The 114,066-nt window shown below is 49.4% G+C and carries 121 protein-coding genes (1 of these 121 cut by a window edge); 89 read left to right on the top strand and 32 right to left on the bottom strand.

The features are described from left to right. Window positions 1-3 precede the first annotated feature (3 nt). Window positions 4-909 (top strand): ABC transporter substrate-binding protein, encoded by a 906-nt coding sequence (locus tag HQN87_RS14795; protein ID WP_173134525.1) that lies wholly within the window; start codon window positions 4-6, stop codon window positions 907-909. Between the two features lie 23 nt (window positions 910-932). Then, window positions 933-1,496 (top strand): nitroreductase family protein, encoded by a 564-nt coding sequence (locus HQN87_RS14790; RefSeq protein WP_173134522.1) that lies wholly within the window; start codon window positions 933-935, stop codon window positions 1,494-1,496. 71 nt (window positions 1,497-1,567) lie between these two features. Here HQN87_RS14790 and HQN87_RS14785 read toward each other — a convergent pair whose 3' ends face one another. Beyond that, window positions 1,568-2,110, bottom strand: a complete 543-nt coding sequence (locus tag HQN87_RS14785; protein ID WP_173134519.1) for a dihydrofolate reductase family protein — start codon at window positions 2,108-2,110, stop codon at window positions 1,568-1,570. Window positions 2,111-2,181: 71 nt separating this feature from the next. Between HQN87_RS14785 and HQN87_RS14780 the strand changes: the two genes are divergently transcribed. From HQN87_RS14780 to csaA, 17 genes are all read left to right on the top strand, one after another. After that, a complete protein-coding gene (locus HQN87_RS14780) occupies window positions 2,182-2,373 on the top strand; it encodes a WCX domain-containing protein (RefSeq protein WP_173134516.1) in 192 nt (63 codons plus the stop codon). 147 nt (window positions 2,374-2,520) lie between these two features. Next, the gene (locus HQN87_RS14775; RefSeq protein ID WP_173134513.1) at window positions 2,521-3,357 is read left to right on the top strand and encodes an alpha/beta fold hydrolase; all 837 of its coding nucleotides are present in this window, start codon (window positions 2,521-2,523) and stop codon (window positions 3,355-3,357) included. A gap of 140 nt (window positions 3,358-3,497) precedes the next feature. Next, window positions 3,498-3,944, top strand: a complete 447-nt coding sequence (locus HQN87_RS14770; protein WP_173134510.1) for a hypothetical protein — start codon at window positions 3,498-3,500, stop codon at window positions 3,942-3,944. Between the two features lies 1 nt (window position 3,945). Then, window positions 3,946-4,182 carry a helix-turn-helix transcriptional regulator gene (locus HQN87_RS14765; protein ID WP_173134507.1) on the top strand — a complete coding sequence of 79 codons (237 nt, stop codon included), beginning with the start codon at window positions 3,946-3,948 and terminating at the stop codon, window positions 4,180-4,182. A 14-nt stretch (window positions 4,183-4,196) separates the two neighbouring features. Next, the gene (locus HQN87_RS14760; RefSeq protein WP_173134504.1) at window positions 4,197-5,111 is read left to right on the top strand and encodes an NAD(P)-dependent alcohol dehydrogenase; all 915 of its coding nucleotides are present in this window, start codon (window positions 4,197-4,199) and stop codon (window positions 5,109-5,111) included. Window positions 5,112-5,323: 212 nt separating this feature from the next. Next, the gene (locus HQN87_RS14755) at window positions 5,324-6,364 is read left to right on the top strand and encodes a zinc-dependent alcohol dehydrogenase (RefSeq protein WP_173134501.1); all 1,041 of its coding nucleotides are present in this window, start codon (window positions 5,324-5,326) and stop codon (window positions 6,362-6,364) included. Window positions 6,365-6,400: 36 nt separating this feature from the next. After that, window positions 6,401-8,332, top strand: coding sequence for an alpha-amylase family protein (locus HQN87_RS14750; RefSeq protein ID WP_173134498.1), 1,932 nt, complete (start codon window positions 6,401-6,403; stop codon window positions 8,330-8,332). Between the two features lie 16 nt (window positions 8,333-8,348). Beyond that, window positions 8,349-9,485 (top strand): sugar ABC transporter substrate-binding protein, encoded by a 1,137-nt coding sequence (locus tag HQN87_RS14745; RefSeq protein ID WP_173134495.1) that lies wholly within the window; start codon window positions 8,349-8,351, stop codon window positions 9,483-9,485. A gap of 21 nt (window positions 9,486-9,506) precedes the next feature. Then, entirely contained in the window at window positions 9,507-10,166 is a 660-nt protein-coding gene (locus HQN87_RS14740; protein ID WP_173134492.1) for a dihydrofolate reductase family protein, read from the top strand. 75 nt (window positions 10,167-10,241) lie between these two features. Beyond that, entirely contained in the window at window positions 10,242-11,606 is a 1,365-nt protein-coding gene (locus HQN87_RS14735; protein WP_173134489.1) for an MATE family efflux transporter, read from the top strand. Window positions 11,607-11,662: 56 nt separating this feature from the next. Continuing rightward, window positions 11,663-12,211 (top strand): MarR family winged helix-turn-helix transcriptional regulator, encoded by a 549-nt coding sequence (locus HQN87_RS14730; protein ID WP_436836469.1) that lies wholly within the window; start codon window positions 11,663-11,665, stop codon window positions 12,209-12,211. 127 nt (window positions 12,212-12,338) lie between these two features. Then, a complete protein-coding gene (locus HQN87_RS14725; RefSeq protein WP_173134482.1) occupies window positions 12,339-12,848 on the top strand; it encodes a hypothetical protein in 510 nt (169 codons plus the stop codon). After that, window positions 12,845-13,711: an SDR family oxidoreductase gene (locus HQN87_RS14720; protein WP_173134479.1), complete on the top strand. Its 867-nt coding sequence runs from the start codon at window positions 12,845-12,847 to the stop codon at window positions 13,709-13,711. Before HQN87_RS14725 ends, HQN87_RS14720 begins: the two co-directional genes overlap by 4 nt. A gap of 476 nt (window positions 13,712-14,187) precedes the next feature. Continuing rightward, entirely contained in the window at window positions 14,188-14,781 is a 594-nt protein-coding gene (locus HQN87_RS14715; protein WP_173134476.1) for a TetR/AcrR family transcriptional regulator, read from the top strand. Between the two features lie 206 nt (window positions 14,782-14,987). Beyond that, window positions 14,988-15,839 (top strand): SDR family oxidoreductase, encoded by an 852-nt coding sequence (locus HQN87_RS14710; protein WP_173134473.1) that lies wholly within the window; start codon window positions 14,988-14,990, stop codon window positions 15,837-15,839. Window positions 15,840-15,861: 22 nt separating this feature from the next. Next, window positions 15,862-16,185 carry a putative quinol monooxygenase gene (locus HQN87_RS14705; RefSeq protein ID WP_173134470.1) on the top strand — a complete coding sequence of 108 codons (324 nt, stop codon included), beginning with the start codon at window positions 15,862-15,864 and terminating at the stop codon, window positions 16,183-16,185. Window positions 16,186-16,219: 34 nt separating this feature from the next. Further along, window positions 16,220-16,552: a chaperone CsaA gene (csaA, locus tag HQN87_RS14700; RefSeq protein ID WP_173134467.1), complete on the top strand. Its 333-nt coding sequence runs from the start codon at window positions 16,220-16,222 to the stop codon at window positions 16,550-16,552. A gap of 10 nt (window positions 16,553-16,562) precedes the next feature. Here the strand turns inward: csaA and HQN87_RS14695 are convergent, their stop codons facing one another. Next, entirely contained in the window at window positions 16,563-17,093 is a 531-nt protein-coding gene (locus HQN87_RS14695) for an SDR family NAD(P)-dependent oxidoreductase (RefSeq protein ID WP_254075500.1), read from the bottom strand. Between the two features lie 237 nt (window positions 17,094-17,330). Between HQN87_RS14695 and HQN87_RS14690 the strand changes: the two genes are divergently transcribed. The 8 genes from HQN87_RS14690 (at window position 17,331) to HQN87_RS14655 (ending at window position 27,140) form a co-directional block, all read left to right on the top strand. Next, window positions 17,331-19,574, top strand: a complete 2,244-nt coding sequence (locus HQN87_RS14690; RefSeq protein WP_173134462.1) for a U32 family peptidase — start codon at window positions 17,331-17,333, stop codon at window positions 19,572-19,574. A gap of 50 nt (window positions 19,575-19,624) precedes the next feature. After that, window positions 19,625-20,308, top strand: coding sequence for a response regulator transcription factor (locus HQN87_RS14685; RefSeq protein ID WP_042141824.1), 684 nt, complete (start codon window positions 19,625-19,627; stop codon window positions 20,306-20,308). Continuing rightward, complete coding sequence (locus HQN87_RS14680) at window positions 20,309-21,310, top strand: sensor histidine kinase (RefSeq protein WP_173134459.1); 1,002 nt, start codon at window positions 20,309-20,311, stop codon at window positions 21,308-21,310. A gap of 101 nt (window positions 21,311-21,411) precedes the next feature. Then, window positions 21,412-22,350 (top strand): VanZ family protein, encoded by a 939-nt coding sequence (locus HQN87_RS14675; protein ID WP_173134456.1) that lies wholly within the window; start codon window positions 21,412-21,414, stop codon window positions 22,348-22,350. Between the two features lie 24 nt (window positions 22,351-22,374). Then, window positions 22,375-23,058, top strand: a complete 684-nt coding sequence (locus tag HQN87_RS14670; RefSeq protein ID WP_173134453.1) for an ABC transporter ATP-binding protein — start codon at window positions 22,375-22,377, stop codon at window positions 23,056-23,058. Beyond that, the gene (locus HQN87_RS14665; RefSeq protein WP_173134449.1) at window positions 23,055-25,646 is read left to right on the top strand and encodes an ABC transporter permease; all 2,592 of its coding nucleotides are present in this window, start codon (window positions 23,055-23,057) and stop codon (window positions 25,644-25,646) included. The genes HQN87_RS14670 and HQN87_RS14665 overlap by 4 nt, the downstream gene beginning before the upstream one ends. 78 nt (window positions 25,647-25,724) lie before the next feature. Next, window positions 25,725-26,165: a hypothetical protein gene (locus tag HQN87_RS14660; protein WP_173134446.1), complete on the top strand. Its 441-nt coding sequence runs from the start codon at window positions 25,725-25,727 to the stop codon at window positions 26,163-26,165. Between the two features lie 195 nt (window positions 26,166-26,360). Further along, window positions 26,361-27,140, top strand: coding sequence for a hypothetical protein (locus tag HQN87_RS14655; RefSeq protein WP_173134443.1), 780 nt, complete (start codon window positions 26,361-26,363; stop codon window positions 27,138-27,140). Window positions 27,141-27,247: 107 nt separating this feature from the next. Here HQN87_RS14655 and HQN87_RS14650 read toward each other — a convergent pair whose 3' ends face one another. Next, entirely contained in the window at window positions 27,248-27,610 is a 363-nt protein-coding gene (locus HQN87_RS14650) for a winged helix-turn-helix transcriptional regulator (protein ID WP_173134440.1), read from the bottom strand. Between the two features lie 111 nt (window positions 27,611-27,721). Between HQN87_RS14650 and HQN87_RS14645 the strand changes: the two genes are divergently transcribed. The 5 genes from HQN87_RS14645 to HQN87_RS14625 all read left to right on the top strand — a co-directional run bounded on the left by HQN87_RS14645 (window position 27,722) and on the right by HQN87_RS14625 (window position 30,440). After that, on the top strand, window positions 27,722-28,351 hold the full coding sequence (locus tag HQN87_RS14645; protein WP_173134437.1) for a nitroreductase family protein: 630 nt from the start codon (window positions 27,722-27,724) through the stop codon (window positions 28,349-28,351). A gap of 105 nt (window positions 28,352-28,456) precedes the next feature. Further along, window positions 28,457-28,627: a helix-turn-helix domain-containing protein gene (locus HQN87_RS14640; RefSeq protein ID WP_216857302.1), complete on the top strand. Its 171-nt coding sequence runs from the start codon at window positions 28,457-28,459 to the stop codon at window positions 28,625-28,627. Further along, window positions 28,614-28,994: a transglutaminase-like domain-containing protein gene (locus tag HQN87_RS14635; protein WP_254075499.1), complete on the top strand. Its 381-nt coding sequence runs from the start codon at window positions 28,614-28,616 to the stop codon at window positions 28,992-28,994. Before HQN87_RS14640 ends, HQN87_RS14635 begins: the two co-directional genes overlap by 14 nt. A gap of 175 nt (window positions 28,995-29,169) precedes the next feature. Next, window positions 29,170-29,556, top strand: coding sequence for a MerR family transcriptional regulator (locus HQN87_RS14630; RefSeq protein ID WP_173134434.1), 387 nt, complete (start codon window positions 29,170-29,172; stop codon window positions 29,554-29,556). Between the two features lie 59 nt (window positions 29,557-29,615). Continuing rightward, the gene (locus HQN87_RS14625; RefSeq protein ID WP_173134431.1) at window positions 29,616-30,440 is read left to right on the top strand and encodes an NAD(P)-dependent oxidoreductase; all 825 of its coding nucleotides are present in this window, start codon (window positions 29,616-29,618) and stop codon (window positions 30,438-30,440) included. Window positions 30,441-30,699: 259 nt separating this feature from the next. Here the strand turns inward: HQN87_RS14625 and HQN87_RS14620 are convergent, their stop codons facing one another. Genes HQN87_RS14620 through HQN87_RS14600 form a run of 5 tightly spaced genes read right to left on the bottom strand, consistent with a single transcriptional unit; the run spans window position 30,700 to window position 33,020 of the window. After that, the gene (locus tag HQN87_RS14620; protein WP_173134428.1) at window positions 30,700-30,996 is read right to left on the bottom strand and encodes a spore coat protein; all 297 of its coding nucleotides are present in this window, start codon (window positions 30,994-30,996) and stop codon (window positions 30,700-30,702) included. Window positions 30,997-31,007: 11 nt separating this feature from the next. Then, window positions 31,008-31,208, bottom strand: a complete 201-nt coding sequence (locus tag HQN87_RS14615) for a hypothetical protein (RefSeq protein ID WP_173134425.1) — start codon at window positions 31,206-31,208, stop codon at window positions 31,008-31,010. A 37-nt stretch (window positions 31,209-31,245) separates the two neighbouring features. After that, window positions 31,246-32,382 (bottom strand): zinc-dependent alcohol dehydrogenase, encoded by a 1,137-nt coding sequence (locus tag HQN87_RS14610; RefSeq protein ID WP_173134422.1) that lies wholly within the window; start codon window positions 32,380-32,382, stop codon window positions 31,246-31,248. Further along, window positions 32,379-32,765, bottom strand: a complete 387-nt coding sequence (locus HQN87_RS14605; protein ID WP_173134420.1) for a spore coat protein — start codon at window positions 32,763-32,765, stop codon at window positions 32,379-32,381. Before HQN87_RS14605 ends, HQN87_RS14610 begins: the two co-directional genes overlap by 4 nt. A 12-nt stretch (window positions 32,766-32,777) precedes the next feature. After that, window positions 32,778-33,020, bottom strand: a complete 243-nt coding sequence (locus HQN87_RS14600; protein WP_173134418.1) for a spore gernimation protein GerQ — start codon at window positions 33,018-33,020, stop codon at window positions 32,778-32,780. Window positions 33,021-33,155: 135 nt separating this feature from the next. On the opposite strand from HQN87_RS14600, the gene HQN87_RS14595 reads away from it, so the two are divergent. Then, on the top strand, window positions 33,156-34,250 hold the full coding sequence (locus HQN87_RS14595; RefSeq protein WP_173134416.1) for an L-dopachrome tautomerase-related protein: 1,095 nt from the start codon (window positions 33,156-33,158) through the stop codon (window positions 34,248-34,250). A 95-nt stretch (window positions 34,251-34,345) separates the two neighbouring features. On the opposite strand, the gene HQN87_RS14590 is transcribed toward HQN87_RS14595, so the two are convergent. Then, on the bottom strand, window positions 34,346-34,654 hold the full coding sequence (locus HQN87_RS14590; protein WP_173134414.1) for an SDR family NAD(P)-dependent oxidoreductase: 309 nt from the start codon (window positions 34,652-34,654) through the stop codon (window positions 34,346-34,348). A gap of 202 nt (window positions 34,655-34,856) precedes the next feature. Between HQN87_RS14590 and HQN87_RS14585 the strand changes: the two genes are divergently transcribed. Continuing rightward, complete coding sequence (locus HQN87_RS14585; protein WP_173134412.1) at window positions 34,857-36,257, top strand: discoidin domain-containing protein; 1,401 nt, start codon at window positions 34,857-34,859, stop codon at window positions 36,255-36,257. A gap of 8 nt (window positions 36,258-36,265) precedes the next feature. Here the strand turns inward: HQN87_RS14585 and HQN87_RS33000 are convergent, their stop codons facing one another. Next, window positions 36,266-38,173 carry a sensor histidine kinase gene (locus tag HQN87_RS33000; RefSeq protein WP_367272724.1) on the bottom strand — a complete coding sequence of 636 codons (1,908 nt, stop codon included), beginning with the start codon at window positions 38,171-38,173 and terminating at the stop codon, window positions 36,266-36,268. A 260-nt stretch (window positions 38,174-38,433) separates the two neighbouring features. On the opposite strand from HQN87_RS33000, the gene HQN87_RS14575 reads away from it, so the two are divergent. After that, the gene (locus HQN87_RS14575) at window positions 38,434-39,705 is read left to right on the top strand and encodes an extracellular solute-binding protein (RefSeq protein ID WP_173134410.1); all 1,272 of its coding nucleotides are present in this window, start codon (window positions 38,434-38,436) and stop codon (window positions 39,703-39,705) included. 48 nt (window positions 39,706-39,753) lie between these two features. Then, window positions 39,754-41,112: an ABC transporter substrate-binding protein gene (locus HQN87_RS14570; protein WP_173134402.1), complete on the top strand. Its 1,359-nt coding sequence runs from the start codon at window positions 39,754-39,756 to the stop codon at window positions 41,110-41,112. A 110-nt stretch (window positions 41,113-41,222) separates the two neighbouring features. Here the strand turns inward: HQN87_RS14570 and HQN87_RS14565 are convergent, their stop codons facing one another. Then, window positions 41,223-41,672, bottom strand: a complete 450-nt coding sequence (locus HQN87_RS14565; protein WP_173134399.1) for a hypothetical protein — start codon at window positions 41,670-41,672, stop codon at window positions 41,223-41,225. A 218-nt stretch (window positions 41,673-41,890) separates the two neighbouring features. On the opposite strand from HQN87_RS14565, the gene HQN87_RS14560 reads away from it, so the two are divergent. Next, entirely contained in the window at window positions 41,891-42,397 is a 507-nt protein-coding gene (locus HQN87_RS14560; protein WP_173134397.1) for an SRPBCC family protein, read from the top strand. A 90-nt stretch (window positions 42,398-42,487) separates the two neighbouring features. Here HQN87_RS14560 and HQN87_RS14555 read toward each other — a convergent pair whose 3' ends face one another. After that, window positions 42,488-42,874 (bottom strand): VOC family protein, encoded by a 387-nt coding sequence (locus HQN87_RS14555; protein WP_173134394.1) that lies wholly within the window; start codon window positions 42,872-42,874, stop codon window positions 42,488-42,490. Window positions 42,875-42,954: 80 nt separating this feature from the next. Continuing rightward, a complete protein-coding gene (locus HQN87_RS14550; RefSeq protein WP_173134391.1) occupies window positions 42,955-43,815 on the bottom strand; it encodes a helix-turn-helix domain-containing protein in 861 nt (286 codons plus the stop codon). A gap of 216 nt (window positions 43,816-44,031) precedes the next feature. Between HQN87_RS14550 and HQN87_RS14545 the strand changes: the two genes are divergently transcribed. Beyond that, entirely contained in the window at window positions 44,032-44,517 is a 486-nt protein-coding gene (locus HQN87_RS14545; RefSeq protein WP_173134388.1) for an EVE domain-containing protein, read from the top strand. Window positions 44,518-44,676: 159 nt separating this feature from the next. On the opposite strand, the gene HQN87_RS14540 is transcribed toward HQN87_RS14545, so the two are convergent. Both HQN87_RS14540 and HQN87_RS14535 read right to left on the bottom strand, forming a co-directional pair. Then, window positions 44,677-45,060: a DUF3888 domain-containing protein gene (locus tag HQN87_RS14540; RefSeq protein WP_173134385.1), complete on the bottom strand. Its 384-nt coding sequence runs from the start codon at window positions 45,058-45,060 to the stop codon at window positions 44,677-44,679. 110 nt (window positions 45,061-45,170) lie between these two features. Beyond that, complete coding sequence (locus tag HQN87_RS14535; RefSeq protein WP_173134382.1) at window positions 45,171-45,560, bottom strand: RidA family protein; 390 nt, start codon at window positions 45,558-45,560, stop codon at window positions 45,171-45,173. Between the two features lie 106 nt (window positions 45,561-45,666). On the opposite strand from HQN87_RS14535, the gene HQN87_RS14530 reads away from it, so the two are divergent. The 3 genes from HQN87_RS14530 (at window position 45,667) to HQN87_RS14520 (ending at window position 47,568) form a co-directional block, all read left to right on the top strand. After that, on the top strand, window positions 45,667-46,014 hold the full coding sequence (locus tag HQN87_RS14530; RefSeq protein ID WP_173134379.1) for a winged helix-turn-helix transcriptional regulator: 348 nt from the start codon (window positions 45,667-45,669) through the stop codon (window positions 46,012-46,014). A gap of 218 nt (window positions 46,015-46,232) precedes the next feature. Continuing rightward, complete coding sequence (locus HQN87_RS14525; RefSeq protein WP_173134377.1) at window positions 46,233-46,820, top strand: sigma-70 family RNA polymerase sigma factor; 588 nt, start codon at window positions 46,233-46,235, stop codon at window positions 46,818-46,820. Further along, window positions 46,807-47,568 carry a DUF3600 domain-containing protein gene (locus HQN87_RS14520; protein ID WP_173134373.1) on the top strand — a complete coding sequence of 254 codons (762 nt, stop codon included), beginning with the start codon at window positions 46,807-46,809 and terminating at the stop codon, window positions 47,566-47,568. The genes HQN87_RS14525 and HQN87_RS14520 overlap by 14 nt, the downstream gene beginning before the upstream one ends. Before the next feature lie 230 nt (window positions 47,569-47,798). Here HQN87_RS14520 and HQN87_RS14515 read toward each other — a convergent pair whose 3' ends face one another. Then, entirely contained in the window at window positions 47,799-49,460 is a 1,662-nt protein-coding gene (locus HQN87_RS14515; RefSeq protein WP_216857301.1) for an ABC1 kinase family protein, read from the bottom strand. A gap of 306 nt (window positions 49,461-49,766) precedes the next feature. Between HQN87_RS14515 and HQN87_RS14510 the strand changes: the two genes are divergently transcribed. From HQN87_RS14510 to bglH, 6 genes are all read left to right on the top strand, one after another. Continuing rightward, window positions 49,767-50,333 carry a TetR/AcrR family transcriptional regulator gene (locus tag HQN87_RS14510; protein WP_173134367.1) on the top strand — a complete coding sequence of 189 codons (567 nt, stop codon included), beginning with the start codon at window positions 49,767-49,769 and terminating at the stop codon, window positions 50,331-50,333. A gap of 129 nt (window positions 50,334-50,462) precedes the next feature. After that, window positions 50,463-51,584: an ABC transporter permease gene (locus HQN87_RS14505; RefSeq protein WP_173134364.1), complete on the top strand. Its 1,122-nt coding sequence runs from the start codon at window positions 50,463-50,465 to the stop codon at window positions 51,582-51,584. Continuing rightward, on the top strand, window positions 51,584-52,261 hold the full coding sequence (locus tag HQN87_RS14500) for an ABC transporter ATP-binding protein (protein ID WP_173134361.1): 678 nt from the start codon (window positions 51,584-51,586) through the stop codon (window positions 52,259-52,261). Before HQN87_RS14505 ends, HQN87_RS14500 begins: the two co-directional genes overlap by 1 nt. A gap of 186 nt (window positions 52,262-52,447) precedes the next feature. Continuing rightward, on the top strand, window positions 52,448-53,278 hold the full coding sequence (gene licT / locus HQN87_RS14495) for a BglG family transcription antiterminator LicT (RefSeq protein WP_173134358.1): 831 nt from the start codon (window positions 52,448-52,450) through the stop codon (window positions 53,276-53,278). A 141-nt stretch (window positions 53,279-53,419) separates the two neighbouring features. Then, the gene (locus tag HQN87_RS14490) at window positions 53,420-55,324 is read left to right on the top strand and encodes a beta-glucoside-specific PTS transporter subunit IIABC (RefSeq protein WP_173134353.1); all 1,905 of its coding nucleotides are present in this window, start codon (window positions 53,420-53,422) and stop codon (window positions 55,322-55,324) included. 24 nt (window positions 55,325-55,348) lie between these two features. Continuing rightward, window positions 55,349-56,758: an aryl-phospho-beta-d-glucosidase gene (gene bglH / locus HQN87_RS14485; RefSeq protein ID WP_173134350.1), complete on the top strand. Its 1,410-nt coding sequence runs from the start codon at window positions 55,349-55,351 to the stop codon at window positions 56,756-56,758. A 68-nt stretch (window positions 56,759-56,826) separates the two neighbouring features. Here the strand turns inward: bglH and HQN87_RS14480 are convergent, their stop codons facing one another. Further along, entirely contained in the window at window positions 56,827-57,606 is a 780-nt protein-coding gene (locus HQN87_RS14480) for an isocitrate lyase/PEP mutase family protein (protein ID WP_173134347.1), read from the bottom strand. Beyond that, window positions 57,590-58,660, bottom strand: coding sequence for a bifunctional transcriptional activator/DNA repair enzyme AdaA (locus HQN87_RS14475; RefSeq protein ID WP_173134344.1), 1,071 nt, complete (start codon window positions 58,658-58,660; stop codon window positions 57,590-57,592). Before HQN87_RS14475 ends, HQN87_RS14480 begins: the two co-directional genes overlap by 17 nt. 209 nt (window positions 58,661-58,869) lie before the next feature. On the opposite strand from HQN87_RS14475, the gene HQN87_RS14470 reads away from it, so the two are divergent. Beyond that, window positions 58,870-59,274: a VOC family protein gene (locus HQN87_RS14470; RefSeq protein WP_173134341.1), complete on the top strand. Its 405-nt coding sequence runs from the start codon at window positions 58,870-58,872 to the stop codon at window positions 59,272-59,274. Between the two features lie 21 nt (window positions 59,275-59,295). On the opposite strand, the gene HQN87_RS14465 is transcribed toward HQN87_RS14470, so the two are convergent. Further along, the gene (locus HQN87_RS14465) at window positions 59,296-59,568 is read right to left on the bottom strand and encodes a hypothetical protein (protein WP_173134338.1); all 273 of its coding nucleotides are present in this window, start codon (window positions 59,566-59,568) and stop codon (window positions 59,296-59,298) included. Between the two features lie 150 nt (window positions 59,569-59,718). Here HQN87_RS14465 and HQN87_RS14460 point away from each other — a divergent pair, with 150 nt between their 5' ends. From HQN87_RS14460 to HQN87_RS14440, 5 genes are all read left to right on the top strand, one after another. After that, complete coding sequence (locus HQN87_RS14460; RefSeq protein ID WP_173134335.1) at window positions 59,719-60,615, top strand: NAD-dependent epimerase/dehydratase family protein; 897 nt, start codon at window positions 59,719-59,721, stop codon at window positions 60,613-60,615. Between the two features lie 109 nt (window positions 60,616-60,724). Beyond that, entirely contained in the window at window positions 60,725-61,588 is an 864-nt protein-coding gene (locus HQN87_RS14455; protein ID WP_254075498.1) for a phosphotransferase, read from the top strand. Between the two features lie 293 nt (window positions 61,589-61,881). Then, window positions 61,882-62,091 carry a transporter gene (locus HQN87_RS33205; RefSeq protein ID WP_436836468.1) on the top strand — a complete coding sequence of 70 codons (210 nt, stop codon included), beginning with the start codon at window positions 61,882-61,884 and terminating at the stop codon, window positions 62,089-62,091. 139 nt (window positions 62,092-62,230) lie between these two features. Next, window positions 62,231-62,821, top strand: a complete 591-nt coding sequence (locus HQN87_RS14445) for a TetR/AcrR family transcriptional regulator (protein ID WP_173134326.1) — start codon at window positions 62,231-62,233, stop codon at window positions 62,819-62,821. 75 nt (window positions 62,822-62,896) lie between these two features. Then, a complete protein-coding gene (locus HQN87_RS14440) occupies window positions 62,897-64,291 on the top strand; it encodes an MFS transporter (protein ID WP_173134323.1) in 1,395 nt (464 codons plus the stop codon). Here the strand turns inward: HQN87_RS14440 and pdxR are convergent. Beyond that, the gene (gene pdxR, locus HQN87_RS14435) at window positions 64,286-65,716 is read right to left on the bottom strand and encodes a MocR-like pyridoxine biosynthesis transcription factor PdxR (RefSeq protein ID WP_173134320.1); all 1,431 of its coding nucleotides are present in this window, start codon (window positions 65,714-65,716) and stop codon (window positions 64,286-64,288) included. The two genes, HQN87_RS14440 and pdxR, sit on opposite strands and share 6 nt — an antisense overlap. Window positions 65,717-65,858: 142 nt before the next feature. Here pdxR and HQN87_RS14430 point away from each other — a divergent pair, with 142 nt between their 5' ends. The 3 genes from HQN87_RS14430 to HQN87_RS14420 all read left to right on the top strand — a co-directional run bounded on the left by HQN87_RS14430 (window position 65,859) and on the right by HQN87_RS14420 (window position 69,474). Continuing rightward, window positions 65,859-66,407, top strand: a complete 549-nt coding sequence (locus HQN87_RS14430) for a pyridoxamine 5'-phosphate oxidase family protein (RefSeq protein ID WP_173134318.1) — start codon at window positions 65,859-65,861, stop codon at window positions 66,405-66,407. 158 nt (window positions 66,408-66,565) lie between these two features. Continuing rightward, window positions 66,566-67,774: a hypothetical protein gene (locus HQN87_RS14425; protein ID WP_173134316.1), complete on the top strand. Its 1,209-nt coding sequence runs from the start codon at window positions 66,566-66,568 to the stop codon at window positions 67,772-67,774. 176 nt (window positions 67,775-67,950) lie between these two features. After that, window positions 67,951-69,474, top strand: coding sequence for a malate:quinone oxidoreductase (locus tag HQN87_RS14420; protein ID WP_173134313.1), 1,524 nt, complete (start codon window positions 67,951-67,953; stop codon window positions 69,472-69,474). 54 nt (window positions 69,475-69,528) lie between these two features. Here the strand turns inward: HQN87_RS14420 and HQN87_RS14415 are convergent, their stop codons facing one another. Continuing rightward, window positions 69,529-70,698 (bottom strand): MFS transporter, encoded by a 1,170-nt coding sequence (locus tag HQN87_RS14415; protein ID WP_173134311.1) that lies wholly within the window; start codon window positions 70,696-70,698, stop codon window positions 69,529-69,531. A 115-nt stretch (window positions 70,699-70,813) separates the two neighbouring features. On the opposite strand from HQN87_RS14415, the gene HQN87_RS14410 reads away from it, so the two are divergent. The 8 genes from HQN87_RS14410 (at window position 70,814) to HQN87_RS14375 (ending at window position 77,747) form a co-directional block, all read left to right on the top strand. Further along, a complete protein-coding gene (locus HQN87_RS14410) occupies window positions 70,814-71,716 on the top strand; it encodes a LysR family transcriptional regulator (RefSeq protein ID WP_173134309.1) in 903 nt (300 codons plus the stop codon). A 47-nt stretch (window positions 71,717-71,763) separates the two neighbouring features. Next, the gene (locus HQN87_RS14405) at window positions 71,764-72,549 is read left to right on the top strand and encodes a MerR family transcriptional regulator (RefSeq protein ID WP_173134307.1); all 786 of its coding nucleotides are present in this window, start codon (window positions 71,764-71,766) and stop codon (window positions 72,547-72,549) included. Next, window positions 72,546-73,223 (top strand): GNAT family N-acetyltransferase, encoded by a 678-nt coding sequence (locus HQN87_RS14400; protein ID WP_173134305.1) that lies wholly within the window; start codon window positions 72,546-72,548, stop codon window positions 73,221-73,223. The genes HQN87_RS14405 and HQN87_RS14400 overlap by 4 nt, the downstream gene beginning before the upstream one ends. Then, window positions 73,220-74,245: an alpha/beta hydrolase family protein gene (locus HQN87_RS14395; protein WP_173134794.1), complete on the top strand. Its 1,026-nt coding sequence runs from the start codon at window positions 73,220-73,222 to the stop codon at window positions 74,243-74,245. The genes HQN87_RS14400 and HQN87_RS14395 overlap by 4 nt, the downstream gene beginning before the upstream one ends. A gap of 91 nt (window positions 74,246-74,336) precedes the next feature. Then, complete coding sequence (locus HQN87_RS14390) at window positions 74,337-75,035, top strand: response regulator transcription factor (RefSeq protein WP_173134303.1); 699 nt, start codon at window positions 74,337-74,339, stop codon at window positions 75,033-75,035. A gap of 83 nt (window positions 75,036-75,118) precedes the next feature. Beyond that, window positions 75,119-76,042: an ABC transporter ATP-binding protein gene (locus tag HQN87_RS14385; RefSeq protein ID WP_173134300.1), complete on the top strand. Its 924-nt coding sequence runs from the start codon at window positions 75,119-75,121 to the stop codon at window positions 76,040-76,042. Then, the gene (locus HQN87_RS14380; RefSeq protein ID WP_173134298.1) at window positions 76,035-76,796 is read left to right on the top strand and encodes an ABC transporter permease; all 762 of its coding nucleotides are present in this window, start codon (window positions 76,035-76,037) and stop codon (window positions 76,794-76,796) included. Before HQN87_RS14385 ends, HQN87_RS14380 begins: the two co-directional genes overlap by 8 nt. A gap of 21 nt (window positions 76,797-76,817) precedes the next feature. After that, window positions 76,818-77,747, top strand: a complete 930-nt coding sequence (locus HQN87_RS14375; RefSeq protein WP_173134296.1) for a sensor histidine kinase — start codon at window positions 76,818-76,820, stop codon at window positions 77,745-77,747. Here the strand turns inward: HQN87_RS14375 and HQN87_RS14370 are convergent. Continuing rightward, window positions 77,738-78,661 carry a helix-turn-helix transcriptional regulator gene (locus HQN87_RS14370; RefSeq protein ID WP_173134294.1) on the bottom strand — a complete coding sequence of 308 codons (924 nt, stop codon included), beginning with the start codon at window positions 78,659-78,661 and terminating at the stop codon, window positions 77,738-77,740. The two genes, HQN87_RS14375 and HQN87_RS14370, sit on opposite strands and share 10 nt — an antisense overlap. Window positions 78,662-78,760: 99 nt before the next feature. Here HQN87_RS14370 and HQN87_RS14365 point away from each other — a divergent pair, with 99 nt between their 5' ends. The 4 genes from HQN87_RS14365 to HQN87_RS14350 all read left to right on the top strand — a co-directional run bounded on the left by HQN87_RS14365 (window position 78,761) and on the right by HQN87_RS14350 (window position 81,178). Continuing rightward, window positions 78,761-79,231, top strand: a complete 471-nt coding sequence (locus HQN87_RS14365; RefSeq protein WP_173134292.1) for a VOC family protein — start codon at window positions 78,761-78,763, stop codon at window positions 79,229-79,231. Between the two features lie 81 nt (window positions 79,232-79,312). After that, window positions 79,313-80,167: an ABC transporter ATP-binding protein gene (locus HQN87_RS14360; RefSeq protein WP_173134289.1), complete on the top strand. Its 855-nt coding sequence runs from the start codon at window positions 79,313-79,315 to the stop codon at window positions 80,165-80,167. Then, window positions 80,160-80,816, top strand: coding sequence for an ABC-2 transporter permease (locus HQN87_RS14355; RefSeq protein WP_173134286.1), 657 nt, complete (start codon window positions 80,160-80,162; stop codon window positions 80,814-80,816). Before HQN87_RS14360 ends, HQN87_RS14355 begins: the two co-directional genes overlap by 8 nt. Then, window positions 80,813-81,178, top strand: coding sequence for a GntR family transcriptional regulator (locus HQN87_RS14350; protein WP_173134283.1), 366 nt, complete (start codon window positions 80,813-80,815; stop codon window positions 81,176-81,178). The genes HQN87_RS14355 and HQN87_RS14350 overlap by 4 nt, the downstream gene beginning before the upstream one ends. 24 nt (window positions 81,179-81,202) lie before the next feature. Here the strand turns inward: HQN87_RS14350 and HQN87_RS14345 are convergent, their stop codons facing one another. Beyond that, on the bottom strand, window positions 81,203-81,910 hold the full coding sequence (locus HQN87_RS14345) for a response regulator transcription factor (RefSeq protein WP_173134791.1): 708 nt from the start codon (window positions 81,908-81,910) through the stop codon (window positions 81,203-81,205). 88 nt (window positions 81,911-81,998) lie between these two features. Beyond that, complete coding sequence (locus tag HQN87_RS14340; RefSeq protein ID WP_173134281.1) at window positions 81,999-82,631, bottom strand: pentapeptide repeat-containing protein; 633 nt, start codon at window positions 82,629-82,631, stop codon at window positions 81,999-82,001. Window positions 82,632-82,730: 99 nt separating this feature from the next. Here HQN87_RS14340 and HQN87_RS14335 point away from each other — a divergent pair, with 99 nt between their 5' ends. The 9 genes from HQN87_RS14335 to HQN87_RS14295 all read left to right on the top strand — a co-directional run bounded on the left by HQN87_RS14335 (window position 82,731) and on the right by HQN87_RS14295 (window position 88,586). Further along, window positions 82,731-83,309, top strand: coding sequence for a hypothetical protein (locus HQN87_RS14335; RefSeq protein ID WP_173134278.1), 579 nt, complete (start codon window positions 82,731-82,733; stop codon window positions 83,307-83,309). Beyond that, the gene (locus HQN87_RS14330; RefSeq protein ID WP_367272722.1) at window positions 83,306-83,986 is read left to right on the top strand and encodes a hypothetical protein; all 681 of its coding nucleotides are present in this window, start codon (window positions 83,306-83,308) and stop codon (window positions 83,984-83,986) included. Before HQN87_RS14335 ends, HQN87_RS14330 begins: the two co-directional genes overlap by 4 nt. A gap of 86 nt (window positions 83,987-84,072) precedes the next feature. Continuing rightward, window positions 84,073-84,345 (top strand): hypothetical protein, encoded by a 273-nt coding sequence (locus tag HQN87_RS14325; protein ID WP_173134275.1) that lies wholly within the window; start codon window positions 84,073-84,075, stop codon window positions 84,343-84,345. Window positions 84,346-84,355: 10 nt separating this feature from the next. Beyond that, the gene (locus HQN87_RS14320; protein WP_173134273.1) at window positions 84,356-84,895 is read left to right on the top strand and encodes an Imm44 family immunity protein; all 540 of its coding nucleotides are present in this window, start codon (window positions 84,356-84,358) and stop codon (window positions 84,893-84,895) included. A 223-nt stretch (window positions 84,896-85,118) separates the two neighbouring features. Next, window positions 85,119-85,679, top strand: a complete 561-nt coding sequence (locus tag HQN87_RS14315) for a DUF4303 domain-containing protein (RefSeq protein ID WP_173134270.1) — start codon at window positions 85,119-85,121, stop codon at window positions 85,677-85,679. Between the two features lie 43 nt (window positions 85,680-85,722). Then, window positions 85,723-86,472: a hypothetical protein gene (locus HQN87_RS14310; RefSeq protein ID WP_173134267.1), complete on the top strand. Its 750-nt coding sequence runs from the start codon at window positions 85,723-85,725 to the stop codon at window positions 86,470-86,472. Between the two features lie 7 nt (window positions 86,473-86,479). Next, on the top strand, window positions 86,480-87,490 hold the full coding sequence (locus tag HQN87_RS14305; protein WP_173134265.1) for a sigma-70 family RNA polymerase sigma factor: 1,011 nt from the start codon (window positions 86,480-86,482) through the stop codon (window positions 87,488-87,490). 74 nt (window positions 87,491-87,564) lie between these two features. Beyond that, entirely contained in the window at window positions 87,565-87,984 is a 420-nt protein-coding gene (locus HQN87_RS14300) for a VOC family protein (RefSeq protein WP_173134262.1), read from the top strand. 71 nt (window positions 87,985-88,055) lie between these two features. Beyond that, the gene (locus HQN87_RS14295; protein WP_173134259.1) at window positions 88,056-88,586 is read left to right on the top strand and encodes a GNAT family N-acetyltransferase; all 531 of its coding nucleotides are present in this window, start codon (window positions 88,056-88,058) and stop codon (window positions 88,584-88,586) included. Between the two features lie 84 nt (window positions 88,587-88,670). Here the strand turns inward: HQN87_RS14295 and HQN87_RS14290 are convergent, their stop codons facing one another. Both HQN87_RS14290 and HQN87_RS14285 read right to left on the bottom strand, forming a co-directional pair. After that, the gene (locus tag HQN87_RS14290; protein WP_173134256.1) at window positions 88,671-89,570 is read right to left on the bottom strand and encodes an alpha/beta hydrolase; all 900 of its coding nucleotides are present in this window, start codon (window positions 89,568-89,570) and stop codon (window positions 88,671-88,673) included. Window positions 89,571-89,770: 200 nt separating this feature from the next. After that, a complete protein-coding gene (locus tag HQN87_RS14285) occupies window positions 89,771-90,316 on the bottom strand; it encodes a MerR family transcriptional regulator (RefSeq protein WP_173134253.1) in 546 nt (181 codons plus the stop codon). A gap of 305 nt (window positions 90,317-90,621) precedes the next feature. On the opposite strand from HQN87_RS14285, the gene HQN87_RS14280 reads away from it, so the two are divergent. The 8 genes from HQN87_RS14280 to HQN87_RS14245 all read left to right on the top strand — a co-directional run bounded on the left by HQN87_RS14280 (window position 90,622) and on the right by HQN87_RS14245 (window position 103,054). Further along, the gene (locus tag HQN87_RS14280; protein ID WP_254075496.1) at window positions 90,622-94,191 is read left to right on the top strand and encodes a 3-keto-alpha-glucoside-1,2-lyase-like domain-containing protein; all 3,570 of its coding nucleotides are present in this window, start codon (window positions 90,622-90,624) and stop codon (window positions 94,189-94,191) included. A gap of 195 nt (window positions 94,192-94,386) precedes the next feature. Further along, the gene (locus HQN87_RS14275) at window positions 94,387-95,253 is read left to right on the top strand and encodes a carbohydrate ABC transporter permease (protein ID WP_173134249.1); all 867 of its coding nucleotides are present in this window, start codon (window positions 94,387-94,389) and stop codon (window positions 95,251-95,253) included. 76 nt (window positions 95,254-95,329) lie between these two features. After that, window positions 95,330-96,139 carry a carbohydrate ABC transporter permease gene (locus tag HQN87_RS14270; RefSeq protein ID WP_173134785.1) on the top strand — a complete coding sequence of 270 codons (810 nt, stop codon included), beginning with the start codon at window positions 95,330-95,332 and terminating at the stop codon, window positions 96,137-96,139. Window positions 96,140-96,185: 46 nt separating this feature from the next. Further along, a complete protein-coding gene (locus HQN87_RS14265; RefSeq protein WP_173134247.1) occupies window positions 96,186-97,346 on the top strand; it encodes an efflux RND transporter periplasmic adaptor subunit in 1,161 nt (386 codons plus the stop codon). A gap of 49 nt (window positions 97,347-97,395) precedes the next feature. Next, window positions 97,396-98,715: an ABC transporter substrate-binding protein gene (locus tag HQN87_RS14260; protein WP_173134245.1), complete on the top strand. Its 1,320-nt coding sequence runs from the start codon at window positions 97,396-97,398 to the stop codon at window positions 98,713-98,715. Between the two features lie 24 nt (window positions 98,716-98,739). Continuing rightward, the gene (locus tag HQN87_RS14255; RefSeq protein WP_173134231.1) at window positions 98,740-99,438 is read left to right on the top strand and encodes a response regulator transcription factor; all 699 of its coding nucleotides are present in this window, start codon (window positions 98,740-98,742) and stop codon (window positions 99,436-99,438) included. Next, the gene (locus tag HQN87_RS14250; RefSeq protein ID WP_173134228.1) at window positions 99,431-100,519 is read left to right on the top strand and encodes a HAMP domain-containing sensor histidine kinase; all 1,089 of its coding nucleotides are present in this window, start codon (window positions 99,431-99,433) and stop codon (window positions 100,517-100,519) included. Before HQN87_RS14255 ends, HQN87_RS14250 begins: the two co-directional genes overlap by 8 nt. A gap of 24 nt (window positions 100,520-100,543) precedes the next feature. Beyond that, on the top strand, window positions 100,544-103,054 hold the full coding sequence (locus HQN87_RS14245) for a hypothetical protein (protein ID WP_173134225.1): 2,511 nt from the start codon (window positions 100,544-100,546) through the stop codon (window positions 103,052-103,054). A gap of 59 nt (window positions 103,055-103,113) precedes the next feature. Here HQN87_RS14245 and HQN87_RS14240 read toward each other — a convergent pair whose 3' ends face one another. The 5 genes from HQN87_RS14240 to HQN87_RS14220 all read right to left on the bottom strand — a co-directional run bounded on the left by HQN87_RS14240 (window position 103,114) and on the right by HQN87_RS14220 (window position 109,581). Next, window positions 103,114-103,905: a hypothetical protein gene (locus HQN87_RS14240; protein WP_173134222.1), complete on the bottom strand. Its 792-nt coding sequence runs from the start codon at window positions 103,903-103,905 to the stop codon at window positions 103,114-103,116. Window positions 103,906-103,917: 12 nt separating this feature from the next. Next, window positions 103,918-104,493, bottom strand: a complete 576-nt coding sequence (locus HQN87_RS14235; protein ID WP_173134219.1) for a C39 family peptidase — start codon at window positions 104,491-104,493, stop codon at window positions 103,918-103,920. Between the two features lie 327 nt (window positions 104,494-104,820). Then, entirely contained in the window at window positions 104,821-105,234 is a 414-nt protein-coding gene (locus tag HQN87_RS14230) for a RidA family protein (RefSeq protein ID WP_173134216.1), read from the bottom strand. A 248-nt stretch (window positions 105,235-105,482) separates the two neighbouring features. Then, a complete protein-coding gene (locus HQN87_RS14225; RefSeq protein ID WP_173134213.1) occupies window positions 105,483-105,989 on the bottom strand; it encodes a hypothetical protein in 507 nt (168 codons plus the stop codon). 40 nt (window positions 105,990-106,029) lie between these two features. Then, window positions 106,030-109,581, bottom strand: coding sequence for a DUF3289 family protein (locus tag HQN87_RS14220; protein WP_173134210.1), 3,552 nt, complete (start codon window positions 109,579-109,581; stop codon window positions 106,030-106,032). Between the two features lie 213 nt (window positions 109,582-109,794). On the opposite strand from HQN87_RS14220, the gene HQN87_RS14215 reads away from it, so the two are divergent. The 4 genes from HQN87_RS14215 (at window position 109,795) to HQN87_RS14200 (ending at window position 113,237) form a co-directional block, all read left to right on the top strand. Further along, window positions 109,795-110,442, top strand: coding sequence for a glycosyltransferase (locus tag HQN87_RS14215; protein ID WP_173134207.1), 648 nt, complete (start codon window positions 109,795-109,797; stop codon window positions 110,440-110,442). A 196-nt stretch (window positions 110,443-110,638) separates the two neighbouring features. Beyond that, window positions 110,639-111,316 (top strand): nicotinamide riboside transporter PnuC, encoded by a 678-nt coding sequence (gene pnuC / locus HQN87_RS14210; RefSeq protein WP_173134204.1) that lies wholly within the window; start codon window positions 110,639-110,641, stop codon window positions 111,314-111,316. Beyond that, entirely contained in the window at window positions 111,313-112,323 is a 1,011-nt protein-coding gene (locus HQN87_RS14205; protein ID WP_173134203.1) for an AAA family ATPase, read from the top strand. Before pnuC ends, HQN87_RS14205 begins: the two co-directional genes overlap by 4 nt. Window positions 112,324-112,346: 23 nt before the next feature. After that, on the top strand, window positions 112,347-113,237 hold the full coding sequence (locus tag HQN87_RS14200; protein ID WP_173134201.1) for an NUDIX hydrolase: 891 nt from the start codon (window positions 112,347-112,349) through the stop codon (window positions 113,235-113,237). Between the two features lie 19 nt (window positions 113,238-113,256). On the opposite strand, the gene HQN87_RS32995 is transcribed toward HQN87_RS14200, so the two are convergent. Next, window positions 113,257-114,066, bottom strand: the 3' portion of a protein-coding gene (locus tag HQN87_RS32995; protein ID WP_173134199.1) for a HAMP domain-containing sensor histidine kinase. The gene runs 594 nt beyond the window's last position; the window shows 810 of its 1,404 coding nt (coding positions 595-1,404); the start codon falls outside the window, past its right edge; it ends in the stop codon at window positions 113,257-113,259.

Below are 114,066 nucleotides of genomic sequence, written 5' to 3'. Positions count from 1 at the left end.
CATATGAGAAGAGGAACGAAATGGGGAACTGCTGCCGTGTCACTCCTGCTGCTGCTCACAACAGCTTGCGGGTCCAATAATGTTAAAGACGAGGCGAAAGCCCAAGCTGCAGAACCCGGCAAGGCAATCCGGGTGATCGCTACATCTGTTACCTATCCTGATTTTTTATATTCACTGGGAGTGACCCCGGTTGCAGCAGAGAACTATCACACTGAGTTTCCTAGTTATTTCAAAGGAACGTTCAAGGATGTCATTCCATTGGGTGGCAATTTGAACTTGGAGGGGATCCTCTCCGCAGCACCCGATCTAATTATTGGGCCCAAGTGGAGAGACGAGAAGAGTTACGATCAACTCTCCAAAATTGCCCAGACTAAGCTGATGCCTGAGCGTGACAACTGGAGGGATGAACTCCGTGATATCGCGGGCGTTCTGGATAAACAAGACAAGGCAGAAGAAGTCATCCGGGATTTCGACGAGCATATGAAGGCTTCCAAAGCGAAGCTGCAGGCGGTGGCGGGAGATGAAACGTTTATATACATGCGTATCATGGCCTCCGAAGCGTTCGTGATGGGTGAGCGATCAAGCAGAGGCAAAATTATTCATGGAGAATTGGGCCTAAAACCGGTAGCGGCATATCCGGCAGAGGAAGAAAGCATCATCATTTCACTGGAAGTGCTGCCTGAATATAACCCTGATCATATCATCCTTCAAGTGGATGGCGGGGATGACGGGGCAAGTGCCCAGAAGCTGTTTGATTCTATGGAATCCACCAGCGTATGGAAGAGTCTCAAGGCCGTGAAGGCAAACCATGTGTATAAGGTGGGAGATAAAGAATGGATGAATTTCGGGTTTTCGCCGGTCGCCACAGTAGAGGCAGTAGATGAGATTGTGGATTCCATTACCCAATAATAAGGTTTAAAAAGGAGAACGGGATGGAGAACGGGATCGAGCGGATCATCCGCGAACGTAGAACGATTAAATCTTTTACAGACCGGCCAATTGAGAAGCAAGACCTGCTCAATCTGTTGAATGCTGCGGTATGGGCTCCGTTTCACTCTAAGGAGGAGCCGTGGCGGTTTATTATTTTCCGGGAAAAGGGCCGCAAGGTCTTCTCCGATGCCGTCCTGTCCACCTACACCCCAGCCGAGCTGGAACGGTTCGGTGAAGGCGCAGCCAAAGAATATTGCGACAAGACACCGGTGCATCTTCTCGTTGTGGTCCGTGAAGAACGTGATCCGTGGAAAATGAAGGAAGCGATGCTTGCCGCCGCTGCGTTTATCCAGAATTTGCAGCTCCTGGCCTGGGAACAAGGGATTGGTTTTGTGTGGAAAACGAGCGAGTACAACCGGGAGAATGTTTTTACCAGCCAGGTTGGCATTTCCCCTGAAGAATGTCTGATAGGCACCTTGCACGTAGGGTACATCAACAAGGACCATGTTCCCAAGCCCAGACCCCGCAAGCCAGCGGAGGAATTGGTCACTTGGGTGGAGGGGTGAGAAGAACTCCTCTGCGAGATTGAAGGAGCAGCCATTCCCGTTGGGAATGGCTGTTAACCTTTCTTCTTCAGCTATTGCGGTGAACCGTAGCGTGTTTGATAATGAAGCATCACGATCTGACCCATTCGCTCGGAATGGGTTAAGGTTAGATTCTCTGGCAGTGTTCCGGCAGGGAATAAGGGAATGCCTTCTCCCAGAATGGTGGGAATAAGCGCAATTTGGAGCTCATCCAGCAATTGAAGCTTCAGGACGCTCTGGACAAGCAATCCACCGCCTACAATCCAGACCTTGCCTTCTGAGGTTTGTTGTAACCGGGGGATAAGCCGGTCAATGGATTCGCCTGTAAAAACAACATGTGGCGCAGGCGGTTGCCCGGAATGCGTAAGGACAAAAGCCGGTTTATCTGCATAGGGGAATTCATCGGCTAGCTTCAGCACCTCTTCATAAGTATTCCGCCCCATCACTACGCTTCCCACAGTTTCATAGAATTCACTATACCCGTTATCCCCTCCATTTCCTTCGATCTCATACAACCAGTCGACAGAGCCATCGGGCCTTGCGATGTAACCATCCAGACTCATAGCGATGTACAGCACAACTTTATGTTTTGACATTGTTATCGCTCCCTTCTAGACTCAATGATACACTTGAACTATGACAAAATATGACGTAGTTAGGTGGAGCCGTGGAGAAGAGAGAGATTTCATTTGCTTATCATTCCCGCAGCGGCAAGAGCAGCTGTATTCCTGTTGAAGAGTTCCCGTTCACGGCGCAGAAGCTGCTTGCATACGGGCCGGAAGTGAAGGTGGTCTCTCCAAGGGAGTTGCAGGAATGCGTCAGAGAGTTGCTAGAGAAGACTATAAGTCAGTATTCATAACATACTCAATATCCATTTTCCCGGGGTGTTGACAGCTAGACTATTAATTGTTATATTCTCAACGTCAAAAATTTTAACTATATTTAACAATTAAAGAGGTAGTAGAAGCTCATGAAGCGGTAAAACAAAAAATGGAGGGATGTACAAATGGCAAAGGTTACGGTTGGGCAGGAGAATGGAACTTCAATTGAGCTTCATTATGAGGATGTCGGAACAGGGAAGCCAGTTGTGCTGATTCATGGTTGGCCGCTCAGTGGAAGGTCCTGGGAGAAGCAAGTGCCTGCACTAGTGGAAGCCGGTTATCGGGTGATCACGTATGATCGCCGTGGATTCGGTCAGTCTTCCCAGCCGTGGAACGGATACGACTATGATACATTCGCGGCGGATTTGCATGGGTTGATGTTGAACCTGGATCTTCACGATGTGACATTGGTCGGGTTCTCCATGGGCGGAGGAGAAGTAGCGCGTTACATTGGTACTTATGGAGTGGATCGGGTATCAAAAGCGGTGTTGGCCGGTGCTGTCCCGCCGTATCTGTACAAATCCTCGGATAACCCGGACGGCGGATTTGACGATGCGACTATTAAAGGATTCCAAGAGGGGGTAAAGGCGGATCGTTTAGGGTTCCTAGATGGGTTTGTAACCAATTTCTTCGCCTCTGGGGATAGAACTGACTTGGTAAATGAAGCGTTCCGCTTATACAATCGCGATATTGCAGCTTTTGCGTCGCCGAAAGGCACGCTTGATTGCATCTCGGCATTCAGCTATACCGATTTTCGTGCGGACCTTGAGAAATTCAAATTGCCAACGCTTATTCTTCATGGGGATGCTGATGCGATCGTTCCTGTCGAGATCAGTGGTCAAAAAGCGCATGAGCGGATCGCAGGTAGCCAGTTAGTTGTAATTGAGGGCGGCCCCCACGGATTCAATGTTACCCACGCTAAGGAATTTAACCATGCCTTGTTGCAATTCTTGAAGGGCTGATACTACAAAAAAAACCGTCTTATGTATGATGAAAAGGATCATAACATACATAAGACGGTTTTTTTGTATGATAAAGTTGACACGATGTATAGTTTGGTATACATTATGTTTAGTAAACTATACTAAAGGTGGTGTCATACATGACTTATCAGGAAAAGAAGAGCATCGTATCACTAATCAGCACCCTGCTCATTTTTACAGTGTATTTGCTGTACAGGTACCCGCAGTATCCCAATGAAGTGTTGGATTCAAAAGTAACCTTCCATTACTGGGGTTCCTTCATTCTTGTATTGACCTTGGTTTCCATCGCGGCACATATCGTGATCAGCATTGTTTTTAACATCATCTTCCGGATGACGACAGGTGAAAAGGAACCTGCATTCGCGGACGAACTGGATAAGCGCATCGACTTGCTGGCCTTCCGAAATTCATTTGCTATGTTTGTCAGTGGCTTCCTGCTGGCTATGGGCTCATTGGTTATAGACCAGCCTTTGAAGGTAATGTTCATCGTCCTAATCGCCGCTGGATTTCTGTCAGACGTAACCGGTTCAATATCGAGACTGTATTACTACAGGAGAGGAGTCTAAGATGGGCAAAGTTCTTGTTGGCAATTACATCAGAAAATTACGCTTCGATCTTAACGAAATGACCCAGCAGCAGCTGGCCGACAAGGTAGGTGTAACCAGACAAACGATCGTAGCTCTTGAAAAAGGAAATTACTCTCCTTCACTGGAGTTGGCCTTTCGTATAGCCCGCACCTTTAACTTGCCGCTCGAAGAGGTATTCTTTTACGGGGAAAATTCAGAAAAGCCAAGTGGGAAATAGATAGGGGGTAAAGGATGAGAGCAATGGTATATGCCAAATACGGTTCGCCTGATGTGCTTCACCTGAAGGAGCTAGAGAAACCTGCACCGAAGGATAACGAAGTCCTTGTCAGAATCTATGCGGCAACGGTAACAGCGGGGGACTGGCGTATGCGAAAGGCTGACCCGTTCCTTGCAAGATTGTACAATGGTCTCTTAAGGCCCAAAAAGGTAACGATATTGGGGTTTGAGTTAGCCGGGGAAGTTGAAGCCGCAGGCAAAAATGTAACACGCTTTAAGATTGGCGATCAAATATTTGCGTCTTGTGGTTTCAGCTTCGGTGCATATGCCGAGTACAAATGTCTGCCTGAAGATGGACTGGTGGTCATGAAGCCGGTCAATGTGAGCTATGAGCAGGCTGCCGCTGTTCCCGTCGGGGGGCTCACCGCGTTGAACTTTCTAAGGAAGGGGCAACTCGCGAGCGGAATGAAGGTGCTTATTTATGGAGCCTCTGGAAGTGTAGGAACTTATGCGGTCCAGCTTGCCAAATATTATGGGGCAGATGTAACAGGGGTATGCAGTACTGCTAATCTTGAGCTGGTAAGATCTATAGGAGCCGACCGGGTCATAGATTATACGAAGCAGAAGTTCATGGCGCATGAAGAAAGCTATGATCTGATCTTTGATGCCGTTGGGCAAAAGATATCGAAAATCAAAAAATCGGCATTCAAAAAAGCACTGCGTACGAACGGGAAGTATGTGAGTGTGGATATGTCACACAAGCCTCGCGTGGAAGATCTTATCTTCCTCCAAGAGCAGCTTGAGGCCGGTACCCTTAAGCCTGTTATTGATAGATGCTATTCACTGGAACAAATTCCGGATGCCCATCGTTATGTCGAACAAAAACATAAGAAGGGGAATGTCGTCATTACTGTAAGTTCCCTATCCTAAGGAACAGCTCAAAGGGAGTGTGCGAACACTCCCTTTGAGCTGATATTGTATGTTATCAAAATGTAAAAATTAAAGCGCTTACTATTGAAGATTTATATAAAATGTATTTATTAACATTATTCGACAAAATTCACCTTACTTTTACGTGGTATCTATGATATATTCTGGATGAATATGGATAGTGAAGAAGTGAAAGGGGAAGGGGAATGCGTATGGAGGCGCTTGTGTGGACATCGAATCATAAGCTGGAGCTCTGCGAATGGGAAGAGCCGACAATTGCAGCACCGGATGAAGTCAAGATCCGGATTGAGATGACGGGTGTATGTGGAACAGATTTAGCAGTCATAACGGGCAAAGAGGAGGGGGTTCCAGGCGTTATTCGCGGTCATGAGGCTGTAGGGACCGTAATTGAAACCGGCAGCAACGTTGACCGCGTTAAGGTAGGCGACCGCGTGGTTATTGATCCGAATCAAAGCTGCGAGAAATGTTATTTTTGCTTGAAGAAACAGCCGCACCTCTGCATGGGCACCGATGGAAATGGGATGCCTATTGCGGGTTTGAATCGAAATGGGACATTCACTTTTTTTTACTCTACTGTACAAACGTTTGCACACCTGCTTCCTGATCATATGAGCTGGGAAACAGGGGTTTTGATCGAGCCTCTTGCCTGTGTGCTGCACAATTTCAAAGAGGCTAATGTCACTGCAGATGATAAGGTGCTCATTCTTGGATCGGGTCCGATGGGATTGCTAAGTCAAATTGTGAGTAAATCCAAGGCGGCTCTTACCGTTGCGACGGAAATTAATCCTTACCGGTTGGCTTTTGCCAGAGAAATCTCAGATTATGCTCTGACACCTTCCCAATTACATGAAGCTACCGTAGAAGAGATCTGCTCGGGACATAAGTTTGATGTGATTATCGACACGGTAGGCACTCAGCTCGAAATGGCGGAGCAATGGATTGAGCGTGGAGGCCGCATCGTTCCTTTTGGTATTAATGCGAATTACCGGTACACTTTTTCTCCTACCAAATTCGTACAGCAGGCCATCAAAATTATCGCAGCAGGCGAATACCGCTACATGTTCGAGGAAGCTATACGGTTTGCTGCTGAGACACCTGAACTGGAGAAACTGGTGACTAGAAAAGTTAAGCTCAATCAGCACGAAGCAGCAATAAACGAGTTGATCGGCTATGAATTGAATTCTTTGAAGGTGGTTGAGAGTGATACCGTGAAGACGGTTTTTGTTCCCTAAATGTGGAGCTGTAATTAGCGAGGGGTGGATCTATTCATGGGCAAAGAAGACAAATTTAGACTTGTTCAGGATTACTTGTCTATGAACAAGGCCAGAGAGGTAGAGCCGATTTGGATACCTGCAGTGTGGAATGAGTGCAGCTATAAGCCTATTCTCTACGAAAAAGACGGTGAAATATGTGTGCATCCGTACGATTTTTTGACAGAGCATTTGAGGTATGTAGACAAGCTTTCCTGGAGGTATTTGCTCAAGGAACGCACGAATTTAGACGAGAGCACGATCTATTCTGCGTTAATTCGTTATTCGACGGCCTGGGATTACAACCATGACGGAACAGTCGAATCGGGCACTTTTCTAAAATTCCTTATTCTTCTGCCGCTGTTAAAGAAAATGGGCGTCAATATTCTGTATATGCTTCCAGTAAACCAGTATAGCAAGTTAAATCTGAAGGGGGATATCGGGTCACCTTATGCTGTGCAATCGTTATTCCACTTGGACCAGAACCTGCATGACAGCTTGTTGGACGGTATGGAAGAGTTCACCATCCACGATGAGCTTAGCGCTTTGGTAGAAGCTTGTCATTTGCTCGATATCAAGACTGTTGTCGATTTCATTCCTCGTGTAACGGCGAGAAACAGTGCATTCATTACTGAGCATCCCGAATGGGTGTACTGGATCAAGCTTGAGGAATTAGAAGGCTTTGCGCCGCCGCCGATTCCTGAGCTTGGATTCTTTGAGGAGTGTACGCCCGACCACTTGGAGACGGTCTATCACAGCCAGGAGACCGCAGCATTCCTGCGGAAGTTCTCACCGCCGCCCCAAGAACTTCATCCCAGCCTTTGGCAGCAGTTGAAGGAAAGAGCTGCTAATTATGAAGACGAGCTATTAACTTTGGTGGAGCAAGAGATGGGAATAACAACCTCTCCGGCGCATTCGGATTGGATTAATGATGTGCAGCCGATTTGGACAGACATTACGTTCTTGCGCCTCTATAAAGATTTCTCTCCGCAAGTGAGACATCTTATCAGCAGGGGTCAGGCGCCATATGTCCTTTTTGATACGATTAAATGCAATGACTACCCGGGAGAGGAGCCGAATTGGGAGTTATGGGACGTTCTGGAGCAGGCAGTACGCTTTAATCTCGAAAAGTATGGGATTGACGGCTTCCGCATCGACATCGGACATGTGCTTCCTATTCCGTTGTTGACTCGTATTTTTGACACGGTTAAAGAGATGAATCCGAATGCGCTCCTGATCAGTGAAGATTTGTTCAACCGCAATCACAGGAAGGCAGCGAACACGGGCTACAACATTATGCTTGGAAGCGGATGGAACGTGATGACGGAGATTACTAAGGAGAACCTGGTTTCATTCTTAGAGGAACTGCCCGAGTTGAATATTCATGTGTTTGCTTGTGCAGAAACGGCAGATACTCCCCGGATCACGAGCCGGGGCGGTGTCGGGGTTGCCCGGATGATCGCAGTATTTAATCAATTTCTTCCGAACGCAATTCCTTACGTGACAACGGGCTATGAAATGAATGAGGAGCAGCCCCTGAACTGTGGTCTTGGTGACAACACGAACGGTGAGGAGATTTCCCGCGCTTTTTTTAATGTCATGCAAATTAATTGGACTAATCCTGCACCCATGCTGCCGCTGCTGGCGGAGCTAAGTGAATTTAAGGAAGCTTGGCACCACCTCGTGAAGCCGGAGAACTTTTTCGTGGCTCAATCCCCGGAAGGTACTGCTATATACGGGTATATGCAAGGGGATGAGACGATGCTGTGCTGCTTTAACTTGAGTGCCGATGCTGTCTGCCAAGTCGATTTAAACGTGGCCGTACCCGGCCGATGCCCAATGACTGTAACACTGGATAGCTCTTTAACGGGTAGCAGCGTAGGTCAGGCGTTCGACTTCTTGCAGCTTGCGCCTAATCAGGCTCTAGTGCTCATTAACAATTGTAGATAAGGGAGAGAGGCTGCGAATGGAAAAGAACAACAAGGAAATCGTGCTATGGCATGAGTTTGACGGTCCGGGAGATACCTCGATTGAAGTGCTGGAGGGGATTTGCAAGCTGTATACAGAGCGCTTCAGCGTACAAATTACGCCACAAGTGATGAACATTACGGAACTGACTGCGCGCTTGAACCGAATCAAACATACCCGCCAAGGTCCGCATCTGGCGATGGTTCCTGCCGATATGTCCTCCTATGTCGACAATGGTCTTTACTCCGAGGTTCCGGGCGGGTTGTTTGAGGATGTGCTGACTGAGGAGGCCCTTTCCACGATGCAAATGGAGGGTGTCCAGTATGGTATCCCGGTCTTGCGGGGCAATCATCTGGTTCTATATTACAATCCGGAGATTTACCCCAGTGCACCAGCGACATGGAACGTGTTTGAAGAGGCAGCAGAGAGGTTAACCGCCCAAGGCATCGTACCCATTGGGGCGGATCTACAACAGGGCTATTGGTTTATTCCGTTCCTTACAGCTTTCGGTGGCTGGCCTGTACAGAATGGAAAGCCGAATATCGTCAGCCCTGAAATGAAGCAAGCGCTTGAATTCATCCGCGACAAGATGGATCAGGGCGTACTCGTCAGTCTCGACGGTTCTACAGGACTGCTAGAGCAGTTCATTGACGGTAAGATCGGCGCTATTATTTGTGGGGAGTGGATCTACAACCATCTGGACAAGCATATGAACGATAGGCTTGAGGTTTGCCAGCTTCCAGTCATAGAAGGCCAGCAATCGCTATCTATGTCTTCTTCCATCGGCCTGATCTACCCGAATTTTTCATTAACCACGGAGGAGCGGGAGGATATTTTGTCATTCACGCGTTTTATGCTGAGTGACGAATGCCAAACCCTGTGGACGCAGGGCGTGCAGCGAATTCCGGCTCAGGAGCAGGTGCTACACCGCCTAAGTGCCTCTGCTGCACCTAATAAAAGAATGATTTTGTCGCTTTTAGACCACACACGGCCGATGCCGACTTACCCCTTCATGATCCATGTTTGGGAGGCTCTAAATGCGGGTCTGATCGAGTTGCCCTTAAGCAATCCCGAACAAGCCTTGAAAAGAATGGAACAGACCCTCAAAGCATCCTGGGGCGCATTACAAAACTAATCAGATAAGGGGAGAAGAGAAATGAAAACAACGATATTCAGCCAAATTTCAATCGACGGAAAGCTCACGATGGGGGCCGGGAATTCGAGTAAAGAGCTTTTTTCCTTATTTTCCAGTGAGGATATGGAATTCATCCATCTATTCCGGGGGAATGTGCAGGGCATTATGGTTGGTAAAAATACAATCCTGACCGACAATCCATTTCTTACGAATCGGTATGAGGAGAACAAAAATCCAATCCGTATCATACCGACGACTACCCTGGATATTCCGATGGACTGCAATGTGCTTTCGGATCAGGGAAAGACGATTATTGTCACGACCGAGAAAGGACGGGATGAAGATAAGATCAAGCAGATCCGGGAAAGAGGGAAGGAGTGCCTCATCTGCGGCAAGGATACCGTTGATTTTGTGGAGCTTGAACGTCAGTTAGAGGAAAATTACGGGATCACCAGCCTGATGGTTGAAGGTGGCGGATTTTTGAACTGGCATATTTTCAATCAGGATATCGTCGATGAAATTATTCTGATGCAGCTCCCGATCATCATCGGCGGCTCCACGAACATTACTTTAGTGGATGGAGACGGGTATCAGCAATTGAGCTTTGCGAAGAAGTTCAAGGTTGTAGAAATTCAGCCAAACGATAATTACACACTTATGCGCTACAAAAAGGTGATATGACCTCACACTAAGTCATAGACTGCAATGGCTATGGATTAATGGAAAAATCTAGAATATGGGGGTTATGTACGAATCATGTCAGAGAACAAAGAGTTCTATAAAAGTGTGTATAAAATCGCTGTGCCCGTTACGCTTCAAAGCTTGCTGATGGCACTGCTCAATTTGACGGATCAATTGATGGTCGGGCAGCTTGGAGATGTGGCCATTGCCTCGGTGGGGATATCTACCAAAATATACGGGATCATCGCGGTTGTCCTAGCCGGTTTATCGACGGGAGTATCCATTTACGCTGCCCAGTTTTGGGGGAACAAGGATTCCAAAAGTGTCTCCCAAGTGCTGGGTCTCGGGCTGATCACCGGATTCACGTTCTCTTTCCTGTTCTCTGCGGCTGTCTTCCTGGATTCGCCGCTCTTTTTGAGCCTGTTCACTACAGATGTGAATGTAATAGATGAGGGGTACATTTTCCTTCAGGTCATGTCGATCGGCTTTGTGCCTGTTATGCTCACGATGATGTATTCCGCGATTTTGCGCAGTACGGGCCATGCCAAATGGCCGATGTATGTAAGTTTAATCTCAGTGGGTTTAAATATTATACTGAATTACGTGCTTATATACGGCCATTTCGGCGCTCCTGCGCTTGGTCTGAAGGGCGCGGCCATTGCTACCCTTATTTCCAGGATCTTAGAATGCTTGTTGATCATTGGTGCCGTATACCGATATCGTTTACCGGGAGCTGTCGGGTTAAAGAACTTGTTCATCATTCCTAAACCGCTCATTCGCAAGTTTTTTGGAACGACCTATCCGCTGCTACTGACTGAATTGATCTGGGTATTGGGCGAAACGGTATATGCGATCATTTATAGCCGTATGGGGTCAACGGAAATGACTGCGATGACTATTACCTTCCCGCTGCAGGGTCTTTGTATCGGCTTATTATCGGGACTGGCCAGTGCAGCAGGAGTAATGGTTGGTAACCGTTTGGGTGCGGACGAAACTGAACTTGCACTCGATCACGCGAAAAGGTTCATTCGCCTTGGCATCATTATCTCTCTGATTGTCGGGGTTATCATTGCGGCAGGTTCGAAGCTGTATGTCTCTGCATTCAATATCTCCGAGGATGCTAAGCAAATGAGCATGTATATCGTTATCGTGTTTGCTGGATTTCTTTGGGTCAAGGTGTCCAATATGATTATAGCTGGCGGAATTCTAAACAGCGGGGGAGACAGTAAGTTCGTGTTCACCTTGGAATCGACCACAACGTGGCTGATAGGTGTCCCCTCCGGGCTGCTGCTGTCCTATGTCTGGAACCAGCCTGTGTACCTTGTGTATCTCGTCATCTCCCTAGAGGAGGTTGTCCGCTTTGGCTTCGGATATGCCCGGATTTACTCCCGCAAGTGGATAAGAAATCTAGTTCATGATGTGGCTGAAAAGGCCATGTAACAGACGACACTGCAATGCGGGTTGACACAAAAGTAATTAGGTGCCATACTATGTGTATGAACAACAACAATAGAAAAATAAATGACATGGAGGCAATCCCCTCCCTTGTACAATCCAAGCGTCAGATTGATCGCTATAACCTGGACATAGACGCACAGGCTATACTCGTCGCGTCTAGGCTAATGGCAGCGGGAGCCCAGCTTGGTCAGGCCTCGGAGATTCATTTCTCCAGATTCGGCTTATCAACAGGCAGATATCGTGTATTGGCAGATCTCGAAGATTACGAAGGAGAAGAGTTGCCTTCGCAATTAGCAGAGCATCTAGGCGTTACACGTGCTACAGTGACTGGTCTGATCGACATTCTTGAACGGGATGGCCTAGTATCTAGACGGTTAAGCTCAAAAGATGGCCGTCAGAAATCGGTTATTTTGACGGAAGAAGGAGCGAAGAAGCTACGTGAAATGGCTCCTGAGCATTTCGCTTGGCTGGAGGCTACGGTGGGCTTACTCAGTATAGACGAGCGCAGCGTATTCCTCGACTTGCTGGGCCGGGTTACACAAGGCATCTCTGCCCTTATGGACGAACCAGGCTCGAAACCAAAATGAAACATCAGTAATGAGTAGAATGGGCTAGTAATGCTAGCCTCTTTTTACTCCTATATAGTTAGGTTCCTAATTATATCTCGCTGAAAGCACTCGACGGAATGATCTCAGAGAAGGAAGGGGCAACGAAATGAACCAGATGAAATACCCGAATCCGCCAGATGATGCTTACGGTATCAAGACGGTGGGTTCCAGAAAAAAGCCCTTTGCACTATGGCGTGAAGTTGTAATGGCCTATGCTGCTCCTGCCATCATGGCAGGTATTGGGGGATTGGTTACTGCTGATAGGGGGCTTCAAATCGGAGCATTGACCACAATCGGCGGTGCATCAGCTTTGATGGCTTTGATGATTGGCCTTATATTGCGCAGCCGGGTGGGTCATATGCGATGGGTCACAGGTGCACCTCACTTGGTTGTGGTAGGAGGGTTCGCAATAGCCGGGTCCTTGTATGGCCTATGCGCGGCATGGGTGACATCTGCTGTACTGGAACTTATGATGCCGGGCCATCACTTGGCCTGGGCCGATCGTGTCTGGACGGATTTCCCGTTGTCCGGATTCATAGCAAGCACGATAGTGACATGGCGGTGGCGTCTCGCCGTTACCACCCATTTGACATCCAAAAGGAGAAGAAAAAAATGATAGTTATTGTGGGAGCAACAGGTACGATAGGTAGTGCGCTGGTGGAACGTTTGGCTGATCTTGGCGTGCCCGTCAGGGCTCTGAGCAGAGAGCCGGAGAAGTTGCGTAAGCAGATCGGAGAAAAGGGCCGATCAGCTATCGAGGTCGTAGGGGCAGATGCTGCTGACCCCGAATCGCTGCGCCGCGCATGTACAGGTGCCAGCCAGCTCTTCCTCGCCATGTCCAACAGTCCAAGACAAATTGAATTGGAAACTTCAATCATTCAGATTGCAGGCCAATCTGGAATCGAGCACATCGTGAAAATATCCAGCCCTGCCTTTGAGCAGAGCTCTCCAGTAGCAGTGGCGGGCTGGCATCAAGAAATCGAGCAAGTGCTGAGGGAATCAGGTCTCACCCATACCGTGTTGCGCCCGTATGCATTCATGCAAAACCTAATGCGCTTTGCACCGACGATTACAACCCAAAATGTTTTCTTCGGCTCCATGGGCCATTCACCGTGTAACTTCATTGACTGCCGCGATATCGCAGATGTTGCCGCAGAAGCTCTAACTAACCCTGAGGTCACAGGCCAAATATACACGCTTACGGGTTCAGAGATTTTCAGCTATCCTCAGATCGCAGCCCGGCTGTCCGCCCTGCTCCATCGGCCAATAAGTTACATCAATATGGAACCCCAAGAACTACTCGGTAATCTTATCGAGCACGGGCATATGCCTCCTTGGCTGGCGAACCACGTTGTGGAGATTCAAACCATGTCCAGGGTGGTTCCAGAAAGTCCAAATGACACGGTGAGGCGCCTGCTCGGCAGAGAGCCGCGCAAGCTGGAAGCTTTTCTGCAGGAGTGTGTGGAGAATTTCCGGTAGTGGATGTCAATGACACGGGGTTGTGAAATCACACCCTTTTGCAACCCTGCTATTCGCTTACTTCTTTCTCCGTCTGCCAAAAAAAATACTGATATTATGAATAAGGATAGCTATGCTGATTAGCACCAATATATAAGAATAATCTGTTTTATCTGCCAGTAAAAGAGACACACCAAACAATGTAAAAGTAATTATAAAACTCAAAGATGTGTTTTGAGGATTACGGTCCTTTTTGTAGGCTGAGTATATACTATAAAACATTAGCCAGGCAATACCAATCACTATAAATATCTTTAAATACATAGGGGATCAAACCTTACTAGTGAATTTTAAAGTTGGGTGATGTAAATGATGACAAAGCCAAGTTAATCCGCCCGTATCATTCTATTACTAAAATATCAGAGAAGCAAGCGGCACACTTGGAGCGGATAACCTTCGTCATGGACATTTGCATATAGCACTGCTATAATGCTGGTATGAAAACCTATGACAAAATATTAGCAGCTGCTCTTAAGGTACTCGAAGAAGGGGGCGGAGCCCAATTTTCGACGCGAGCCGTAACTAAGATCGCACAGGTTACGGCTCCTACACTCTACCATCATTTCGGCAATGCCGATGGACTCCTGAGTGCAGCTATAGTGGAAGCATTCAAACAGTTATTGGAAAGTAAGATTACCGCAGTGGAGTCGACTATTCCAGAGAGGGCTCTTCGTCAAGGATGGGATGACTATGTCCGTTTTGCGGCTGCCCGTCCCCGGATTTATGCGGCTATGATGGGGCGGTTGCTTGAGGGCGCCCATATCGAGGCGGCAGATCAATCGCACCAAGCCCTAGTACAAAATGTTCAGAGAGTCGCCGCCGAAGGCAAACTGGCTGTGTCCGCTCAAGCAGCCGCAGATCTGGTCTGGGCTTCCGCCAATACGGCCGCTTGGCTGTATGTGACGGCCCAGTTTCGTAAGTCACCCCCGCCCCAACCCGACGATGTTGATCTTATTCGGGAAAGCGTAATGCAGATCATTTTGACAGAGCCTGGAGATTTCAAGAAAAGGCCTAATCTAGAAGAGGCATAAGAAAGATCGCCTATCCAACCTGGACCTCCAGGAGGATGGCGATTTTTTTTATGTTTGGAGGGTGCGAGCATTAGTTCAGACCGCAGGACAATACTTTAGAGAAAAAGTATAGCACCGCTATAGACAAAGTGATATAGCGGTGCTACAATGACCCTATAGCGGTGCTATACAGTGATCTGTATCTTATCAAATTTAGGAGGGTTACTATGCCAATCAAAACTCAAGAACTGGTCGTCGTCACAGGTACGTCCAGCGGCATCGGTAGGGCTACCGCGGAGCAGCTCGCCGCTGAAGGATTTCACGTTTTGGCGGGGGTTCGCCGTCAGGAAGATGCCGACAATATCAAACACGAAAATATCGAGCCGGTGATCGTCGATGTTACCAATATCGAGACACTAAAGGCGCTGGCCGAAAGGGTGGTGCAAGATCCGCTTGGTCGGCCATTGAGAGCAGTGGTCAACAATGCCGGCATCGCCGTTAATGCACCTCTGGAGATGGTTCCGCTCGATGAATTTCGCCGCCAAATCGAAGTTAGTGTGATCGGACAGGTAGCGGTTATTCAGGCGCTTACCCCGGCCTTGCTGGACAGCGGCGGGCGCGTGGTCAATATCGGTTCTGTTGGCGGCAAGATCTCTATGCCTGGTTTCGGGATATATTCGGCAGCAAAGTTTGCCATGGAAGCAATCAATGACAGTCTCCGGAGGGAGATGTCCTCGTTTGGGATCAAGGTTATCATGATCACCCCGGGTGGTGTCAGCACTGGCCTGTCGGAGCAAGGAATTACAACAGCGGAGCGGCTGGCCAAGTTAATGACGCCGGACCAGCACCGGCGCCATGATCGTCTTTTTGACTCCGTGAAGGCTCAGGCTGAAACGTGGGCAAAGGACGGTATTCGCCCTGAGAAGGTGGCAGCAGTGATTTCACGCGCAATCCACAAAAGAAATCCACGAACCCGCTATACGGCCGGTCGCGATTCGGCACTGCTGACCCGACTGGTCCGTATTCTCCCCGACAAGCTCCTCGACCGGATGCTCCGCAGCCAGATGAAATTGCAGTAACTATAAATTGGGAGGAATTAGCATGAACGATACAAAGAACCGTTACGTTACTGTACTCTGGGAGGCGAGAGCTAAGGCAGGGAGAGAAGCCGAGATGAAGGCATTTATGACTGCTGCTGTCACCCCGTCGCGCAACGACCCCGGCAACATTGACTACGAGGCTCACGAGGTAGAAGGCCAGCCTGGCACATTCATCATCTACGAGCGCTGGGAAAACCGGGATGCCCTCGATCGGCACCTGAGCGTTCCACGGATGCAGGAACTGGTGCCCCAGCTCTTAGAACTGATGGAAGGAACCATTGAGGAAGGGATTCGACTCCTGCAGCCTTTCCGCCCAGCGCAGTGAAATTCTTAAAGTCTTTAGTGGAGGAGGTAAACCGTTGGCAACGATTGATGATTTTGCAGCACTCGATATTCGTGTCGGAACGATTAAGGAAGCGGAGTTTTTTGAAGAAACAAAGATCCCTGCCATCAAGCTTAAGATTGACTTTGGACCGGAGATCGGGATGAAATCCTCAAGTGCACAAATAACTAAGCGTTACAGAGTTGATGAAATTGTAGGAAAGCAAATTATAGGAATCGTCAACTTCCCTCCCCGGCGCATTGCAGGATTCAAATCGGAAGTATTAGTGTTGGGAGGAGTCCCGGAAAAAGGAGATGTTATTCTATTAAAGCCGGATACTGAAATACCTAATGGTACTCCTATTGCGTGAAAATAAGACTCTAAAAGCGACTCAGCCTTAAAGCGGCCAGGTAATTATTTCGCCCGTCGACGATATAACTGCAGCCTTTGTCGATTCCGCGAAATCCGGCTTGAACGACTTTCTCCGGAGTGGACAATGCGCTACCCGCCGCCATGTCCCTGCTGCCGACAGCATCGAAAAAGCCTGTATCCGTCGCACCCGGGCACAGGGTAAGGACGCGCACACCGCGACCACGGGTTTCGGCCCACAACGCTTCGGAGAAAGATAACACGAAAGCCTTGGTTGCACCGTAGACAGCCGAATAGGCGCAAGGTGCAAACGCGGCCATTGAAGCCACGTTGACAACGACTCCGTCCTTGCGTTCCAGCATGCCGGGCAGAAAATGATGCGTCAGGTCGACAAGAGCCGCAGTGTTCAGCATAATTTCCTCCTGCTCGCGCTCTGGATCAATCTCCTCAAAGCGGCCATGCGTGCCAATGCCTGCGTTATTGATTGGTCGAATAAGTGCTTCCGCTCGTCTGCATCCAGTTGCAGCGCTTGATTCCCGCATGTTCAGGCTGAAGCCGATGTCTGCGCGATTTGATGAATTCCCCCAAAGCGGATGAAAAATTAACTAATACAATTTCGTGGATATGTTGTTCAAGAGAGGATCAAATGTCTACTTCACATTAATCAATAAGGCAAACCATTGGTTTGTGCTATTTGCCGTAGCTTAGGTTTAGTTCTTATTTTATGATTAATGGTGCTGAATTTGAGCGGTTATTGAAGTAGGAGGTAAGGATAATTTATGACTGAATTATTAGCGCCAGCAGGAAATATGGAAGCTTTAAAGGCTGCAATATCTAATGGTTGTGATGCAGTATACTTAGGCATGCAAAAATTTGGTGCACGTGCATACTCATCTAATTTTGATCTGGAATCGTTACAAGAGGCTGTTACGTATGCGCATCTGAGGGACGTTAAACTCTATGTTACAATGAATACCATCGTATTCGAAAACGAAGTGGAAGAGATGAAAGAGCAGATCCGCGAATTAAATGAAATCGGTGTGGATGGCATTATCGTCCAGGACCTGACGGCTTTTGATTATATCGTTAAAAACTTTGTTGATATGGAAGCACATTGTTCCACTCAGATGGGAATAGACGATGTAGACGGAACTTTATTATTCAAAGAACTTGGTGCTAAAAGAGTGGTTCTGTCCCGTGAGGTTAAGATTGAAACAGTCAAAGAGATCAAAAGAGTAGCTGACATCCCTTTAGAAATTTTCATTCACGGTGCGTTATGTGTATCTTATTCGGGAAATTGTCTAATGTCAGGATTACTCGGCAATCGATGCGCAAATCGCGGAAGATGTGTGGGTTCATGCCGTAAGGAATACGACCTGATTGATAAGACAACAGATACATCATTAGGGAAAAGCTATATTCTATCTACTAAGGACTTAAACACAATTGATTATATCCATGATTTAAATGAAGTCGATTCTTTGAAAATAGAAGGCCGAATGAAGGCACCTACGTATGTTGCCAACGTTGTATCCAAATATCGCATGGCCTTAGATCATAAAATAACAGCAGAAGACAAAGAAAATCTGAAAAAAACATTCAATAGAACATTTACTAAAGGGTATTTGTTCCACGAAGATAAGAGAAATATTACAAACATCTTAAAACCTAATAACTTTGGTTATGAAATTGGAACAATCAGCAAGGTTATTAAAGACACGTATGAAATAACCCTTACACGTCCTTTAAATCAGAACGATACCATCCGAATAAGCCATAACAATGAAGATGTTAATTTAACGGTTGCCAAGCTATACAACAAAGACGGCGACTTAATCAACACAGCTGATGATGTCTGCTATATCAAAGTCAAAGAAAAGATGTCTAAGGGAGATGTAGTATATAAAACGAAGGATTATTTCTATCACAAAGAATTAGAAGCCTCACTGGAAAAAGAATTTAAGCGGTTCAACCTCGATATTAGAGTATATGCATATCCAGGTTCAAAGCTTGTCATAGAGGCGGAGGGCTTAGGCTGTAATTATTCCTATGAAAGTGAGGAAATACTAGGCGAAGCCATTAATAATCCAACAACGAAAGACCAGGTCATCAAGCAAATCTCCAGATTAAATGATACGATATTTGAACTTCATCAGGTCGATTATGAGGAATGCAATGCATTTATTCCAGCTAAACTGTTAAATGCAGCAAGAAGAGATATTGTACTGGGCTTATATGACTTAAAGCTTAACAGCCAGCAGAAAAGAATCAAGGCTGTGAAAGCAAAAGAAAAAATAAGCTTTGCCCCTGTACAACCATACCTTACGGCCTCTGTAACGAATCAGGAACAGTATGATGCTTGCGTGAGCTGTGGAATTAAGGAAATCTATTTTGACAATGTGGTTAGAAGAAATCAGAATGATTATAAGGAACAAGAAGGACAGCTGCTAATCGGAGGATATGGCGGAATTCATCACTACAGAGAAACCAATCCGTTTGTTACGGACTATTCTCTAAATGTTATTAATGCCACTAGCTGCTATGAATTATATAAATTAGGTGCCAAACGGGTCACTTTATCTTATGAGTTGAATAAGAGCCAAATTGAAGATGTAATAAATGCCTATGTTGAAGAAAATGACGGCTATCCTGCGCTGGAAATGATTGTGTATGGCAAGGCCCCGTTGATGTTTACCAAATATTGTCCGATGAGAAAAATGAATCAATGCAGAATTTGCAGAACGAAGAGCTATGAGTTAAAAGATGAGCAAGGAACGTTCCCTATCCTTTCCCATGAGGATTGTACAGCGACTATTCTTAATGGGAAGATGCTTAATCTGTTGGATGAGCTGCCAGACCTCAAAGGAATCGAGGCACTCCGATTAAACTTCACAGTTGAATCTAAAGAGCAGGTTGTGAACGTCATTCATATGGCCTCAGGCAAATTGAATGGCTCGATGAATAATGCTGTCTTCAATCAGGAAACAGACACAAGAGGGCATTATAATAAAGAGATTGTGTAGTCGTGGAATTCATTAAATGTTCTAAAATCAATCATAAGGATGACCTTCAGATGAAAATATTATTAGTTGAAGATGATAAGACGATCGCGTCGGGACTGGAATATTCGCTGCAGCAAGAGGGTTATTGGACTGTTCTCTGCCATGATGCCGCTTCAGCCCGAAAGGTGCTCGCCGAAGACATCGATCAGTTCACTTTGTGCCTGTTCGATTTACAGCTTCCAGACGGAACGGGCTATGAATTATGCAAGATGGTGAAGGAACGACGGGATATCCCGGTCATTTTCTTAACAGTGATTGATGATGAGGTCAATGTCGTGATGGGACTCGATATGGGAGCCGATGATTACATTACCAAACCTTTTCGGGTTCGCGAGCTTCTCTCCCGGATCAAGTCCGTCTTGCGGAGATACCAGAAGCTGTCCCATGCAGGAGCGGTCATTGACATTGACAATGTGCGCATCCATACGCTGGAAGGCAAAGTATATAAAAACGGTGCCGAAATTTCGCTAACCGCCTTGGAATACCGCTTATTGCTGATCTTTGGCAACCACGTTGGACAGGTCCTCACCAGGAATCAGCTCTTGGAGCAAATCTGGGACGTGGCCGGCGACTTCGTGAATGACAACACGTTAACGGTTTATATCAAAAGGCTAAGGGAAAAGCTGGAGGATAATCCAGAGCAGCCGGCTCTGATCAAAACGGTACGCGGTTTAGGCTATAAGGTTGGTGATTAGATGCTGCGCAATCGGGAAAATCAAATATTATTACTCGTCATGGGTTCGATCAGCTTATCGGCGATCGTCATTGCTGCTTTCATATCGTCTGTCGCCGTTGCCCTGGTTATTATTGTATCCGTGCTGCTTACCGGCACAGCTGTATTATTCACAAAACGGAGATATTACGAGCTAGAGAAGCTGTCCGTCTATTTGCGGGAGATTAGCAGCGGCCAGGCCTCCCTTGACCCTCGCGATAATCAAGAAGGTGAGCTTAGCATCTTAAAGAATGATATTTACAAGGTGACACGCATGCTCTCCGAGCATCGTTCGCTATTGCAGCGGGATAAGCTTCAACTGACCGATGCCATCTCCGATATTTCACATCAGCTCAAAACACCGATCACCTCTATGACAGTCATGGCAGATCTGTTAAGCGCACCTGATCTGCCTTCACTCAAAAGAACGGAGTTCACCCATCATATTCGCATTCAGCTTGAACGGATCGATTGGCTTGTTTCATCCTTATTAAAGCTAGCGAAAATGGAAGCGGGAACTATCCCGTTCAAAAAAGATCGAATACACATGAGAACCTTAATCCAAAAGGCACTAGAGCCGGTTATGATTCCGATGGATATTAAGGGACAGACCGTTTCCATCACAGGGGATGACAACGTCTCTTTTGCCGGCGATTTCCGTTGGACTGCTGAAGCGGTTATCAATATTTTGAAAAATGGAGTGGAGCATACACCTGAGGGCGGTGCGATTACCATCACATTTTCCGACAACGTGCTATATACGGAAATCGTTATTGCTGACAACGGAGAGGGCATTCCGAAAGAGGATTTGCCTTATATATTCAAACGTTTTTATAAAGGAAAGAATGCTAATGAAGGAAGTATCGGTATAGGGCTTGCGATGGCTCACAGCATCATTGCAAGCCAGAACGGCGTGATTGATGTAACGAGCGGCAGCGGGAGGGGTACAGAGTTTCGGATCAAATTTTATAAGCATGTGATTTAACAGCATTCCGTAAGTGACTGAACTGTCACCTCCAACGTCACTGTAAAGTCATTTTGGACAGTTAAAATGATATTTATCAGATGAACAATGGAGGTACAACCATGCAAATGAAGCAGCAGCGCAAGATTACTTTTATTATCACGATAGGCTACACCCTGATTATTCTTTATTTTATGCTTTTTGCTTTCGGCAGAGCGGATACGGTAGATCAAACCAGTCAGTACACCTTTATTTTTTTGCCGGACGGTTTTTTTAGGGTGCCGGGTCTTTCCGATCTTCTACATCCGACACTGATGGACTTGGTGGGTATTGGAAACTTTGCAGCCTTCATACCTTTTGGCATACTGTTTCCGTTGTTATACCGCACTAGCTTTGTTCGCTTCATGACAGGGTTTATCCTGTCCATTCTTGTGGTGGAGACCATCCAGGCCCTAACATTCCTCGGCAGCTTTGACACGAACGACGTCATAACGAACTCAGTGGGCGCTGCTATTGGATTCGGGGGCTACAAGATTGGCTTCCGTACAAAAAACTACTGGAGAAATATCGCTGCTACAGGAATTGCCAGTGCTGTGTTAATGCTCGGCGTATGGGGGGTCTTCGGAGTAGTTGATCAAGTGTTCACCAAAGAGTTGGCCCCTTTTGTAGCGATCAACGAATGGGAAGATAGTACCGGAAATCGAGTAACGGGAACCAAACAGGACAGTCTTAAGATTGGCGGTCAAGACGTGACACCCCAATATAATGTGTATGGCATCGAAGGCAAAAAGAAGGAAACATATACGTATTCGCTAGGCAATAAGAGTGATCTGTATCTTAGATTGAATTATGGAATTCCTGATCATAAGGATTTTCAGGGCAGCCTTAAGGTTACCGTTGACGGGCATGAGCTCCTGTCTGTATCTGCAGAAGATCAGCTCCATGAGCCGGACAATAGGATCCTTCATCTCACCGGGGCTAAAGAGCTTAAGATAACCATTGAGGGGAATGAAATCCTTTGGGATGTTGGATATAGAGAGATGGTATATAACTGGAATTGAGCATCTCGGGAAGGAGGGATGGCAATGGATATTTTAACCATTGAAAATTTGTCCAAAATATACGGCACAGGCGAATCGGCGGTGAAGGCGCTTGATGATGTTTCCTTTTCGGTCCAAAAAGGTGAATTCGTCGTAATTATCGGACCTTCCGGATCGGGGAAATCGACACTCCTTCATATGCTGGGCGGTGTGGATCGACCGACTGGCGGGAAAGTGTATGTTCAGGATACGGATATGTATACCTTGGACGAAACGCAGCTGGCCATCTTCAGACGCAGGCAAATCGGGCTGATCTACCAGTTTTTCAATCTGCTTCCCGTCCTGACGGTGGAAGAGAATATTACGCTGCCGCTCTTGCTGGATCAACAAAAGGTAGATCAAAAGCAATTGGCTGATCTTGTGAATACGTTGAATTTGCAGCATCGATTAAACCATCTGCCGAATCAGCTATCCGGTGGACAGCAGCAGCGTGTCTCGATTGGCAGGGCGATCATCGGCAATCCTGCGATCATGCTGGCCGACGAACCCACCGGGAATCTGGACAGCAGGAATAGCAGCGAGATCGTCGATTTATTGAAAATGCTGAATAAGACCTATCATCAGACCCTGCTCGTAATCACGCATGACGAACGGATCGCCCTGCAAGCCGACAGAATCATTTCAATTGAAGATGGGAGGATTGCCAAAGACGAGGTGATAAGGCGATGAATATTGTCAATACATTAACCATCCGGCATCTGAAGCAGAACAAGAGACGAACACTTGTGACTATTCTTGGCGTAATTATTTCGGTATCCATGATGACCGCTGTCATTACGCTAATTTTTTCCTTTGCGGATTTAATGATCAGACAAACGATCACAGATACAGGGGAGTGGCATATTCAGTATCAAGATATAACCAAGGAACAGCTTGCGGCGATAAAGGGCGATGATGCCACCAAAACGGTTGCAATCACAAGAGACCTTGGGTATGCCCCATTAGAAGGGGGACAAAATTCCAATAAGCCGTACTTGTTCATTAAGGAATATGATGTGCAAGGGTTCACACAATTTCAGATTGAAATAAGCAAGGGGCGTCTTCCGCACACGGACAAGGAGGTTGTGATCTCCGAGTCTGTTACAACAAATGGCAAAGTGAAGTACGAAATCGGCGACCGTCTAACGCTTCGGGTCGGCGACCGATTCAAACAAGGGGGCGATCATCCCCTGGATCAGACGGAACCGCTGCGCAGGAAAGACGGCACATTGACCGAGACATTACAGCATAGCATAATTAGGGATTATACGGTGGTAGGCTTCATTAAACCTCCGGTGTCTGAACCGGCTCGGGCCCCGGGTTATACGATCATTAGCTATGTCGATGATCATATCATCGGGGGGGACGATCGGGTCGATGCGTCGGTGGTCTTGCAGCAGGTCAATCCGTTCTTGTTCGCACATGCGGAGAAGCTGGCTGAGAAAAACCAAATGGACACTGTCCAATATAATAACGATTTGCTTCGTTATTATGGCTTGTCCAGCAGCGGAGCCTCATCCAGCCTGATGTTCTCATTATCGGCAATCATTATGGGGGCCATTATAATTGGCTCGGTTGGGCTCATCTATAACGCTTTTGCGATATCCGTCTCGGAACGCTCCCGCCATTTAGGGATGCTCGCGAGCGTGGGGGCGACGAAAAGGCAGAAGCGAAATTCCGTATTTTTTGAAGGTATCGTCATTGGTTTGATCAGCATTCCCATTGGCATCTTATGCGGTCTTGCCGGAATCGGAATCACCTTTTCGTTCATGAACACAATGATTGAAGGGGCATTATGGACTAGTGAAAAGCTGAGGCTTATCGTCACGCCGTTATTGCTCTTGATTACTTGTCTTGTTTCGATGCTGACGATTTTCGTTTCGGCGTATCTCCCGGCGGTTAAAGCATCCAGGGTATCTCCCATGGACGCGATTCGCCAAACCACTGACGTAAAGCTTACGGCCAAAGCAGTGAAGACGTCGAAGATCATTCGTAAGCTCTTCGGAATCGAAGCAGAAATCGGGCTGAAAAACTTAAAAAGGAACAAACGAAGATATCATGTTATTCTTTTTTCGCTTGTCATCAGCATCGTTTTGTTTTTGACGATATCGTTTTTCACGACTGGCCTGACACGATCTCTGGCATTGTCGCTGGAAGGCATCAATTACGATATTGAAGTGTCGTCCAGTAATGGCGAAAGACTAGATGACCGGTTGATGCAATCGCTTGTATCTCTGGATGGCGTCACGGAATATAGCGTCAGTCATGAGTTAGTCAGGAACGCTTGGGTCGATGCAGCAAGCATCGCCGACGAGTTGCAAGAGAAGGTTAAGCAGGATAAGAGTATGCTGCAAGACGGGAAATACCCTTACGAAATTAAGCTCTATGCACTGAATGATTCGAGCCTGCAAGCCTATGCCAGAGCGGCCCACGCAGATTACGAACAGCTTACGGATCTGGATCATCCTGCCGCAATCGTGATGGATACGATTCATTACAAAGATATAGATACGGGTAAATATATTCAGACGAAGTCCATATATGCGAATATCGGACAACATATCGAGCTAACGAGTTTTTTTAAAGCGAGCGGGGAAGAAACGAAGGCAAATAAAGTGAGAGTTGCCGCATTGACGGATAAGGCACCGATGGGGATGAGCCCGTTAGGCGTAGGCGGGTTAAATATGATCGTGTCGGAACGCGTCATGAATCGGCTGGCAGACGGCGAGGAACTGGCTAACGCTTCGATGTATCTCCATTTGAAAAGCACGGAACCGGTGAAAACGCAGCAGGAAATTGAAGCGTTGAATGAGACCAATCTGAATGTCTACAATGTATATCAATCCAGAATAAGAGAAGAACAACAGATTCTGCTGATGAACGTCTTTTCTTACGGTTTCATCGTATTAATCTCTGCGATTTCCGTTGCGAACATCTTTAATACGATCTCAACAGGGCTGGCTCTTCGCAAACGGGAATTTGCGATGCTGAAATCCGTAGGCGCGACGCCAAAGGCGTTTGCAAAAATGCTGAACTATGAGAGTATTTTTTATGGGGTCAAGTCGCTCTTGTATGGGCTTCCTGTCAGTTTCGCCGTGATGGTTCTGATCTATAAAGCATTTGCGAACAAATTCAGCTATGGGTTCACCCTGCCCTGGATGAGCATTCTGTCTGTCATTGTGTGTGTATTTGTCATTGTCAGCTCTGCGGTTGTTTATTCCGGAGCTAAAGTAAAAAAGGAGAATATTATTGATGCATTAAAGCAAGAGAATATATGATTTTAGAATTGCGGGATTGCGGACCGTTATTACGATTTGGCAGTAGCTGAGAAGAGCATTATCAAGGAGGATACTGGGATGAGAATGCCAAGCGACAGCGAGCTGACATTGCTATTCGAAGGAGATGAGCAACAGCTTCAACAATTTGCTTTTGTGTACAGCGTCATTGTAGATTGGGGAGAGGAGGACGAGGAGATCGTCCGATTGTTCGGTAAACAGCTTCCCGATGAGACGGTCGAGGTGTCGCCTACGGACAAAGGATTGGACGTTACCTACAATGGGCAACTGCATTCGATTGCGCTTACCTTTACCGGAAATGATCGCTATATCACGATTCGCGGCTTTCAGGAGCTGATCCGGGACAAATACGAAATTCGACTGTTTGAGGCCTCGTATCTTTCCGATACGCACGAATTTTTGATTTTACCGAAGCGGAAGTGGGAGGAACTGGATGCCCGTTATCCGGTGCGGAGTAGGGAGATATTCCGTGTCATCGATGATGAGCTGGATTTTCCGTAAATTTCACCGATAGACTGGTTAAACTGAACCTTAGTAAGAAATAAGTAGCTATACGTAATTTCATTTGACACCCACCCCCAACCAGTGCTATTTTTACTCTAGAATATCAAAGGCAATGTAACCTTAGGGTTCAACCTCGCTGAGAAGTGTGGGGTTGGGCCTTTTTTGCATTCCGATAAAGGGAGGAATATTAGCATGTTGCGGACAGAGTTACTTTTACAAAGACTGGATGAGATTGGGGGGACGCTCGGACGTAAGGGCGGGGCGCTTCTGCTGCTGGGTGTGGGGTCGGTGGGGGTGGAGCTGGAGCGAATGGATGAGTATTCGGATTTGGATTTTTTTGTTATTGTGGAAGCAGGGCAGAAGAAGAGGTATATTGACCGTCTGGATTGGCTGGAGGAGACGTATCCGCTTGCCTATGCTTTTAAAAACTCTGATGTGGGCTGCAAAATCTTGTTTGAGGATGGAATTTACGGCGAATACGCGATATTTGAGGAGCTAGAGCTGACTGACGCGTCTTATACGGAGGGCCGGGTGGTGTGGAAGGCTCCGCTGTACAGTAACACGGATATAGCCAAACCGCGCAGACCGCTGCCGAGTCAAAAGTGTGATTCCTTAGACTTTCCGCTGAACGAAGCGTTAACCAATCTGTACGTGGGGCTGGGCCGTTATGCCAGGGGAGAGCGCCTGTCTGCGGCACGGTTTATTCAGGGCCACGCGATCGACCGGATTTTGTCGGTGCTTCATCTGCTGGAGCCGGAGGTGGATTACTTCCCTGATCCCTTCGGAAATGAGCGCCGTTTAGAGAAGCGGTACCCCAGTTTTGCCGACAAGCTTGGCGGTATGCTGCAGGGATATGATCGTGTACCCGAGTCGGCACTATGCATTCTAGAGTTCATTGAAGCCGTCTATCCGGCCAATTCAAGACTAAGCACAGAGATACGAGACCTGGTTCACAAGCTTACTGCCAGATAACGTTAAGCTGAAATAAGTAGCGGCAAGTTTGTTGAATAAGTAGCAAAGGGCACCTGCTTGGGCGTCCTTTGCTTTAAGGAATCAGGGGTTTCTGCTTCATGTTTCGATCACAGTGATTTAGAATGTTCGCAAATTGTATTATTACCTGCGGTGATTCCCTCTCTTTTAAGATGGTTATCGCCCGCATCACACATTTCTTTTAATAAGGGAAGCAATGTCCGGCCATAGTCCGATATTGAGTATTCTACTCTAATGGGAACCTCGTCTGCATATACCGCGCGATTCACTAATCCATCCTGTTGCATTTGCTTTAATTGTTCGTTTAAAACCTTATGTGAGACGCCTTCACAAATTTTGAGTAAGTCTTTTGTGCGCTTTTGCTCATATCCTAATTGATACAGGATAATGCTTTTCCATTTACCACTAATGATATTTTGCACCACATCAAATCCAGTATTTATTTTATTCATGATATCCTCCTTACTTCGAAGTAACCTAGTGACTATAAAGTGCAGTATTTTCAATTGCAGACGCTCCAGATAAGATGATTATAGCAAATCTAAGCTATGGGGGGCGTTAAAATGAGTTTGCAGGATATTATCCTACAAAGGAAATCGGTCAGACATTATGATCCAAACTATAAGATTGAAAGAAAGGAAATACTTGATGCGATTGAACTGGCAGCCAAGTCACCAAACGGAAATAACATTCAGAGTACACGCTATTTACTCATCGAAGATAAGGAGTTGCGCGCTAAAGTTAAACCCATTGCATATCACCAGGAGCAGGTTGAAACCTCCAGTTATTTGATTTTGATCTTGGGGGATTACCGTGCTTTTCATACTGAGAATATCCATGCTATTCAAGACAAGGCTTTGGAGAAAGGTTATTTCACTCAAGAAACGAAAACGTATTTAACAAATGCAGCAATTGGTTATTATCACAACATGTCTAATCAAGATTATTTAAAAGAGTTGGTCCGCGATGGCAGTCTGGCTGCAATGACCTTGGTCCTTATTTTGAACGACAAAGGGTACCAGACCATCACGATGTCAGGTTATGATAAAGCTGCTCTTTTTGAAGGGCTCAACATTCCCGGACATTATGAAGACATTATGTTATTAAGTGTGGGCAGAGGGATTCAAGAGGGTCATTCCACTGTAAGACATGATATTGAGGATATAACGTTTATAGATCGGGTACCTTCGTGATTTTATAAGGAAATAAGCCTGGAGTGATTCAAACATGATGAATTTATATGGAGCGGAGCATCACTTGATGGTGGTGTCCGGCAATTTGGTTTATCCAACAGCAGATTGTCGCACCTCTTCAAAGAAAATACAGGTATTTCCCTTAGTGGATACATGGTGCTGCACAAGCTGCAGAAGGCAACCTATTTGATTTTTGAGGGGCTAAGCATTACGGATGCGGCTATGGCAGCAGGCTTTGACAGTCCGTCCCATGAGTGCATACTTGAAGGAAACTGAATTGCTGAACTATTCTCACCCGTTGATCCAGCAAATTGTTCACAGCCGCCAGTGGGATTCGATGTCCAGGAAGGACCAAATTCTCGGCATCTATAACTACGTTCGTGACGAAATACGGTTCGGCTATAACCGGGCGGATGATATTCCGGCATCGGAAGTCTTGCAGGATGGCTACGGCCAGTGTAATACAAAGGGTGTGCTGTTTATGGCGTTGCAACCGATAATTTTCAAAAGCCGGATATCTATTGGAACGAAAATGATACCTACGTGCAAAAAGAAGGCATCGTTCAGGATTTCGGGATTTACGACAGCCCCGATGCCTTCTTCACGGGTCATCCGCAAGGGTTCAGCCCGTTCAAGAAAATAATCTATAGCAGGGTGGTCCGGCATCTGATGAACCGGAACGCCGATCACATCAGGCGGGGGTAGCTAACTGATTCTAAATGTGAAAATCTGCGGTTGTATTTACATTTTTCATTAAGAATGCTATCATGCAAACATGACGTTAACGTCATATTATATCTTGAAGGGAGTGAACCATTATGAACCGCATGCGCATTGGAGATTTGACAGAACGGGCAGGGGTAACCCAGCGCACGGTTCGCTATTACGAGAGCATCGGGTTGCTTCCTTCAGGCGAGCGCGAAGGCAATGGTCATCATTACTATACGGAAGAAACGGTTGCCCGTCTGCGTAAGATTGATCAGTTGAAGAAGGTTGGCTTAAGTCTGGAGGAAATTCGGGACGTAATCGAGCTTTACTTTACGGATACGAGCGGGGTACTTCCGAAGCGGAAAGTTCTCGGTATACTGCGCCAACATTTGGACGACACGGATCAAAAGCTTGAAGCGCTCGGGCAGTTCCGCAGCGATTTGCAGTCACATATAGAACGTTTCGAGCAATGGCTCGAGGCCAATGATAGCGATTAAATTTTTTTGTGCTAAACATGACGTTGACGTAATGTTTGAATCTCAAGGAGGTTAAATTCATGAAGGACAACATTGGGTTTATCGGACTCGGACTGCTCGGTGTTCCAGTCGCTTCCAATCTGCTTCAAGCAGGATATGTATTGACCGTATACAACCGCACTCCAGAGAAAGCGGAACCGCTCGTTGCCCAAGGTGCGCTGCAGGCGGTCCGTCCAGCAGACACTGTGACCACCGGTGGCATCGTCGTCACCTTGGTTTGGGACGATGAAGCATTGGAAGCCGTCGTCAAAAGCAAAGATTTCCTGGAACGGCTGGGCATAGGAGGTATTCATGTATCCATGAGTACGGTGTCGCCGGATACGGGCAGGAAGCTGGCAGATCTGCACGCGCGGCATGGCTCCGTCTATGTTGAGGCGCCTATCTTTGGACGGCCGGAGGCAGCCGCTGCCAGGCAATTGTGGATTCCAATTGCAGGCCCCGCGGAAGCAAAGGAACGGGTCCGGCCGATTTTGGAGGCGATGGGGGCTAAGGGGATCTTTGACTTTGGCGAGGAAGCCGGTTCGGCTGTAATCATCAAACTGCTCGGCAACTTCCTTATTGTCTCCGCCGCACGCTCCATGGAAGAGGCACTAGGAATGGCTGTGCGCAGCGGTGTTGATCCCACAGCAGCGGTTAATATGCTTACCAGCACACTGTTTACCGCCCCAATCTATCAAAGCTACGGCAAAATGATTGCCGAAAAGTCAGTATCCGTATCCGAAAGCAAAATTCCGCAGAAGGATGTCGGTCTCTTCCTGTCGGCGGCGCAAAGCGTACAATTCCCGGCCCCGCTTGCTAGCCTGCTGCTTGATATGCTAGAGAACGGAGATCAGAGCAGAGCCTAAAGCTGTGGCCGATATTATTAGTGGGAAAATAGGAAGAGTCAGACCTTTTGCAGGTCTGACTCTCCTATTTTAAAAGATAAGAATTTATATGCTTCGCGCTATATGTGGGGGCATGTGTTGACCTCGGTGATATCCAACGTCACTATCTCTTACTGTCATCAACCTGGATCGCGGCGATTGCCAGATGAGGGGGCCCTTAAAAATCAAAAAACGCGCCTGAACCATGATGGTTTAGCGCGTTTTTTGGGTGAATATAGCGTCAGGACGGAATGTCCATAGCGGTCTGAATATTTTGCAGATCAAGCTGGACTTGCTCCGGAATATGGTAGGGGCGGTATAGGCCCCGCTGCAGCATGTATTCTGTTATCTTTTCGTGGGAAGTAATAGCCTCGCCGAGTTGTTTCATCAAGATTTCCCTGACTTCGGGGGTAGCACATTCAGTCACAGCCATGGCGTAGTTTCTGACGCCGCTCTTGGCGTTCATCAACAGATCCATTGCGATTACGTCATCCGTCAGCGTATTAAGACCGGTCATATGTTCTACTATTGGGTTCATTGTTTTATCTCCTATACAGTTACTTTAGATAGCACTCCACTGAGTTCCTGAAGCTGCTGTTGTGATAATATGGCATCCTGCTGCAAAATTTGCATGAGCTCCGGGTCGGTTACCAGAGCTTGCATAGTCTTGGATTTCGTTAGGCACACTGTCTTAAACGCAGCCATCTCACGGACCTCGAGCAGCTCATGCAAAGCGTAATTAGAATTCATTCAGGTTGTCCTCCCATGTATCTTTTCATACTCATACTCAAGGCTTTAAGATGACTTTGATGCAATCATCCGTTTTGGTATCGAACACTTCATAACCCCGCTTGGCCTCGCTAAGCGGAATGACATGTGTAACAATATCTCCAGGGTCTACTTTGCCGGAAGTGACCAACTCATACATATATGGCATGTAGTGAATAACCGGGGCTTGTCCAGAGCGGATATTCACGTTGCGCTGCATGATGTCGCCGAGGGGGAAGCCGTTATAGCGTCCGCCGTATACCCCCGTGACTTGGATAGTCCCGCCTTTGCGGACAGCCTGCGATGCAATGATAAATGCGCTCATGGTGCCGCCTTGCAGCTTCATACCGCTGGCCAGAAATTCAAGATCGCTCATCTTGCCGTCCATGCCTACCGCATCAATCACGACATCGGCCCCGCCTTTGGTCATTTCCTTGAGCGTGTTGCCAATATTCTGGTCCTGTTCGAAGTTTACGATTTCCACATGGTTTGTCCGCTTCGCATGCTGTAAGCGGTAATCGACATAGTCAACGGCGATGACCCGCTTGGCTCCCTTCAGCCAGCAGAATTTCTGGGCCAGCAGTCCGACCGGACCGCAGCCTAGCACAATGACCGTATCTCCATTCTTGACGCCAGCGTTATCTACGCTCCAGAATGCGGTCGTCATAGCATCGGCAATCAAGCTTAGCTTTTCGTCCGGATGCTCGCAGTCTTCGGGAATCTTGAAGTGAGTGAAGTTGGCATACGGAACCCGTAAATACTCGGCTTGCCCGCCAGGATATCCACCGGTTGTTCCGGAGTAGCCGAAATATGCCCCCATATCTCCATGTTCGTTAGAATTGTCGCATTGGCTCTCCAGATGATTCTTACAATAGAAGCATTCTCCGCAAGCGATGTTGAAAGGGATGATCACTCTGTCGCCTTTCTTAACCTTGGTCACTCCAGGGCCTACTTCTTCTACAATCCCCATGGGTTCATGCCCGATGACATAGTTCTCCTGAAGGTTAGGGATCATCCCGTGAATCAGGTGAAGGTCCGAGCCGCAAATGGCCGAACTGGTCACCCTTACGATCATATCGTCCGGCTTCTCAATCTTTGGGTCCGGCACCTCTTTGACCACGACATTCTTAATGCCTTGATACGTTACCGCCTTCATGCGTAGTGTCCTCCAATATGTTCATCTGGGGTCCGGTCAAACATCCCTTTACGCGACGTATCCCCCGGGAACAAATTCATCTGCCCGATCATCACCGTATTTTTCGCTGAAAGCTGGTCGAGCTGGTACTGTTCGTTGAGCTCATAAGGATGGAACCACTTTTTGCGGATCATGAGCTCCGTGATTTCTTGGTGCAGGGCAATCCCCTGCATCAGATGATTGCGCAGCAGCGTTCTTACATCGGGAGAAGCCGTCTCTGTCAAAGCGATGGACAAATTTCGCACGCCTTCCTTGGCGCGAATAAGGAAGTCCATGGCAAAAGTCATATCAGCCATCTCCGGCATATTTAGTGAATTTATCGGGTCTAAATAATCGGTGTTCATTGGCGTTCCCCTTTAATGAGTGATAGGTGTTGGGTTATTCGGTACAGGTGCCTGGAATGGAGCTCTTGCGTAGATGGCCTGAAGCTCGGCGATCTGTTGCGTGGATGATAAGACGTCCTTTTGCATGAGCGCTTTCAGCTCTTGGTCAAAGACCAGGCCTTGCATAAGCTTTGACTTAGCGAGGCAGAGCGTTTTGAAGTTTAACGCTTCATGCAGCTCCATCGATTCATGTGGCGCTAGCGTTGGCATATTCATCGAGTCATTATCCCTTCCTTCCTTTCTTTCATCGGAGTTAGATTTTCCTGTGTATTGGTTTTTTATTCTAGACTGGAACAGCATCTTCCGGCATATATATGGGTGATAGAAGCTCGAACCTTTGAGGAGGATATCATGCAAGTAAAGCTGCCGAGTGAACGTTTTTTCGGTAAGTTTGAAGCGGTTTTTTTGTTTTACGGGGCCATGCCTACAGGTGTTACCGTTTCTGAAACCGGGCGTATTTTCATTTGCTTTCCAAAATGGGGGGATGACGTTCAATGTACAGTGGCTGAGATCGTTAAGGATACATTACAGCCTTATCCCAGTGCAGAGGCTAATGCGGTAAGCCAAGCGAATATCACGACGTCCTTCATTAGTGTCCAGAGTGTTGTTGCGGATGGAAGGGGAACGCTGTGGGTATTGGATACGGGAGCTCCTAATTTCTCAGAACCCATCATCGGAGGAGCGAAGTTAGTCGCTGTAGATTTAAACACAAATTCCATAAGAAGCGTAATTACATTTACAGAAGAGGTTGTACTGCCCACGACTTATCTGAATGATGTCCGCTTTGATTTCCGTGTGGGTCGAGCAGGTTATGCGTATATCACAGATTCGTCTTCCCGGGGACCCGGAGCCATTATTGTCGTTGATTTAGAAACCGGTCATGCCTGGAGAAGGTTAAATGGGGCAATGTCCACTTCGCCCGACCCCTATTTCTTACCGAAAGTTGAAGGTACAATCCTGATCAACCGCAACCCGGATGGGTCTACCTCACCCTTCCAATTGGCATCCGATGGTATAGCGATTTCCCCGGATGGCAAGATGTTGTATTACTGCCCTCTCTCCAGTCGTGATCTGTACTCGATTTCAACGGAAGCCCTAAGAGACCGGACGATACCGGATATGAATGTACAGGCTGATGTGCAGTATTGGGGTGAAAAAGGGGCATCAGATGGAATGATCACCGATGCCAAAGGGAATGTATACGCGGGAGACTATGAAAACAATAGTATCCGCAAGATATTGCCGAACGGAATCATAGAAACGATCGCACATGACCCAAGAATTTTATGGCCGGATACGTTTTCTATTGGTCCAGATCAATGCTTATATTTCATCGTGAACCAATTAAACCGGCAGCCCAGATTTCATTACGGCAATGATCTGCGCCAGAAGCCTTATAGTTTACTGCGTATGAATATAGCCGAGCTACCAGCTCCTACCTATTAGTGAAACTATGAGGTGAGCTGCACAAGGTAAATGAGGTTGTTGAGAACAAAAGGAGCTGTCCCAGAAGCCATGAAATGGCTATTTGGGGCAGCTCTTTATTTTGGATTAAATTGACTTGTACCGTCTGTGGCCGCTTGGTATATGGTTTCGGCAACCATTTCTGGAGGCGAGGCGTAGGCCGGTTGTTTTTCCATATCACCCAATTTAGCCCGAAATGCAGCAGTAAATAGCTTGTAGTCTGTTAAATCATCATTATAAAAGAATTCCATGGATCTTCCACCGAAGTCCGTATGAATAGCACCGGGTTCAATCAACTTTACTTTGATATTTTGTGATGCTAATTCATAAGAGACGGACTCAGAAAAACCCTCTACTGCAAACTTGGACGAATGATACAAAGACATTGTTCGATATATATCAAGTCAATATATGATCATACAACCTCCACGATTAATAAGCATTCTTCCGCGTTGGTGTGAATACCCTAATGAGTGGTGCGAAAGTCCGTAATCATTTGGGGCAGGAGAAAGGGGCACGAACATGGAAGGGTCAGGGATTAGGCAGGGGAAGAACAGGATTACGGCGAAGATAAGAGGGTATTTGGTGGTGATAGCTATCATCGTGTCGGTAATGGCATTGGGAGCTCCTGCAATTGCCGGAGGCGATGAAGGGGGGAACCCCAAACAACTAGTCGTGACCTATGAGACGAACGGAGGCTCAGCGGTTAGCCCACAACTTGTGCCGGCATCCGGAGGTAAAGTGGTGTTTCAGCATACTCCGGTGAAGGAGTGCTACAGCTTCGAAGGCTGGTACTACGATAGCGCGCTGACGCAAGCCTATATGGGGTCAGATCTAATTACTAGAGACCTGACGCTGTATGCCAAATGGGTGGGCCAGGGAGCAAACGTGCTGTGCGCGGCTACATTGACCTCTTCGATCGGCATAGTGAGTGCCGGCGGGACTGCGAATGAGACGATTACTGTCGAAAATGGTATTAATCTAGCTGCGTTGAAGGCTGCGATCACGCCAGCGGCGAATGCAACGTTCGAGATTTACAATGCAGACGGAATAACGAAAGCGACGACACTGGAGACGGGCATGAAGGTCATCGTAACCTCGAAATCTGGAGCGAATAAGGTTACGTACACGATAATAGTGAGCTCTCCAAATTTAGCATTGAATAGACCCGCGACGGTGGACAGCACGTGCAACGCTTCGCAGACTGCGGCCAAAGCTGTAGAAGGCAGCGTCGTGAATGATAGCAAATGGTGCTCCAAGTCCGGCAACCGCTGGCTGCAGATTGATCTTGGCTCCGTGAGGCAAGTGAACCAATTCATCATCAAGCACGCAGCAGAAGGCGGAGAGACAACTTCATATAACACGAAAGCGTATAATATCCAGGTCAGTAATGATGGTGCCAATTGGAACACGGTGGTTAACGTAACCAACAATACGAAAGGCACTACGGTGGACAATATCACAGTAGTATCAGCAAGATATATCAAGTTAAATGTTACTACGCCCACGCAAACCGCAAACCCTGCGGCGAGAATCTATGAGTTTGAGGTATACGGACCTCCAAATGTGGCATTCCATAAACCCGCGACGGTGGATAGCACGTGCAACGCTTCGCAGACTGCAGACAAAGCCGTGGAAGGCAGCGTCATCAATGATAACAAATGGTGCTCCAAGTCCGGCAACCGCTGGCTGCAGCTTGATCTCGGCTCCGTGCAGCAAGTGGATCAATTTGTGATCAAGCATGCATCGGAGGGCGGAGAGACTCCCTCCTATAACACGAAGGCTTACAATATCCAGGTCAGCACCGACGGTACGAACTGGAACACGGTGGTCAACGTAACCAACAATTCGCTCGGTATTACGGTAGACAATATAACAGCAGTATCGGCCCGATATATTAAGCTTAACGTAACGGCACCTACACAAACCACGAATGCTGCGGCAAGAATCTATGAGTTTGAGGTATACGGACCAGGGTATACAACCTAAGTCTGAATTTACAGCGGTTCGCTTTGACCATTGGCTTTTCGTTTGTAATTGATCACCACAGGAATTTCAAAGCTCCAGTTTCCGGCGAGTGTATGCTGCTGATTAGTGTCATCGGAGAGGGTTAACTCTTTTACGTTGACTTTCAACATGAACTTGTCCGGAGGCGGGGACCCATTGAAGGAAAAGTTGAGGGTGCCGTTGTTGTTCAACATTACACCTGAATCCCTAGTGATGCCGGGAACGGCCTGAAGCATTGCAGGGTCCAATTCAAAAGCCGGCTTGACCGATTGTTTCGCCCTTTGTGCCTGCGGGATGTCGTTAAAATTCTTCATGGAGTATTGGATAATTAGCTTCTGGCCGTTGAACATATACTGATGAATGAGCAGGGTATAACCTTTGTCCGTTTTACCGCCTATCGAAGTCATCGTGTCATTTCCGCTTGTTTGCGTTAGCGCCTGCTCGTCATATTCAAAGAGAAGTGAATTCACCCTTTCCATAACTAGGGAAGTGACTGGATTTTTAACGCTGATTAGTGCCACTGCACAGATAAGCAGTACGATCATTGATACCGCAGCCAGTCTGGATTGGAATAAGCCCCGCTGCCGGGAAGGTGATTTTTGTTTGTGCGTCAGGTCACGCTTGGGGAGCGCAGCCGGCAACGGTTTACTTTCAGTATTAACGACATCGGGAACAGCCTCATGCGCCTGATGGATGACGGAACCCGAGAACCGCGTCTCAAATATAGTTGCCTTCTTACTGCTGTATGCAGTGATATTCCCTCCGTGCACATCAATAATGCTTTTCGCGATGGCCAGTCCGAGACCTGTACCCCCGGTCTGCTTCGACCTGGAGCTCTCCACCCGGTAAAAGCGGTCGAAAATAAAGGGCAAATCCCGTTCCGGAATGGGGTCTCCATAATTTGTGATCCGCACGACGAGCATATCTCCATCCCTGGCAATATCAATATCAATATATTTGCCTGCCTTCCCGTACTGAATGGCATTGGCGATTATATTCTCGTACGCCCGTACGAGCAGTCCCCCGTCTGCCTGGATCTTGAATTCTCCTTCCTGCATGCTCACCCTGATTTCCATGCCTGCATTCTCCGTAATCGGCACGAATTCCTCTTCCAGCTGACAGATCAACCCGGCGATATCAAGCTCGTTCAGTTCCAGAGGCATGCCGTTATTGATTCGTGTATATTCGAACAGCTCGTCGATCAGCCGCCGAAGCGACAAGGATTTCTCATATGCGATGTTGACGTAATAACGCAGCTCCACTTCATCCAGATACCGGTCCTCCTCAATCACTTCGAGAAAGCCGAGAATCGAGGTCAGTGGAGTACGCAGGTCATGTGATACGCCGGTAATTAAGTCGTTTTTGGTCTTCTCGGCCTTGCGCTCCTCCGCTATCGAATGCTTTAACTGCATACTCATCCGGTTAATGCTGCCTGCGACCTCCCCCAACTTGTTACCGGCAATTTCCGTGATTTGATAGCCGAACTGCCCCCCTGCAATCTCCTCTAACCCCCGGGTAATCTCCGCCAGATAATGATCCCATTCGCTGCTGAGCTGATTCACACTCTCTGCTACAGCGCTTAACTCATCCTTGCCCTGTACCGTCACCACATGCCCGAACCTGCCGGCCATTATTTCCTGCAATCCTGCGTTGATTTCTCTCAAATCCTTAACCAGACGAAGACTGGCCAGGAAGAAAGTAATAGGAAAGAGGAGGATGCCGGTTATGATCATCACGCGAGCCGATCCGGCATGTTCAATGCTCCAATTGATCGGGACAGCTACGTATTTGATTTTTTGCAGCTCCCCCGCCATGAAATACCCGAAAAAAATAGCTGCGCCTGTTAAGGCCAGGCTTGCAACCATAATCAGCATGAATCTCCAACGAATTGTATACACCCACTGTAGCCTGATTCTACTCACCCCTTGATTTTAGATCGCTTGTCCATTCAGTAATTATAAGCCATATTGCTAATGCAATGGATAACGCCAGCAGTATTTAAGGAAATGATAAGAATTTAGGCAGCTAGTTGGTAAGCTTTCTCTTCTATGCTTAGTTCAGCACAGAGAACAACAACAAATACGCGGAGGTTATCATTTTGAGAATGAATCTATTAAAGAAGGCACTAACCGTTAGTCTAAGTTCTATGCTATTGATCATGTCAGCAGGCTTTAGCCAAGCCCCCAAAGCTTCTGCTAATTCAAGCCCCCAGGTGAACACGAACCAGACTTTAAAGGTGCTGTACAATGATAGATACTATTACAATGAGAATTTGTTCAAAGAGCAATTTCCAGGTACACAAATTCAGGCCGTTATATGGGATGGCAAATCCGATTTAAAGGCATTTATCGCCAAGCAATCCCCTGACGTTGTCATGTTGAACACCCTTCAGTATACGCAGTTATCCAAGGAGAATCAGTTAGCAGAGCTAGGGCAGCTCATTAAGCGCGACAATTATGACACGGCAACCCTGTATCCTGATTTGTTGGAGGCACTGAAGGTGAAGGGGAAGCTCTACGGGCTAAGTCCGCGCTTTAACACAGAAGCCATTTTTTACAATGCCGACTTATTCCAAAAATATAAGGTTCCTATGCCGAAGGATGGAATGACCTGGGAGGAAGTGCTGAAGTTAGCTGCCAAATTCCCGGCCACGGGAAATAAGGATACTCGGATCTGGGGACTTCACTATCCGCTTGATAATTACACTTATCTAATCAATGACATAGCAACTGCTGAAGGGGTAAGCCGGTATAATCCCGATACACTAAAAGTAACTATAAATACAGCCGCCTGGAAAAAGGTATACAACATGGCTGTTACGGCCATAAAATCCAATACCATAGAGGGATCAAATAAAAGCGGATATGATGCGGATCCTTTCCTTATGGGACGAGCCGCTATGACCGTAAATCTGAATAGTATGAATACTCTAAGGGATATAGCTGCAGATAAGTCTGCTGTTGCGAAGTACAAACCGTTTACCGTTAAAATGGCTGCAGGTCCTGCCGATCCTAAGAACCGGAACATGACACGAAATATCCATCTTGATTCAATCATGGCGATTCCAACGGGTTCACCGAATCAAGACCTTGCTTGGGATTTCATCAAATATTATAACGGGGTGGAATTTGCTAAATTCAAAGCGGGGGAACCTGTAGGTTATTCCTTATCCCGTATGGATTATAGTAAAGAATACAAAGGATATAGTACGGAGGCCTTCTATAAATTAAAACCAAACCTGGAAACCCCACCAAATATCCATCCAATGGGAATTCCATTTAACAATTTGCAATATTCAGTTATTGTGCATAATGAGCTTAAACAGGTAATCAGCAACAAAAAAACACTGGATAAAGCGCTGGCTTCCGTTCAAACCCAAGTTCAAAAAAGCCTTGATGATGCTGTGAAGAAGCAACAAACGAAGAAATAACTCACGAGTATAGAACGCTTGAACAAGAGATGAATGGAGGTTTTATTTATGAAACGTAATTTATTACAGAAGGTTATGCTTACGAGTCTGAGTGTGATGGTTATCGGAACTTCAGCAGGTCTTGGCACAGGTAAACAAGCTTCCGCACAATCCGTCAACCAGACGGGCACGAAAGACACTTTAAAAGTATTGTACTGGAACGCTGACGATTTCAATAGGAGGTATGGAGACCAGTTCAGTAAGAGCTACCCGGATACAAACATCGAAGTCTTTGCCCCTACAGGTACAGGTTCGATTACAGATTACAATTCGGCGATCCAAAAGTATTCCCCGGATCTTGTGATGCTGCCCCCATACCATTACCAGCAACTGTCTAAAGATAACAAGCTGACAGCGTTGGAACCGCTAATTAAGCGGGATCAGTATGACATGACAACAGTATACCCTGGCCTGCTCGATGAATTGAAGGAACAAGGCGGCGGCAAACTGTACGGGTTAAGCCCAAAAACGGAGTCGTATGCTCTTCTATATAATGCGGACTTATTTAAAAAGCACAATGTTGAAATACCAAGTGATGCAATGACATGGGAAGAGATATTGAAGCTTGCTAAGAAATTCCCTGCTAAGGGAGATAAGAGCACCCGAATCTGGGGCCTAAGCGCCTCCGGATCTAGCAATCTGGTCATGGATATCGCCAGAACAGAAGGGTTAACGTATATTGATCCAGATACCCTTAAGGCTACTGCGAATACAGCTGCGTGGAAAAATGCCTATCGTCTGTCCGTCGAGGCCACGGAGTCTGGGGTACTTGACGAAAGAATCACCTTGTCGGGCAAAAGCTACCTGGAGAGCAGCCCGTTCATTATGGGACGGTCCGCTATGATAGTAGCCTCTATCAGTCAGCTGCAGTCCTTGCAAAAAGCAAAAAACAATGTAAAGAATTATAAACCGTTTACGCTGGGTATGGTTGCCGGCCCTGCTGATTCTAAGGACCGGAAGTCAACAGGATATGTTTTTGGTTCTGAGATTCTGGCGATTCCGGCAGGTGCATCGAATAGGGATGCCGCTTGGGACTTTATCAAATATTTCAATGGGGATGAGTACGCTAACGTATACTATAAACCCAATACTTCTAACAATAGTATAGGTGCTCCTCTGTCCCGCATGATTAAAGAGTACTCTGGTTACAAGCTGGACGCGTTCTACACATTACAACCTAACTTCAATTCAACGATTACAAGCTACGCTCTTATGAACAAGTCAGCAGATTTGGAACTGGATTTTCGGTCCATTCTATCTGAAGAACTGACACAGGTAGTAAACGGGAAAACAACATTAGATAAAGCTGCTGCTGCAATTCAATCCAGCACTCAGGCTGTTGCAGATAAAGTAGCAAAGGCTCAATAGACAAAGAGATAGAGCTTAGGAATCATGGAGATATAAAAAGAGAGAGATATGAAGGAGGTATGGCCCGGATGTGTTTGCGATCCGGGCCATATTCGATAGGGGTTCAGGGATCAAGTTAATGCTTCTACAAAATAACACAATTTCTTATTGGGGAAATATAGGACGACTAATCTATCAGATTCATAATTGAACTCTTGCCACAAGTAAACTCCGTTAAAATCCGGCATCTTATCTTCAGGAACATCTAGGCGCAGCAATATGTTCTCAATAAATTTTTTGATATCTCTTTCATGATCATGAAGAGTGTCCCCGAAATATTTTGTAATAATCTTTCTTCCGCCGGTTGACTCTAATGTTGAGGGAAATTGTTTTTCTTTAGATTTATAAATAGTATAGCGTACCCCTTCACCGCGAAATCCGCCTTGGTTTGTATATTGATCAAGTTCCTTGAGTGTAGAAGGCAATTTCAACTGCCAATTTTGCTCATATTGTTTTTTGTGTGTGACATTATTTTTTGCTTCGTTCCATAGATATGCCGGGACCAAAATGGCAACGATCACTACAATAACCACAAAAACATTTATAACTTTCATTTTCATCCCCCAGAGGCTTTTCTGAATTTGTCTATCATTTTGCATTATTTTCTATTATTTAAAATATATTAACATATAAAATAGAATAAAACACTTTGTTGATACTATGCAATATTCCTTGACGGGAATATTCCAATCGGTCTATACTCTATTCAGTGGTACACATGAGAAATGGAGGGATCGAAATGACAGAGCAATCGGAAGGCAAGGAGTTAGTCATTACACGTGTATTCAATTATCCGCGTGAGCTTGTATTCAAAGTTTGGTCTGAGGCCGAGCATCTGAAGCGGTGGTGGGGGCCCAAGGGTTTTGAAATACATGTCGCCCAATTAGATTTCCGTCCGGGCGGGTTGTTCCATTACAACATGCAATCTCCTGATGGTGTGCAAATGTGGGGTAAATTTGTATATCAGGATATCCAGGCATTCGAAAAGATTGTCTGGGTCAATAGCTTTTCAGATGAATTAGGCAATATTGTCCGGGCTCCGTTTAGTGATTTGATCCCGCTAGAAATACGCAATACGGTCACGTTTAGTGAGAATGACGGCATTACAACAATGACCTTGTGCGGCGGACCGGTCAACGCAACTGAGGAAGAGAGAAGATTTTTTGAAGGCATGTTCGATTCCATGCAGGAGGGATTCGGAGGAACCTTCGATCAGCTCGAAGAATATTTGGCAGCCCATTCCTGACCAAGAGTCGCACTGTGAACGGTATCTTAAGTTAGACCAAAGAAGCTCACCCGAATTCCGGGTGAGCTTCTTTGGTAGAATGAATAATCATTATAGGGACAGAGATTCTTCGCTCATTAGAGCATGTACATTGTGGTCGGGGTCATGAAAGAACGTCATCCAAGTGGCGGTTTGGCCCATCTCAGCGACTTTATGCGGTTGATCCAAAAAGTGTACATTCCGGCTGACTAATGTTTCGTACGCAGAGTTAATATTGTCAACGGTGAAATAGAACACAGAACTGGGATGATCGAACTGGGGGTCTTCAGCAATACCCAAGACCAGTTGAATACCATTACATTCGAAAAAGGTCATGTTCGGGATCTGAAATAACAATTTCAGGCCTAAAGTATCTTGATAGAATCGAGTGGCAGCTTCCATATCATGTACACGAATGGATATTTGTCCAATACTTTTAATCTGAAATTCTGAATTCATTTACATATCGCTCCCTTATTAAATCGTATATTTCACGCAGTAAATGTAACATGTGTGGGTTAAGCATTGCTTTTCCAAAATCACTTTTTTCTAAACACCTGGGGCGAGAATCCCGTTCGTTGTTTAAAGACCTTATTGAAGGAAGAGGGATTCTCGAAGCCAACACTTAAACTAATCTCTGTTACGCTGCTTTCCGTTTGAGAAAGGAGACGCTGTGCTTCAAGTATCCTTTTTTCGATGATGAACTGGTGAGGTGTCCTGTTGAAAAATTGCCGAAAGTTGCGGATCAGATGATTTTTAGAAAGACAAGCGACTCTTGAAACTTCATCAAGGGACACGTTTTGGTTGTAATAAGCATGTAAGTACTCATAGGCCAGGGTCAACCGCCGAAACAGTTCTTCCCTAGTGGCTGGCCGCCTACCGGGCAGTGTATTAATTTCTTGAGAAATTTTCTGATGGACGGTAATCAATGCTTGCATTAGATGTTGATATTGCTCATCGACCCAGAGCTTCTCGCTACCGAGTACGGGTAAGGAATTCTTAAAGTTTTCAATCAGTGGAGTCATCAGATGACTATGGCGGTATGACTTTGTATGAAATTGCAACGGGTGTCTGGAGTCTGAGAATGGATCGTCTAAGGACTTCTCTGCCCCTAAATGAATAGCGCTATGAAATTCTTCAGCAAAGCCAGCCTTGAAAAATACGCAAAAAGAGTCGACTTCTGTTTCGGATTCAATGGCTATAGCATATTGTTCCCCTTCATTTAGAAGGAGGTAGCCTTCTTTCTCGACAGCATAATGACCAAATTTGGTTCTGTAATAGGCTCGACCATTACGAAATGTCTTTATGGAAAGCGGTCCGGTACCTTCCCAGTGATGAGTAGTACTCCGCGCCTGTAGAACGAAGTTTTTCTGAAACAAAGGGAGCTTAGAGTTTCCCATCTGTTGAGTTCATCCCCTTCCGCAGCATAGATGTAAGTGATGCTTCTACAAAACTAGCATACCTTAAGTGTAAGTTTTTTTCACACTCCAACTGTGAGAGGTTTCTTAGGGGGAAAGTTGTTTAAGTCAATAAATACTAAAACGCTACTGACAAACCGCTGTCAGTAGCGTTTTAGTATGCTGGATTCAGCTTAAATAAAAGGAGTTGCTTCGGCAATGGATACGAATGAAACGCTGCGTACATTCGAGGAGACGGAAAATGGAGGTCCTTCGTATTGGATAGGGGTCGTCTCGGCGAACCATGTGCAGAGGGGCGTTGGTGGCGGCTTTGCCCAGATGTGTCACGGTAAGGCGGCGCCGCTGCGCAGGATGCAGCCGGGGGATTGGCTTGTGTATTATTCTCCCCGCATGGAGATAGGAGAAGGCGAGCCGTTGCAAGCGTTCACCGCCATTGGCCGGGTTATGGACGACCGTGTATACGAATATGCGATGTCTGCGACGTTCGTACCTTACCGCCGGAATATTGAATATGTTCCCTGCCAGGAGGCGAGAATCAAGGGCTTACTTGATCGATTGTCCTTCACACGCGGCCAGCGGAATTGGGGCTACCCCTTCCGTACCGGCCACTTCGGGATAAGCCGTGAAGATTTCTTGATTATCGCGGAAGCGATGCATGTGGCCATCCCGTTATTGCGAGGGTGAAAACCTGCCTACCGGTGCAGAAGATCTATAAATTGATACACAAGCCCCCTCTGTCATGTTGGCGGAAGGGGCTTGTTCAATGTACGTTCGGCGTGTTTACTTCAAAAAGCTTTGACATGGTATCGGTGCCACTCAATGTCTGGAACGGCTGGTCGATCACTAGGGCTTGAGGGTTTGCTGAGCTTTTAGAACCTTTGGTTGTTCTGAGAACAAGTTAGTGAGGGTGACAGTGTAGTAGTGATAGGGCGGGTTATGTGCTCCCTCAAAGGTAGTGACTTTTATAGTGGCTTCCCAATAATACTGGCCCTGTTTTAATTTTTTGACCTCAACCATATCGACCATGAACTGTCCTTCGTCATTATATTTGGCAAGGACGGTGCTGATTGGTTTGAATAAGGAAGAGACGAATGCGTCCTTTACAACGTCACAAGGTAATTGAACATTTTCCTGAGTGGTGTTTGTTGTTTCTATTGCAAGCACTTCGGATGGCGTGAATGCAGAGAGAAAGAGAACAAGGAGAACAGTTTGCCATCTTTTTAGCATCGTTATACCTCCTTTGACTGAGTTATTGTACTCTCGTTGTCTTAGGGGTATTCGCCGTTCCTCAGAATTTCCTTTCTGAAAAATTACTTGAACTACGTCTCACAGTATACTCATCTCTCTACATGAGCTACTGCGCTAATCTCAATCCATTGCTCAGGGAAGGCCAAGAAGTTGACGCCGATCAGGCTGCCAGCGGGGCGGTGATGATCTCCCAGGTATTCCTTGAATAACTCGATAACTGTTCCTCCATGCTCTTGTGCATGGGTTAGGTATACCTCGACATAAGCCAGGTTGGCTTTGGTGACACCGAATTCGGCTAGTACACGGTCCAGATTATCCAATGTCTGACGGGTCTGAATCCCGATATCGCCAGCTCCGACAAATTCACCTGCTGCATTGTGAGAGAATTGGCCGGAGATGTAGAGGGTGCCGTTTACGCTGTATCCTTGCGAGATGCCATGATCCCAGAGATCGTGATGATAGGTCTTAATTGTGGACATGTGATGGTCTCCTTTACTTCAAAGTAAGGCTAGTATAAACTTGGCACAAAGAAAGAGATAGTACGCACTTCAAAGATAGGTACTATCTGAAAGGATAGTGTAAAACATGGGTATATCCGATTTAAACGGCAAAGATACGAAGATTCAGGATACACCTTTTGGATATACGATGTCAGTAATCGGCGGGAAGTGGAAAATGGTGATCCTGTACCTCTTGGCTGAGAAGCAGCCGGTTCGCTTCAATGAAATGAAAAGACAGCTTGGGGCAATTACGTACAAGACCTTAAGCTCCCAGCTCAAGGAACTGGAAGCAGCTGGGATGGTTGAGCGGAGGGAGTACCCGCAGGTGCCGCCAAAAGTGGAATACAGTCTTACGGATAAGGCGGAGACGCTGTTGCCTGTACTGGAACAGCTGTGCGACTGGGGAGTTAAGAATCAGGGTAAGGAACTGTAATTCCGCTGTGTTCTGAATATGAAGTAAGTACCAACAATTGGCTCCTTCCGCCATTTCGGCAGAAGGGGCTGATTTTATATAATGCTGCCTGCACCTCAGTCACAACGAGCCTACCACAGCTTTAACAGAATCTGCCTCCGTATTAATCTGAAGAAAAATCGAACGAAATATTCGTTATTCCCCAATATATAGTGTAAGACCGAAGGGAGGGGTGATGAATGGAGCATCCAAAAGAATATTCTCAGCTCATTACGCTTACGCTAGCCGGCAGTCGTGAAGCATTTAGTGAGCTATATGAAGCTACGATTAGGGATGTATATCAAACCGTTCATTTCCTCGTTCGCGAAACATCTGAGGTGGATGATATCGTTCAGGAGATTTATATTCAAATGCGCAGATCTCTTGAACATTTTGACATCAGTCGCCCCTTTAGACCCTGGCTTATGGGAATAGCAGTGCGACAAATTCATGCCTACCGGAGAAAGAGATGGACGCATCTCCGAGTTCTCAAAAAGGCAGAGCAGGTCAATCCGGTGGTGGAGCCTGAATTCACAAATAAGGTTGTGGACAAGATCTCTAACCATTCCTTGCTTACAAGCGTAGAAAGTCTTCCATATAAGCTGAAGCAGGTGATTATTCTGCATTATTTAAATGAATTATCGCAGGAAGAAAGTGCCGCGATCCTTGAGATTCCTCTGGGTACCGTGAAATCCCGTATTCATGCTGCACTGCGCAAGCTTCGTCAGAAGCCAGAGAATCAGACTCTTTTTAAGGGAAAGGTGGAGGATCTGCATGAATTTCAATGAAAAGCTGCGAACAGTTCTGCAGGAAGAGGCCAGAAATTTAAATGCCCCACCGGAACTGAAGGAGAGAATACTAAATCAGACCGTAACCGGACAAGGGGGAGGACGAATGAAAAAGAAGTGGATCGTAGCAGGCGTTTTGGCAGCTACTTTATTAATTCCTACTGGAGCGTTTGCCGGATATCAATATCTGGCGGATAATATGTATGGTTCGAAAGAAGCAGCAGCAACAATTGGCCTAACCCCGCAGAAGTATGAGGAGTTTGAGGCCAAGCTGCAGAGGTTGAAGCATAATTTTAGCAAGGAAGAAGCTGCCACGGTTATGTCCTTATTGAAGAAGTTAGGCGAGTACAATCTGCTGGCGGCAGATTCCAAGGGAGCTTTTCACATCGAACAGCTTGATGCAGAAGAACAGAAGGCATACCAAAAATTACTGGTGGAGCTTGAACCGTATTTCAAGAAAATGAACGAAACGAATAAACCCAAGGCAAAGGCATCTGGCACAGATCGTGGTGCTTTCTGGGATAGCATGCTTGAAAAAGCTGAACAGAGGCTTACCAAACAGGAGTATAGGGAGCTTGAGCCCATAATAAATCAGTTGAAAAGCTATGATGCCAAGGTAACTGATCCAGACGGAAGTCTTCATATGGATCGGCTGTCGGCAGAAGAGATACAAGATCAACAGAAGTTATTAGAGGCGCTCACCCCTTATGCTAATAAGCTGGACCTGATGGTTAAAAAAAGGACTTAATAGGTTGCTTCATTTAACCTTTTAATCTGCTCCTGAGTAAGCGTGCAATTCTTGACTCAGCATCTAGGCCAGCGTATTGCACAGGAACTGGGCGATTCTGGCGGCTGTACGCACCGTTCAACAGAGGGGAATAGGCAAGTAAAGCGATTTCCTCATGGGTCTCGATATATTTGAGACGCACAAGCCATGGGCTTGTGCGTTGTTCTATAGCATAAGTAAAGTGCGCATTGTTATCTATTCGATCCAGACTTCGGCTTCTCCAACCTGCTGCGTTCACGCATAGCATTTATTTGCCTGGTCTGTCTTTCATCCCGGCGGCTTCCTCTTGCTCTAAGCTGGCTCAGCATAATGAGCAGCCCCAGAGTGCCGAGTACATAAGAAACGGTAGGATTCACTTCATTCCACAGGTTGACCCCGGCCAGAAGTAATACTGCGCCAATGATGGTGGCAATCAACCGCTGTGTATTTTTATTCTGCGTCTCGATTAATTTTTGCTCAAGGGAGCTCGCCAGCTTGACCCTTAAGCCTCCGCTATCCATTTTATCTATTGCAGAGATGAACTTCTTGGTCGTTGGAAGGATGTCTTTGAGCATATTCTTGCCATCCTCTACCACTTTGGAGATGACACTTCCCCGCAGATCCCTCCGCACCACCTGTTCCACATAAGGCTTAACCGTCCCGACCAGATCAAGCTCAGGGTCCAGTCCGGTGCAGAGTCCGTACACGGTGCCTATGGCTTTGCCCAGGAATGTGGTATTGGCAGGTAATTGAAAAGGCTGGGAGTAGAGGAAATTGCGTAATTCTTCGACATTGTCGCCTGACGTCACAAAACTCAGATCGAACGTATCCCCGTTGATTTGCTCGAATAATAACGTAAGATTCCTGGAGAAGACCTCCAGATCTACATTGCGTCTTAAAAATCTCAAGCGGGTAAGGGCATCAATTGCGCCGTGGGCATCTTTTAAATACACGGCCATTAGAAGGGCTACCATTTGCGTCTTCATATCCCCGGGAATCCGTCCGACCATTCCAAAATCAATCAAGGCGATGGTGCCGTCAGGCTGCACGAGCACATTACCAGGGTGGGGGTCAGCATGAAAAAGTCCGTTCAATAAAATCTGTTCTACGAACATTTCGATCAGCGACGTTGCCAGTTGGGTCCGGTTCACACCCCAAGCGTCGAGTTTGGCAAAATCATTGATTTTGACCCCCTCCATAAACTCCATGGTCAGCACCTGCGATGTAGTACAAGACCAATGAATGTGTGGAATCACGACATCCTTCCGGTGGGCTAACTGCTGCTTGAATTCTTCGGCATTACGTCCTTCTTGCTGATAATCGAGTTCCTCCATAATGGTGTCATGAAACTCATCATACACCGCATCAAGGTCCATGAAGTCTGTAATCATCTTCTGGCGCTTCAATAACGAAATAGCGACCTGAATGGATTTCCAATCAATGGCGATAATGTCCTCGACCCCGGGCCGCATCACCTTCACGGCGACTTGCTCACCTGTCTGCAAGGTGGCCCGGTGGACCTGTCCGAAGGAAGCTGCTGCAATAGGTGTCGCGCTGAACTCAGCAAACTTCTCAATTATAGATGCTCCGAGTTCACGCTCTACCTTCTGCTGGATCTCAGAGAAATCTACGAATTCTACAGAATCCTGCAGCTTGGACAATTCATTGATAACTTCCTTCGGCAGCATATCCACCTGCGCACTCACATGCTGCCCAAGCTTGATAATTAATCCACCCATATCCATGGCCGTCTGCGTGAAATATGCTGCATGTTTGCGGTATAAGGCCTGTGTCTTCGCCGTTAAGCGCCGTCTTGGAATAAAATACTTCAGCCTGCCCAGCCACCAGAAATCCCAGACGAATGTAAAAATCATCTGCATGGTTCTTCTGAAACGGGCATCCTTCATCAATTTCAGGAATTCGCTCATACTTGTTCATCTACCACAGAGTTATTATGCTGCATCCCAAATCTCTCCTTCTAATCATCCATGTGCCTAATTGTATGATATTTCATACCAGACAGATATACAATTAAAGGCTATATCCGGGAGTGGCATCTCTGTGATCTTATCGCCCATCATATAGAGGCTACCGGTGATTCGCGGCGGCCATTGGGAAATGTTCACTAACAATGCTAAACTAATGTTATCTATCACCAAGGACAGGACGGAAGAGATGCAATGGGAAGAAAACAGTCTTTTACAGAGACAGAACTGCTGGATACAACCAAACAATTGGTGCTTGAGCATGGATATGACGGGTTTCATCTCAAGCTGCTTTCGCAGCATCTGTCAGGGGCCAGAAGCACTATCTATCAGTATTATGCGAATAAGGAAGAGATTGTGGCGGCTTGTATGAAGCGCGTAATGTCAGCGGTACTAGACAAGGCTTTAGCCATTGATGAGGCTGAGCCCATGGACGCCCTCGAACAGCTGCTTCTCGTATACGTAGAAGAGTCTGCGTTACATCAGCTTTTGGGAAATGCCAGTAAAATCAATACCGCTAATTCTTCTGCAGCGGCGAGAGATCTCGAATATATTGAGGCAGGACATCAGACGCTTAAAATTCAATTATCCCGCTTATTTGAACGCGCCCAGCAGAATAAAGACCTGCGGCAGGATATCCCACTTCCTGTACTTATTGGTGTGTTCTTTAACCTGATTGATACGCCTAATATGCTGAATATCCCTACTCCTGCTTGGGGTAAGCTACTGTTTCAAATGTGGATTGGAGGGGCCAAGAGCTGATTGCCGCCCTGAATCTAATTTGACACAAGTGTCAAATATGGTGTTTAATTTAATGTGTCGGATGTCGGTTGTAGCGGCAGGTTCAAATTGACACATGTGTCGATAATATAAATAAGGAGTGGAAAAAGAATGTTTTTAGCTATGAAAGAATTGATGCACAGTAAAATGAGATTTTTAATGATCATCATTATTTTCGTGCTCCTGGCTTGGCTGGTATTTATCTTATCAGGCTTAGGGAATGGTCTATCTACGCTGGCTGCGTCAACCTTTAAGACGATGAAGGCAGACTATGTCATTTTCGAGGAAGGGTCTCAGTCTTCAATGAGCAAGTCACTGCTGTCTGATCAATTATTGGCGGAGGTGGAGCTGCTGCCTAACGTGAGTGACGCTGCACCTATGGGAACTAGCATGGCAACAGCGATGAGGGCAAACAGCACCAAGAATGAAGACAAGCTGGATATTGCGATTATAGGAATTAACCCGGGAAGCTTCCTGGAACCGTCTGTCGTGGAAGGGCAAGGCCTATCTGCTGAGAATCCTAAGGGTGTGATAGTGAACTCGACCATGAAGGACGAGGGCTATGGCGTCGGGGATACTTTTCAATTAGACGGCACGACGGAATCATTGACGATTATAGGATTTGTGGAGAATCAGACCTATAATCACGTTGCCTCCGTATTCACTCCAATGGCCGAATGGCGGAAGATTGCCTTCGCGGCTCCGGGTTCGGATAAAGGAATTTCCGGGCCAGTTAATGCGATTATGCTACAAGGCAAGGATATCGATCCGGGCGTCGTGAACAGCAAGCTCGCCACTATAGACACGGTTACGCGGTCGGCAGCAGTACAAGGAATGCCAGGGTATAAGGAAGAGAACGGTACTATTCTGATGATGCTGGCATTCCTGCTCGCCATCGCCGCCTTCGTGCTTGGGGTATTCTTTTACGTAATGACGATGCAGAAAACGAACCAGTTCGGCATTATGAAAGCTATAGGTGCCAGTAACAGATTCTTAAGCAAAGCCATTGTCTCGCAAGTGTTTGTACTATCGCTGACCAGCATTGTAGTCGGAGTCTTACTGACTTATGGAACAGCAGCCATAATGCCGAAGGGTATGCCATTCAAGCTGGAGACTACTCTTGTCGTGACATATTCTGTTATTCTGCTGGTTATCGCTATGTTAAGTTCGCTGGTATCGGTTCGAAAGATTACCAGGATTGATCCGCTCAAGGCGCTAGGGAGGGTTGAATAATGACTACGGGATTACAATTGAGTGAAGTCACCAAGTATTATGCCGAAGGAAGCAACCGGATCGCGGCACTGGCTCATGTGTCTATTTCCGTGGAGCCGGGGGAATTTGTTGCTGTAGTTGGACCGTCAGGCTCTGGTAAAAGCACCTTCTTGTCTATCGCTGGAGCACTGCTGAAGGCTTCAGAAGGAGAGGCTAAGCTGAATGGACATTCTATATCCAAGCTCACAGCACAGGAACTGGCGGATCTAAGGCTGAAAGAAGTCGGATTTATTATGCAATCTTCAAATCTGGTTCCCTATCTAAGTGTGCTGGACCAATTGCTCATCGTAAAAAAGATGTCAGGGAAGGTGAGCAAAGAAGATAAAGCGTTCGCCGTTAAGCTGCTGGAAGAGCTGGGCCTGGGCTCGAAGCTGAACAGCTTCCCGGAGGAGCTGTCAGGCGGTGAGAAGCAGCGGACAGCGATTGCCCGTGCGCTCATCAATAATCCCGGCATCATCCTGGCGGATGAACCTACCGCAAGCCTGGACACCAAGCGTGCCCATGAAGTGGTCTCCCTGATTGCTCATGAGGTGAGAACACGCCGCAAAGCGGCGATTATGGTCACACATGATGAGCGCATGCTTGAATATTGCGATAAGGTGTACCGGATGGAGGACGGGAGGTTGTTTGAGCAGTAGTGAGCTTCCATGAAAAGGGTTGCAAGAAAGTCTTGTTGAACTAAAAAATCCATGATATAATCGGTCCAGAATTAAATAGATAACGGATTGTTACTACGTATGTAGGCAATACCATTAACAGAGCTATATTTATATGGCGAAGTTTGTGGTCTTGCCTTTTTTTATTTTGTGATAAAGGTGGTTATTATGAGAATTGCAAAAGTGTTGAATAATAATGCCATCATTACTGTGAATGACCAGAATAAAGAAGTGGTGGTAATAGGCAGGGGGATTGCGTTCAAGAAGAAGCCGGGCGACCTCATTGAAGAAGATAAAATTGAGAAGGTCTTCATGGATAATGAGAGTATATCCGACAAAATGAAGACGCTTCTATCCGAGATCCCGCTTGCTCATATGGAGATTTCGGAGCGCATTATTAATCTCGCCAAAATGAATCTGGGGAAGAGACTGCACGACAGCATCTATGTTAGTCTGACCGACCATATCCATTCGGCCATCGAACGCTTCAGGCAGGGACACCATATCAAGAATGTGTTGCTGTGGGAGGTCAAGAAATTCTACAAGGATGAATTCGAGATTGGTGAGAAAGCGCTGTTACTGATCCATGAGGAGCTGGGAATCCGGTTCCCGGAAGACGAGGCCGCTCATATTGCGCTCCATCTGGTAAATGCGCATATGAATGAAGAAATCCCAAATGTAGTTAAAATCACCAAGATCATGCATGAGATTCTCAATATCGTGAAGTATCATTTCAAAATTGATTACGACGAAGAGTCGCTGACGTATTACAGGTTCGTCACCCATCTCAAATTCTTCGCCCGGAGAATATTAAATGGCACACATATTGAGAATACCGATAGTGAGTTATATGAGATGGTCAAGCAGCAGTATAAGGATTCCTTCTTGTGTGGACGGAAGATTCAAGATTATATCCGAAAAACATACAATTGTACACTGACCAATGAAGAAGTCATGTATTTAACGATTCATATTGAAAGAGTCGTACATCTAAAATAACCCTTGTTTGGGGTTGCTACTGCGGAGCAGGCAAAACCTAAACTGGGAAAGGACTATCCCTGTGTTTTGCTAGGGGTATTCTTTCACCGGTTTAGGTTTTTCTTATATTTTTCTTATCAATGAAGAGGAGTGAGCTGTACCATGGATCAACAAAAGCTGGCGAAAGAAATACTAAAATTAGTAGGCGGGGAAGACAACATACAGGATTATACCCATTGTATGACCAGACTTCGCTTCAATCTGCGGGAGAACGGGGCGGCGGACCGAATAAAGCTAAAGGAGCTGCCTGGAGTGATGGATGTTAACATTAACGGCGGGCAATTTCAGGTCATCATCGGCAACGATGTATCCAAGGTGTACGGAGAGTTAAGCAAGATTGCCAAAAACAATGCTGCCTCTGCCAAGGAGAACGCTGAACAACAAGGTAACAATAAAGGGCAGAAGCTCGGCATTAAGGCTTCGGTTGGCAAGTTTTTTGCAGATATCTTACCGGGAATATTCAATCCCATTGTTCCGGCTATAGCGGGAGCAGGGATGATCAAGGCGCTGCTGGCTGTAATTGTCATGTTCAATGCCACAGCAGCAAATTCGGATCTCTACAAAATTCTGAATATTATTTCAGATGCCGTATTCTATTTCCTGCCAATGCTGCTCGCCTTCAGCTCTGCCAAGAAATTCAATGTCAATCCGTATCTGGCTGTTGTGATAGGGGGCGTGCTGCTCCATCCTAACTTTGCCAAGTTTATGGCCGACGGTATATCGTCGATGAGCTTCCTGGGATTGCCGGTCAAACTGGTATCCTACTCTTCTTCTGTGATTCCTATTATTGCAACCGTATGGATTATGTCTTATGTAGAACGTTTTGTCCGCAAAATTGTACCGAATGTACTGAAGACCATCCTGGAGCCGATGCTGATCCTGTTAATTGTGGCACCTATCGCCTTAATCGTGATTGGCCCATTAGGAATTTATGCGGGTAATGCCATTGCCGATGGCTACATGTATTTCTATGAGCATTTTGGTGTCATCGCCGGAACGCTGCTTGGAGCCACATTCTCGCTGATGGTCATCACCGGACTGCATTACGGCCTCATTCCGCTTGTCTTTCAGGCCATTGCCCAGAACGGCTTCGACTACATTATGCCGATTATGACCGTTGCTAATATCGCGCAGGCCGGTGCTGTATTCGCCGTATTCCTGAAGACCAAAAACAATAATATGAAGTCCTTGTCCGGAGCCTCAACGATTAGCGCGCTGATGGGCATCTCAGAACCAGCTATTTACGGGGTGAACCTCAAGTTGAAAAAGCCGTTTATTGCCGGGTTGATCGGCAGTGCGGCAGGTGCATTCATCTTAAGTATCTTCCAGGTGGCAGCCTATGCGCTGGGGAAAGTCGGCTTGCCGTCCTTGCCGCTGTACATCGGACATAAATTTTCGTTGATGATTCTGGCAGTATGTGTCAGCTTTGTCGTTGCGGCTGTTGTCGCTTATGTTCTGGGCTTCAAGGATGTTACAGAGGCACCAGTGGAAGAGAACAGTACGGACCTTCCGAGCCCGCCTGCTAACGAACCTCAATCTGCCAAAAAGCTGCAAAACGAAGAAATCTATGCTCCCATTGCAGGCGAGGTTAAAAGCTTAAGCGAAGTCAGCGATCCTGCCTTTTCGCAGGAGACGATGGGTAAAGGCATTGCAATTCTCCCTAGTGAGGGCCGTGTTGTATCCCCAATTCATGGTGTTGTGTCGGTGGCTTTCAAGAAGAAGCATGCTGTCCTCCTTACCAGCGACGACGGGGCAGAGGTTCTGATTCATGTCGGGATTGATACGGTCAAGCTGGGCGGCAAACACTTCACGCTCCATGTGAATCAAGGTGACCGGGTAAATGTCGGCGATCTGATTCTTGAATTCGATAGGGACAGCATTATTCAGGAGGGCTTCGACATCATTACTCCGGTGATCATCTCTAATACCAGCGACTATGCAGGCATTACGCCTGTCAGCCAGACTACCGTGAAAGAAAAGGATACTCTGCTGAAACTTAATGTATGAACCAATAGAAGGGAAGAAGAGATAATGAAACAGACAGACATGCAATTCCCGGAAGGCTTCTTATGGGGGGGCGCGATTGCGGCTAATCAGGTGGAAGGCGCTTATCAGGAGAACGGTAAAGGGCTATCTATTGCTGACATTCTGGGCAACGGCATCTTTAACCCGCCCTATGAGCATCCGGGTAAGAAGAATCCTTACCATGAGGCTATAGATTTCTACCACAGATACGAGGAGGACATCGCGTTATTCGCTGAGATGGGCTTCAAGGCGCTCCGTACCTCCATTGCCTGGACAAGAATATTCCCTAACGGGGACGAAGAGACTCCCAATGAAGCCGGTTTGCAGTTTTACGACCAATTATTCGATTGTATGCGGAAGTATAATATTGAGCCGGTTGTGACACTGTCCCATTATGAAATGCCGCTTGGACTTGTTAAGGATTACGGCGGGTGGAGAAACCGCAAGCTGATTGAGTTCTTTGAGAGATATGCGATTGCTGTATTTAAGCGTTACAAAGACAAGGTGAAATACTGGATCGCCTTCAACGAGATCAACGTGCTGCTCCACATTCCCTTCGTCGGCGGAGGAACGGTCATTGAGGAAGGCGAGAACAAGAAGCAGATCATCTACCAGATGGCGCACTACCAGCATGTAGCCAGCGCATTGGCCGCGAAGGCCTGCCATGAGATTATTCCGGGCTCGCAGATGGGCTGTATGATCGCCGCAGGGCCGTATTACCCGCATACCTGCCATCCCGATGATATTCTCACAGCCATGGAGATGGATAGACAGGTCTACTTTTTCACAGATGTTATGGCTAGAGGGTACTACCCTACTTACGTGAAACGATGGTTCAAGGAGTATGACGTCGAGCTGGATCTGACGGCAGAGGATGAACAGCTGCTGAAGCAGCATACCGTTGATTATATCAGCTTCAGCTATTACAAGAGCCGCTGTGCCAGTGCTGATCCGAGTGGTCTGGAGATGGTATCGGGCAACCTGGCTATGGGGGTCAAGAATCCTTATCTGAAAGCATCGGAGTGGGGCTGGCAGATTGATCCCACGGGCCTGAGATTCACGCTGAACCAGCTCTACGACCGGTATCAGAAGCCGCTTTTCATTGTTGAGAACGGCTTCGGCGCTGTAGATACGGTAGAAGAAGATCAGAGCATCCATGATGATTACCGAATCTCCTACCTGCGGGACCACATGATTGAAGCGGGCAAAGCGATTGAAGACGGCGTTGAATTGCTGGGCTTCCTGAGCTGGGGACCGATTGATATCGTGAGTGCCTCTACAGGTGAGATGAAGAAGCGGTACGGGTACATCTATGTCGATAAAGATAATGAGGGGAACGGCACCCTGCGCAGAATCAAGAAGAAGAGCTTTGATTGGTACAAGGAGGTTATCGCGTCCAACGGGGCAAGTTTATAGTCATAATCAAAGGAAACGGCTGGATCAGGGGAACCTGACCAGCCGTTTCTTATTGGAAACACCCTTAATCACAGTTCCTGGAGGGCAAGGGCCCGCACGGCAGCTTGTTTCAAGGCATCCATCAATATCAAATAGGGACGCGGACCATAGCTGATGCGGGCGACTCCTAACGACGCCAATCTCTGGAGAGAAGGTGAATCCGGCGAAACCATAACGTTAACGGGGAGCGAAGACTGTTGGCATAATCTCGCGATCAGCTCCTCATTACACAAACCTGGCACGAAGATCCCGTGAGCTCCGGCTTCCGCATAGGCGTGTGCCCTTTGAAGGGCAGCTTCCAAGTGGGCTTCCCCATGCTCGGCTGATGGGGTCTCAAAGAAGATATCGGTTCGGGCATTAATAAAAAGGGGAATCGACGTATCCACACCGGCTTCCCGCACAGCTGTGATGCGCAGGACTTGCTCCTCTACGGGATATAGCCCCGGTTCATGGATCTTCTGATCTTCAATATTGACGCCTACGGCTCCGCATTCGATGACCTTGAGCACATTGTTCTTGATTATCTCAGGCGAAGGTCCATAGCCACTCTCAATATCTATCGTAACGGGCAGATCTACACTTTGGCTAATCCGCTGGAGATTAGACAGAACGAGGTCGAAGGGAAGCTTCTCCCCATCGTCGTATCCATGCGCGGCAGCTACAGACCAACTGCCGGTAGCGATCACCTGGCCTCCTGCTCCTTGAATGATCTGCGCGCTTCCGGCGTCCCAGGCATTGACAAGGACCAGCGGGGTGCCGCTTCTATGCAATTCGTGAAATTTCCGTGCTTGCTCAAGTTGATTGTTCATGGTTTTGACCTCCGTTTTTCTCATGATTTATCAGCCATTCTTTGCGTGCGACTCCGCCGCCATACCCGCCGGGCCCGCCGCTGGTGTTAATTACGCGATGACAGGGAATGACGATTGCCAGCTGATTGGCCCCATTCGCTTGTGCCACCGCACGATAGGCTCTAGGCTTGCCGAGCGCCAGTGCGATATCTGCGTAAGAACGGGTCTCGCCGGGTGGAATCTTCTTTAACTGTTCCCATACGCTCTGCTGAAAAGGTGATCCCATCAGATGGAGAGGTGTCTTGAATTCGATTAATGTTCCCTCGAAAAACTGGCCCAGCTCTCGCTCCATCGACTGAATGGGCAGGGTCTGTCCTGGAATAATCGCTGTCTTCAGTCGGGTCCTTAACCGTTCAACCTCGCGTTCCAGCCCCCGGCGGTCTACGAATTCCAGGAGATAGAGCTCATTGTCGTCCGCTATTGCCATCATAGGACCGAGCGGTGTGTCCAGCCATGCTGCTCTAAGAATAAGGCTGCTCTCTGACCGCGTAGGCGCCGCCCCCATAATGCGGGAGAAGGCATCCCGGAAGCCGCTGCTGGAATCATAGCCGGAAGCAAGTTGTGTGTCGATAATCTTCCCTCCCGACCGGATATTCTTCAAGGCCAGTCCCATTCGGCGGGACCTGGCGTACTCCACGAAGGTCATGCCGAAGCGCTTTTTAAATTGACGGCGGGCAGTGGATTCATCAATGGATAACGCCTTGAAATCTTGGCCCTTCCAGCGCTTCTCCGGGTTCCGCTCCACGGCCTCGACCAGCAGCCGGACGATATCCGAAACATGATTCGGATGGGATAAGGGCCGGCAGCGCTGACACGGGCGGAAGGAAGCCAGAAGCGCCTGCTGCGCAGTCTCGTAGAACTCGCAGTTATCGTACTTTGGTTTCCTGGCTGGACAAGTCGGCCGGCAAAATACGCCGGTGGAAGTGACGCCTACATAGAAGACGCCTTCGTATTCTGTTTTTTTCTCGATAAGGGCTTTATAATATTCTGCCTTGCGTTCCTCATTATGGATCATGATCAGCACCTGCACCTTTAAGGATAGATTTATTATATATCTTGCCCATGACGGCCGTAGCCGAAAATCAGGCACTTATTTTGAATATTCGATATTGGGCGGATTCGCGAGGAAGCTCAAAAAAAACGCTACTGACACAACGTTGTCAGTAGCGTTCTTTTATATTAGGGGAAGAAGGTATGATGTATAAATAGGAAGGATGATATCTTGTGAATTTCGCTTCTGTACGCATTATTACCGACGATGTAGATCGTCTCGTCGGGTTCTATGAGCATGTTCTGGGTGTTACGGCGGAGCGTCCCGCTCCAGTGTTTGCTGAGCTCGTTGTGCCATCATGCACCCTGGCAATCGGCCACTCCCAGACGGCGCAGCTATTCGGAGCCGGTTCTGTAATGGCAGCCAATAATCACAGTGTCATCATCGAGTTCTGCGTTAACGATGTCGAAGCAGAGTACGCGCGCCTGAAGCCTGCTATTGGCGATTGGGTCAAAGAACCGACCCTGATGCCCTGGGGCAACCGTTCCATGCTGTTCCGCGACCCTGACGGCAACCTCGTCAATCTCTTTGAGCCGGTAACTGAGGAGGCGATCAGACGGTTCAGCGGTAGAGGTTGACGGAACCTTCGGGGTCCGGTCCTATGACCACACCCCGAAGCCCGGATCATTCTCCCGGATTACAGCATAGACGGCTTCAACGACAAGTGGAAGGTCTTCTTCCGGGTAGCCTTCCGGCATCTGCGGCGGATGAACGAGCTCGGTTACACTGCCGGGATGAAGTTCAATCCCCTGCAGCTGCATCTCAAACCGGAAGGAATCCTTGAATGCTGTTCCATCATGGACTGAGTAAAAATACATATTGCAGATATCCTGTTCATCAATAAGGAGTACACCTTGTTCGTTCAGTTCCATGCTCCAAAGCCCCCGCTCTAATCATGATGAATCTATTATGAACCCTCGGAGCGGGGATTTGCTATAGATTGCAAATATTTTATATACTAGAATTTGTTCATATAAGATCCATATCTATAGCAATAGCAAGTGGGCTAAAGGAGAATCGAAATGAAGCTTCGCAATAAGGTTGTTCTGGTTACAGGGATCTCGGGTACGGCAGGGGACAAAATTGCCGCCAGGTGCCTGCAGGAAGGCGCTGAAGTTAAAGGACTTATACGTAATAAAGAGAAGATGGACCTTTGCAGTCAGCTAGGCATTACACCCGTTATTGGAGACTTAACGGATAAAGACGCAATATTGAAAGCGCTTCACAACGTTGATGTTATCATTCACGCTGCGGCGTATCTTGGTGAGGATAGAGCTACCGCTGAGGCGTCGAATATTGAAGGGGTCCAGAACCTGGTGGATGGGGCTATAGCAGCCGGGGTTGAACGCTTCGTACATATTTCGACGCTGTCGGTGTATGGTCATTGTGATGGAGCGGTAGAGCTGGATGAAGAAAGTGATTTGGCATATGGTCATTCGGAGGTGTACATCTCAACCAAATGTGAATCGGAGCGGATTATACAGGCAGCAATAGCTAAGGGGCTGGAATGTGTAATTCTGCGTCCTGGAGTGATCTGCTCCGAGTCTAACTCCCACTGGGGCGATAAGCTGATTGCCAGGCTTGCTGATATAGAGGATGTGAATTGGATTCACCCGGATGATCTGACCCCTTGGGTCCATGCGGAGAACTTGGCTGAGATGTGTGTACTGGCAGCAACGCATCCTGCGGCCGTGAACCAATGCTACAATGCAGTAGACGGGAATTACCCGGAGCAAGAGTTCACTGTACGTATTGGGCGTGCCATGAATAAGAAGTTCACCACACCGGGCGGAGACCCTATAAGAATGGCGTATAGTTATACCAAAATAAAAGATGAACTGGGCTACAGTCCGGTTAAAGGGTTTGAAGAAACGATGATCCAATTGGAGAAACAAGCCCGAGGAGACTCAGATGTATAATAAACCAACTGCTTTACGTTCCGTGCTTGCCCCGAAATATTTAGAACACTGCCTGAGCTGTCTGTATGACATTGGGGAGTGGAAGGATTGCCTCTTCTGGTTACGCGGATTGAATGATACCTATAGACTTCGCACCTCTAGAGGATACTATATTCTTCGCGTATACCGTCAATCCGTCAGCGAAAATGATGTGGCCTACGAGATGTCTCTACTGACGCAGCTCGATTATCAGTTAAGCTCAGCAAGTACCAAGGTGTCTGTTCCTGTTCTCCAAAAGGACGGCGGATCATTCTCGGTGATCCATGCCCCAGAGGGCCCGAGAGTTGCCGTGATTTTCAGCTACCTGACCGGTACGGAGAATGTGCTTCATGACGAGAAGTCATGCTTCGCTTTCGGGAAGTCCGCTGCCGAATTACACGCTGCCATGGACAACATCTCCCTGGAGCTTCCAAGATACAATATGGATACTAACGCTCTGATCAGCCAGCCGTTAGAGCGTATTGTGGACTATCTTGGAGAGGGGCATCACGCCACTCCATTCCTGCGGGAGTTCTCGGACGCGTTAATAGAGCGAATCCACAAGGCCGCCAGTCAAGGCTTGGATTGGGGGATTTGCCATGGCGATTTGCATGGGAATAATAACGCCTTCCAGGAAGGCGATACCTTCACGCATTATGACTTTGAATGGGCGGCAAAAGGATGGCGGGCATACGACCTGGTGCAAGTCCGTCATAGAAAACGCTTGCCGGAGGAGAAAAAGACCCCGCTGTGGAATACGCTGATCTCCGGCTATCGCTCTGTCCGGGATTTCTCTGAGCAGGATGAATCTGCGATGGATCTGTTTATCATCGCCCGCCGGTTGTGGGTCATGGGTCTTGATGTTGAATTCATCCATGACAGTGGTGCACTGGATTTCACAGAAGACTGGCTGGAGGAATTTATCACTGAATTCCGCTCGTACCCTATGGTCTGATTGCTCTTGGTATGGGCATCCGCCCAGGCAACTTCTCCGCGAATGCATATGATGATTATGCCTATTAGTTGAAAGGGGAGCGATCATATATGGGAATTTTGCCAATACCGGGAGCCGGCGGAGGGTTTCCGGGAATTCCGGGAGGACCCGGAGGACCCGGATTTCCATTTCCGGGTGGACCAGGCGTGCCGGGGTTTCCAGGCGGAGGCCCGGGGGGATTTCCGGGGTCTCCGGGAGGTGCACCGGGAGGCGTGCAGGCGCCAACGGCTCCTCCACCGCAATTCGTACCGCAAATGCAGGCTACCACATTTGCCGTTGACCCCGGAGGGATCAGACGCTGCCTGTTCCGCAACACTTATATCTGGCTGAACAACGGCGAGCAATTCTGGTTCTACCCGGTATTTGTCGGACGCAATTCTATTGCAGGCTTCAGATGGAACGGATTGTTCTGGGGTTACTTCGGCATTGATCTGAGCCGGATTAGCTCGTTCACCTGCTTCTAGGTTAACTGTAGCTCCCTCCTGGTAACATGTGCTTCCAGCGGAATACACCTTGCTATTATGATTAGCAGGGTGTATTCTTTTACTTAAATGACAGTAAGTACTGACAGTCAATTGTTGAATACTGAAATGAGGAATATACATGAGTGAAGGCCAGAATTTAAGCACCAGTGATAAATTGCTGATCGCTGCCATTGATCTGTTCGCAGAGAAGGGCTACAAGAGCGTGACTACCCAGGAGATTGCAGCAGCAGCGGGTTTAAGTGAAAAAACGCTGTTCCGGCAGTTCGGCAGCAAGCAGAACCTTCTGGAGCAGGCATTCGACCGTTTTCATTATGCCGGGGAGATGGTTAGGCTGTTCAATGAGAGGATTGTGTGGGATCTTCAGAGGGATCTGCTTCTGATCAGCCGGACCTATCATGAGATTATGAACCGCAACCGGAAGATGATTATGATCTGTATTAAAGAGGCGGATAATCTGCCCGGGCTGGAGGAGTATACCAGAAACTCCCCTGAGCAGTTAATGCAGGCTCTGACGGAGTATTTCACAACCATGACGGAGCAGGGTAAGCTGGTTCCCGGCAATGCCAGAGTGCAGGCAGTGCAGTTTATGGTGATGAATTACGGTGCCTTCCTGAATCATCTGGACGATGATGCCAACTTCACCTCGGTGTCGCTGGAGGAGTTCATAACCGCGAGTGTGCAGACCTTTACTAGGGCTTTAACGCCCTAGTTGTTTTTTGAACAAAATGACAGTAAGTACTGACAGACTACATTAGAGCAAGGCATTCAGAGAGGAGTACAAATCATGCAATCTCATGCTGTGAACCCCAAAAATACAGGAAATCTATTAATGCGCGCCCTGATTTTTACACTGATTATTTCGTCAATGAATGCGAATATGTTCAATATTGTCCTGCCGACGATCAGCAGGCAATTTGAATTATCTTCCTCCCAGGTAAGCTGGATCATTACCAGTTATATGATTGTATATGCTGTCGGCGCCGTAACCTTCGGCAAATTGACGGAGAAATACCGGCTGAAGGATTTACTGACGTTCGGATTGTTACTCTTCGTCCTGGGATCTATCGCCGGCCTTGCAGCTACAGAATATTGGATGATTATTGCCGGTCGTGTTGTGCAGGCGGCTGGCGCCTCAGTTATCCCTGCGATGGCTATGATTGTACCGGTCCGTTACTTCTCTCCTGATAAGCGGGGCCGGGCGCTCGGCATGTCTGCTATCGGGATTGCGCTCGGTACGGCGATGGGGCCGATTGTTGCCGGTTTTGTAATCAGCGCATGGAGCTGGCGGATTCTGTTCGTCATTCCGCTGTTGTCGCTGCTTACGCTGCCTGTCTACCGCAAATATCTGGATGATGAGCAAGGGGATGCTGATCCCATCGACTGGCTTGGCGGGGCGCTGCTCGCTGGAACGGTGACGGCCATCCTGCTGGCGTTGACGAATACTAGCCTCTGGCTCGGGCTTTCAGCCCTCTTTATGTTGATCCTGTTTGTACTGCGCATCCGCTTCGCTGCGGCTCCATTCATTTCTCCCGATATTTTCCGGAATAAACAGTATTCCGTCATCCTTGTCATTACGTTCTTCATTACGGGAATCAGCTTCAGCTCTCCGTATCTGATCCCCCAGCTCTTGGCCCTGGTTAATGGTCTGCCTCCTGCCTATATCGGGATCGTCATGCTGCCCGCAGCAATAGTTACTACCTTTCTGGGCCGCAAGGGCGGGAAACTGGCAGATGAGAAAGGAAACCCGAGACTAGTGTATACGGCCTCAGCGCTTCTTGTTATTGGCTTCCTGTGTCTGTCTGTAGTTGCCGGCAGGCATGCTGTTCTGGTCTCATTATCCTTGATCTTCTGTGTGCTGGGCCAGTCGTTCATGCAGATTGCAATGTCGAACACCGTGTCCCGGACGCTGTCCCATGAGCAGACAGGCGTTGGAATGGGCTTATTCTCCATGCTGACCTTCATCTCTGCCGCCTCATCGACGGCTGTACTGGGCAAGGTGCTTGATTCCGGTGCGCCGGCGGCGGCCTTGAATCCTATAGCGGATAACCATGCGTCCATGGTATATAGCAATATTTTTGCGGTGCTTGCGGTTCTGGTCATTGTGGTGATTGCAGTCTATTCTGTTCAGTTTGGACGCCGGGGGAAAAAGGCTGCTGATCACCTAACGAATGGTCTATAAGATCAGCCCGGCCAGACGGTGAATACCCTGTGCAATGGAGGCTTCATCCACTTTGGCAAACCCAAGCACCCATCCCTTCCGGCGGCTCTCCAGACAGTAAGGCCCGAGAGGGTATATACGTATTCCCTGTTGCAGGGCTAGCCGGGTTACGGCTTCTTCGTTGTAGGATGCTTCTGCTTCAAGCAATACATGCAGTCCTGTCTCGGCACCGCTTAAGGTGAACCGCTCCCCTAAACCGCTGGCCGTGATAGCCTTGGTTATGGCTTCATGTCTCCGGCGGTAGACATTGCGGACTCTTCTCATATGGCGCATGAAATGCCCGTTCTTGATGAAGTGGGTCAGGGTGAGCTGGTCCATAACGGGAAGATGACGGTACGTCAGCTCCTGTACACGGGCAAGCTGGGCGATGGCCTCGGCCGATCCCACGATCGCGGATAGCCGAATGCCGGGGGCAATCATTTTGGAGAAGCTCATCAGGTACAAGGTGTTATTCGCCGCCTGGCTGAAGAGTGTCGGCAGCGGCTCTCCGCGATAGCGGAATTCACTGTCATAATCATCCTCAATGATCCACAACTGCTCCTGCACGGCCTTATGCAGCAATTGCTGCCTGCGCGGCTCAGACATCACGGACCCTACTGCGCACTGGTGCGAGGGGGTCACGAAGACCAGCTTGGACTCCGGATGGATCTGGCTCACGACCAGGCCCTGCTCATCTACGGGGACGGGGACGACATGCATCCGCCGGTACTTCATGGCCATCCAGGCTGCCGGGAAGCCGGGGTCTTCTACAGAGACCGTATCTCCTTCAGCCAAAAGTGATTGCGCAATCAAATCAAGGCTATGCTGAGCGCCCGAGGTTAACAGAATTTGATTCGTCCCGATCGGGATGCCCCGTTCCAGTAACAAATAACGCTGAATTTGCTGGCGTAAGGCCAGGAGGCCATAGGGATTGCCATAGGCCCAATCCGATAAGCTCATGGCAGTGGAGGCGTGAATTAAGGATTGCCGCCAGTTTTTCTGAAAGGGTCCATCCAGATAAGGCTCATGGGGTGTGAAATCAATCTCCACCTCCTGCTGCTGAATGCCCCCGAACCAGTCATGTAGCTGATCGACAGCTGAATTTAACAGGGGGAGTGCGGGCCGTACGGGACCCTTTGCCAAGGGTGCTGCTGAAGACTCCGTGACCCGGTTCCAGTTGTTGACCCTTGTCCCGCCGCGCCGGGAGGTAACGGTATACCCCCTGCTCAGCAGTTCCTCATAGACGATCTGAATGGTCGAGCGTGAGACGCCTACCAGGTGGGCAAGCTCACGCGAAGGGATCAGCAGCTCACCCGGTGCCCATTGTCCACTTGTGATATGTTCGATGGCCTGATTCAGCAGCTGCTGCCAGATCGGGCTCTTGTCCTTGCGGTTTACGGTCAGCATGGGGTAACCCTCCAAATCGTAGATTCAGTCCTGTAACAGGAATTATGGATTGCTCCAAACCATCATCTTTGGATATTTAAGTACAATCCATTCACTGATATACTACCGTAATAACGTACACGTGAGAAGGAGAGATTTCGAGATGAATCCAGTTCGGTATAAGGTCAGGGAATGTACAGATGAAGTGAGAATAGAACAATTTTTGCGGCAGGCGAGGATTGGATTTCTGGGGTTGGCGGACGGGAATCTCCCCTATGTGGTGCCGCTTAACTATGTATGGATGGACGGGAAGCTGTATTTCCACGGAGCGGGGGACGGAAGACGCAATCAGGTGATGAGTGCCAATTCAGAGGTGTGCTTCACGGTATGCGAGGAATACGGAACCATTACCAATCCCGTGCCTGCCAAAACAGATACCGCTTATATGAGCGTGATGATATTCGGACAAGCGGAGCCGATTACAGATCTGGACGAGGCTACCCGGGTCCTTCAGGAAATGATGAATAAATATGTTCCCGGCTATCATAACCGTCCCTTGTCGAAACAGCATGTAGATAAATACCGCTCCGCCGTATACGGCGGGCCCGTTCAAGTCTGCCGGATTACTCCGCAACATGTGACGGCCAAAGAGAATCCGATTGAAGCAGAGAACATGTACAGAGCAGGTGCGAATGCAGGACAGGAAGTATAACGACTGCACTCTGTCATATGGAAGAGACAGGAGCTTGTGCCGGAAAGGGCCCAGGCTTCTTTTTTGTGCCAGTTCCGATGAGGTATGAGTTAAGCAAAGTTGCTGTGAGAATTAATATATCGTATGTTTAAGTGAACGAAGAAGAGAGGATGATGGTAATGCCAGAGGATAACCAAGCGCCCCGTTCAGCTCCGATTACAGAACCCGGCGATTATGTCATTGACCTGACAGGTCCCCGCAGCCACACGCTGGTTACCCGGCCCGGTGTCGGCAGCTTATCTATCGGACCGCCGGGCTTAGGGAATAAGGCTGAGCTTCATGTTGCCCCAGATGCGGTCATCAACTGGCCCGTATTTGAAGCCTTCGCCACCCCGGCGGGCTCACCCTGGCCGCGCTATTTGCGTTATACAGGCGAGGACGCCGGGTTCCTGGAATGGGCACAGCACCGTCCCCTTGAAGAGGCGACCTGGATTCCGGTCCTGGCGGCAGATACGGTAGTAGACGCCAGCCTGTCTATTGTGCACGGCCTGCATATCGAGCTCGGCCCGCAGCCGGGCGGGTTCTTAAGCCTGACGCTTCCGCAGCGCCCGTGCCGCCTGGGCTTGTCCGGCGACCTGTCACGCATCTCGGTTACCGGCACTCTGCCGTCTTCCTTAACCTTGGTGCCGCATACCAGCAGGCGCAAGAGTGATCCCCCCTTCAGTCTGCCAGACCTTGGTAAGCTGCACGGGGCGACGGACTTGACGCTGCATAGCCCGCCGCTGGGTCAGCCTGTCTCACTGGGGAGTCTGGATCGGTTCCCGAACCTTCAATCCCTCAGCCTGTGGGGCAGCTTCTGCGATCTCGGTTCTCTCGCCCGCCATACAGGGCTCACGAATCTGGAGCTGCGCTTCATGCCTGATCTGGTGGAGCTGCCGGGCCTTGATTCGTGGCCGCTGCTTGACCGGTTCATTGCCTACAATGTGGAAGAGGCCGGGGGGAAGCGCCTAAGACAACAGATGAAAGCGCGTGCCAAGGCCCGCCCCTGGGACGACTTCGCATCCGTGAGCAAGCTGCGGAAGCCGGAGTGGTGGATGAACGAATATGGCCGCCCGTTCTCGGCCTGGCCGAAACGATTGGCCAAATTGGCTAACGAAGCCTACGATGAGGCGCAGACAGCTTGGGCGGAGGTCCGCAGTTTTACGGATGCGGAGGAAGTGATTACCAGATTCACCATGCGCTTCAATTCGCTCAAGGGCATTGAGACTACCGAGAGAGAAGACCTCGGCGAAGCCGTTTGGCAGATTAGCCAGTCCGCTCATGGGCTGAGTCAGCCTATAACAGAGGAAATGGCGCAACGCTGGTTCGATGCCGCCCGCCATTATTGATTAAAATGTTTATAAAAATTAAGAATAAATCTTAAAATTTATATCCAATAGTGATACACTAGGAGCAGGATTGATCCAAAACGGTGTGTGACTAGGTCCGCGCTGGCTTGCTATGGCACCTGAGCAGGAGTGCCTGCATCCTTCCTGCAAATCGTAGGGTAGAAGGACGGTAGAATATGAGCAACCAACAAACGAAAACAGATATTATTTTAATTGGTGCCGGAATCATGAGTGCAACACTTGGTTCACTGCTGAAGGAATTAGCTCCTGAATGGAAAATAACTGTGTTTGAGCGTCGTGCGGGTGCCGGGGAGGAAAGCTCCAATGAATGGAACAATGCGGGAACGGGGCATTCTTCCTTATGTGAGCTTAACTACACCACGGAGCAACCCGACGGATCTATTGATATTAGCAAGGCTATTAAGGTGAATGAGGAATATCAGTTCTCCAAGCAGTTCTGGTCCTATCTGGTAAGCCAGAAACGAATACGCAATCCACAGGATTTTATTGTACCTGTACCGCATATGAGCTTTGTAGAAGGGCAGAAGGACGTAACGTTTTTACAAAAAAGATTTGAAGCGCTTTCAAATAGCCCGCTGTTCCAGGGCATGGAATTCTCCGATGATCCAAGGCGGCTGATGGAATGGATTCCGCTGATGATGAAGAACCGGACACTGGACCAGCCGATAGCGGCCACAAGAATCGACTCGGGAACAGATGTTAACTTCGGTGCGCTGACCCGCATGATGTTCGACCACTTGAAGAACAACAACACCGATATCAGATATAATCATCAGGTGGATGACCTGAAGCGCACCAGTGACGGCTCATGGGAGCTTAAGGTGCGTAATCTTACGAGCGGCCAGGCAGAGCGCCATACAGCTAAGTTCGTCTTCATCGGGGGCGGGGGAGGAAGTCTGCATCTGCTGCAGAAATCCGGTATTCCGGAAGGCAAGGCGATCGGCGGATTTCCGGTCAGCGGACTGTTCATGGTATGCAAGAAGCCGGATATTGTAGCGCAGCATCATGCCAAAGTGTACGGTAAAGCAGCGGTGGGCGCGCCTCCGATGTCTGTACCGCATCTGGATACCAGAGTGATTGAGAACCAGGAATCGTTGTTCTTCGGGCCGTTTGCGGGCTTCTCGCCCAAGTTCCTGAAATTCGGTTCGATGTTCGATCTGATTACTTCCGTGAAGCCGGATAATCTCGTCACGATGCTTGCGGCAGGAGCCAAGAACCTGTCATTGACCAAATATCTGATCGGGCAGGTCATGTTGTCCAAAGAGCAGCGCATGGAAGCCTTGCGGGAGTTCGTCCCGAACGCGAACAGCGAGGATTGGGAGCTGGTGGTGGCAGGCCAGCGTGTGCAGATTATTAAGGATACGGCTGCCGGTAAAGGGATGCTTCAATTCGGGACGGAAGTGATCAGCAGTGCCGACGGTTCGATAGCGGCCTTGCTTGGCGCTTCTCCGGGGGCCTCAACCGCGGTCTCCGTCATGCTGGAGGTGATCGGCAAATGCTTCCCGCAGCAGGTTAAGGACTGGGAGCCGAAGATCAAACAGATGATTCCGTCCTATGGCATGTCCCTGTCGGCCAATCCGAAGCTTTTGCACGAAATCCATACTTCAGCAGCGCAAACGCTGGGCCTTATTAACGGGCCAGGGGGGCATGGGCAGCCGATTGCAGTCAATCATATATAGCTAAAGGCCATCCCAAGGGATGGCCTTTATGTTTGTCTGTAACAGCATTCAGGGTTACCGGAGGGAGCTGGCAGCCGCCTTGCTCTTCCTGCTGAACAGGAAGGCGGCAAGAACCAGAGCCGCACCTACAGCAGCAAGACCTACCCAATTCAAATTCAGTACAGAGGTGCGGCTGATGACAAGCCCGCCTAATAAAGATCCCAGCGCAAAGCCGAATTGGATGAACGAGGTGTTTACGCTCAGGGCAATGTCCGGATTCCGGGGTACCAGAGTGACCAGTAAGAGCTGCTGTGCAGGGGAAATGCTCCAGGTTGCTAGCATGAAGATCATCAATACCAGGATAAGCACAAGGATATGGACACCCGCCAGAGTGAATAACAGGAGCGATGCTCCCTGTAGCAGAAGTCCTGCCCAAATGGTGAATTGTGATCCCTTGGTATCTGCCAATTGTCCGCCCACTTTGGACCCCATGAAGCTGCATATTCCCGCCAGGAATAGCACCCCGCTAATTTCGGTAATAGACATCGAGGATGCTGCCTGTAAGTAAGGGGTAATGTAAGTGAAGAGCGTAGAGTAACCCCCGACATAGAATAAGGTGATCGCCAAGGCGGTTACAATTCTTGAATCCTTCAGCACCGCGAGCTGCATCCTGAGGGAGACGGTCTTATCTTCTTGTATGGCAGGAATCTTCCTGGAGATAATCATCAGGGGAAGAAGGCTCAGGATACCGATCACAATAAACAGGACCCTCCATCCAAACCTCTCGCTAAAAAAGGTGCCCGCCGGAACACCCAGCACCAAGGAGCTGCTGAGCCCCATTAGAATAATGCCGATGGCATTGCCCCTTCTTTCCGGCTCGACCAGCCGTGTCGCTACTGCCATGGCTACAACCGTAGCGATACCTCCGCTAGCTCCTTGAATGATCCGTACCGCAAGCAGCAGCTCATAAGACAGGTTAAGGAGCATCAGCCCGTTGCTGGCAATAAACACACAAAGGGCAGTCACCAGCAGCTTCTTGCGGTCCATATGAATGGTTAAGGCAATTAGCACCGGAGCGACAATGGCTGCGGACAGAGCAAATACGGTCACCATCAGCCCTACCTCGGAAGTAGTTACGTTAAGGTCCACCGCCATCATCTCGATGACGCCTGTAATAATGTATTCAATGGTTCCGATTAGAAAAACGGCCAAGGCCATAACATAGATCAATAACTTATTTCTCAATTCAATCGCTCCTCATCACCGTTCTTGTCATCACTCTACGATGCTGCTATGTTTAAGTCAAAGAAACGTTTATGAATATAACGTTCATTTTTTTTGAATGAAGGAGCGGAATGTGATGGAATTGCGCCAACTGAAGACCTTTTATACGCTTGCTTCTACGCTGAACTTCACCAAAGCTGCCGAAGCGCAGAATTATGTCCCCTCCACCGTTACGATGCAGATTAAGGCGTTAGAGGAAGAATTAGGGGTAATGCTGGTGGACCGGTTAGGCAAAAGTGTAACGCTGACCGATGCAGGGAGAACGTTCCTGCGCTATGCAGATAACATATTGTGTATGGTGGAGGAAGCCCAGCATGCCGTCAAGCAATCCGGTGAATTGACAGGAACGATCGTGATAAGTGCCGATGAGACGTTGTGTACGTACCGGCTGCCGGCGGTATTGCACCAGTTTCGCACGATGTACCCGGCAGTCCGGCTGATCTTTCAGCCGCTGGTGAGTGCGAGCCTTAAGCAGAGCCTGCGCGAGGGGGATGTGGATATTATCTTCATGCTGGATGAAGTGAAGGGCGAGGCAGGGTTCTGCGGAGAGAAAATAATAGATGAGCCCTTTTGCATCCTGGCGGCTCCCACGCATCCCTTGGCGGCGCGTGCTGCACTGGCTGTTGAGGATTTTAATGGCGAGACCTTTTTATTGACGGAGCGGGGCTGCTCCTACCGCATGTTTTTTGAGCGGAGCCTGTCGCAGCAGGGCATGGGGGGAATCACCGAACTGGAGTTCCACAGCGCTGAGGCGATTAAACAATGTGCGATGCTGGGAATGGGTATTGCCATCTTGCCTGAAATGGCCGTGAGGGAGGAGTTGAACCGGGGCGAGCTGGTCTTATTGCCCTGGGATCTGACGGCTACTACGTTTGCGACCCAAGTGTTCTGGCATGAAGAGAAATGGCTCTCGCCGGCGATTAAGGCTTTTTTGAAGGTGACCCGGGAGCTGAGCCCCTTGACCTTAGGTCAGACCTAGGGTGTATCGTAGAGATATTCCAAGCCGTATCCCGGGGAGTGATCGCGATGAGAAGTGAAATTACAATTAGTGAACTAGCCAAGCTGATGAATGTGTCGGTTCACCAAATCCGGTATTTTGAAGAAAAAGGGGTGCTTCAGCCTGCTTATACCGGCGAGAATCAGTACAGGATGTATGGCATGGAGCAAGTGTACCAGTTAGCGCATATCCTGCTGCTCCGCAAGCTGGAGGTACCCGTTCAATCCATTCATGAATGCATGAGTTATACGGCAGAGCAGCATGGCAAGCTGCTGGAGGAGTCCTTACAGGGGATCGAGAAGGAACTGCTGCGCCTGGAGGGGCTTCGGCACTTCATCCTTAAGATGCTACAGGAACAACAAAGCTACAGTGCTCAGCCGGATTCCTTCCACATCCAGAAGCTGAAGTCCGCATCTCTGGCACGGATTATGAAGCTGGATTCACATGTGAAGCTTAGTGCGGCGCTACTGGCTGAACAGGCCATAGGGATTCCAGACTTGTTTGAATCGGATATTTATTATGTGGCAGATGAGCCGGGCGCTGTGACCTTATATCTGGAGACGCCTAGCCCAGGCGATGTAACCTTACCGGAAGGGGAGTACCTGACGCTGCAATGTGTGGTTCAAGAAGAGGAGCTGGAAGGGCAAGTCGGACGATTCGCCGAATATGCGGCTATACAATCCATCCCCCTAACCGGACCTCTGGTGGTTATTGAACGATCGTATTTATCCCTGTTCGTTCCAGGCAAGCTGCATTATGAGCTGAGGGCCTGCATAGGGCCGGGTGCACCAGGGGAAGGGAGGTATTCCGTATGAGCACAGCCCCTATAATTACAGCCCCTATAAGTACAGCGCCAATAACCATCGAGTCTATGGACGCCAAGTATAATCGGCCGGTCGGACGGCTGCTGGCTCAAGCGTTTCATGGGAAATTCAGCCGAAGGACTGAACTGGGCGGGGGTGATCTAGCTCCGCATTTTGAAAAGCTGCTCCAATACGTTCCGGCAGAGCCGTTCACTCAAAGGATGGTCGCCCTCCAGGAGGGGGAGGTCATTGGCAGCATTGCGATCAAACGAAAACCCATGCTGAACGCCCTCACCCCAACGCAAAAAATTCCGCTGGCGGAAATAGTCAGTCTGTTCGGCAATTGGCGCATGATCCAGATGTTGATCGGCCTCCACGTACTTGATCATGAACCGGAGGCGGGGGAATGTTATATTGCTGACCTGGCAGTCCATTCAGACCAGCAAGGCAAGGGCATAGGAAGACTCCTGATACAGTGGGCCCGGCATGTTGTCGATACCGATCCGCAACTGGATCGTCTTAGCCTGCACGTGTCGTCCGGCAATCTGCGTGCCAGACAACTCTACGAGAAGCTGTCTTTCCATACGAGCTCCCGGGAGAAGCGCTTTATCTTGTTTGTATTGTGCAATCAATGGGAATGGGAATATATGGTTCAGGAGAAGGGGGGAGCCGGAAGATCATGCTGAAGAAGAAAGTTTGGCTCTGTGTGATGATTATGATATTGATTATTGGCGGTACAGGCCTCTATATTGTGCAGCAAAACCGCTTCGACATGGTAGAGCAGGCCATCGAGATCGAGTCGCCGGAAGGGAAGCTGACAGGTACGTTGGCGCTGCCGGAGGACTCTTCCGGCAAGCTGGGATTAGTCCTCTTCATTCATGGGGATGGAGCGATTAATGCAACATATGATGATGGATATAAACCGTTATGGGAGCGGTTAGCCAGCCTTGGTTATGCCTCCCTGTCCCTGAATAAAAGAGGGATTGGCGGCTCGGAGGGCAACTGGCTGGAACAGAGCATGGAGGATCGGGTCGAAGAGGCGCGTGAGGCCATAGCATGGGCCCGCAAGCATCCAAGGATTGATCCGGACCGGATCGGGGTGTGGGGCGCCAGCCAGGCAGGTTGGGTGATTCCCAAGCTGGCCGGGGAAGAGCCGCTCGCCTTCAGTATTCTGGTGTCCCCCGCCGTCAACTGGCTGCGGCAAGGAGCTTATCATACCCGGCAGCAGATGCTGAAGGAAGGGAGATCAGAAGCGGACATAGAAGCTGAAATAGCTGCTAACAACGAAGTTAGACAACTTCTCTCAAAGAAGGCGAGTTATGAAGATTATCTTGGAGCGGTGCGGGACGGCAGTCCGATGACGAAGGAGCGATGGACATTCGTGAGCAAAAACTTCCTGTCGGATGCCGGGCAGGATCTTAAGCAGTTGCATTCACCTGTACTTCTGATGCTGGGCCAGGAGGATATCCATGTAGACTGGAAGGAGACAGAGCTTGTATACCGCAATACAGTGAAGCCGGAGCTGCTGACGGTTGCGCTCTTCCCTGACGCAGAGCATTCGATGCTGAGCAAGAAGACGGCTGATTCCGGCTTCAGGGCGCTCATGATCAGCCTCTTCTTCCCGCGTCAGATTACAGTTCCCGGATATATGGATCAGATTGAGCAATTCCTTAAGAAGCTGGATGAACCCCGGGCACTCCAAGAGTAGGTTGCTGCCTTCTGTCACCACTCCTGCTCTGGAAGTTGTGGCAACAATGGTCTATCATATAGGCAAAAGATTAATCCCCTAAGGAGACCAGATGGAGAATTCAATTCATATTCTTGTTGCTGAGGATGACGGCGATATCAGCCGCCTGCTGTGCAGCATTATCAGAAAGAGCGGATATCTGCCACAGCCTGCCTTCTCCGGAACAGAGGCACTGCTCTATCTGGAGAAGCAGCCATGGAGCATGGTCCTGCTTGATTTGATGCTGCCGGGAATGACGGGCGAGGAGCTGCTGGAGCGGATTCGCCTGCGGGGCAGCGTGCCGGTCATTATCATCTCTGCGAAGGGTGAGCAGCAGACTAAGGTATCCGCGCTGCGCGGAGGTGCGGATGACTTCATTACGAAGCCATTCGATATTGAAGAGGTGTCCGCGCGGATTGATTCGCTTCTGCGCCGGTTCGCGCAGATTACACCGCCTGCTGCATCTGTACCCCACATCCTTCAGCATAAGGGGCTTGTGCTGGACTGCGACTCCCAAGTGGTGACGGCCGAAGGGACGGAGGCCGTACTGACCGCACGGGAGTATGAAATTCTCAAATTGCTGCTGTCGGAGGCGCGGAAGGTATTCACCAAAGCCAATCTGTACGAAAGCGTATGGGAGGAGCCTTATTACGGTGACGATAATACGGTGAACGTCCATATGAGCAATTTGCGGAGCAAGCTGGCGAAGGCGGCGCCCGGCAGCGAATTTATTGAGACGGTATGGGGCATAGGCTATCGGCTGAAGGCTTAAGACATTCTTAAGGATTGGCTTTAGCCCTTCTTAAGTTCTCGATTCTATACTTGGTCTATCATATAAGGGAGGCCAAGACAGCAATGAGTGAATATGTACTGCAAACCAATCAATTGTCCAAGAGATTCAAAGGCAGCGTTGCGCTGGATAAAGTGAATTTATCTATCCGTAAAGGCTCGATCTATGGCTTTATTGGACAGAATGGAGCCGGGAAATCGACGCTGATGCGTATTGTGACCGGACTCGCTTTTCCATCGGATGGAACGATAGAGTTATTCGGTGCCAGTGCGGAACGGGAGTTGACCCAGGCCCGCAAGCGGATGGGGCTGATTATTGAGGGGCCCTCACTGTTCCCGCACATGACGGCCAGCGAGAATCTGGAGGTGAACCGTCTTCTCCGGGGCATTCCCGGCAGAGACTGCGTCAGCAGAATGCTGGAGCTTGTCGGACTGCAGGGAACAGGCCGGAAGAAGGTGAAGAATTTCTCGCTGGGGATGAAGCAGCGGCTGGGCCTTGCAATTGCCATGCTAAGCGACCCTGAATTTCTGATCCTGGACGAGCCGACCAATGGGCTTGATCCGATGAGTGTCATCGAGATGCGTGAATTGCTTAAGCGGCTCAATCAGGAACGGGGACTTACGATTCTGATCTCCAGCCACATTCTGAGTGAGCTGCACCTGCTGGCGAGCCATTATGGCATCATCCATCACGGCAAGCTGCTGGAGCAGCTTACCGCTCAGGAATTGCACGACAAATGCCAGCACTATGTGCATATCAAGGCTGATCATCCCGACAGGGCAGCCATGGTTATTCAGAGCGTGCTGGGTACAAGCGACTTCGAGGTCATGCCGGATGGAGTCATTAAGCTGTACGGGTACAGGGAACAGCCCGGCAAGGTGTCTTCGGCGCTATTCTCCGCAGGCCTTACCATCGAGGAGTTCATGCCGATGGGCGAAGACCTGGAGAGTTATTACATGAAGCGGATCGGAGGCGGGGGAGATGTATAATCTGATCAGAGCCGAGCTGTTCAAGCTGCGCAAGGACAGATCCTTCCGGGTGCTGCTGCTCATAACCGCCGTGTTGTCCCTGGCCTATCCGCTGCTCTACTATATGGACAATAAGTCCGGCGGTAAACCGCAGTTCACAGGGGCTGAATTCCTGGTTAAATTTATGTTCAGCAATGGTTATGTCATCAAATTCAGTATAGCCGCACTAGCCGGATTCTTCATTGCCAGCGAATATACAACAGGGGCCATGAAGATAATTGCCTCGTCAGGCAACGACAGAGGGCGGCTGTATGCAGCCAAGCTGGTCGGATTCTCTGCCGGAGTCATGTTGATCTCGCTCATATTTCCGCTATTGAGTATGGCTGAGGTCTCCATACTATCCGGGTTCGGCCAGTTGCCGGAGGGAGTAGACCCCTTCTTCATCCCGCGTGTTCTCGGATTAACCCTGCTGTACACGGCAGGCTACGCAGCGATTGGGGTGTTGTTCACGGCCGTGTTCACCGAGAGCGGCAAGACGATCAGCTTCCTGATGATCTTCTTCCTGATGATTGATATGGTCTTGGGAGGCCTGGGTGAATACATCCCGTTCCTCACTACGGTGTACAATTATTCGGTGTTCAAGCTGCTGGGTGATATCGGTAAGATCCAGCTGGATAGCGGTGAGCTGCCGGTGCTCCTGCTCGTGCCCTTGCTGACCATTGGGGTAGCCGGGCTGCTGGGGATTCTCGTGTACCGCAAGAAGGAAATTAAATAAATGAAGAGGGGGCGGAGAGTCTTGTCCATCATAACGTTCATATCCGTTACAACTGCGGCTCTCCTGCTGGCCCATCTCATGGGATTGAGGCGGGAGCTGCGGCGGATGACAGAGCAGCTTCGTCAGTATAATGAACGGGCCACCGGCAAGAAGCTGGAGGTAACCCTGTTTGACCGGAGACTGGAAGCGCTGGCAGGTCAGATTAACCGCCAGTCTAACCTGATCGTTGAAGCGGAGGCTAACCGGAGACGGACGGAGAACGAGCTGCGGCAGGCCATTGCCAACATCTCCCACGACATCCGCACGCCGCTAACCTCCATCCTTGGCTACATTCAATTGCTGGAAGTGGAGCCCATTACGTCTGAGGAGAAGCTCGAGTATCTCGAAATTGTCAAAAATCGGACAAAGCGGCTCCAAGCGCTGTTGAACGATTTTTTTGAGCTGTCCTTAATCGAATCTTCGGATTATCAGCTGAAGACCGAGCGGATTGCCATGACGGTGCTGCTGTCTGACACGCTTGTCGGCTTCTACGATCAGTTCAACGAGCGGGGCATTACACCGGATATCCGGCTTCCTGGAGAAGCGGTGGCTGTATATGCCGATGAATCCGCCGTGCGGAGGGTTGTGGAGAACCTGCTTATCAATACCGTCAAGCACGCGAGCGGTCCTGTGACCATCTGCTTCGGGCAGCAGGGGACCCTGGCAGAGCTGAGTATAGTGAATGAAGCGAAGGAATTATCCGCAAGCGATGTGAGGCTGCTATTCGACCGCTTCTATACCGTAGACCGCACCCGTTCCGGGCAAGGCTCGGGGCTTGGTCTGTCTATCGCCAAGAGTCTCATGAACAAGATGAACGGCACATTGACTGCAGAGCTGCACGGCGGCAACTTAACCATGGTCTGCCGCTGGCCGCTGGGGCCACAGGGCGAACCGCATTCCCATTACCGGTGAGGATATTTATTCACGATTTCCAGCAAGTAATCCCGGAATTCTTCCAGGTAGGGTGCCGGCTCTATGATCTCCAGATCGGTCCCGAAGCCTGCCAGGAATTGATAGCCAATGCTGTTCTGTGGCACATGGATAGTTGCCAGAAGAAGTTCAGCATTATAGGATTCGATGCTCTTCCGGCCATACCGTTCAATGAATTGGTCTTGTATTCCCCGCTTAATCAGCACCTTGACTTCCGTTAGCTCCGGCTGAATACGCCCTTCCCGTTCTTGTTCTTGCCCCGCCGGTCCAGCTCTGGGGCTGAACGTCTGCTCACTCCTGACAAGATGCTCCATCCTGGATAATTTGAAACTTCTGGTGTCCATACGCTGTAAGCAGAAGCCTTTCAGATACCAGCTCGTTTCGCTAAAATGCAGCTGATCAGGCTCGACCGTCCGGGTCGTCGCCATCCCATTCTTATCGGTATAGTCGAACGAAACCATCGTTCGCTTCAAGATAGCCTCCTGGCAGAGCTTCAAGGTATGGCTAAGCTCAGGCCGCCCCTCCCAGTTGTAGAAGGAAATCTGAATAGACCCCTTCGGAGCCAATGGACTGACCATGGCTTCTATTTTCCTAATCGTCATTTCAACATCTTCACTAAGCGTAATCTGTTCCAATCCGCCAAGTGCAATTAATATATTCTCTAAGTCGGAGCTGCTGAGGAGACGTTTATCCACCTTGTATTGTTCCATAATCCCGTAGCCGCCATGAACTCCGTGGAGCGAATAGATCGGGATGTTGGATAGGCTTAACGTTTCCATATCGCGCAGAATCGTTCTTTTGGACACGTTAAATAATGCAGCGAATTCATTGCTGGGAACGATATCTTTCTTCAGCAAAATCATAATGATAGAGATGAGCCGTTCAACCTTGTCCATTCGGGTGTCCTCTTTTTCTGCATGGGTTAGAACGGTGACATATAGCCGTCACCTATCGTGTATTATACTACATTTATATTAAGAAGGAGGTTATGTTCAATGTCAGCTATTGCCTATATTAACTTTGATGGAATTGCCGGACAAGCGATTGAATTCTATGCGGAGGCTCTCCATGCGACTACAGTGAAAAAGGTGAAATTCGGAGATATCCCGCAAGATCCGAGCTATCCTCTGCCGGAAAATGAGCTGAATATGATCATGGAAGCTTCGATAGAATTCGCAGGCGGTAGAATCATGCTGTCGGACGTATTGCCTTCCATGAAGCCGGTAACAGGTGAACTGGTGCAGGGGAATAATATGCTGATCAGTCTGGTCATGGAGGATAAGCAGCAACTGGAAGAGTACTATAATCAGTTATCTCTTGGCGGACATGTCATCATGCCGTTATCCGTCACCCCCTGGTCATCGTGCTTTGGGATGCTGGCCGATAAATTTGGAGTGTGCTGGAAATTCAATAGCGACGCCGATCTGTTTCTTGAACAAGTGCTGGCCGCCAAGGAAAATATTTAGGAGGGAGAGCCGTTGACTTTGTGAAAACCTCATGATACATTGTGTATACACGGAATACACAATTTGTTGAGGAGGGTTGTTATGCTGGCTTTAGAACTAAAGAATTTAAATAAAAAGTATCCTCATTTTGAGATCAAAGATGTATCCTTTCAATTGGAGCAAGGTTATATTATGGGCTTCATCGGGGTTAACGGTGCGGGCAAAACGACCACGATCAAGTCGATCCTGAACATGATTCAGGCTGATAGCGGTGAGGTCAGCATACTCGGGAAGAATATGGCTGAACATGAAATCGAATTGAAACAGGAAATCGGCTGCGCCTTCGGCGATATTGATTTCTATACACGCAGCAAGCTTAAGACGCTGACGGATATTACTAAGCGGTTCTATAAGAATTGGAATGATGACACGTACTACAGCTATCTGCGCCGGTTCAAATTGGATGAAAACAAAAAAATAGCGGAGCTGTCCACCGGGATGAAAGTAAAATACAGCTTGACCCTTGCCTTATCGCATGGGGCCAAGCTGCTGATCCTGGATGAACCGACCAGCGGACTTGATCCCGTATCCAGAGACGATCTGCTGGATATCTTCCAGGAGCTTATCGTCGGCGGCGAGATCAGCATTCTGTTCTCCACTCATATTACATCCGATCTGGAACGCTGTGCGGACTATATCACCTTCATCGAACAAGGCCAGATCGTCGCTAGTTCCGAGAAGAACGAGTTCAAGGAATCGTATCGTTTACTCAGCGGCAGCGAGGCTGAACTCAGCGAAGTGAAGGAGCACTTGATCTCCTACAAGATCAACTCGTTCGGCTTTACCGGATTGATTCATGCCAAAGACATTCATCCATCCTCCACACTCCGGGCAACCACGCCGAGCCTTGATGACATCATGATCTACTTCGCGAAAAAGGAGGGTGTACATGTATAATCTGGTGATGAAGGATTTGAAGTTAGGCGTAAATCCCTGGTTCTTCGCATTACCCTTAATTCTAGGCGGCTTAATGCTTATTCCCGGCTGGCTCTATTTTCTGGTTCCGCTGTACTTCTGCTTCATAACAGTCCCGAACATGTTTGGCGGATTTAAAAGCCAGAACGATCTGATGTTCAGTACGATGATGCCTGTAACCAAAACAGACATCGTGAAATCCAGGGTTGCTGTGATTGTTATTCTTGAGCTCATGCATCTTGTCGTTGCGATGATCTTCAGTATATTTACGTTTCTTTTGTATCCTCACCTGACGTATATCTTCTTTGCGCCGCATATGGGTTTTTGGGGATTATGCTTCATCATGCTTGCCCTCTTCAACCTTATATTTATCTCCATGTACTACCGGACGGCGTATAAGTATGGTGCGGCAACTACCGCATCGACTGCGGCAGCGATACTGTTTGCCGGAGCGGCTCAATGGGCCGGCATCCAATATCCCTGGATGAATGACATTTTCTACGGCTCCGGCTTAGATAACACGGCACTCCAGCTATCCATTCTGATCGCAGGCATTCTCATTTTCGTCGCCTTGACTCTGATAGCTTACCGGATTGCGGTGAAGCGATTCCTCAAAGTGGAAATATTATGAACGTAACGATTTCCAGCACCTCCGAGAAACCGATCTATCAGCAGCTGTACGAACAGATCAGCGCCCAGATTCTCAAAGGCGAGCTGGAGAGCGGTTATTGCTTGCCGCCCATCCGGCAGGCTGCCCTGGAGCTTCATGTCAGTGTCATTACCGTTAAGAAGGCCTGGGAAGAGCTGGAGCGGAGCGGTCTGATCCATACGGTGACCGGTAAAGGCTGTTTCGTTGCCGAATTCACGCCGGATGAGATGCTGCGGATACGCAACGAAATGATCCTGAAGCAAATGGTGACCGACACCTCGTATTACAAGTCCTTCGGGCTTACTTTGGATGAAGTGGTTGAACTGCTGAAGCAGATTTATTAACATACTGGCACAGCGAAAGGCCTTTTACGATCTCTCCGGAGAGGGTAGAAGGCCTTTTTGCTCGCTTTCGATTTTGTAGCCAATCCCCCACACCGTCTTGATGATCTGCGGTTCGCGCGGATTAGTCTCTATCTTCTCCCGGAGCTTACGGATATGGACCATGACGCTATTCTTCGACTCCATGAAGGGCTCGTTCCACACCTCTTCATAGATGCGGTTCATGCTCAGCACCATCCCCCGGTTGACGGCCAGCATGTGAAGGAGTGCGAACTCGCGGGGAGTCAGCTTGATCTCCTGCTGATCGACCGTTACCGTATGGGAGGCAATATTAATAACGACGTTGTCGATATGTATCTCATTCGCGTTTGCCGGACCGGAATTGAACTGCTTCAGCCTGCGAAGCTGGGACTTGATACGTGCGATCAGTTCAAGCGGGTTGAACGGTTTGGTTACGTAATCGTCGGCGCCGATGCTGAGGCCGGATATTTTATCAATATCCTGGCCCTTTGCCGAGAGCATGATAATGGGAATAGGATTCGTTTCCCGTATTTTGATACAAGCCTGTAATCCGTCCATCTCGGGCATCATCAGGTCAAGTACAATCAGATCCACTTGCCTGGACTGCAGAATCTCCAGTGCCTCCAGGCCATTCGATGCCTGCAGGAGCCTGTACCCTTCGTTATTGAGATAAATACTCATCAGCTGGATAATTTCCGCTTCGTCATCCACCATCAAAATTGTGCTTTCCACCGTAAATCCTCCCTTGCTTCCGGTCTATTATAAGCGATATTTCATGTGCAATGAATCACGCCCGCAATATTTAAGGAAATGATAAGAATTTGACATGATCCAGGATCGCATTATCCCAAACCGGAAGCAGGCCGGTCTCCCCCTTAAATCGGCTTCCGGCAAACGAGCTGTCCTGACATATAGCCCCCTCAAAGCTGCATTCTTCAAACCGGCAATAGGTGAAGATGGCCCAGCGGAAATTGGCGCCGGAGAATCGGCAGCGAGTGAAGGATACATCGTTCGCTATTACTTTACTTAAGTTGCAGCCTGTGAAATCGCAATCGTGAAACTCTTTGCTGATCCTGGCATTATTCAGCTTGGCTCCCCGGAAAGAACAGTGACTGAAGGTATGCGTCACAAATCTGCCATCCAGCTTGACCCCGTCGAAGCCGCAGTGGGTAAAGGTTGAGGTGTTCAAGCTTGCCGAATCCCCGAACCTTGCATAGGACAGATCGACTCCCTGGACTGTGAGGTATTGAAGGGTCTCGGTCAGGGTAACTCCCCGGTAATCCTCTAGTCCAGCCTCGGTCTGACCGTAGGGAGACGCTGGAAAGGAGCGGTTTTTGTGATGCAGATTAGACTTGCCGGTAATAGCGGCGATCAGCCTGTTCACTTCAGAGAGCTGGTCGCCCTGCCATCTTGCCAGGAGTGACTTCTTATTCAACTAGATCCTCTCCTTACATTAATTTGGTAAAAGGACGAAATGCAGTTAATATAATAGTATGACAAAAAGTTGTCACAAACCACTCTGAGGAGGCATCCCGTGGGGAGATCATTCGCAAATCTGCATATTAAGTCGGACAATCTGGAAAAGACCGTCGAAGCGTTAAGAGAGCTAAGCACGCGGCATGGCGGGGTATTAGGTTATTCCAAGGCTGAGGCTCCAGAGAGCCAGGCTGTTATGTACGTAAGCCAAAGCAATGAGAGCTGGGTCAGTGTGCTTCACGAATATTTGGTCTGGGGTACGGTCAAAAAGGTGGGCAAAGCCTTGTCCGGGCTAATCAAGGAGCCGGTGATGACGGCGGGTTATATGAATGAGGAGATTTTCGAGCTGTCATTTTTTGAGCAGGGGGAGCTTGCGGCGGAGCGAATCTTTTGCGAGCCGTGGACCCGGGAGGAATACGGACAGCTCCGGGAAGAGCGTGTGAATGATGGCTACTTGCAGCAAGTGCTGAATATTCAGGGTGAAGCTGCCGGCGAATTGATTAGGATGACGAGTCCGGATCAGGCTGTAGAGAAGCTGTCAGAGATCGCAGGTATGTCTTTGTGGTGCGACTATGAGTGGATACCGTATGAGGAGACCCTTCAAGCACGTTTTGCAAAATATGAATTCGGGCGGTGAGTGGCAACGTGGACCGATTGAAGAACAGCGGATTCTATAAGCTTCAATTCTTCATCACGCCGGAAGAGTTCCGAGGTGTTCTGAAGCTGCTGGAGCCTGCAGCTGCGCAATTCTATCAGACCAATTACGCCCGGACCGAGCATGATCAGGACCAGGTGGTGGAGGCGTACCGGAGTTATTATCAGTATTATATAGCAGCAGACCAGCGGGACGGGGTTCACCCCTCCTTTGTGTATTCTATTTCCGTTCTGCCTGACCAGGAGAAAGCGGGATATTTTACGAGGAATGAGCAAGTCTACTTCCCCTATTACGGCCAATGGGCAGAGGATAAACTGCCGAGTATCTTGCTCTCCCTTCCCAAAGGTGTCCAAGTGGATCTGGAGGATGAACGCGGGAAGTATTATATCTACGAGGATATCCGCGACCGCAGGCCGTTAACCTATATGTATTTCAGTGAAATCAGCGGCTCTATCCGAACCATGACCAAGCCGCTGCGCTTCTCGGCGCTTGAAGCAGGGGCGATGGACGAACAGAAGCCTTCTGTCCGTATCAGCCCGGGTGCGGCTCAAGACCTTAGCAACTCGTGGATCTTCAGTAAATATGGTCTTAGGCTTCAGGGGAAATTAGGAGGAACTGTGAATGCGCAAAGTGTGGTCAAAAAGGATTCTAATCCATAATCCGGCTACACTGGACCGGTTTCAGATCGCGAAGGATTTGCGTGCGTTACGATGAGAATTTCGGGGCAGTAAAAGGGAGGGGGTATATGATGTTAAAGTTTATCTGTACCTGGGTATTGCTCGCTGCATCGTGTTCGGCGGTATGGTGGAGCTTCAGAACAGAGAAGCTTATCACCGTCTCCTGGCTGGCCTTTCTGCTGCCTGCTATTGTCCAGCTCGCGGCTGCTGTGCGAATCGGTCCCGGCAAAGCGAAGTCACTGATCGTGTTCGGCTGCATCAACCTTGTGTTCTCGGCCCTGGTGGGTGTGGCTGTCTGGTATCTGGTCCAACTGGCTGATGCTTATAAAAGAGGGAGGTAGGGGCGTACGTATGGAACTGGCTTTTACGCTGGATACCCATGGAACCTGTGTGGGTCAATTGAGAGATGAACTGCTGCCGCTAGAGGAATCGGCTGTTTCATGGGAGTTCCCCTATACGATCTTTGTTGTATTTCGCGTGTTACCTGACAGTTATGAGAGAAGAACGTCTAGGCGGTTCGATAGCAGAGACGGTACTCTGTATTTGGATATCAGCCTGAGCTATGAACAGTACGGGCGGATGTCCAAGCATGAGCAGCGTGAGGCATTGGGTATTCACCTGTACAGCTACCTGTCAGAGTCGGTTGCCAAATATAACAAGTATGCCGATAAGAAGGCCCAAGAACAACTGCTGGACCTGGTGAGACAATGGATGCTTGCCCATCACTGGCTGCAAGGGAAGCTGCATCAGGCGCGGATACTCCTGTCGCAAGAGACGGGACTTCATGAAGTCAGCCGGAAACTGCAAATGCCATTGGAAGAGGTGGAGTATATCTTTCTCCGTATGAATGACTATGAGCCTACTGGTATTCATCCTGATAACTTATATTAACTTTTCATAGGGAAAGGGGAGCTTCATTATGTACGGGCAATTGGCAGAAAAACTGAAAACGACCTCGGCGATCAAATGGTTTCCCGGTCATGTGCTATGATCTCATGAATAATGACATCAGCTTATATGCCGCAACATTCGCAGAGTTCCTGGAGCGGCTGATCGACGAGCGTTCCTGAATACTCTCACGCGGATCGGGTAACAGAAGGGAGGGCGATGGTCTATGAAGCCGATGCAGGAAATAGAGCTGCTGGCAACAGCAATCGCCGATGCGGCGAGAAGGTCTTTTGGCGCTCTTTTTGAGAACGGGGAACGGTATTATTACTGTACGTTATATACTACCGGTGAGGGACATGCTCCCAGCATCTCCGCCTGGTCGCGGGAAGCCTTGGAGAAGGAAGCAGCCAGGCAAGCAGAGGACGGCAGGCTGCCGGAATCAGAGCTTGCGGAGCTCATCAAATGGTCCTATGCGGATTCACCCTATTGCTGCTTCAGGGATGAGAACTTTGACGGGGTCAAACGATTGTTCCAGGCTCGTCCGGCCCCTTCAGAGCTTGAGGCTGACGAATCGGAGCTTGAATTCGGCGTGAGGCTGAGGGCGATGGAACGGGCCATGAGTATCCTGGACGCGGAGGGCCTGTTTGCCTTGAATCAACCCAGGGAAGCGATATGCGTGCTTGTCGAGGTGATGCCGCCGGATGAGGGGAATACCGAAATAGCCCTGCGGCTGAACCGGGCGGAGTCTCCGGCGATGCAGGCCTGGCTGGCGGAAGCGGCAGAGTAGCGCTATTTCGTACATCAATGGTTAGCCAAGCGGAGGTAATGAAATGTATATTGTATCGGAACCAAGCGGGCTGTCTGAGCGCCAGCAACAACGGCTTACGGCGGAGAATCCAGCCGTGTATCCGCCCGGCTATGTCCTGTTCCTACAGCAATTCGGCGAAGGAACCTACAGAGGGTGGATGAATGTCCAGCTGCCTGACCCTGATGTGTTGCAGCCGTTCGCCGAATATGAGCTATGGGAGCATGATGAAGACAGTCCCATTACGGAGCAACAGATCGGCGAGTGCATCGCTATCGGGACGACGGTGGACGGTGATTTCCTGGCCGTTCATCACGGGGTGGACGGGCTGCTCTGGCTGCCCCGTCATGCGGAGCGGATACAGGCGATCCCGCCGGAGGTATGGGAACAGAAGGAGGGCGGGACATACATATCGCTGCTGGACGAAATCTACCGTCAGATGTATGGACGGAGCCAGGAGGAGAGTGTCTATTATGAGCCGTGGACGGGGACCCGGAACCACCTTTTCCTGCGGTTGCCGCCTGGGACGGGCCAGCTTACGCTCCCCGGACTGGCCGCCATGTGCCGGGCGGAATTTCCGCCTAATCTGTGCATTGAGAATCCGTATACCTGCTTGCTGTTCTACCGTCAGCTGGGCGGTTATATCCGCCTGAATCTTGCCAACCAGCAAGAGGTGGCTGTCTTCTATGAGCAGAGTGCAGAGCCGGTATTCACCTTGATGCAGCAATGGCTTGTGTCGAAGGGCTGCGAACGGATTCCACAAAATCCGGGATAAGGCTGCAATGTATACGCCACGAAGGAGAGAACGCGAAATGAACCAGAAGCATGAGTCACCCGATAGACTGGAGGAATGGCGTTCGGAGCTTACCGGTTATTGCTACCGGATGATGGGGTCTATCTTCGAAGCGGAGGATGCGGTGCAGGATACGATGGTCCGCGCCTGGCAGAGCTGGGACCGTGTCAGGCAGGATTCATCCCGTAAGGCCTGGGTGTACCGGATTGCCACCAATACCTGTCTGGACAGGTTAAGGGGGGCCAAACGCCGGGCACTTCCGATGGATCTATCCGAGCCGGCCGCCACGATAACAGAGCCTAAGGACAATCTGTCCCGGGACTCCTGGATCTGGCCGGCTCCAGGTCATGTGGACGACCCTGGTCATATCCTGATCAGCAGAGAGACCCTCCGGCTGTCCTTCATTGCGCTTCTGCAGCTGCTGCCGCCCCGGCAGCGTGCCGTACTGATTCTGCAGGAGGTCTTCCGCTGGTCGGCGGGTGAGACCGCGATTGCGCTGGAGATGACCGTGGCAGCAGTCAACAGCGCTCTGCAGCGGGCAAGGGCGACAATGGCAAGGGCAGACCTCCGGTCCGAAGAATTGCAGCATGAGGATGCAGAAGTGGATGAGGGGCTGATTACCCGTTACGTGGAAGCTTTTGAGCAATATAATATTGATGCGCTGTTAGCGTTATTCCAGGAGAACGGCAGCCTGTCGATGCCGCCGTTTACGATGTGGGTTCAAGGCAGCTCGGATCTCTTGGCGTTCTATAATACAACACGCAGCCATTGTCTGGGCTCGCGGATGCTGCCGGTCCGGGCTAACGGGAACCGTCCCGCTGTAGCCCAGTATGTCCCCGCCGGAGCGGAGGGGCGGCTGATCCCGTGGGCGATTCATATTCTTGAGCTGAACCAGGGCAGGATCGCCCATATCCATCATTTTATTGACGCTGAATTATTTATCCGCTTTGGATTGCCGGCAGGTTTGGATGCGACGGAGGATTTTTCAATAAACCGATGAGTTTGCGGTGGCCCGAACGTCTATACTAATGAATCACCTATCCGATTCAATCCATACTCAAGGAGGAATAAGTTATGACGTTAAAAATCACCCCTTATATTACCTTGGAGGGCCGGACGCAGGAAGCTATACAATTCTACGAACAAGCCATCGGTGCCAAGGTTCTCTCCCTGTTGACTTACGGTGACATGCCGGGTATGCCAAGTACTTTCACGGATGAGCTGAATCATCTTGTGGCTCACGCCAAGTTAACGATTGGAACAGCGGAACTCATGTTATCAGATGCTCCTGCCGGTATGCCGATCGAGAGCGGAAAGCGGGTAACCATTTGCCTTACAACGGACAGCGTGGAGGAATCGAGGCGGATTTTTGAAGCCTTGCAGCAAGAGGGGCAAGTCAATATGCCATTCAAAGAAGAACCGTTCAGTCCGGGGTTTGGGGATGTGACGGACAAATTCGGCGTGACGTTTCAGATTTATACGGAGCTAACATGAAGGGACTGAACTATGCGCAGATATCAATATTTGAACCCTGGATATTAACTTAAATATGGGAGGTAAAAGTATTGATTACAGAGTTACACACGGAACGGCTATTGCTCAGAAAAATGAAGGTGGCCGATTCTTCCAGCCTGTTCAGCATTTGGTCGGACCCGGAGGTTACCCGGTATATGAATGTCAGCAGTTTTACGGATGAACAGCAGGCCCGGGATATGATCCAGCTTCTGGATGATCTCTCGGAGGACGATAAGGCTATTCGCTACGCGGTCATTCTCACAGAGTCGAGTGAAATTATAGGCTCCTGCGGCTATAATTCTTTAGATTTCGAGAATGCCAAAGCAGAGATCGGATATGATATTGCGGCATCCTTTTGGGGAAGAGGGTATGCTTCCGAAGCTGTCCGTGCCTTGCTGGATCACGCCTTCTCCTCTTTGGAGCTGAACCGGATCGAAGCGAAGGTAGACCCCGCAAATATGAATTCTATAAAGCTGCTGCACAAGCTTGATTTCACATTTGAAGGAACACTTAGGCAATCTGAGAGAGTAGCGGGAAGATTCAATGACCTTCGTATGTATTCGAAATTAAAATCAGATTGAATGTAAACGGGTGGGTAACTATCTGATTGAAGCCTGTATTCTCCCTGCCTTAGCGGTAGGGAGAATACAGGCTATTCATCGTGGTTACTTAAAGATCCGCTGCGAGAATTGATACAGCCCGCTGCTCCACACTTTCCCTTCATGTCCGCCTACATCCAGATACCACATATGCGGGACATTCATGCTGTTCAGGCTGTTATGGAAATTCTGGCTGATATACAGCAGACCATCTGAAGCGCCGCAGGAGATCCAGAGCAGCTTCAGCTGGCTGACCGTCTGAGCCGGATTGGTGATGAGCTGTGAGGCCGGCTTCGTATTGGGAGCGGAGGAGAACGCGCCAATCCAGGAGAACTTGTCCAGATGCTTCAAGCCGAAGTTCAGCGTCTGTCCGCCTCCCATGGATAATCCGGCCAGCGCACGGTGCTGCTTGTCCGTATATACCGGGAAATGGGAGTCAACGTAAGGAATGAGATCATTGATGAGATCGAATTCAAACCGCTCGAAGGCGGCTACCTTGTCAGGAGCATAAATATCGCCAATCGGGCGGTCATCCGCCATGGCGCGGCCGTTCGGGAACACTACAATCATCGGCTCCAGCTTGTTCTGGGAGTACAGGTTGTCCAGAATATTGCGCGGATTCATCCCATTGAGCCATTCATTCTGGTCTCCGCCAATGCCGTGCAGCAGGTAGAGGACGCTATAGGTCTTGGAAGGGTTATAACCCGGAGGGGTGTACACCATCGCATTTCTCGACTTGCCTACTGTGGTTGAATAATAAGAGATCTGCTGCACGTTGCCGTGCGGGATATTATTGCGGTACCCATCATAGCCCTGCGGAGCGGGGGTAATGGTAGTGCTCGCAGTCAGAGCGGCAGAGAGGTTCAGATCTTGTTCCTCTGTAACAGGTGATGCATAGGACATTGCCGGCAGCATAAGTGCTGTGGCCAGAGCCAGACTTGCAATTCGGGTTAGAATTTTCCTCATTTCACGTATCCTCCTCGATTCGATTTGGCAAAACTCGGCATAACATGTAAGCGCATCCATATTGAGGATACCATATTTAACAAAATATGTATATAGAAATAGACTTAAAGAGATAGAAGATGCGACAAGCCTCTGGTAGATGAACAGGCCTGTTCGCACCTTCTGTATGTGAAGAGGCGGCAATGCAGCGTATGATAGGGCTATAGGAATGGGAAAAAAGAGCGCAACAGGCTGCGCTTCCTTGGCGGAGACATCAGCCTGCCGGCGGCAACCGGATGAAGCTCTTCATACGGGGAGCGGGATGTAGTGACGGGCTTGTGCATCGTTTCCAGCGATGCGGATAATTGCTTAATCATTACTCGCATATCCTCAAGCTCTGCACGCTGCTGAAGCAGTTGTATTGACACGATCTCGCTCGCCTTTTGGTCCAGTGCATGCTCAATGTCCTCGATCCGGGTCCATATTCTATTCATAAGGTCACCTTCTGAATGCAGGCCGGGGTTCTCTTGCAGCAGGCCCGCAGGCAGCTTGTCATCCGCTTGATCCAGCTGGATACATTCCAGTGCTTCCCCGTGATTAATACGGTCTTTAATATGAGTGAGCTGGCTGATTTGCTGCTCCGAGAAGGTATAGTGTCCCAGACGGTCCTTTAGAAAGAAATCCGGGAACATGGCCGCCCAGCGTTTGATCGTAGTCTGGCTAACGGACAGCAGCTCCGCAGCTTCCTTTGTTTTCAGAATTTCCATTTCAATCCCTCCAGTGTAGTAGTCCTCCTATGACTTATTCGTTGTTCTTTGGCGGCCCCCTGCACGGGTGACAAAGGAAGTGCTGATTCGCCAAGCAAAGTGTTATTACGACTATTCTTGCTCTCTGGAGAACTGTGTAATACATACAGAACAGTATAATTGTATCCCTGGAGAGTGGGCCTGCCACGCTCCTTTCTCCATGGACCAGGATTATAGTAGATGAGTAACGAGCAGCTCTGAAGCAGGGATATGAAAGCGGTTACCCGAATGCATAAGGAGCCAATATGGATCTAGAGGAGGTATTTATGCTTACGAGAAAAGTAATAAGTCTTCTGCTAGCGCTTGCAGTCACATTCACAGGCTTCATCCCGCAGACAGCCGGCGCAGCCGACATTATTCAGAGCTACGCGTTGTCGGCAACGGATACCGGTGACGCGGCTGATCCTGCGTCTGTACCACAGGCGGCCGGGGAGCCGGCCATTATTCAGAACTACCCGATGCCTGCCATTTATACGCCGTCGGATGTCTATTCACTGAAGGCGGATGATCAATCGGTTCCCGTCATTAAATATTTGCCTGACTACGATTACGCCCAGTTCTCCTTCAGCGGAACAGTCAGCATTGAGGTTACGGCAGATAAGCCGATTACCTCCTATTCGATCAGCCCGCTCGCCAAGAACATCACGGGAACGGTCAACGGCAACAAGCTGACCTTCACCCTATCAGCGTCTACCTATGTGATCGTAGATATTAATGCGCCTGCGAACGAAGACCCGAATGAGAAGGACCCGGACAAGCGCCGCAAAAGACTCGTGATCGCCGCCGATCCGCTGGAGACAGACATCCCTGCGTCCTCCGGCCCGGGGATCTACAATGTGACCGCTGCGCCATTCAACGCGGACAAGACGGGGGCAACGATCACCTCGGGTGCTATCCAGCAGGCGATTGATGCGGCCAATCAGGCCGGGGGCGGCATTGTGTATATTCCGGCAGGCGTGTATAAGAGCAGCAACCTGACTCTGAAAAGCAATGTCACCTTCTACCTGGCCGGAGGAGCCGTCATTGTTGGCACAGGCCGGGGCGAGGACTACCGGAATGACTTCCGCAAGGATTCGATCTCGGATGGAACCTATTTCATCCGCACCGCCACCAATTCTGTAAATATCACCATGCGGGGGCGCGGAACCATCGACGGGAAAGGGATAGAAATGCGCAAACGCAAGATGACCAACCCGCCTTCCACCCATAAGCAGGGAGAGGGGTTCATCAATAACCTGGTGGTGCCGATGGCGACCAGCAACTTCAAGTTTGACGGGTTAACCTTGCGGGACGGCGGCTTTTGGGCGTTCCTGGTCGTCCGCTCCGATAACGTGACCATCACCAACTATAAGGGATACCAGGATTTATTTACGCTTGAGGATGATGCGATTGATATTAATGAGAGCCAGAACGTGCTGGTGAAGCATGCCCTTGCCATCTCGGATGACGATACCTTCTCGACCAAGACCTGGCCGCAGAAGGGAATGTCCAAGGACTGGCCGGGAGCCATCGAGCATCTGGAGAATGTGGTCTTCGAGGATTGCTTCGCCTGGACCCGGTGCGCCGCCTTCAAGCTGGGGATGGGCATATGCACGCCGCAGATTGGCGTAACGATCCGCAATTCGTATGTCTATCAAAGCGCGCGGGCGCTGCTGGTGGATCATGCTTATACAGAGAATCCGCTCCCGGTTGAAGGCTGGGCCCAGGATGTTACCTTCGAGAATATTGATATTGAACGGGTGGGCATCAACCAGTTCGGGAATTACTGGCTGCGGGTCTCCACCAGTACATCTGGCGATGTAAGCAATGTCATTCTCCGGAACATCAATGTCCGCGATACGGGAGGAGATTCCCCTATTCAGGGCAACCCTACCAGAGGCGGGATGGTGAACGGGGTAACTTTTGCAGATGTGGTTGTGAAAGGAAAGCTGGCGAAGAATCTCAGTGACCTGAAGGTGAGCATCAGGAATGATAATGTAAGCGGGGTAGTCTTCGCGAATTCGGATCAGGCCTGGTTCAGCGATCACTTCACCTCCGGGCTTCTTACGGATTGGACCATGGCTTCAGGCGGGGCCAGCTGGGCGGTAACCGAGCAAATGGGGAACCGGGTGCTATCCACCAGCCAAACCATGACGGCGCTTATCACCGCCAAGGCTGGTGCTTCCTGGACGGATTACACGTATGAAGCCAGAGCCAGACTGCCTCTCTATAATGGAAGCGAGAACGCAGGCATTGTCTTCCGGGTGCAGGATCAGAACAACTTCTATATGTACCGGATTGATGCCAGCAAGAGTCAGCTGCAGCTCTATAAGGTTGTGGCTGGAACATTGACGCTGGTCTCGGATACCCCCTTTGTACCTGTCAAGAATCAATGGTATACCCTTAAGGCGACGGTCCAGGGCAATACCATCAAAGGTTATGTGGATGGAGTACTGAAGACCACATGGACCAATCCGGTCAATGAATTAACCTCGGGCGGAGTCGGCTTCCGCACCACTTCGGCCGGGATCTGGTATGACGATGCCAGGGTGACCGCCATTCACAATCCGCCCACTGATATTACTCTCAGCGCTACACAGGTGCCGGAGCTTACCACTCCAGGCGGCGTAGTGGGCACCTTCTCTACAGCCCATCCGGATGCGGGCCAGACCTTCACTTATGCGCTGGTCTCCGGGCAAGGAGACGCTGATAACGGCAGCTTCTCCATTCCCCTGCTGGGAGACAGGCTGATTCTCCGCAGCACGCCGGATTATGAAGCGAAGAGCAGCTATAGCATCCGGGTGAAAAGCATTGACGCAAACGGCCTGTCTCTGGAGAAGAGCTTCACGATTCAGGTTACAGATGTGGATGAGACTCCGATTGATGCTAATCCGGGTTCCGTCCGGTTCACGGATAACTTTGAGGATGGCAATACTACGGGCTGGACGGCAGCTGCCGGGACCTGGAGTGTAACCACAGACGGCAATACGAAAGCCCTGATTCAGACGAAGGGGAATGGGGCGGCGCTTATTACAGCCGGGGATTCATGGAAAGATGTTGCGGTGGAAGCCAAAGTGAAGGTTCCTATCGCGAATGCCAATGCCGGTATCCTCTTCCGGGTACAGGATGCCAATAACTATTATATGTACCGGATAAATGTGAACGACAAGAAGCTGGAGCTATTCAAGGCGGTAAATGGAACGCTGACCCCTGTGTCCAGCACGATGTTCGCCGATGCGGCTGCGAATCAGTGGTATACCCTTAAAGCGGTGATCAAAGGAAACCGGATCCTAGGGTTTGTGGACGGCCAGCGTAAGCTCGAATGGACGAACCCGCAAACGGAATTAACCGCAGGGCAGATTGGCTTCAGAACCACATCCCAGAATGCCGTGTTTGATAATGCCCGCGTTACAGGCATCCAGAAGGTGCAGTCTGCTGCGAACAAGAAGGTAACTCAGGACGTTTATACGGCGGTTAGCGCTGCCGGTAATAGTCTCAGCGTAAGCTTAACCAGCGCAGTAGCGGGAGGGCCAGTCATCCTGACAGCGGAGGGCTATAATCAGAGCATCGCAACGCCAATCATCGGCGACGAGCGGTATCTCCCGGTAACATGGAGCTCCACGGAGACAGGTAAGCCGGGAACGTTCACCGTAACTGATGCGGTATATGAGGCCGAGTACCTTCCCTCTGCGGCAGGTGATTTCAAGATTACAGCCACCTATCTGAAGCAGGTGTGGGACGGATCGTCCTGGACCGACACCACGATAACGGATACCGTTATGGTAGACATTACTGTAAGTCTGCCGCCTGAAGACCCTGAGCAAGAGGAGATGCTCCTGCCGGAAGGGTCAGCATAGATAAATATGATAATCCTGGCGTATAAGAAGCTTATACAAGCTTATGCGCCAGGATTTTTTTGTGAGAAATAGCTGTGCACGGATCAACCAATCCGTTCGCGGCTTTTTTGCGCTGAGAATTTAAGAAAGTTTTAATCTTTACCCGACTTGTTCTTAAACAGTTTTTCTTATTCTTGAGGACAGGGAGGGAACCACATGAAGAATTGGGCCCGAAGGGATTCATCTGTCGCATGGTTATTTCTTGCACCAAGTGTGGCCGGATTTGCACTGTTCTACCTGATTCCGTTCGGCATGGGCGTGTTCTATTCCTTCATGGACCGCACGGTGGGCGGGCAGTATGTGGGACTGCAGAATTACCGGGAGCTGATGGCGGGCGAATCCTTCCGGAAGGCGGCCACGAATACCTTTTACTTCAGCGTGGTGAGTGTTCCGCTGCTGATTGTGCTGTCGCTGGGGTTAGCGCTGCTGCTCAACAGAGGCCTATATGGTCAGAAATGGCTGAGAACTGCCTATGTACTCCCGCTGGTCGTTCCTGTCGCCTCCATTATCCTGGTCTGGCAGATCCTGTTTGACTGGAACGGGGCGCTGAATGCCTGGCTGAGCGGCTTCGGTCTGGCACGGGTGGATTGGATGAAGACGGAGGCTGCGCGGAATGTAATCATGACGATGTATGTGTGGAAAAACATCGGGTATAACGTGATCCTGTTCCTGGCCGGACTCCAGCAGATCCCGAAGGATTACTACGAAACCGCCCAGCTTGAAGGGGCTGGCCGGCTAAGGCAGTTCCGCAGCATTACGCTGGTCTATTTAACCTCTACGATGTTTTTTGTTGTCATTATGTCGGTCATTAATTCCTTCAAGGTATTTCGGGAGACGTATCTGATTGCCGGACCTTATCCGCATGACAGCATCTATATGCTGCAGCACTTTATGAACAATATGTTCCTGTCGCTCGACCTTCCGAAGATGACGGCTGCGTCCACCTTAATGGTTGGCGGTATTCTCCTCATCGTACTCGGGTTGTTCGCCATGGAACGCCGCTACCGGCGATATATGGAATAGAGGTGAGGTCTTGCCAGTTGGTAAAGTCATACACAAGCTAACGTTAACCGTCATTCTGGGGGCGGTCGCACTCGTAATGTTGTTCCCGATTGGGGTGACCCTCATCAATTCGTTCATGAGCACCCGCGAAATAGGGATCAATTACGGCCCTGTCGGACAAATGAACAAGGTGGTGGAGGGGAGAAGCGATCCTTTTGCAAATTTGAAATGGCTGCCGGATCAGGTCTCGCTGGAGCAATACGGCAAGGTGCTGATGGACAGCCCGCTGTACCTGTCGATGTTCTGGAATTCGGTATTCCTGGTGGTGCCGATCATTGCCGGACAGACGCTGATCGCCGCGCTCGCGGCCTATGCGTTCTCCAAGCTGAGGTTCAGGGGGCGGGAATTCATGTTCCTGATCTATGTCCTGACGATGCTGATGCCCTTTCAGGTGACTCTTGTGCCCAATTACATCATGGCGGACCGGCTGGGGCTTCTGAATAGCCCGGGGGCCATTATCCTGCCCGGTATTTTTGCCGCCTTCGGTGTATTCATGCTCAGGCAGTTCATGCTGAACATTCCGTATGCCTATATCGAAGCGGCCAAGATGGACGGGGCCGGACATTTGCGGATTTTCTATACCCTTATTGTTCCCATGGTTCAGCCGGGCCTGGCCGCACTCACGATTCTGTTATTCGTCGATTACTGGAATATGGTGGAGCAGCCGCTGATCTTCCTGGACGACCCGCTGAGGCAGCCCTTATCGGTCTATCTATCCAACGTCAGCAGCGAGAAGGGGCTTGCCTTTGCCGCTTCCGCCATCTATATGGCTCCGATGGTCCTTCTCTTTCTGTATGCGGAGACGTATTTCATTGAAGGTGTCCAATTGTCGGGAATCAAGGGGTAATGCCCGCGTGTGAGGGACTTGTAGGGAAGGAGGAGAAAGACGGGATATGGAGATTACAGGCGTGCCGGCAGACCGCAGGCGCAAAAAAAGGATCAGAACGGCTTTCCTGCTGCTCTTGGGGGTGCTGCTCTTCTTCACCTTCTTCAGCAATACGCTGCAGTCCTTGACGTTGCCCAAAGTGACGACGGTCCAACCGGAGAGCCGGAGCCTTGAATTCACGCTGGAGGGCAGCGGGATGCTGCGGCCCGTGAGCGAAGTACAGCTCCTGAATTCCAGCGGCTGGAAGGTCCGGCAGATTCTTGTGAAGGAGGGGGACAAGGTCAAGAAGGGGCAGCAGCTAATCCTCTATGACAGCCAGACTGCCGAATCAGAGCTGCAGGATGAGGTCTCGCTCTTGGACAAACAGAAGATCCTGCAGCAGACCCTCCAGGATCAGTTCATTCAGACGTACCTGGAGGGGGATGAGCTTCAGATTCGCAAGGCCAGACGAGAGATTGAGGCGGGCAAGCTTGATCAGGCCACGCAGGCGCGCAAAATTGCCGGGATGAGAGACCAGTTGGCCCGTCAGCAGCAGCTTCTGGCCCCATTCGACGGGATTGTAACCCAGGTGAATGCCATTCCGGGGATGCTGTCTGCGGGCGAGCCGGATCTTGTTCTATCGAGCAGCAGTGAGGGGTATCAGTTTGATTTCATGGCAGATGCAGAGCTGTTATCCAGTCTCGGAGTTTCCTTAGGAGAGAAGATTGAGGTGGAGGTTCATCCTTCAGAGGGGCAGCAGGCCCGTCCCTTACAAGGACAGGTGGCGGAGATCAAGACGGTTCAGGCGCGTACCGGCAGCTCATCCGGGGAGGAGAACGGCAGGGCGGTGGAAATCCCGCAAAGGAATGTCTTTATTCGGCTGGCAGAGGACTCGCTTAAGGGGGGTGAGCAGGTTCAGGTCAAGCTGAAGAAGCCTTCTCTTCAAGAGGGGCTGGTGGTCCCGGATAAGGCTATCCATCAGGCGGGGGAGCGCAGCTTTGTGTATAAGATCGAGGAGCAGCGGGGGGCGCTAGGCAATGATTTTGTAGCCCGTGAAGTTCAGATCCGCTCCCTTACCACCAATGGTGTAGACAGCCTCATTCAGACGGATACCCTGTATGAAGATGAGCTGATTATTCTGGAGAGCAGTGAGCCCTTACAGGACGGGAATCGTGTACGTCTGCAATAAGCAATATTTGTACACATACCCTACGAAGAATTATAGGAGGTCTTTCAAGATGAAGATGAGGAAAAGTTGGCTGGGCATGGGCTTTGCTTTTACCACTCTAATGACTGCATGCAGTCCGGGGGGCAGCGCGGAAGCACCGAGCACAGGCGGGAAGACGGTCGTTACGTTATCTGTTCAACAGGACTCTGAATTCTACCGTGCTGTGGAGCAGAGGTTCGAGAAGGCCTATCCTGAGATTGATTTGCAGGTTCAGGCTTACAAGGGGATCGGCGAGACTATGAAGGGGCCGGATTATGAGAATTATCAGAAAAGCGCCGGTACGGCACTGCTCTCTGGAAAAGGAGCCGACATTTATGAAACAAGCAGCCTGCCTGTCAGTGAATATGTGAACAAGCAGCTATTTCTTAATATGGAGGATTACCTCAAGCAGTCGCAAACGCTGAAGCGGGATGATCTTGCGATGAATGTGCTGAATGCCCTGAAGCTGGATGGCGGCACCTATATCATTCCATCCGGGTACTACCTGAGGGCATTCCTTGGAGACGGGGATGTGCTGAAGCAAGCGGACGTAGACGATAAGAGCTGGACCTGGCAGGATTTCAATGAGATTGCCAAATCACTGATTGAGGCCGGGCAGAAGGCCGGCTCCGGCCACCGTTACGCGCTTCCGAATAATCCGCCGGATCTGCTCCTTCAGGAGATGGTATTCGACAGCTATAACCAGTTCGTAGACGCTGCTGCTCGGAAGGCCAAGTTCGATTCTCCTGCATTCATCTATATGATGCGGCAGATTCAAGAGATGTATGACGATAACGTGATGACCAGCAAGCCTGCGGAGGTGGAGAATCAATTGTTCTATTCCACCGTTATCCAGACCCCGGCGGATTTCATCAATATCCCGTATACCTATTTTGCCAATCCGAAGCTGCTGTATAAGCCGCATAGCGGAAATTCCGGCGCCATGAGAATAATTCCGATCTCTGCGTTTGCGATACAGGCCAAATCGCCGGTTACAGACCAGGCCTGGAAGTTCATCGAGTTCCTGCTGTCTGAGGAAGCGCAGTCCATCCAGAGCAGAGAAGGCTTCTCCCTCCTCCAATCGCTGAATCACAAGCAGCTTGGGGAGCTTCAGCAGCAGGTGAAGAGCGGGACATATAAGCTTCCAAGCGGCAAGCTTGCCAGTGTGCCTGACGGGCAGTTCAAGGAATTCCAGGAGATGATGGATACCGCGGATAACTTCGCCATGATGGATGTCAAGATTATCAACATCATTGGTGAAGAGGCGGGCGCGTTCTTCAGCGGACAGAAGACGGCGGAGGAAGTGGCGAAGCTGATTCAGAACAAGGCGACGACGTACCTGAACGAATAGATCCAGACGGAGGAGGAGCCCTGTATGAAGAGAGTCACGATTCTGATCGCAGAGGACGAGAGAGAGATTGCCGATCTGGTGGCTCTGCATCTACAGAAGGAAGGGTATCACTGTATCCAAGTGGCAGACGGCAAAGCAGCGGTGCAGGCGATACAATCCCAGTCCATCGACCTGGCGATCCTGGATATTATGATGCCGGAGCTGGACGGGTATGAGGTCACCCGCCGGGTCCGGGTGAAGCATAATCTGCCGATTATTTTCCTCAGTGCCAAGGCCTCTGATTTCGATAAGATTACCGGACTTGTGATGGGAGCTGACGATTATATGATTAAGCCCTTCAATCCTATGGAACTGCTGGCCCGTGTCAATTCCCAGCTGCGGCGTTCCCTGCAGTTCAGCCAGCCTGCGGCCGCCAATCAGACTTCGGTTCTGGAGGCAGGCGGGCTGATTATCTCCCCTGACCAGCATACCGTTACTCTGTATGGAGAGGCAGTTGACCTCACACCGAAGGAGTTCGACATCCTCTATTTGCTGGCCAGCCATTCCAGGCAGGTGTTTAGTGCGGAGAGCATTTTTCAACAGGTGTGGGGTGAAGCGTACTATGAGACCGGCAATACGGTGATGGTGCATATCCGCACCCTGCGCAGGAAGCTGGGGGAAGACCAGAATAAAGACCGGTTCATCAAAACCATCTGGGGTGTCGGGTACACGTTCAATGCCTAAGAGACTCCGGGGCTTCAGAGCCAGACTGGTCCAGTTACTGGGCGTAAGCATGCTCTTGTCAGGCAGTATTATCTATGGATTGTTCAAGCTGCTTCAGCTCTATTACGCCGGGGTCCGGTGGGAGGACCCGGAGGCAGAATTACGCCGGATGATCTTCAGGATCGGAGACTTCAATGTGTTCCTGATGCTGTTTATCCCCCTGATGCTGATATTCTTCTTCAAGTTCACCAAGCCGTACATCCGCTACCTTGATGAGATATCTAAGGGAATTCATCATCTGGCGAACGGAGAATTTCAGAATCAGGTGCAGATTGCCTCCAGGGATGAGTTCAGCGCAATCGCCGAGGATCTGAATGTGGCAGGGGCTAAACTGCAGGAGGCGGTGCAAAGAGGCGATTTCGCCGAGAGCAGCAAGGACCAGCTGGTCGTCAATTTGGCGCATGATCTGCGTACACCGCTCACCTCCGTGCTGGGATATCTGGATCTGATTCTTAAGGATAAGCAATTGCCTATCGAGACGATCAGACATTTCGCGACCATTGCCTTCACCAAGTCCCAGCGGCTGGAGAAGCTGATTGACGGGCTGTTCGAGATCACCAGGATGAACTATGGCACGCTACCTATGGTCAAGACACACCTGGATCTCAGCGAGCTGCTCAGACAATTGAACGAGGAGCTGTACCCGGTATTCGAGCGGAATGGCCTGATCTCGCGGCTGCAGGTTACCCCGGGCTTAAGCATCTATGGGGATGGGGATCTGCTGGTACGTGTACTTGGGAATCTGCTGACCAATGCCGCCCGGTATGGACAAGAAGGCGTGTATGTGGATATTAACGGCCGTCTCGATTCAGGCGTAGTGGCGGTTGAGGTGATCAATTACGGAAATCCCATTCCCCTGGAGGAGCAGCCGCATATCTTCGAGATGTATTATTCGGGGGACCGGGCACGGACACATCAGGAGGGCGGCACCGGTCTCGGTCTGTTCATTGCGCGCAATATCGTAGAGCAGCATGAGGGAAGCCTGTCTGTAGAGAGCAATGAACTATGGACAAGGTTCGAGATGCGGCTGCCGCAAGCTTAAGCGGAGTTAAGGGAGGAGAGCATCATGTATCATTCCACGAGAAAATTTGCTGTCGCCATGCTAAGCCTGGCGGTTCTCAGCCAGTCCATGGCCTTCGGAGCCTATACGGCAGCGGCCGGGCCTTCAGCGGGAACTGCGGCTTCAGCCGCCGTACCCACGCTGGAGGGAATAGGGGCGGTCTCATTGAAGAACGGGGTGAGTGTGAGGCTGCTGGATGCAGCCCTTCAGCCCCAGGAGGGCGGGAATATTCTTACCTACACCTTGAATTACTACAACCAGAGCAAGAGCAGCGTAAGCCTGATTGATTATTTCTCCAGGGTCACCACTTCAAGCGGCGCTGTGATTCAAGGCAAACCGGTGACAAGCAGTGCTGCAATCAAGTCCATTCCGGCGAATAGCAGCCAGCCGGTGACGTATTACGTCAATGCGGGTCAGGCGGCTAAGTTAAACGGCGTCCGCATCTCCTTATTCGGCTGGGACTTCAGTCAGGCGAATTACCAGAAGAAGCTGGGGATGTTCACGATTCCGGGCTCCTACTCCACGGTGATTGCCAGAGGCCAGAGCAAGAAGCTGGTCCTGGGAGAGATGCCGGTCATCAGCAAGGCGGAGAGCCTGCAGATTGTTAAAACTAACGGGAAGGTGTACGCCAGGGTTGGAGTCAGCTTGTCCAATTCGGGCACCAAGGTGCTTAAGGATACAGGCCTGAAGGGGTATCTGGTATCCGCAGGAGGCTCCAGGTTTGAGCTGAACGCCGACAAGGCAGATTACCAGATTCAGCCCAAGGAGAAAAGAACCCTGTACTATCTGGCAGACATCCCTGCCTATACGAAGCTGGATCATATGTCCCTGCAATTTGTCCGGGAAGACAGCACGCTGCAATTGAAACTCCCGGTTGCTGAGTATAAGCTGCCTGCAGCGGAAATGCCTAACTTCACCGTACCCGTTAACGCCGTGGCCAAGCTTAAAGTCGCTAACCATACCATTGAGACCCAGTTGGCAAGCGCAGCGGTGTATGCAGAGGACAACTTGGCCAAATGGAGTCTGCAGTTCCGTGTGCGGAACACAGGCAACCAGGCCGTGACCGTTCCGGATTACCCGTTCAGCCTAACCACGGCCGAGGGGTATAACTACCCGGTCAGCAATAAAGCGCTTGCCGGTCTGACGCTGAAGCCGCTGGAAGAGCGGACGGTTGAACTCAGCGCAGAGCTGCCGCAGAAGCTGAATCAGGGCGTGCTCCAGCTTCAGATGAATGAGCCTGCCGAAGAGAACCGGATGGCCTTTCCGGCGGCCTATTTCCAGATTCCGTATTCCTTGCAGCCGGATCACCTGCGGGCAACAGAATACCCTGTGAAGAACAGTCTGGGCAGCTTCGTAGTGAAGCTTGAATCGGTAGAACGCCTGCCGTGGTCGGACCAGGATCAGATTGTGGCCAAGGTCACCCTCCGCAACACAGGTGCGGCGAATGTGCAGCTCCCGGCGCTTACAGCTCTTCTGAAAGCGGGGGATATGGATATCAGCGGCACTTCGCAGATCATCATTGACGGTTCCAAGAGCCAATTGGCTCCGCGGGAGACAGCGGTGCTGTATATCGCAGGGAAGCTTCCCTATTCCTATGACCTCACGAAGCTGAAGATGATCCTCCAGTATGCTTCGGGAGAGGCCAAGTTGAATTTCCTTACGCTGTTCACCAGCCAGCTTGATAATACCCTAAGAACTGTAGACGCCGGAGAACCGTTCCACCTGGAGCTGACCGGCAAGAAGGCGGAGGTTCTGGAGAGACAGACCCGGATCTATCCCGGCATAGACTCCAAGCTTGTGTACACGGAGCTGGTGATGACGAACGAGGAATTACGGAGGAGCCAGCCGGCGCAGCTGGTGGGGTATTACCGGACCCCGGACCATCAGTATTTCGAAGCGGTAATTACGCAGTCCGCTGCGGCCCTGAATGCCAAAGAGAAGAGTCTGGTCACCGTCTGGAGCAAGCTTCCGCCGGAGATCAACGCTTCAGAGTTAACCCTCTATCTCGGGGAAGGCATCGCTGAAGGCAAATTGACCGCACCCGGCGCAGTGCCGACCGCCTATATCGAGACCGTGGGTCTGGCGCTGAACCCGGCCAATCCCGCTCCGCAGCCGTCCCTTCAGAAGCTGGAGCTGTTCCCGTACTCCCTGTCGGTGAACCAGGTGACAGCAACGATGACAGAAGGACGGGAGTCCATCGAGACGCAGATCAACTACCGGTTAACCCGCAGCGAATCGTACGTAACTGGAGACAATGAGCATAAGCTTGTGGTGGAATTGGTCGACCCGTTCGGTCAGCCTTCGGAGAAGCATCTATCACTAGGAGAGGAACCTGCAGGTGCCGGAGCCGTAAGCAGCTTGTCCTTCTCGCTGAACCACAAAGCGTATAAGGCCCTTCCCGGCGGAACGGTGCGGGTGAATATCTATGATGAGTTCCAGGGGAAACGGATTCTGCTGGGAAGCCAGAGTTACCCTGTGGCTTATGAGCGAAGTGCGAAGAAGACGGAGGCGGAGTGATATTGTAGATAGTTGATAAACAGGCCGCTTTCCAATGCTGGAAGGCGGCCTGTTTCTTTTTACATTGGACTAGAGGGCTTCCGTCTTCTGAAATAGACCCAGAATACGAACACCGCTGCTAGAGCAATAAGAATGCTTATCATAATAGGTCTTATTAAGGGAGTATTATTATCTGCATTGGATGCAGAAGCAACGGTTCCCGAACCATCCTTCCCGTTATCGGATGAATCGTTTTGTAGGGACTGTAGTACATCAATTAAATTTTCCGGTGGTTGAGGTTCTGAATTGCTGCTTAATCCTTTTGACTCTGCTGATGAGGCCTGCTGTGGGGCAATAATGAGCTCCTGATTATCTTTTTTGAAGGCAGCTATATATTCGTCCCGCTCACGGATAAGAGTAGGCTCACTCACACTCCCTTCAGCCTGCAGAGATTGGATGGCATAAGCTAATGTTCCAGGGTTTCCCCCGAATTCGGTAACCTGATACGAACCGTTTGAATCTTTTTGAATGACCATCTTGGATCTGGGTACCCCACTTGACAGAATAAGAAATTCCCAGCTCTCCTGAGGGGTGACTGTTTCAAGTAAACTATCAGAAGCTGTCCTCAGCTTTGCCCCATCAATAAAATGAATCTGCATTCCTTCACCTACGGTAACTTCACTAATCTCTGCTTCATTAGCGTAACCGTATCCTCCGGGGTCTTTAGACAGCCCTTCTTTAATTAAGCTCAACCCCTGGGTGTTGGCAAAAGAAACCACATCTTCTGCAATGTCCTGAGCCTGTATAGGGGAGAGTAAGTGTAGAAGCAACAAAAATGAGGCAATACTTGCCAGTAGCGTTTTCTTCCTCATGGAAATTCCTCCTTAAATATATTTGTTGAAGCCATGAAGTCCCCATCTCCAAGTTCTATCGTAGCTGGAGCCACCTTTAACGTTGGTGTATAGCATGGAGGTTTTTGTACCTCCGCTCGGGTTCATATGTTGAATCCAGTCATTTCCGCCAAATGTGTCGTACCCATAAATAACTATTGCGTGCCCGCCACCGGTAGCAGTATTCCATTTCCAGCTTACGTAGACAGGACTGCCAACGCTATCAATCTGAGTTTTCACCTCGTTATAGGATAAGGACCCTGTATGATTCCAACTGGATACCCCATAATCATGTAGGCCTTCTTGAACAGTTCCATATGATTCACTCTCGTTGGTTGTACATCCTGTGGTTCCCTTCACATGATCATAAAAAGAGCATTGGCTTACAGAGATTCCGTAATATTGAAGAATGGTAACGCTTGTAGCTGCCCAGCACCAATTACTTTTAGCTTGGGACGCTGCTGGATACCCAGTTAAATTGGTAGCATACGCCTGGGAAACAAAAGACAATAAAAAAACAGAAACAAATGTAGCGATTAGTGCCCAACGCTTTTTTAAAGATAATTTCATGGTATACATCATCTCCTTTTGATGGGTATATACTCCACTTACTTCCATAAAAGTACCACATTATTACTAATATGTAAATTTAAAAAGAAATAGTTTCTGAGAAATCTAAATAATAAAGAATGCAATACAATATCAAAGACGTAGAGAATAAGGGCAAAGTTACACTCTTTGGGAAAAAATATAATTTTGGGCATGAAAAAGATTCGATTAGTATGACCATGGAGAGGGAAGCCAGCCAACAGCGCAGGCAAACAATAAAACACCCAAAACGAATCTTTAGAATGTCTTCTAAAGTACGTTTTGGGTGAGGTGAATGATATTTAAGTGTTAACCGGCGGCCCAAACATCCAATTCGATTTTTAACTCAGGCAGCCCTAATCCTTGGATATAGGCAACCGTCATGGAAGGAGGCGTAAGGCCGAATACTTTATTCCAGATGGCATAGAAATGATCCCAGTCTATTTCTTCAGTGGCCCAAATGTTGATCTTGATGACATGATCAGGCGTTAGCTCTTGAGAAGCAAGGATGTCAACAATATTACTCATGGTATGGGTCACTTGCTGGTTGAAGTCTGCGGGGATGTTATTGTTGTGATCGATCCCGATTTGACCGGAGAACACATACATCTCAGCGTCTCTGCTTATTTTGGTTACATGACTGTAGCCTCCAACAGGCTTCGCTATATTCTCCGGATTATATCTTTGAACGACATTGTTATTTAAATGGTTATTTAAGCTCATCGTTTGTAAGTCTCCTTTTAAATTCGCTATTTTTTTGAATATTCTGGACAGACCTATCCCGTCCGAATGAATTCTAGAAAAAAACAGCCGTGGAATACCCGATCCCACAAGATAAGTACTGAATAGACCTCTTTTTCACAGGTATCCCTCCTAATCATTTAAAATTTAAACTTACCGTTAAAGGATAACATATGCTCAGGCAAAATGAAAATATAGAGAGTGGGTTCAAGCGGGATGAGCTGCCACCACTACTGTATCTCAATCCCATACCAGCCATCTGCCAGCTTAGCCAGCTTGTATTGAACAGGCTCCTCTTCATATGCCCGCTCGACCATACTCTGACTCTCGCAATACACAATATGATAGGTGTTGCCACGCTCCCTTTCCCAGTTGAAGACGAACCTTAAGAGGTCCTCCCCGTCCTGCCTGCTGTATCTCACGAAGTTCAGCTCGTCCCCGGACACCGCAGCTATCTGCCGTACCTTGTCTTGCAGGTCTGCGTTCGCACCCTCGTGGAACTGATGGGCAGCCGTATTGCCGTTACTGGAGTAGATGAAGGTATTCCTGACATTGCTCCGGTCATCTATGCTCTTCATCAGAAGCCCGGTCTCCTCCTTCACAGCTTCAAACAGCCCGCGTTGCTCCTGGAAAATATCATATTTCGCCTTGGAGTTATTGTTGCCGATGATGATTCCTGCCGCCACCAGCAATAGTGTAGCCGCAAGGCCAATCCAGACTTTTATACCGCGACCCATAGCTTCACCTGCCTGATCCATTCAGAATGCGACCCTGAAATTAGTTAACAGAACCGCTGAAATACATTTCGTAGTCAATGGTTGTAATGAACGGTACATATTTTCCATTGAAACGGTCATAGTGCTGCAGTGTGAACCAATCCACAAATCCCGGCCAGTTGATCTCATCATCTGCGTCCAGGCCGAAATGATCATAGAAATGGAATACAAGCTTACCGCTGAATTGGTCCCCGTTGTTCTTGAAGTCCTTAATCGTAATATTGTGACCATGGAAGGCGTGAATGGCCAGGGATAACGCCAGATTGCTCTTCTCGGTAAATACCGGATACGGGCTGGTCGAGAATTGATTGACGTAATTATTCACCACATTCTTGTTCGAACTCGGCACGAATGTCAGCCTGGACAGGTCACCATTATTACTGCGCAGCTCATGGACAACGAAATTACGGATAATTTGCACATAACTCTGGGTGCTGGAGTCACTTATGACGGCATTATCCAGCTTGCTGTTGTGATACTTAATATATTTACCGGTATCGAAGGTGTTGCCCATGGAGACTGAGGTCCCTTCATTACTGCGGTTGCCATACTTGAACGTAGAGAGCAGATCGCCCAGAACAGAGCTCATATCGTCCGTTGCACCTGTGGCACCCACCGAGAACAGGACAGCCATTTCGCCCCAGATCATGGATTCCGGCGTAATTTTGGCTACAGAGAACACCGGGCCCAACTTGAATAGCTCGCTATAGGTGTAGTCATTGAACGTCAGGTCATCCGCCACGGGAGTCATTCCTGGTGAAGCTGTTTTGAGAATTCCCTCCCGGTGATCCGATTGAAGAATTAATGCCTGACTAACATCCGGCGTCAGCCTTCTGCTGTCCACCGCGTCATGCAGACCATCCCCGTCCGTATCTGCCAGGTTGGGATTCGAGTATAGATAGGCGTAGACCTTGTCTCCGGTTTTGGCAATACGGATCTCTTCCCCGTCCTTAAGGCCATCGTCATCGCTGTCCGCATCCAGGTAGTTCACTCTGACCGCCGCACCGCCCGTACCCACGCGCAGCCGTCCTGCTTGCATCTCCTTCTCATGATAATCACTGATGCCATCCTGGTCCGTATCCTTGTACAGGTCCGAGGTCTCCGCAATGTTATCGAATATTCCGTATAATTGATTGGCGTTGCTTGCATGATAGTAGCTGCCGCCGGTGCCTTGGGCCATGCCCGTCAGGACACTCGTCGAAATACTGCTGCCCAGCCCCACTGTATAAATAACAATTCCCTGATCGGCAGCCCGCTTGGTCAGCGATGTATCGTAAGAGCCTTCCCCATCCGTAAGCATAATAATGTACTTCAGGACATCCGCCCTGCCGCTGCCAGTGAACAGATTAAGTGCACTTGCAATCCCGCTGGTCAGAACGGTCCCGCCGTTACTGTCAATCCGTCCTGCTGCTTGATTCAGAGCGGTCTTGTCAGAAGTGAAATTGGATAATACCGCTGCGGAGTCGTCAAAATCAACAATAGCGCCACGGTCACTGTCTGTCAGCAGATTGACGAACTGCTTAGTTACGCTGATTCTCACATTGCTCTGGTCATTGCTCGACATACTGCCCGATGAATCAATCACGAAGGCGATATCCATTCCCGCATAATGCTCTTGTCCTTCATCATACAGGAACTTATACAGCCACACAGTATCGTATTCCGTTTTATTGAGCAAGATGTACTTCGAGAAATGGGTCGTCTCGGCTGACACCACGTTGCCTTGGGTCTGCTGATCCGGCAGCTCTTCAAATAGTTGAGATTCCTCGTTATAATAGTAAATCTTCGGAACGAAGTCCGCTGCCTTCATTAAGCTTGCATCCAGTTCGAAGGATAGGGTCGCCTTCTCAAAAGATCCGTTGATGGAGAAGTTATACCCTTGATCAATATATCCGGGGATGGTCGTATCATTAAGAATGCCATCTTGCACAGGCTGAACAGACAGGGTATCTACCTGCTCTGCTGTGATCCCTTCAACGGCCACACTTGGAACAGCCTTGGCACTGGCATCCTCTACCTTCACCGTTCGGGAGAACTTCGCCTCACCCACCAGCGGATTGCTTCCGATCTTCACTTCCCAGGCGTCTGACAGTCCATCGTCATCCGTGTCACTCTTCAGGGGATCGGTCTTGTGCGTATGAACCTCCTCCCCGTCCGTCAGGCCATCGCCGTCTGTATCAGAATGAATAAGGCTGGTTCCGCCGGATAATTCAGCCAGGTTGGTTAACCCATCTAGATCATGATCTTCCTCCCCGTCTGGAGTTCCATTCTTATCCGTGTCCGGTTCAAGTGGATTCAGTTTCACTACGAGAATCTCATCCCGGTCACTTAATCCATCGCCGTCGCTGTCCTTACTGGTGACGGAAAGACCATAATGTTCTTCATAGTAATCACTAATACCGTCATTGTCACTGTCCAGCTCCCGGTCAACTCCTAAGTTATCCAGATTCTTCTCATCGAAATTTACAAGGGTATATGATTTGGCAACCTCTGAATCATCGTTCAATTGCGCAGTCAGCTTCAGCAGATTATATCCAACGCCGAACCCAATGCCTTCCACAGCCCAGGCCCCGCTTACAGGGATCGTTCCCTGCTGGAGGACCACTCTATTCTTGTCGGTAATCTGATAGGTGAAGGCCTTAATGCGTGATGTCCCTCCCAGCGTCCCCGACAGCTTATCCATCTTCGAGGTCAGGAAGTAGTAGTCACCATCCGGGCTGTTCTGAAGCTGTAAGCTGTAGGTATCTAGCTGTACGGTGACTTCAGCCGGTTCTGGACCGGGTGTCTCCTGCCGCGTAGCTATCTGCGTAAGCTGATAGCCCGAAGGCTCATTGGCTACGTTCCCCGGACTCCCGGAGAACCCGAGCACCAGTGTCTCGCCCGGTTGAATATTGGCGTTGTAGCCCGCATTATGTATAACGTAATGATTGCCGGTATGCCCGGTAATTTCAGCCGTCCAGAAGCTTTCCAGATTACCCTCATAATCCAAACTAAGCTTCCAGTCTTCAATCGCCGTCTGCGACACATTCTTAATGGCAAGCTCACCGTTGAAGGCGCTTCCCCAGTCACTGGTCACCTTGAAGCTGGTTTCATATTGCCCGGCAGGTACAATCTGTTCCGTTCCAAGCATATCGAATGCCGCAGGCAGCAGCAGCTCTCCCTCATAGCTCGCAGTGAAGCCGAAATTGACACTGCTGCCGGCCGGAATGTCCTGATTACTCCCGGCATTCTGGATGGCATAGACCCCGTTCTCGTAGGATTGTACCCGTCCGTTCCAGATGTTCGTAATCTCATAAGGGGATGTGAACTTAGCGGTCCAGTTCTCCATGGCCTGGGCACCCGTGTTCCTGATGGTCACCTCAGCATTGAATGCCCCCTCCCACTTGGAAGAAACCGTGTAGATGGCCTCGTAGCCCTCCCCCGTGTAGGTCATTTGCTGTTTGCTGTCTGAGTCCTCTTGTGCTAAGGCAGGCTGGAGCTGAAGGGATGATAATACCAATAGCAGAACTGCAAACAGGGCGAAGCTTCGTTTCATCATTCTTGTCTTGAACATTGCTGCTGATCCTCCTCATATAATGGAATTAGGTTGGGAAATGATGTAAGGTCATGGAGTATTATGAATCTATAATATTTGCATATAGAGGATTAGGCAACAACAAATGGAAGAATAGTAGAAGAACGACAAAGTACACTATCTGCATACATCCTTCCGCTTCAGCCATAATAATACAGGCAATTTCATTCACACCCAAAGGAGCAGATGAATTTGAAAAACAAATGGCTGGTGGCGTTGGTCATGATGCTGGTTCTGGGTCTGACGCAAACAGCAGTATCCGTGCAGGCACAGGCAGGCGTAACCAAGGAAGCAGGTTGCTTCAGTCCAAAGATGGTGCAGTTGAAAAGCGATATGCAAAGGGTATGGATCGACCATACCATATGGACGCGAAGCTATATCGTCAGTGCCCTCTCGAATCTTCCGGACCAGCAGGACGTATTAGGCCGGCTCTTACGGAACCAGCAGGACATAGGCGCGGTATTCAAGCCGTATTACGGGGAGGCTGCGGGCAACAAGCTCGCGGAGCTTCTGACAGAACACATTCAGATTGCAGGGAAAATTGTAGCAGCGGCCAAAACGGGCAATCAGGCTGAAGTGAAGAAGTTACAGGCAGATTGGCATGCTAATGCCGATAATATTGCCACCTTTTTGAACAAGTTGAATCCGAACTGGCCGTTTAAAGCGGTGCAAGAGATGCTGTACACGCATCTTCAACTGATCACGGACTTGGTGCTGGACATACTCAAAGGCGACTGGGAGGCCTCAATTGCTGTCACTGACAAAAATGAGGATCATATGATCCATCTCGCGGATATCCTGAGCATGGGCATCGTCCAACAGTTCCCGGAGAAATTCTAGGGGAGCGCCACTTGTATTGAAAATAACAGGTTTTAGGGCCTTCCTTGGGGAATGGCCTTTTTTTGGCATGTACCGCAATAATTCGGGCTTGCATCCCATTCTAATTTCTGGTATTTTGATATTAACAAATTGTAATTATCAATTAGTTAATAAGTAATCTGTTTCCGGGAGAAGCGGATTAGGCGGAGGGATAAGCATGAAGAAGGCTGCGGGCCACTGGAGCAGGTTTGAACTCGCTTGGCTGGTTGTATTCACTCTGATTGCCGTTGTGTTCACAGTGATCTCCAAGGATTCGTTCTTTGGATTCACGGTCTTTATTACCGGAGTGCTGTGTGTGGTGCTTACGGCGAAGGGGAAGCTGGCAAGTTATGGATTTGGGATGTATAATACCTTCGGCTACGCCTATTTAGCCTACATTAATGGATTATTTGGCGAGGTTATGCTGAATCTGCTATTTTTTGTCCCGATGAATGTTGTAGGCTTCTATATGTGGAGCAAGAATATGCAGGGCGGCAAGCTGTCCATGCGCCAGATGGGAATGAGGGGCATACTCCTTACGGCGGGGGTCTGTATTTCGGGTGCCTTGCTGCTGGGATTCGGCTTATCGTTCATTCCGGCGCAGAATTCACCTTATATTGATGCTCTGACTACCGTGTTATCCGTTGTGGCTACCCTCCTGATGGTGCGGCGCTTCAAGGAGCAGTGGCTGGTCTATATCGTACTGAATATGTTCACCGTTCTGCTCTGGGTGATCCGGACGCTGGAAGGCAGCGGGGAAGGTCTGCTGATGATCGTGATGTGGAGCGCCTATCTGATTAATGCAGGGTACGGCTACTACAACTGGAACAAAGGGGCTAAGGAGGCGCTGTCATGAAGACACTCGGATTAACACTTGGGAAGTTTGCCCCGCTGCATAAAGGCCACCAATTCATGATTGAGACGGCGCTGCAGGAGGTGGATGAATTAATCGTGGTGATCTACGAGACGGCCGTATCCCCGGTGCCGCTGCATATCCGGGCGAACTGGATTCGCCGCCTCTATCCTGCGATCCGGGTAATCGAAGCCTGGGACGGTCCGGACGGGTACTCGGACGACAGAGAGCATGAGATCCGGGAAGAGCAGTATATTCTCGGGCTGCTGAAGGGCGAGCAGGTGACCCACTTTTATTCGAGCGAGTTCTATGGCGGGCATATGAGCCGGGCACTGGGGGCCATCGACCGGCGGGTGGATGAAGCGCGTGAGCGGGTACCGGTGTCGGCCACGATGGTCCGCTCCGATCCTTACAAATACCGGGATTATGTCAGCGATGTTGTGTACCGGGATTTAATCACAAAGGTTGTGTTTGTAGGCGCGATGTCCACCGGCAAGTCTACGCTCACCGAAGCGCTTGCGTGGCAGTACCAGACGACCTTCGCCAGCGAGTACGGGCGGGATTATTGGACCGAGCATCAGGTGGACCGCCGGATCGGTATAGAGGCTTTTGATGAAATCGCCGTTGGGCATCTGGAGCGGGAGGAGCAGGCACTGCGTGATGCAGATAAGTATTTGTTTGTCGATACGAATGCGATTACGACCTATATGTATGCGCTGGATTACCATGGGCGGGCTCCGGAGCTGCTGACCCGGCTGGCCCTGGAGAATGCGCAGCGGTACGATCTGTTTTTCCTGTGCGACGATGATATTCCTTATGATGATACCTGGGACCGCAGCGGGGATCAGAAGCGGCATATTTTTCACAAACAGATTATTGCGGACTTGAAGGAGCGGCGGATTCCTTATATTACGCTGAGGGGGACGCTTAAGGAACGTATACACAAGGTAGACGGGGTGCTTGCCAGATTCAAGCCTTACGGGAACTATTTCGGAGAGCTGGAGAATTGAAGGAGAATAAGGAGGCGGAGATATTGGAATGGGTAGATCGTAACGGACTTACAGAACGTGAATTCCTGGAGCAGTACCGGGCGGGGGATTATGAGCGGCCTTCGGTGGCAGCGGATATGGTGATTTTTACCGTCACAGATTCAGAGGTGGATACCCGCAGCAGGCCTCCGGTCAAAGAGCTGCGCATCCTGCTCATCCGCAGAGGCGGGCATCCCTATCTGGGGCATTGGGCGCTGCCCGGCGGCTTCATCCAGCCGGATGAGACCGGGGAACAGGCGGCTGCGCGGGAGCTGTTCGAGGAGACCGGCGTTACTGACGTACACCTGGAGCAGCTGCATACCTTCACCGATCCCGGCCGTGATCCCCGCACCTGGGTGATCAGCAGCAGCTATATGGCCTTGATCGACAGTAGCCGTGTCCGGTTACAGGCGGGAGACGATGCCGAAGATACGGTTTGGTTCAAGGCCAGCTACCGGCTTCTGCGGGAGCAGAAGGAACGGCTGGAAGAAGGCCGCGTTCACACGTTGACTTACAAGCTTGCCCTTTCTGCCGGAGCAGTAGAGCTGACGGCTGAAGTAGACCGGACTGTGACGCTGAAGCTAACCTCAAGGTCAGTGAGTTACTCTGTACGGTCGAATAATGGGCTGGCTTTTGATCACGCCAGAATCATTGCCTATGCCATCGAACAGCTGCGCCAAGAAACAGAGCAAGCGGACATTGCACTGCACTTAATGCCCGAGCGGTTCACCCTGGCGGAGCTACAGCAGGTGTATGAGGGGATTCTGGACAAGGAGCTGGCGGAGGCAGTCTTCCGGGACAAAGTGGCAGGTCTGGTGGCTGAGACAGATCTCTATAAGGAGGATGCGCTGCAGCAGAGTTCCCGCTTGTACCGCAGGAATTGGGAAGAGGGATGAAGGCCGCTTAGATATAAGCTCATTCCATCCCCCGGTCCCGCCGCGGAGCTGGAACGGAAATCCTCAGTGTTACCTTCGCTCCGCCGGAGGGAGAGACATTGTCCAGGCTAAGGCTGCCCCCATGCTGCTCGGCAACGGACCTCGCAATATAGAGTCCCATCCCGTGGTGATGACTGGCACCCCGGCTCTGGTCGCCTCTGTAGAATTGGTTGGCGGCTTCTCTAAGATCGGTCTGGGAGAAGCCGGGGCCGGTATCCGTGACTATGAACTCTACAGTAGAAGCAGCAGCATCACCCCGGATGAGCAGGGTAACGCTCCCCTGGGGCGGGGTATGCTCAGCAGCATTTGCAATCAGGTTGACGATTCCCCGCAGCAGAAGCTCCTTCTGGATGATCAGCGATTCCGGCAGGTGCTCTTGCTGTAACGAGGGTTGCAGACCCTTCCCTGAAGAGAGGGCCTTGATCTGCAGCTCCAGCTCAGCCACCAGCTCCGCTGTAGGCACAAGGGATGCCTGTGGAGACGATCCGGCCTGGAGGCTGGACAGGTCAATCACCTCCTGCACGAAGGCCTCGATATCTGCGGCGCTGCGGAGAATATAGCTGTTGTATTCGTGCTGGGCCTCGTTCTGGCTGGTTTCCTGCAGCAGCTCGGCATTCCCGCGGATAATAGTCAGCGGCGTCTTGATATCGTGAGCCAGCGCAGAGATCTGTTCCCTGCGGGAGCGCTCCAGCTCCCACTGCCGCTCCAGCGAAGCGTGCAGGGCATCCTTCATCCGGTCCAGGGAGGCCAGCACCTCGTCAATCTCATGGATTCCGCTGGGCTTGACCGT

Origin of the sequence: Paenibacillus tritici (assembly GCF_013204885.1) — a bacterium.
In the GTDB taxonomy this organism is placed as follows: Bacteria; Bacillota; Bacilli; order Paenibacillales; family Paenibacillaceae; genus Paenibacillus_AQ; species Paenibacillus_AQ tritici.
Note: the sequence above shows the minus strand (reverse complement) of the source record. Positions and strands in the feature narration are given on the sequence as shown.

Bases quoted from the DNA above. Each gene is read 5' to 3' on its own strand.
- HQN87_RS33205 (WP_436836468.1), top strand. From the start codon at position 61,882: ATGCAGGCTACCACATTTGCCGTTGACCCCGGAGGGATCAGACGCTGC.
- HQN87_RS14440 (WP_173134323.1), top strand. From the start codon at position 62,897: ATGCAATCTCATGCTGTGAACCCCAAAAATACAGGAAATCTATTAATG.
- HQN87_RS14355 (WP_173134286.1), top strand. From the start codon at position 80,160: ATGTATAATCTGGTGATGAAGGATTTGAAGTTAGGCGTAAATCCCTGG.
- HQN87_RS14740 (WP_173134492.1), top strand. From the start codon at position 9,507: ATGAAAACAACGATATTCAGCCAAATTTCAATCGACGGAAAGCTCACG.
- HQN87_RS14605 (WP_173134420.1), bottom strand. From the start codon at position 32,765: ATGAACACCGATTATTTAGACCCGATAAATTCACTAAATATGCCGGAG.
- HQN87_RS14515 (WP_216857301.1), bottom strand. From the start codon at position 49,460: ATGATTTTTACATTCGTCTGGGATTTCTGGTGGCTGGGCAGGCTGAAG.
- HQN87_RS14795 (WP_173134525.1), top strand. From the start codon at position 4: ATGAGAAGAGGAACGAAATGGGGAACTGCTGCCGTGTCACTCCTGCTG.
- HQN87_RS14675 (WP_173134456.1), top strand. From the start codon at position 21,412: ATGCAAATGAAGCAGCAGCGCAAGATTACTTTTATTATCACGATAGGC.
- HQN87_RS14705 (WP_173134470.1), top strand. From the start codon at position 15,862: ATGAACGATACAAAGAACCGTTACGTTACTGTACTCTGGGAGGCGAGA.
- HQN87_RS14400 (WP_173134305.1), top strand. From the start codon at position 72,546: ATGAGCACAGCCCCTATAATTACAGCCCCTATAAGTACAGCGCCAATA.
- HQN87_RS14320 (WP_173134273.1), top strand. From the start codon at position 84,356: ATGGAACTGGCTTTTACGCTGGATACCCATGGAACCTGTGTGGGTCAA.
- HQN87_RS14255 (WP_173134231.1), top strand. From the start codon at position 98,740: ATGAAGAGAGTCACGATTCTGATCGCAGAGGACGAGAGAGAGATTGCC.
- HQN87_RS14545 (WP_173134388.1), top strand. From the start codon at position 44,032: ATGGATACGAATGAAACGCTGCGTACATTCGAGGAGACGGAAAATGGA.
- HQN87_RS14670 (WP_173134453.1), top strand. From the start codon at position 22,375: ATGGATATTTTAACCATTGAAAATTTGTCCAAAATATACGGCACAGGC.
- HQN87_RS14720 (WP_173134479.1), top strand. From the start codon at position 12,845: ATGATAGTTATTGTGGGAGCAACAGGTACGATAGGTAGTGCGCTGGTG.
- HQN87_RS14310 (WP_173134267.1), top strand. From the start codon at position 85,723: ATGTATATTGTATCGGAACCAAGCGGGCTGTCTGAGCGCCAGCAACAA.
- HQN87_RS14560 (WP_173134397.1), top strand. From the start codon at position 41,891: ATGACAGAGCAATCGGAAGGCAAGGAGTTAGTCATTACACGTGTATTC.
- HQN87_RS14685 (WP_042141824.1), top strand. From the start codon at position 19,625: ATGAAAATATTATTAGTTGAAGATGATAAGACGATCGCGTCGGGACTG.
- HQN87_RS14445 (WP_173134326.1), top strand. From the start codon at position 62,231: ATGAGTGAAGGCCAGAATTTAAGCACCAGTGATAAATTGCTGATCGCT.
- pnuC (WP_173134204.1), top strand. From the start codon at position 110,639: ATGAAGAAGGCTGCGGGCCACTGGAGCAGGTTTGAACTCGCTTGGCTG.
- HQN87_RS14235 (WP_173134219.1), bottom strand. From the start codon at position 104,493: ATGAAATTATCTTTAAAAAAGCGTTGGGCACTAATCGCTACATTTGTT.
- HQN87_RS14405 (WP_173134307.1), top strand. From the start codon at position 71,764: ATGAGAAGTGAAATTACAATTAGTGAACTAGCCAAGCTGATGAATGTG.
- HQN87_RS14290 (WP_173134256.1), bottom strand. From the start codon at position 89,570: ATGAGGAAAATTCTAACCCGAATTGCAAGTCTGGCTCTGGCCACAGCA.
- pdxR (WP_173134320.1), bottom strand. From the start codon at position 65,716: ATGCTGACCGTAAACCGCAAGGACAAGAGCCCGATCTGGCAGCAGCTG.
- HQN87_RS14475 (WP_173134344.1), bottom strand. From the start codon at position 58,660: ATGATCCATAATGAGGAACGCAAGGCAGAATATTATAAAGCCCTTATC.
- HQN87_RS14315 (WP_173134270.1), top strand. From the start codon at position 85,119: ATGAAGCCGATGCAGGAAATAGAGCTGCTGGCAACAGCAATCGCCGAT.
- HQN87_RS14425 (WP_173134316.1), top strand. From the start codon at position 66,566: ATGCCAGAGGATAACCAAGCGCCCCGTTCAGCTCCGATTACAGAACCC.
- HQN87_RS14730 (WP_436836469.1), top strand. From the start codon at position 11,663: ATGAACAACAACAATAGAAAAATAAATGACATGGAGGCAATCCCCTCC.
- HQN87_RS14615 (WP_173134425.1), bottom strand. From the start codon at position 31,208: ATGAATTCTAATTACGCTTTGCATGAGCTGCTCGAGGTCCGTGAGATG.
- HQN87_RS14715 (WP_173134476.1), top strand. From the start codon at position 14,188: ATGAAAACCTATGACAAAATATTAGCAGCTGCTCTTAAGGTACTCGAA.
- HQN87_RS14385 (WP_173134300.1), top strand. From the start codon at position 75,119: ATGAGTGAATATGTACTGCAAACCAATCAATTGTCCAAGAGATTCAAA.
- HQN87_RS14755 (WP_173134501.1), top strand. From the start codon at position 5,324: ATGGAGGCGCTTGTGTGGACATCGAATCATAAGCTGGAGCTCTGCGAA.
- HQN87_RS14625 (WP_173134431.1), top strand. From the start codon at position 29,616: ATGAAGGACAACATTGGGTTTATCGGACTCGGACTGCTCGGTGTTCCA.
- HQN87_RS14270 (WP_173134785.1), top strand. From the start codon at position 95,330: ATGTTGTTCCCGATTGGGGTGACCCTCATCAATTCGTTCATGAGCACC.
- HQN87_RS14570 (WP_173134402.1), top strand. From the start codon at position 39,754: ATGAAACGTAATTTATTACAGAAGGTTATGCTTACGAGTCTGAGTGTG.
- HQN87_RS14660 (WP_173134446.1), top strand. From the start codon at position 25,725: ATGAGAATGCCAAGCGACAGCGAGCTGACATTGCTATTCGAAGGAGAT.
- HQN87_RS14600 (WP_173134418.1), bottom strand. From the start codon at position 33,020: ATGAATATGCCAACGCTAGCGCCACATGAATCGATGGAGCTGCATGAA.
- HQN87_RS14525 (WP_173134377.1), top strand. From the start codon at position 46,233: ATGGAGCATCCAAAAGAATATTCTCAGCTCATTACGCTTACGCTAGCC.
- HQN87_RS14285 (WP_173134253.1), bottom strand. From the start codon at position 90,316: ATGGAAATTCTGAAAACAAAGGAAGCTGCGGAGCTGCTGTCCGTTAGC.
- HQN87_RS14770 (WP_173134510.1), top strand. From the start codon at position 3,498: ATGACTTATCAGGAAAAGAAGAGCATCGTATCACTAATCAGCACCCTG.
- HQN87_RS14590 (WP_173134414.1), bottom strand. From the start codon at position 34,654: ATGTCTTTGTATCATTCGTCCAAGTTTGCAGTAGAGGGTTTTTCTGAG.
- HQN87_RS14745 (WP_173134495.1), top strand. From the start codon at position 8,349: ATGGAAAAGAACAACAAGGAAATCGTGCTATGGCATGAGTTTGACGGT.
- HQN87_RS14790 (WP_173134522.1), top strand. From the start codon at position 933: ATGGAGAACGGGATCGAGCGGATCATCCGCGAACGTAGAACGATTAAA.
- HQN87_RS14540 (WP_173134385.1), bottom strand. From the start codon at position 45,060: ATGCTAAAAAGATGGCAAACTGTTCTCCTTGTTCTCTTTCTCTCTGCA.
- HQN87_RS14500 (WP_173134361.1), top strand. From the start codon at position 51,584: ATGACTACGGGATTACAATTGAGTGAAGTCACCAAGTATTATGCCGAA.
- HQN87_RS14350 (WP_173134283.1), top strand. From the start codon at position 80,813: ATGAACGTAACGATTTCCAGCACCTCCGAGAAACCGATCTATCAGCAG.
- HQN87_RS14390 (WP_173134303.1), top strand. From the start codon at position 74,337: ATGGAGAATTCAATTCATATTCTTGTTGCTGAGGATGACGGCGATATC.
- HQN87_RS14595 (WP_173134416.1), top strand. From the start codon at position 33,156: ATGCAAGTAAAGCTGCCGAGTGAACGTTTTTTCGGTAAGTTTGAAGCG.
- HQN87_RS14610 (WP_173134422.1), bottom strand. From the start codon at position 32,382: ATGAAGGCGGTAACGTATCAAGGCATTAAGAATGTCGTGGTCAAAGAG.
- HQN87_RS14765 (WP_173134507.1), top strand. From the start codon at position 3,946: ATGGGCAAAGTTCTTGTTGGCAATTACATCAGAAAATTACGCTTCGAT.
- HQN87_RS14205 (WP_173134203.1), top strand. From the start codon at position 111,313: ATGAAGACACTCGGATTAACACTTGGGAAGTTTGCCCCGCTGCATAAA.
- HQN87_RS14530 (WP_173134379.1), top strand. From the start codon at position 45,667: ATGGGTATATCCGATTTAAACGGCAAAGATACGAAGATTCAGGATACA.
- HQN87_RS14550 (WP_173134391.1), bottom strand. From the start codon at position 43,815: ATGGGAAACTCTAAGCTCCCTTTGTTTCAGAAAAACTTCGTTCTACAG.
- HQN87_RS14430 (WP_173134318.1), top strand. From the start codon at position 65,859: ATGAATCCAGTTCGGTATAAGGTCAGGGAATGTACAGATGAAGTGAGA.
- HQN87_RS14365 (WP_173134292.1), top strand. From the start codon at position 78,761: ATGTCAGCTATTGCCTATATTAACTTTGATGGAATTGCCGGACAAGCG.
- HQN87_RS14240 (WP_173134222.1), bottom strand. From the start codon at position 103,905: ATGAGGAAGAAAACGCTACTGGCAAGTATTGCCTCATTTTTGTTGCTT.
- HQN87_RS14275 (WP_173134249.1), top strand. From the start codon at position 94,387: ATGAAGAATTGGGCCCGAAGGGATTCATCTGTCGCATGGTTATTTCTT.
- HQN87_RS14325 (WP_173134275.1), top strand. From the start codon at position 84,073: ATGATGTTAAAGTTTATCTGTACCTGGGTATTGCTCGCTGCATCGTGT.
- HQN87_RS14465 (WP_173134338.1), bottom strand. From the start codon at position 59,568: ATGGAACTGAACGAACAAGGTGTACTCCTTATTGATGAACAGGATATC.
- HQN87_RS14230 (WP_173134216.1), bottom strand. From the start codon at position 105,234: ATGAGCTTAAATAACCATTTAAATAACAATGTCGTTCAAAGATATAAT.
- licT (WP_173134358.1), top strand. From the start codon at position 52,448: ATGAGAATTGCAAAAGTGTTGAATAATAATGCCATCATTACTGTGAAT.
- HQN87_RS14410 (WP_173134309.1), top strand. From the start codon at position 70,814: ATGGAATTGCGCCAACTGAAGACCTTTTATACGCTTGCTTCTACGCTG.
- HQN87_RS14775 (WP_173134513.1), top strand. From the start codon at position 2,521: ATGGCAAAGGTTACGGTTGGGCAGGAGAATGGAACTTCAATTGAGCTT.
- HQN87_RS14265 (WP_173134247.1), top strand. From the start codon at position 96,186: ATGGAGATTACAGGCGTGCCGGCAGACCGCAGGCGCAAAAAAAGGATC.
- HQN87_RS14620 (WP_173134428.1), bottom strand. From the start codon at position 30,996: ATGAACCCAATAGTAGAACATATGACCGGTCTTAATACGCTGACGGAT.
- HQN87_RS14300 (WP_173134262.1), top strand. From the start codon at position 87,565: ATGACGTTAAAAATCACCCCTTATATTACCTTGGAGGGCCGGACGCAG.
- bglH (WP_173134350.1), top strand. From the start codon at position 55,349: ATGAAACAGACAGACATGCAATTCCCGGAAGGCTTCTTATGGGGGGGC.
- HQN87_RS14655 (WP_173134443.1), top strand. From the start codon at position 26,361: ATGTTGCGGACAGAGTTACTTTTACAAAGACTGGATGAGATTGGGGGG.
- HQN87_RS14380 (WP_173134298.1), top strand. From the start codon at position 76,035: ATGTATAATCTGATCAGAGCCGAGCTGTTCAAGCTGCGCAAGGACAGA.
- HQN87_RS14575 (WP_173134410.1), top strand. From the start codon at position 38,434: ATGTCAGCAGGCTTTAGCCAAGCCCCCAAAGCTTCTGCTAATTCAAGC.
- HQN87_RS14785 (WP_173134519.1), bottom strand. From the start codon at position 2,110: ATGTCAAAACATAAAGTTGTGCTGTACATCGCTATGAGTCTGGATGGT.
- HQN87_RS14280 (WP_254075496.1), top strand. From the start codon at position 90,622: ATGCTTACGAGAAAAGTAATAAGTCTTCTGCTAGCGCTTGCAGTCACA.
- HQN87_RS14490 (WP_173134353.1), top strand. From the start codon at position 53,420: ATGGATCAACAAAAGCTGGCGAAAGAAATACTAAAATTAGTAGGCGGG.
- HQN87_RS14345 (WP_173134791.1), bottom strand. From the start codon at position 81,910: ATGGTGGATGACGAAGCGGAAATTATCCAGCTGATGAGTATTTATCTC.
- HQN87_RS14760 (WP_173134504.1), top strand. From the start codon at position 4,197: ATGAGAGCAATGGTATATGCCAAATACGGTTCGCCTGATGTGCTTCAC.
- HQN87_RS14630 (WP_173134434.1), top strand. From the start codon at position 29,170: ATGAACCGCATGCGCATTGGAGATTTGACAGAACGGGCAGGGGTAACC.
- HQN87_RS14645 (WP_173134437.1), top strand. From the start codon at position 27,722: ATGAGTTTGCAGGATATTATCCTACAAAGGAAATCGGTCAGACATTAT.
- HQN87_RS14225 (WP_173134213.1), bottom strand. From the start codon at position 105,989: ATGGGTCGCGGTATAAAAGTCTGGATTGGCCTTGCGGCTACACTATTG.
- HQN87_RS14480 (WP_173134347.1), bottom strand. From the start codon at position 57,606: ATGAACAATCAACTTGAGCAAGCACGGAAATTTCACGAATTGCATAGA.
- HQN87_RS14420 (WP_173134313.1), top strand. From the start codon at position 67,951: ATGAGCAACCAACAAACGAAAACAGATATTATTTTAATTGGTGCCGGA.
- HQN87_RS14245 (WP_173134225.1), top strand. From the start codon at position 100,544: ATGTATCATTCCACGAGAAAATTTGCTGTCGCCATGCTAAGCCTGGCG.
- HQN87_RS14750 (WP_173134498.1), top strand. From the start codon at position 6,401: ATGGGCAAAGAAGACAAATTTAGACTTGTTCAGGATTACTTGTCTATG.
- HQN87_RS14250 (WP_173134228.1), top strand. From the start codon at position 99,431: ATGCCTAAGAGACTCCGGGGCTTCAGAGCCAGACTGGTCCAGTTACTG.
- HQN87_RS14260 (WP_173134245.1), top strand. From the start codon at position 97,396: ATGAAGATGAGGAAAAGTTGGCTGGGCATGGGCTTTGCTTTTACCACT.
- HQN87_RS14735 (WP_173134489.1), top strand. From the start codon at position 10,242: ATGTCAGAGAACAAAGAGTTCTATAAAAGTGTGTATAAAATCGCTGTG.
- HQN87_RS14650 (WP_173134440.1), bottom strand. From the start codon at position 27,610: ATGAATAAAATAAATACTGGATTTGATGTGGTGCAAAATATCATTAGT.
- HQN87_RS14535 (WP_173134382.1), bottom strand. From the start codon at position 45,560: ATGTCCACAATTAAGACCTATCATCACGATCTCTGGGATCATGGCATC.
- HQN87_RS14520 (WP_173134373.1), top strand. From the start codon at position 46,807: ATGAATTTCAATGAAAAGCTGCGAACAGTTCTGCAGGAAGAGGCCAGA.
- HQN87_RS14555 (WP_173134394.1), bottom strand. From the start codon at position 42,874: ATGAATTCAGAATTTCAGATTAAAAGTATTGGACAAATATCCATTCGT.
- HQN87_RS14360 (WP_173134289.1), top strand. From the start codon at position 79,313: ATGCTGGCTTTAGAACTAAAGAATTTAAATAAAAAGTATCCTCATTTT.
- HQN87_RS14510 (WP_173134367.1), top strand. From the start codon at position 49,767: ATGGGAAGAAAACAGTCTTTTACAGAGACAGAACTGCTGGATACAACC.
- HQN87_RS14460 (WP_173134335.1), top strand. From the start codon at position 59,719: ATGAAGCTTCGCAATAAGGTTGTTCTGGTTACAGGGATCTCGGGTACG.
- HQN87_RS14370 (WP_173134294.1), bottom strand. From the start codon at position 78,661: ATGGACAAGGTTGAACGGCTCATCTCTATCATTATGATTTTGCTGAAG.
- HQN87_RS14665 (WP_173134449.1), top strand. From the start codon at position 23,055: ATGAATATTGTCAATACATTAACCATCCGGCATCTGAAGCAGAACAAG.
- HQN87_RS14710 (WP_173134473.1), top strand. From the start codon at position 14,988: ATGCCAATCAAAACTCAAGAACTGGTCGTCGTCACAGGTACGTCCAGC.
- HQN87_RS14690 (WP_173134462.1), top strand. From the start codon at position 17,331: ATGACTGAATTATTAGCGCCAGCAGGAAATATGGAAGCTTTAAAGGCT.
- HQN87_RS14695 (WP_254075500.1), bottom strand. From the start codon at position 17,093: ATGCGGGAATCAAGCGCTGCAACTGGATGCAGACGAGCGGAAGCACTT.
- HQN87_RS14305 (WP_173134265.1), top strand. From the start codon at position 86,480: ATGTATACGCCACGAAGGAGAGAACGCGAAATGAACCAGAAGCATGAG.
- HQN87_RS14680 (WP_173134459.1), top strand. From the start codon at position 20,309: ATGCTGCGCAATCGGGAAAATCAAATATTATTACTCGTCATGGGTTCG.
- HQN87_RS14725 (WP_173134482.1), top strand. From the start codon at position 12,339: ATGAACCAGATGAAATACCCGAATCCGCCAGATGATGCTTACGGTATC.
- HQN87_RS14220 (WP_173134210.1), bottom strand. From the start codon at position 109,581: ATGTTCAAGACAAGAATGATGAAACGAAGCTTCGCCCTGTTTGCAGTT.
- HQN87_RS14505 (WP_173134364.1), top strand. From the start codon at position 50,463: ATGTTTTTAGCTATGAAAGAATTGATGCACAGTAAAATGAGATTTTTA.